Raw genomic sequence first — 115,343 nt, forward strand, 5'->3', positions numbered from 1 at the left:
CCTCGCGCGGCATCAGCGTGTTCCAGCCGATCCAGAGGATGCAGAAGAGACTGAGGATGACGAGGAACGCGGGAGTTCCCATCGCGCGGGCGACCCACTCCGTGAAGCGGCCGAAGCGGTCGCGCGAGGTGGAAAGGGGGCGGGTGCTCGTCCGTCCTGGCGCGTCGAGGCGGGCGGCCCGCTCCTTGCGCGCCATCAGTGCGCCTCCGTCACGGGCGGCGCCACGTCGTCGCTGTCGTGGGTGCGCCAGTCGTCCGGCAGCAGGTAGTCGAGGACGTCGTCGATGCTGATCGCGCCGACGAGGCGGTGCGCGGCGTCGATGACCGGCAGCGAGACGAGGTCGTAGCTGGCGAGCATGCGGGCGACCTCGGCCGCGGAGGCGGTGACCGGCACCGGCTCGAGGCTGTCGTCGAGGATGGCGCCGAGACGCTCGTGCGGCGGGTAGCGCAGCATCCGCTGGAAGTGCACGAGCCCGAGCAGGCGGCCGGTGGGGGTCTCGAACGGCGGGAGCGTGACGAACACGGCCGCGGCGAGGGCCGGATGCAGCTCGTGACGGCGGATGAGCGCCAGCGCCTCGGCGACCGTGGCGTCGGCGGAGAGGATGATCGGCTCCGGGGTCATCAGACCGCCCGCCGTGTCCGGGCCGTAGCGCAGGAGCATCCGCACGTCCTCCGCCCTCTCCGGCTCCATCCGCTGGAGCAGCTCCTCCAGCTGGGTGGGTGGGAGCTGGGCCAGGAGGTCGGCGGCGTCGTCCGGCTCCATCTGGTCGAGGATGTCGGCCGCGCGCTCCTCGCCGAGGCGGTCGAGGATGTGCACCTGCTCGTCCTCGGGCATCTCCTCGAGGGCGTCGGCGAGGCGGTCGTCGGAGAGCTCCTCCGCCACCTCGATCATCCGCTGCTGCGGGAGGTCGAGGAGCGTGTTGGCGAGGTCGGCGGCGTGCAGCTCGGAGTAGGAGGCGACGAGCTGCTCGGCGGACTGGGACTCGCCCGGCGCCTGTTCCTCGGTCACCTCGCTCCAGGCGGCGAACGTCGTCGGGCCCTTGGCGAACGGCGACGCGCCGGTCTTCGGGCGACGCAGGAAGAGCTGGCTGATCGCCCACTCGCCGAGGCGGTTGGGTTCGATCGCCACGTCCTCGATCACGGCCGTGCCGCTGCCGTCGGTGAGGCTCACCCGTCGGCCCAGCATCTCGGCGAGGACGCGCACTTCGCCGGCGCGCGGGGAGAAGCGGCGCACGTTGATGAGGCCGGTGGTGATGACCTGCCCGGACCGGATGGACGTCACCCGGCCGATCGAGAGGAACACGTGCCGGCGGCCGGGGATCTCCACGACCAGCCCGATGACACGCGGGGCCGCGGTACTTCGATAGACGACGACGACATCCCGGACCTTGCCGAGGCGGTCGCCGACGGGATCGAAGACGGCGCACCCTGCCAGGCGCGCGGCGAAAACCCGTTGTGTGCTCACTCGACCAGCGTAGCCCGCGGCGTGCCGGGGCGGCGGCTGCGGCGGTCGCTCGGCCGGCCGCGGGGCACGACGTGGAAGAATAGCCGGATGAGCATGCTGAATCGCCCCGCGAGCGGCACGGACACCGGTGAGATCGTCGCCTCCATGCGCGACTACGAGAGCGCGCAGAAGGCGGTGTCGAAGCTGATCGCCGGAGAGGTCCCCGCGCGCGACATCGCGATCGTCGGGCAGAGCGTGCGGACGGTCGAGCGGGTGACCGGACGACTCGGCTACGCCGCCGCCGCGCGCTCGGGAGCGATCAACGGGGTGCTCATCGGACTCTTCCTGTCGGCGATCCTCGTCCTGGGTAACCCCGAGGTGCCGATCCAGCTGTTCGTCGGCTTCGTCCTCATCGGCGTCGCGGTGGGCATGCTGCTCAGCCTCATCACCTACGCCATCGTGCGCCGCCGCCGGGACTTCGCGAGCGTGACGCAGTTCGCCGCGGATCACTACGAGGTGACCGTGCAGCCCGGCTCGCTGGCGAAGGCGCGGCAGGTCCTCGGCGCGCAGCGGGTCGCCCCCGTGCGTCCTCCGGTGAACCTGGACGAGCCGCCGAAGTACGGCGAGCGGATCCCGCAGGGCGCTCCGGCTCCCGCTCCTGAGCCTGCTCCCGAGCCCGCTCCCGCTCCCGCTCCCGACCCGGCACCGGCTCCCGCTCCCGAGCCTGCCCCCGCTCCGGAGCCGGCACCGGCTCCCGAGCCGGGTCTTCCGCCGCGGCCGGCCGACCCGGAGACGGGCACCCCCGGGTCCGTGCGGTGACCACGGGGACCACCGCCCTGCGCATCGAGGTCGCTCTGCCCGCCGGGGCGACCACGGTGTCCGCCGAGTGGACGCCGGGTACCCGTGATGACGTCGTCCTGATCGCGCACGGGGCGGGGGCCGCGAAGGACCACCCGTTCCTCGTCGGGTTCGACCGCGCACTCGCGGCGCTCGGGTACTCGACTCTGCGCTTCAACTTCCCGTACATCGAGCAGGGGCGTCGCATGCCCGGTCCTGCCGCCCACGCGGTCGCGACCTGGGAGGCCGCGGTCGCCGAGTCCCGCGCGCGGGCGCCACGATCCGCCGTGTGGGCCACCGGGAAGTCCTACGGCGGCCGCATGGCGTCCATGGCCGTCGCCGAGGGCCTTGCCGTGGACGGCCTCGTCTACCTCGGCTATCCGCTGCATCCGCCGGGCCGCCCGGATAAGCCCCGCATCGCCCACCTGCCATCGATCACCGTCCCGCAGCTCTTCGTGGAGGGCACCGCGGACCCGTTCATCCAGCCGATCGCCCAGCTCGACGAGGCCGTCGCCGGCTGTCAGGACGCGCGGGTGCACTGGGTCGAGGGCGGCGGGCACTCCTTCGAGGTGAAGGGGCGGAGGCGTCCGCCGGCGGAGGTCGCTGCGGACCTCGCACCGGTGGTCGACGCCTTCGTCACCGGGCAGCGGGACTGAGCGGGGCGGCCGCCCCGCTCCCGCCCGTCGTCAGCCCTGCAGACGCGCCATCCACGCCTCGACCTCGTCGGCCGTGCGGGGGATGCCCGCGGAGAGATTGACCGGGCCGTCCTCGGTCATCAGGATGTCGTCCTCGATCCGGACGCCGATCCCGCGCAGCTCGGCGGGAACCGTGAGGTCGTCGATCTGGAAGTACAGTCCCGGCTCGATCGTGAAGACCATGCCGGGCGTGAGGATGCCGTCGTAGTACATCTCGCGGCGCGCCTGCGCGCAGTCGTGCACGTCGATGCCGAGATGGTGCGACGTGCCGTGCACCATGTAGCGACGGTGCTGGCCGCCCTTGTCCGCGTCCAGGGCTTCCTCCGCGGTGACGGGGAGGAGGCCCCACTCCGCGGTGCGCTCAGCGATCACGGCCATGGCCGCCGCGTGCACGTCGCGGAAGCGGACGCCGACCTTCGCCGCCGCGAGAGCCGCGTCCGCGGCCTCGCGCACCGTCTCGTAGACCCGGCGCTGCACCTCGGTGAACGTTCCGGACACCGGGAGCGTGCGGGTGATGTCGGCGGTATAGAGGCTGTCGGCCTCCACACCCGCATCGACGAGGATGAGGTCTCCTGGCACGACGGCGCCGTCGTTGCGCGTCCAGTGCAGGTAGCAGGCGTGCGGTCCGGACGCGGCGATCGTGTCATAGCCTTCGCCGTTGCCGTCCTCGCGGGCGCGGCGGTGGAAGACGCCTTCGACGACGCGCTCGCCACGGGCATGTGCCACCGCGGCGGGGAGCTCGCGGATGATGTCGTCGAAGCCCTGCGCCGTGATCTCCACGGCCCGGCGCATCTCGGCGATCTCGAAGTCGTCCTTGATGAGGCGCAGCTCCGAGACGACACGGGTGAGGGTCTCGTCCTCCTCGAGGACCAGCTCGCCCTCGACCGGGGCGAACTCGTGCAGGTGCGCCGTGGCCAGCTGCAGGTCGGCGGCGACACCGGCGAGCGACGGACGCGGCCCGATCCAGAACTCGCCGACCGTGGCGTCGGCGTAGAACTCCGTCGTGGTGCGGTCGGCGCGCTCGCGGAAGTACAGCGTGACGTCATGCCCGTCGTCGGTCGGCTCGAAGACGAGGACCGAGTCCGGTTCGGCGTCGGACGCCCAGCCGGTGAGGTGCGCGAAGGCGGAGTGCGCGCGGAAGACGTAGTCGGTGTCGTTGCTGCGCTGCTTGAGCGAACCGGCGGGGATCACGAGCCGCTTGCCGGGGAACGCGGCCGAGACGGCAGCGCGGCGGCGCTCGGCGTACGGAGCCTGGGCGCGCGGCGCGGGCAGCGTCTCCGGACGCTCGGCCCACCCGGTGGAGATGGTGTCGAGGAAGCCCTGCGGGAAGGGCTGCTTGCGATTGGTCGAGCTGTTCTCGACGGGGGTTTCGACGGTCTCGTCAGCGATCGTGTCGTTTTCTCCGGTGCTCATCCGTCCAGTCTCTCACCTGGAGGCCGCGCAGCGTGATCAGCCGGCCGGCTCGAGCTGCACGATGAGGGCGCGGTGGTCGCTCCCGCCGGCATCCTCGAGGACGGCAGAACCGGTGGGGCGCCAGTTGGCGGACGCCATCACGTGATCGATGGGGGCACCGGCGAGGGCGGGGAACGAGCTCGGCCAGGTGCCGGACATCCCGTTGCCGGTCCGGGAGGCGACGTCCCGGCAGTAGCCGATGTCGCCGCCGTCGACGCCGAGGGAGGCCATGTGATCCACGGTCGCGTTGAAGTCTCCGGCGAGGATGAAGTCACCCGCAGGGCACTGGTCGGCGATCCACTGCAGATCGCTCTGCCATTGCTGCATCTCCTCCATGCGCGGCGCGACGGCGTGCACGGCGACGATCGTGGGGCCGTCCCCGTCGATCGGCATGAGCACGGCGCTCGGCACAGATCCGGTGTTGTTGCTTCCGTCCTTGGAGGACTCGATCACGGAGTACTCGCCGAGCTCGGGAGCGACCAGGACCGTGGTCTGCCACGACTGCGGTCCGTCCTCCACGTCCGGGCGGAACTGCACATGGTGCACCCACATCGGGTGACCCTGCTCGCGCAGCATGAGCGCGATCCGCTCGCCGACCTCTTCGGTGGTCTCCGGCAGCGCCACCACGTCGGCCTCCTGCTCGAGGATCTCCTGAGCGATCTGCTCGGCCGAGACAGCCTCTCCCGCCGTGTTCCAGGTGAGCACCCGCAGACTCGTGTCCGTCCGCTCAGGGAGGGCCGCCACCCCGAAGCCGCGGGTCGCTCCGATCGCACCCGTCGCCGCAGCACCGAGGAGGGCGACGATCAGGACCGAGGCCGCGAACCCTCGCAGCGGTCGGGCGAGGAGCAGCAGCAGCGCCAGCACCGCGATGACCAGGAACCCGCCGAGCACGAGGCCGCGGGCGGCGACGAGCTGAGCGAACGGGTAGGTCTGCTCGAGGTGGAAGAACTGCGGCCACACCACGATCGCCGACGCGATCGCGAAGAGCACGGTGAGCAGGATCCCCAGGAGACGAAACATCCCCTCCAGCCTAGAAGCGCCGCCTGTGAAGTCCCTGCCTCGCATCGCCGGTCCGTCCACGCGATCCGGGTCCGGGTTTCCGCGCCACGCGCGTCGGCGCTCGGTACGCTCGGAGGATGCCCGTTCCGCCCGCCGGTCCTGCCGACCTGCACCTGCACTCCAACCACTCCGACGGCACCGAGTCGCCCGCCGAGGTCATGAGGCAGGCGCATCGGCACGGCGTACGGACCGCCGCGCTCACGGACCACGACCGCACCACGGGCTGGACGGAGGCCGGCGACGCCGCCGTCGCCCTCGGCATGACCTTCCTCCCCGGGATGGAGCTCTCCGCCAAGCACGAGTGGCGCAGTGTGCACGTGCTGGGCTACCTCTTCGATCCGGAGGATGCGGCGCTGCAGGCGGAGACCGACCGGATCCGGAACGACAGGATCGGACGAGCGGAGCGCATCGTCCGCAACATCGGCCGCGATTACGACCTGCACTGGGACGACGTCCTCGCCCAGACGACGCTCGACGCGACGGTCGGCCGGCCCCACATCGCGGACGCGCTGGTGGCGCGCGGCATCGTTCGGGATCGGGGCGAGGCCTTCGACGGCATCCTCCATCCGCGGGAGGGCTACTACGAGCCGCACTACGCCCCGGACCCGCTCACCGCCGTGAGACTGCTCACCGAGGCGGGCGGCGTGGCGATCATCGCGCACCCTGTGACGGCGGGCCGTGATCGGATGATGCCGGTGCCGTACATCGAGCGTCTGATCGACGCGGGGCTGGCCGGATTCGAGGTGGACCACCGGGAGAACACCGCCGCCGGCAAGCGGCTGCTGCGCGAACTGGCAGCCCGGCACGACCTCATCGTCACCGGGTCCAGCGATTACCACGGCACCGGAAAACCGAACGTGCCGGGGGAGAACACCACCGCGGCGGACATGGTCGCCCGGATCATCGATCGCGCCTCCGGCTCCGGCCCGCGGCGTCCCTGACCCCGGCGGACTGTCGGCGGTCTCCCGGCATTCTGTCGAGGCGGACCGATACGGTCCGAGGCATGCAACGTGCCACCTCCCTGGAGCGCCGCGTCGACGCGATCGCTCGCCGACTCCTCCGTGCGGTGCCGACATCGGGCTTCCGCGCCGGGCTGGCCGAGTTCCTCGTCTTCGTGCTGAAGCAGGCCTGGGCCTGCGTGTTCGGTGCGGCGCTGCTGGTGGTGATCGTCGCCGCCCGCCTCTGGTACCCCGACGACGCCGCGCTCGCCCGCAACGATGCGCTGACGATCGCGGCCGTGCTCATCCAGGTGGCCATGCTCGTGTTCCGCCTCGAGAGCGGGCGGGAGCTCTGGGTGATCGTGCTCTTCCACATCACCGGCACGGCGATGGAGCTGTTCAAGACCGACGTCGGTTCCTGGGCGTATGCCGAGGACGGCATCCTCAGCATCGGGGGAGTCCCGCTGTTCAGCGGGTTCATGTACGCGGCGGTCGGCTCCTACATGGTGCGCGTGTACCGGCTGTTCGACCTCGGGTTCACCCGCTACCCGCGCCGGTGGTTGACGGCCGTCCTGGCCGCCGCCATCTACGTCAACTTCTTCACCCACCACTGGTGGTGGGATGCCAGGTGGCTGCTCCTCGCCGGGGTGGTGGTGCTGTGGCTGCCCACCGTCATGCACGCCCGCGTATGGCGCCGCACCATCCGGCTGCCGCTCCTCGCGGTCTTCGCCGGGGTGGCGGTGTTCATCTACCTGGCCGAGAACATCGGCACGTGGGCAGGCGCGTGGGCGTATCCCGACCAGGCGGCGGGGTGGCAGCCCGTGTCCCTGAGCAAGCTCAGCTCCTGGTTCCTGCTGATGATCATCTCGGTGGTGCTCGTCGCCTGGGTCTACCCGCCGCAGGTTCCGGCCGACCTCCTGCACGACGAAGGGCGCCCCACGGCAGACCGTGCGGGCGCCCCTCGGACGACGATGACGCGGATCAGGCGCCGGTGACGGGTGCCGCCCCGGTGCCGGAGCCGCCGCGACGACGGCGGCGACGGCGGGCGGGGGCGGGCTTGCCGTCGTGGTGCTCCTTGCCGGCGCCGTCGTGGGTGCCGGCACCCTCGGCGCCGCGGTCGGCGGTCTGCGCGGCGGAACCCTCGCCGGACGACCCTTCGGGCGTGCCCTCCGCGAACGTGGAGCCGACAGACGACGAGCCGGTGCGGCGGCGGCGACGGCGGCGCGTGCCGCCCTCTCCGGTGCCCTCTTCGGCGGCGTCCGCGGCGCGCTCCGGACGACGGGTGCGCTCCGTCTTGACCGCTTCCTTCTTCGGCGCGCTCACGAGCCGCCCCTTCGTCCCCTCGGGGATGTCGAGGTCGGTGTACAGGTGCGGGCTCGACGAGTAGGTCTCGACCGGTTCGGGCTGACCGAACTCGAGCGCGCGGTTGATGAGGGCCCACTTGTGCAGGTCCTCCCAGTCCACGAACGTCACCGCGATCCCGGTCTTGCCCGCGCGGCCCGTGCGTCCCGCGCGGTGGAGGTAGGTCTTCTCCTCGTCGGGGATGGTGTGGTTGATGACGTGGGTGACGTCGTCGACGTCGATACCGCGGGCCGCCACGTCCGTCGCCACGAGGACGTCCTTCTTGCCGGCCTTGAACGCGGCCATGGAGCGCTCACGCTGGTCCTGTCCCATGTCGCCGTGGACGCCGCCCACGTTGAAGCCGCGGTCGCTCAGCTCGTCCACCAGACGCTGCGCTGCGCGCTTCGTGCGCGTGAAGATGACCGTCTTCCCCCGGCCCTCGGCCTGCAGGATGCGAGCGATGACCTCGTCCTTGTCCAGCGAGTGGGCGCGGTAGACGAGGTGCTTGATGTTCGCCTGCGTCAGGCCCTCGTCCGGGTCGTTGGCGCGGATGTGGATCGGGTTGGTCATGAACCGCCGTGCCAGCGCGACGATCGGACCGGGCATGGTCGCGGAGAACAGCTGCGTGTGCCGCACCGCGGGGACCTTCTGGAAGATCTTCTCGATGTCGGCGAGGAAGCCGAGGTCGAGCATCTTGTCGGCCTCGTCGAGCACGACCTCGGTCGCGTTCGAGAGGTCGAGGAGGCGCTGGCCGGCGAGGTCGATGAGACGCCCCGGCGTGCCGACGACGATCTGCGCTCCGGCCTTGAGCTGGTCGATCTGCCCTTCGTACGCCTTGCCGCCGTAGATGGCGACGACGCTGGTGGAGCGGTTGCTCGTGAGCAGATCGATGTCCTCGTAGACCTGCACCGCGAGCTCGCGGGTCGGGACGACGATGAGGGCCTTGACCCCGTGCTCCGGATCCTTCCCGAGGCGCTGCACGACCGGGATGCCGAAGCCGAAGGTCTTGCCGGTACCGGTCTTCGCCTGTCCGATGATGTCCTGCCCCGGGAGCCCGAGGGGGATGGTCTGCTCCTGGATCGGGAAGGCATCGACGATGCCCTTCGCGGCCAGTGCGTCGACGATGTCCTGATCGATGCCGAGTTCGGCGAAAGTTGTCACTGTTGTTCAGATGCCTGTCCGGCGACCATGCGCGATCGCCTCGTAAACGGAGCCACGCCGTCTCGTGTGCCACAGGCGCGGGGCCCCGCTCCGACGGCGGGGACACGCCCAGCCTACCGGAGGGGCGGCTCCGGGCAGGGAGGACGTCTTCTGCCGAGTATTGTGAACGACGTGGCCGACTCGGGAGGAACACCTCGTGGTTAAGTGGTTCTGGCAGCGCGACGCCGCGCCGCGACGCACCCTGGCGCTGCGCAGCCGCGGCGAGCAGAGCGATGCGACGCGTGTCGACTTCGCGGAGCTGGCGCCGGAGCTCGACCGATTCCTCGGCCAGGCGGCCTACCTCCAGCTCGGCTACTTCGAGACGCTGACGCGGCTCATCCGCGCGACTCCCGAGCTGGCCGAGAAGGAGTCGCTGTCCCGGGCCGCCGGTGCGGCGCTCACCAAGCACCGGGGCATCGTCGACATCATCGCGGCGCGCGGTCAGGACCCGACGCAGCTCATGCTCCCGTTCCGCGAGCACCTGGACGCGTTCCGGCGCAAGACCATCGGGGCGCGCCCGCGCGAGACCCTGCTCGCGGTCTACATCACGGCGGGCATGCTCGACGACTTCTATCTCGCGCTCGCTTCGAGCTACGGCGAGACGGGGCGGCGGGTCGCGGAGATCCTGCGCGAGGACGACGCGCGCCACGAGATCGTCGCGATCATCCAGGAGACGATCGAGAGCGACGAGGAGTGGCGCTCGCTGCTGTCCATGTGGGCGCGGCGTCTCGTGGGCGACACGATCCTCGTCTGTCGCGCGGCTCTGCGTCCCGAACTCCTCGCCGTGGAGGAGGCCCGCATCGAGCCGGTGTACACCGAGCTGATGGGGGCGCACGCCCGGCGCATGGACGCGATGGGCCTCGCGTCCTAGCTCAGATCCCGAGCGCGGCTCTCCGCTGCTCGTCGCCGCGTCGACGCGCTGCTGTGAGAGCCGCGGCGGCGAGCGCCGCGACCGCGGCGGCTCCGAGGGTGCTCGCCAGCCACAGCCAGACGCTGTCCTCGCCCACGCCGGACCACTGCAGAGCCGTGTAGACGATCGCCGAGACGGCCGTCGCGATCGCCGGGGCGAGTGCGACGCCGCGCCGTTCGCGACCGCCGATCAGGAAGTGCGCGGCGATGCCGAGCACGCAGGCGCCGACGAGGGCGAGGAGGATGTACATGCGCGGGTCAGGCGACGAAGCCCACGCGACGCGACTCCTCGGTGCCCAGCTCGATGTAGGCGAGGTTCGCGGTCGGCACGATGTAGGAGTTGCCCTTCACGTCGGCGAAGCTCAGGTGCGAGGCGCTCTGCTCGAGCGCGGCGGAGACCTGGGTGCGGACCTCGTCCGCCGTGGCAGCGGTGTCGAAGCTCAGCTCGCGGCCGGTGTTGATGATGCCGATGCGGATTTCCACGGGTGCTCCTTGCAGGTCGTCGGACTCGGCCAACTCTATCGCGCACCGAGCGGGGGAGACCGGCGGCGACGGTCGTTTCGCCCTGAGCGCACAACCCGCGAGGAGGTTCGCCCTCGACGCCGATGTCCGCGCCTCCCGATAGCGTGGAGGGATGATGTCGGATGCCGCGCAGCAAGCCGTGATCACGGCGCCGCCGACCGCGTCGGGCGTCGTGATCGGTGCCCCCGGCACCGGTAAGACGCGCACGCTCGTCGACCGTGTGGTGCAGCTCCTCGAGGTCGAAGGGCTGCGGCCGGAAGAGGTGCTGGCGCTCACGCCGAGCCGACAGGCGGCCACCGCGCTGCGCGACCGGATCGGCGTGCGCATCGGCCAGGCGACGCCGGGACCGCTGGCCCGGTCGCTCGGGTCGTTCGCGTTCCAGCTCGTCCGCGGCGCGATGGTGAGGGAGGGCGCTGAGCCGCCGGCTCTGCTCACCGGCGCCGATCAGGACCGCATCATCGCCGAACTGCTCGCCGGCGATGCCGAAGACGCCCGCATCGCCTGGCCTCCGGCGCTCAGCGAGCCCGTCCGCGCCTCGAAGGGCTTCCGCTCCGAACTCCGCGCCTTCCTCGCGGAGTGCACGGAGCTGGGGGCGAGCCCGGCCGAACTGCGCGCCACCGGCGATGCGGTGTGGACGGCGGCGGCCGACTTCGTGGAGGAGTACCGCGCGGTGCTCGATGCCCTACGGGCCGCGCACCGCGACGCCGCCGATCTGCTCAGCGAGGCAGCGGGGATCCTCCGCACGGCTGACAGCGCGACCCTCGGGCCGCTGTCGCCCCTGCGGGTGGTGCTCATCGACGACGCCCAGGAGCTGACGCGCGGAGGCATCGGCGTGGTGCAGGCGCTCCTCGACCGGGGCATCGCGGTCCACGCATTCGGCGACCCCGACATCTCCTCCGGTGCCTTCCGCGGAGCCAGCCCCGAGCTTTTCGCGCAACTCGCCGGCGCGCTCACCACCGTGCACGTGCTCGACGGCGCCCACCGTCAGCGCCCGCTGCTGACCGCGTTGACGCGCACGGTGACGCAGGCGATCGGCGTCTCGGGACGCGTCGAGCATCGGCGCGCCCCGGCGCCCACCGCGGGAGACGACAGCGCGGAGGTCTCGACCTTCCTCGCGCCGTCGCCCTACGAGGAGTTCGACCGCATCGCGGGAGTCATGCGCGACTGGCATCTGAGCGCCGGCATCCCGTGGGAGCGGATGGCGGTCATCGCCCACGACACCCGTCAGGTCACAGCCTTGGAGACCGAGCTGGCCGCGCGCGAGATCCCGACGAGGGCCGCCGGGGTGCAGCGCCCGCTCGGGAGCGAGGGGATCGTGCGCGACATCGTCGGCATCGTGCGGCTCGCGCTGACTCCGGACGAGGACCGCACCGTGCAGGCCTGGGAGGAGGCGCTGCGGACGCCGTTCGGTGGAATGGACGCGATCGCGCTCCGTCGGCTGCGCGCGCGGCTCCGCCACCTCGAACTCGGTCAGGGCGGGTCGACTCCCGCGCGCGAGCTGCTGCGCGCGGCGATGTCGGCGCCGGCCACCCTCACGCTCATCGATGCACCGGAGTCGCGGACCGCCGAGCGCTTCGCCGAGACGGTCGCCGGCGTCGCTCGTGCGGCGGCGGAGGGGGAGACGATCCACGACCTCCTGTGGCGCATCTGGGAGCAGGCCAGGGCCGTCGACGGGCGGCGGCTGCAGGTCGCGTGGCGGGAGATCTCGCTGCTGCCGACCGGAGCCGAGACGGCGCGATCGCTGGATGCTCTCGTGGCTCTGTTCGACGCGGCCAAGCGCTTCGTCGAGCGCACCCCCGACGAGCGTCCCGAGGTCTTCGTGCGCGACATCCTCGACAGCGAGGTGCCGGAGGACACGCTGTCGTCGCCGGACCGGCCGGGGACGGTCACCCTGCTCACACCGGCCACCGCGCTCGGCACGGAGTTCGACGCGGTGGTCGTCGCCGGTGTGCAGGACGGCGTCTGGCCCAACGTACGGCTGCGTGGCGGGCTGCTCCAGACCTGGCGGCTCGCCGACGCGCTGACCGCGGCGCGCTCCGGCCTCCCGGCGGAGGTCCCGGGCGTGCTCGACCGGCGTCGGGCGGCGCTCCACGACGAGTTGCGGCTGTTCGTGCGGGCACTCTCGCGGGCGCGCCATCGCCTCCTCATCACCGCGGTGGACGATGACGACCTGTCGCCCAGCGCCTTCTTCGGATTCCTTCCCCCTCCGGAGCCGCCGGAGCGTCATGTCTCCGCGGAGCACCCGCTCACGCTGCGCGGGCTGGTCGCGCGGCACCGTCGGGTGCTCACCACGACACACGCCGAACCCGCGAGGCGCGAGGCGGCCGCCCAACTCGCCATCCTCGCCCGGGAGGGCGTGCCGGGAGCGCATCCGCACGACTGGTACGGCGTCACGGCGCCCTCGACGGCGGCGCCGCTGCGCGATCTCGCTGCGAGCGGAGCCCGGGTGTCGCCCTCGGCGGTGGAGTCGTACGAGGAATGCGGGCTCAACTGGGTCGTCTCGGCTCTCGGCGGCGACACCGTCATGCCGCCGACGGCGGGCATCGGCACGATCGTCCACGAGGCGATGGAGCGCGTGCCGGACGGCGACCTCGCGCGCATGCGGGAGATCGTCGAGGAGCATTGGCCGGAGCTCGACTTCGAGACGGCCTGGATCGGGCGCAAGGAGCGTCGTCGCGCCGACCTGTTCGTCGACCGGCTGCACAGCTACCTCGGTGAGGTGACGAGGGACGGCGGGCGCGTCCTCGGCAGCGAGGTGGAGTTCCGGTTCGCCGTCGACGTGTCCGGCGAGACCGCCGAGCCGAGCGTGCACCCGGTGGGGGAGGACCGCGGTCACCGCGCCATCGTGCACGGCTACATCGACCGGGTCGAGGCGTATCCGCCCGGCGCGGGCGAACACGGACCGGCGCGCGGCCGCGGCTGGCAGTCGATGGCCGGTGGGCCGGAGGGGACCACGGTGGTCGTCGACCTCAAGACCGGGAAGACCGATCCGGAGGCGGACGGGGGCGTCGTCGACCATGCCCAGCTCGCGGCCTATCAGATCGCTGTGCAGGAGGGGCTCGTGCCCGGTGCCGCGCCCGGTTCGCTCGGGGGCGCGCGTCTGGTGATCGTCTCCAAGACCCTGGCGAAGAGCGACTACCGCGTCGCGCACCAGCACGCCTTGGACGCCGAGGCCCGGTCGCAGTTCCTGCACCGGGTCGCCGAGGTCGCCCGCGGCATGTCGGCGGCGAGCTTCACGGCCCAGGTGGAGGCCCACTGCGCCGACACGCAGCGCCGGGTCCATCCCTGCCGCATCCACACCGTGCCGGCGGTGAGCGCATGACCGCAGGAGCCCCGGACGCCGTGCTCTCGGCGACCGACATCGCCGCCGCGCTCGGACTGCCGACCCCGACGCCTGCGCAGCAGCAGGTGATCGAGGCGCCGCTGGAGCCGGCACTGGTCGTCGCCGGGGCGGGCAGCGGCAAGACGGAGACCATGTCGGCCCGCGTGGTCTGGCTCGTCGCGAACGGGCTCGTCCGCCGGGACGAGGTCCTCGGCCTCACGTTCACCCGCAAGGCGGCGGGGGAGCTCGCGGAGCGCATCGGCGCCCGCCTCGCCGTCGTCGACGAGTACGGTCGGCGGGGCCTGCTCCCGCATCTCCCGGAGATCGTCGCCGGAGGGGCACTGCGTCGAGTGGCGGAGGCCGCGCCGGGGCGGCAGCGCGAACTCGTGCGCAGCCATGTCCTCGACGAGCTCGCCCAGCACTACGGCACGGCCGGGGAGCCCGGGGCGCTCCGCACCGCCGACGACCTCCTCATCCGTCCCCGCGTCTCGACCTACAACGCCTTCGCCGACGGCATCGTGCGCGAGCACGCCGCACGCATCGGCCGGGATCCCGATGTGGCGATGCTCAGCCAGGCGGCGTCCTGGATGCTGGCGCGGGAGGTCGTGCTCCGCAGCGATCTGCCGGAGCTGGAGGAGGTCGACTACGCCCTCGGAACAGTCATCGACGCCGTGCAGCGGCTCGCCGGCGCGGCGCTCGACCATCGCGTCGACCTCGCCGAGGCCGAGCGTCTCGCGGCAGCACAGGCCGCGGCGTTCGAGCCCTACCGCTCCCATGCCGATGTCGAGAAGGCGGCGGTCAACCTGCGCACCCTCCCGACTCTGACCAGCCTCGTGCGCGACTACATCGCCGAGAAGGACCGGCGCGGCGTGCTCGACTTCGCCGACCAGGTGTCCGGAGCGTACGACATCGTCGAGTCCGCGCCGGACGTCCGCGCCGAGCTCCGGGAGCAGCACCGGGTCGTGCTGCTCGACGAGTACCAGGACACCTCGGTGATCCAGACGCGCTTCCTCGCGGAGCTGTTCCGCGACACGGCCGTGATGGCCGTCGGCGATCCGCACCAGTCGATCTACGGGTGGCGCGGAGCCAGCGCCGACAACCTTTACGCATTCCCCCGATCCTTCTCGAGCACGGGGGATGTGCGCACCTACAGCCTCATGACGAGCTGGCGCAACGACCGCCGGATCCTCGACGTCGCCAACCGGGTGCTGGAGCCCCTGCAGCGCCCCGGACTCGACGTGCCGCCGCTGGAGCCGCGGCCGGGCGCGGGGGAGGGCACGGTCGCCGTGCGCTACCCGTTCACCGTCGACGACGAGGCCGCCGAGGTCGCGGCCTGGTTCGCCGAACGTCGCGCCGCCCACGAGGAGACCTCGACCTCCCCGCACACCGGCGCCATCCTGTTCCGGTCCAAACGCCACATGCAGACCTTCGCCGGCGCGCTCGCCGCGCGAGGGATCCCGCACCGCATCCTCGGACTCGGGGGCCTGCTCGCCACGCCCGAGGTCGTCGACGTGGTCTCGACCCTGCGGGTGGTGCACGACCCGACGGCCGGTTCGGCGCTGATCCGGCTCCTGACGGGCCCGCGCTTCGGCGTCGGGGTGGCGGATATGGCGGCGCTGTACGAGCTGGGACGCGCGCTCGCGGAGCGCGACACCGCCCTCATGCCCCTACCGGAAGAGGTGCGGGCGCGGCTGCGCTCCTCCCGCGGTGCCGACGAGGCCGTCTCCATCGTGGACGCGGTCGACATAGTGCGCGCGGTCCGCGACGACTATCGCCTGCTGGAGGGCATCACCCCGGAGGGCCGCTCACGGATCCGCGCCGCGGGGGAGATGCTGGAGCGCCTGCGTCGCGCGTCGTCCCAGCCGATCCCGGAACTCATCCGGCTCATCGAGCTGGAGCTGCGATTGGATATCGAGCTCGCCGCCAACGAGACCCGGGGACCCGCGCGGGTCGCAGCCACCCAGCTGCGGGCGTTCGCCGACGAGGTGCGCGCGTTCCTCGCCGCCGACGAGCGCGGCACGATCGGCAGCCTGCTGGCCTGGCTCGACAAGGCGGAGAGCACCGACGAACTCATGCCCCGACCGGAGCCCCCGGAGCCCGGGGTCGTGCAACTGCTCACGATCCACGGGTCCAAGGGCCTGGAGTGGGACGCCGTCGCGGTCGTGCGCCTCGTCGTCGACGAGCTGCCGGGGCGGGTGTCCGACACCTCGGGATGGTTCGGGTTCGGCGTCGTGCCGTTCGCGCTGCGCGGAGACCGCGACGCGCTCCCGCGTTTCGTCTGGGACCCGGAGGAGGCGATGGAGGGCGAGGCCGACCCCGGCAAGCGGCAGAAGCTCGCACAGGCGTCGCTGTCGGGCGGGGCGACGAAAGCGAACCCCCACGGTGGCGCGCTCAAGCGCTTCAAGGACGCCTACCGGGAGTATCAGCGCCAGGAGGAGCGTCGCCTCGCCTACGTGGCGATCACTCGCGCCAAGAGCGACCTGCTGCTGAGCGGCGCCCACTGGGCGGGTCAGAAGGCGCCGCGCACGCCGAGTCCGTACCTCCTGGAGGCCATCGACGTCCTCGGGCTCGACGCGATCCCTCCGGTCGACCCGGACGAGAACCCGTACGACGGTCCCGGCGCCACGCTGCACTGGCCGCTCGACCCGCTCGGCGGACGGCGCCCCGTGGTGAGCGCCGCGGCGGCGGTCGTCGAGGAGGCCCTCCAGGGCGACACCCTCGAGCCGACCGAGGAGTTGCGCCGGCTCCTCGACGAGCGAGCCGCCCGCCAGCGCGGGACGGACGCGGAGGCACCCACGCGAGTGCCCGCCTCCCGGTTCAAGGACTACGTCACGGACTACACCGGGACCCTGTCCTCGCTCGTGCGCCCGATGCCCGAACGCCCGTACCGCCAGACCCGTCTGGGGACCCTGTTCCACGCGTGGGTCGAGCAGCGCTCCGAGCTCGTCGGTGTCGGAACCCGGGTGGACGAGGCGCTCTGGGAGGTCGACGAGGACGAGCCCGAGGACGACGGTGCACCGGGTGCTCCGGCATCCGGTGCCGCTGCGGACGCCGCCGACCTCGCCGCACTGCAGGAGACCTTCGAGCGGAGCGAGTGGGGGCCGTTGCAGCCGCTCGCCGTGGAGATCGAGATCGACTTCGCGCTGGGAGCCGGTCTCCCCGGAGTGCGCCCCGACGCGACGGAAGCCCACATCGTCATCTGCAAGCTCGACGCGGTGTACCGACGCGCCGACCGCGGCGGACGGATCGAGATCGTCGACTGGAAGACCGGGCGGGCACCACGCACACCGCAGGAGCGCGAGGAGCGCATGCTGCAGCTGGCCCTCTACCGGCTCGCGTACCACCGGCGTTTCGGCGTCCCGCTCGAGGAGATCGACGTGGCGCTGTACTACGTGGCCGACGACCTCGTCATCCGCGGGGACCGCGTCTACTCCGAGGAGGAGCTCTTCCAGCGCTGGAGCGCCGCCCGCGCCGCGCGCTGAGCCTCTTCGGAATCGTCGTCGTCCGCCGAGGGGGAGGAGGGGAAGGAAGTCTCGACCCGTCCGCTTCCGCGCGTCTCGGCGAACGCGTGCGCGACGCCGGAGAGGTCCTCGGTCTCGATGCTCGCCACGGCGGCACGATGTTCCGCGTCGGACTGCGACGGCGCGCCCGCGGGCTCGCCCGCCCCCGCCACCGACGACCCGGTGCGCGCGGCGTCGAGGTCCACGTCGTCCGCCTCCGCCGCCCAGAGCTCTTCCGGGTTGTAGGCATCGGTCTGCATCGAGGTGTCCACCTCGGGAGCGGCCGCCACCGGCACGCGGTCGAGCGCGTCCATCGCCGAGTCCACGTCCGAGCGGCGATCACCGGGCACGCCGAGATCGTCGTGGCGCAGGCCGTCGGCGAGAGCCTCCAGCAGCGCGGCCGCGTCCTCCACGATGTCCTCGCGCCGCAGCGCGTCCCCGTGGACGAGCCAGCGGGCGAACTCCAGCTCGGCGAGCAGCCGCGCACGGATCTCGAGACCGGCGTCGGGAGTTCGATCCATCGCACGGGCGTACGCGCCGTGCACGTCGGCCGCGGCGTCGGGCGCGGCCGACAGCCAGGACAGGTCGAGCGCCGGATCGCCGACCGCGAGACCGTGCCAGCCGATCACGCCGGTGACCTCGGGGCCGCGCTCGGGATGATCGTCGAAGAGGAACGACGTGGCCTGCGCGCCGCCGAGCACGACCGTCGACTCGAAGCGCCAGAGGTCGTCGTCGGCGACGGCCTCCCGCCACCGCACCGTGAGGCGGGCGGGGACGCGTCCCGTGGCTGCGGCGGTGTCGACGAGCCGCTCCAGCTCGGCGCGGCTCTCCTCCGCACTGCGCATCACGAGTCCGGCACCGCGGACGACCGACGTCGGCAGCGCGTGCACGGCGGCGATCGCGGCCCCCATGGACTCCGCGGCGCCGCGTCCGGCGGGAACCATCGACGCCTCGATCTGGAAGCCGGGGAGCAGTTCGGTCACGAGCGCTCGGCCCTCGCCCACCCTCGTCTCGCCGATGTATCCGGGAGCGCGGAACGGGAGCATGGCGCGCGCGCCGTCGGTGAGGGCGCGGAGCGCGAGGGCTTCGGCCGCCAGCTCGCGCGCGGCGTCATCATCGTCCGCCACGCGGATCGCGAGCTCCCGGCCGTCGGCGAGGGAGGCGACGGCGGAGTCGAAGCGCCCGTCGCCGTTCGCGGTGAGCGCCCGGGTGCCCGTGACCTCCGCGCCGGGAAGTGCGGCCGTCACCGCCGCGGCTAGAGTGAATGGAGAGCGTCCCATGCCCCCAGGGTAGGTCGGCTCAGGGGCGGTCCCGCCTCCGCCACGCCCGTGAGAGAGGGAGTCGATGAGCATTCCGCGCCCGTTCTTCGACCGCGCCGCCGAACTCCGCGAGGAGGAGGGCGTGATCGAGCGTCTCCGCGGCCTCGCGGCCTCGCGCGTCATCGTCGTCCGGGAGGGGCGTGTGCGCGTCGCGGCCTCGGCGCTGCTGCGCGTCTCGGCGGACGACGTCACGGACGGGACATGGGCGCTGCTCGGTCGGGAAGCCGACGGCTCCGCGCTCCTGCTCGCCGCGCTGCCGCCGGAGACCGATGCTCTCGACACGGCGCCGGACGAGATCTGGCTCGGCCTCCGCGACCTCGGCGGGCGCCTGGACGCCGGGGAGTCCGAGGTGCTCGTCGCCGCGGTCGCGCTGGCCGGCTGGCTCCGCGACGCCCCGTTCTGCCCCACCTGCGGCGGAGGGACGGAGCTGCGCAACGCGGGCTGGTCGCGGCGGTGCCTGGTCTGCGGCCGCGAGCACTTCCCGCGGACCGACCCCGCGGTGATCGTCGCCGTCGAGAGCGCGGACGGCGAGCGGTTGCTGCTCGGTGCCAATGCGAACTGGGGCGGTCGCATGTACTCCTGCTTCGCCGGTTTCACGGAGGCGGGCGAATCCCTCGAGGCCACCGTGCACCGGGAGATCGAGGAGGAGTCCGGCGTGCGCCTCTCGACGCTGCGCTACATCTCCTCGCAGGCGTGGCCCTTCCCCCGCTCGCTCATGGTCGGGTTCCGCGCCGCGGTCGAAGACGAAGCCGCGGCCAGACCCGACGGCGAGGAGATCATCGACGTGCGCTGGTTCACGCGGGAGGAGATCGGCTCCGCGCTCGCCGGGGACGGTCCCGTCGGGTTGCCGGGACCCGCCTCGATCGCGCGCGCTCTCATCGTCGACTGGTTCGAGGAGCGCCCGTGAGCGCACTCGATGCCCTCGACGAGCGGCAGCGAGCGGCGGCTTCGGTCCTGCGGGGGCCGGTGGCGGTGCTCGCGGGTGCCGGAACCGGGAAGACCAGGGTCATCACGCACCGCATCGCGCACGGGGTGGACACCGGTGCCTACTCGCCGTCCCGGGTGATGGCGGTGACGTTCACCGCGAAGGCCGCCGGTGAGCTCCGCGGACGCCTCCGTGCACTGGGCGTCGAAGGCGTCGCCGCCCGCACCTTCCACGCGGCCGCGCTCGCCCAGCTCAACTTCTTCTGGCCCACGCTGGCGGGGGCCCCCGCGCCGTCGATCATCGACAACAAGGTGCGCATGCTCGGTCAGGCCGCCGATGCCCTCCGCCTGCGTCCCCGCACGGCGACCCTGCGCGACATCGCCTCGGAGATCGAGTGGCGGAAGGTGTCGATGATCTCGATCGACCGGTACGCCGAGCTGGGCCGTCCGATCACCGGGATCGACCCCACCCAGCTCGTGGAGCTGATGCGCGGCTACGAGGCGCTGAAGGACGAGCGTCATCAGCTCGACTTCGAGGACGTGCTGCTCGCCTGTGCGGGGATGCTGGAGACCGAGCCACGGGTCGCAGCCGCCGTTCACGAGCAGTACCGGCACTTCACCGTGGACGAGTTCCAGGACGTGTCGCCGCTCCAGAACCGGCTCCTGGAGCTGTGGCTGGGCGATCGGCACGACATCTGCGTGGTGGGCGACGCCAGCCAGACGATCTACTCGTTCGCGGGGGCGGAGCAGCGGTTCCTCCTCGAGTTCGAAAGGCGGCACCCCGATGCAACGGTCATCCGGCTGGAGACGAACTACCGGTCCCAGGCCCCCATCCTGACGGCGGCGAACGCGCTGATGCACGGTCGCCCCGGGGCGCTGGAGCTGGTCCCCGCGCGGGAGCACTTCACCGCCGAGCCGCCGACGGTCACGGCGTACGACTCGGAGTCGGAGGAGGCCGCGGGGATCGCGGCCGGTGTCGCGGCCCGTATCGCCGACGGCGCCTCCCCGTCCGAGATCGCCGTGCTGTATCGGGCCCATGCGCAGTCCGCGGTGCTCCAGCAGGCGCTCGCCGCCGAGGGGATCGCCACCTCGGTGCTCGGCGGCACGCGATTCTTCGCCATGCCGGAGGTACGCCAGGCGATCCTCGCGCTCCGTGCGGCGGCGGTCGCGCCGACCGAGCACGGATTCCTGCCAGGGGTGCGGCGGGTGCTTCGCGAGCTGGGACTCACCGAGGAGCCGCCGGCCGCCGGGGGAGCTCAGCGCGACGGCTGGGAGGCGCGACGGGCCATCCTGCGGCTCGCGGAGGATGCCGGTCCGGAAGCGACCCTGCGATCGTTCAGCGACGAGCTCATGGCCCGCGCGAAGGATCAGCACGAGCCGACGATGCGGACGGTGACACTGTCGACGCTGCATGCGGCCAAGGGCCTCGAATGGCCGCACGTCTACCTCGCGGGGTGGGCGGAGGGGTCGCTGCCCATCTCGTATGCCACGACGTTCGAGGCCGTGGACGAGGAGCGTCGCCTCGCCTACGTGGGGGTCACGCGGGCTGCGCGCACGCTGGAGCTGTCCTGGGCACGATCGGCGGGGCGCGGCGAACGGGCGCCCTCGCGGTTCCTGGCGGAGATGGGGACGACGGGTCGCGGCACAGGCATTCTGCGCGAAATCGCACCGAACGCCACCCGATCACGCCGTCCGCGCTGATCCGGGCGATGCGGGCGGCCTCGGGGTCCGCGAGGAGACGCGCAGCGACCGCTCCGGCCGCAGCCACCCTGGCGAGTGTGATGCGCCCGGGGTCGCGGCCGACGAGCTGACCGTGGAGCAGCGGCCAGGCAGGGTCCCGAGCGGTGTCCTCGGCATCCCTGCAGGTCAGACACGGCGTGAGCCCCGGCACGACCAGCGGTCCCACGGTGATGCGCGCCGGCTCGACGGCGATCGGCAGGTGCGGGGAGTCCGTGCGCAGGAACGGCGCGAACTGCACGGCGGCCGCCGCACCGGGAACGAGGACGACGGCGACCACCGTCGATGCCGGCGCCGAGGTCGTCGCGAGCGACACCCCTTCGTCGGCGAGCGCCTCGCACAGCCGCCCTTCGGCGCGGGTGTCGGTGAGCCCGAGCGTGGACACCCGGGCGGCGAGCGGGCGGGCGGGCTCGTCCTGCAGCGCCGGTTCGACGATGGCCAGCAGCCGTCTGGCCTCCTCCCGCGGCGCTCCCGCGCGGTGCGCGATGACATCGAAGGCGCTGCGTCGGAACCCTCGGCGCATGCGGCTGAGGAGCCGTTCGACCCAGGGCGCGGACGCCGGGACCCGGATGGCGGGATCGTCGCCGACCTGGAGGGTCATCCCGTCGCGCCAGAGCAGCGGGAATGCGGGGTCGAGACGGGTCAGGGTCGTCGGGGTGAGCGGCACCCCTCGATTCTGCGGAGCATCGTGGAGCCGCAGGCCGATTCGGGGGATCGGTGGAGAAGTCGGCGGTCCGCCCGTGGTCGGGGAGGGAGAGTGATCGTCCGTCCCCGACCCGGATGGCCGGACTCAGACCGGGCGCTCGCCCTCCGGAGTGTCGTCGTCGCCGTCGGTGCGCGGATCCGTGTCGCCGTCCTCGGCGGGCGCCTCCGCGGAGAAGTCGTCGCCGTCCAGCAGGCGGGCGAGCGCCTCATCGAATTCGTCGGCCTCGGGCTGCTCCCCGCGCTCCGCGGCCTGCAGACGCGCGATCAGGGCCGTCGGGTCGTCGATGTCCTCGGCGGTGGGCATGAGGTCCGGGTAGTCCCAGAGGGAGTCCCGGGCGGCGACGCCGACCGCGTCCGTGACCGCCCGCCACATGGCCGAGGCCTCGCGGATGCGTCGCGGTCGGAGCTTGAGCCCGACCAGCGCACCCAGAGCGTCCTCCGCGGGGCCGCCGACGGCACGGCGACGACGGGCCGCCTCGGCGATCCGGCCGCCGTCCGGCAGTCGGGAGGTGGCCTCCGCCGTGACGACGTCGACCCACCCGTCGATCGTCGCGATGAGGTTCTCCAGGCGGGCGAGGGCCTCGCGCTGCGCCTCGGTCTGGGTCGGGAGCAAGGCTCCGCCCTCGATCGCCGCGCGCAGCTCCTCGGGGTTCGAGGGGTCGAGGCGGCTCGCCACGTCCTCCAGGGCATCGACATCCACCGTCACGCCGCGGGCGAAGTCGGTGATCTGCGCCATCACGTGCAGGTGCAGCCACTTGGCGTGCCGATACAGGCGGGCGTAGGCGAGCTCGCGCGTCGCGACGTAGAGGGCGATCTGGTCTGCCGGGATCTCGAGCCCCTCGCCGAACGCGGTGAGGTTCTGCGGGATCACGGCGGCCGTACCCGCGGGGAGTACCGGGATGCCCACGTCGCCCCCGGAGACGACCTCGAGGGAGAGGTTGCCGAGGACCTGACCGAACTGGGCGGCGAACACCGATCCGCCGAGGCCCCGCATCAAGCGTCCCGCGCCCTGCACCACGCCGCGCATCTCCTCGGGCACCTGGGTGTCGAGGGCGGACGTCAGCGCGTCGGCGATGCTCGTCGAGACGGGGCCGGCGATCTCCTTCCACACCGGAAGGGTCCTCTCGACCCACTCGCCGCGGGTCATCGCGACCGGCGGCTCTGCGAGCTCGGAGATGGTGGTCGCCTCGCTCAGCCAGAGACCGGCGAGTGCGAACGAGTCGGCGAGGGAGGAGCGGGAGCCGTCGCCGATGCCCTGACCCTCGCGGTTGGCGATGTGCAGAGCCTGCCGAAGCGAGTTCTCCCACGGATCACCGCCGAAGGCGCCCTGGAGCTGCGACATGATCGTCTGCATCATCGCCGGGTCGAAGGCGAAGCCGTCCATCCCCTGGAAGGCGCCGCGCAGCGCCTCGGGGTCGATGTCTCCACCGCCCTGGTTCGAGAGCATCCGTCGCAGGAACTCCTGGAAGTCCTCCGGGTTCGGTTCGTTGTCTGCCATGTCGCTCGCCCTCTCAGCACGTCTGAAGCCGTGGCATCTACGCTAGTCACAGGTTTCAGTGCGCGTCCCCGAAGCGGGCAGATCGCTGTACGCCGCTCGCGAACGACGGAGGATTGCTGTGGAACGACCGCGTGCAGGGAAGCTCGGACTCGGGGTCTGGGCGCTGGTGGTCGCGCTCGCCGCGCTCGCCGTCCTCACCTTCCTGCCCTCGCCGTACGTGATCCAGCGTCCGGGCCCGGTGTACGACACCCTCGGTACCGCGAAGAACGCGGACGGCGAGCAGGTCCCGCTCATCAGCGTGGAGGGGACCGAGACGTACGAGACGGGCGGCACGCTCGACCTGACGACCGTCCAGGTCGTCGGCAACAGGGAGCGCACGCCGAGCTGGTTCGAGCTCGCGCTCGCCTGGACGGACGCCTCGCGCGCCGTCGTGCCGCTGGACGCGGTGTTCCCCGAGGGCGTCACGACCGAGCAGCGCGACGAGCGCAACGCGATGCTCATGGTCGACTCGCAGCACGAGGCGACGGCCGCCGCGCTGAACGAGCTCGGCTACGACACCGGAGCCGAGGTCGTGGTGGTCGACGCGGTCGAGGGCTCTCCTGCCGACGGCCTGCTCGAGGCGGACGACGTGATCACGGCGATCGACGGCACGCCCGTGACCTCGGCGACCGCGCTGCGCGAGGCCATCCAGGAGGCGGGCGGGGATCCGGTCGCGCTCACGGTGCGCCGCGACGGCGCGGAGCAGACGGTCGAGATCACGCCGGAGGAGCAGACCCAGGACGGCACGACGACGTGGCTGATCGGCATCACGCTGCGCACCGGTTACGACTTCGAGGTCGACGTCACGATCCAGCTCGACAACGTCGGCGGCCCCAGCGCGGGCATGATGTTCGCCCTCGGGATCATCGACACCCTGACCCCGGGCGAGCTGAACGGCGGCAAGGAGGTCGCGGGCACCGGGACGATCGACGCCGAGGGGACCGTCGGACCGATCGGCGGCATCCGCCAGAAGCTCTACGGCGCCCGTGACGCCGGCGCGAACTACTTCCTCGCACCGGAGGCGAACTGCGACGAGGTCGTGGGGCATGTGCCGGACGGCCTGCAGGTCATCCGCACCGCGACCCTCGACGAATCCCTCGCGGCGCTCGAGGTCATCGCGGAGGACGGCGACGTCGACGCGCTGCCGACCTGCGACGTTCCCGCCACCTGAGCCCGCACGGTCGTGACCCCGCCGTGACCGGTGTGACAGCCCGCCCACAGCGAGCGGTGCCTAGGATGGAGGGGTGACCTCGACCCCAGCCCAGCCCCCGGCCACGCCTCGAACCTCCCGACGCATCCTCGGAATCTCCCTGGTGATCATCGCCGCGCTCATCGCGGCGTTCTTCGTCTTCGCGTCGCTCTACACCGAATTCCTCTGGTTCGACCAGGTCGGGTTCACCGGCGTGCTCACCACGCAGTGGATCGCGACGGCGGTGATGTTCGTCATCGGCTTCCTCGGCATGGCGGTTCCGCTGTTCGTCGTCATCCAGCTCGCCTACCGGCTCCGTCCGGTCTACGTGCGGCTGAGCTCCCAGCTCGACCGCTACCAGGAGGTCATCGAGCCGCTGCGCCGCCTCGCGATGTGGGGCATGCCGATCTTCTTCGGCCTCTTCGCGGGCTTCGCGGCGGCCGGCAACTGGAAGACCGTGTGGCTGTGGGCCAACGGCGTCGCCACCGGTGAGGTCGACCCGCAGTTCGGCGTCGACACCGGTTTCTACATGTTCGCGATGCCGTTCTACTCGATCCTCCTCGCGTTCGTCTCGGCGGTCCTGCTGCTGAGCCTTCTCGTCACCGCGCTCGTGTCCTACCTCTACGGCTCCGTGCGCATCGGCCAGGGCGAGCTGCGCATCTCGAAGCCGGCCCGCATCCAGCTCGCGGTCATCGCAGGGCTGTACCTGCTCGTGCAGGCGGCGAGCCTGTGGCTGGACCGCTACAAGACCCTCGTCGAACCGGACGACCGGATCACCGGTGCCGCCTACACGGGCGCCAACGCGACCATCCCCGGCCTCGGCATCCTCGCGATCATCGCCGCCGTCGTCGCCATCCTGTTCTTCATCACGGCCGTCATCGGCCGCTGGCGCTTCCCCCTCGCGGCGACCGCGCTGCTGATCGTGGCCTCGCTGGTCATCGGCATCGGCTACCCGTGGGTGGTCACGACCTTCCAGGTGAAGCCGAACCAGAACGCCTATCAGGCCGAGTACTACCAGCGGAACATCGACGGCACGAAGGAGGCCTACGGCGTCGCCGACCTGGAGACCACGGCCTTCGAGGCTGAGACGGACGCCGAGGCCGGTCAGCTCCGCGCCGACGCGGAGACCACGGCGTCGATCCGCATCATGGACCCGAAGGTCATCCCGCCGACGGTCCGCCAGCTCGAGCAGTACCGCGGCTACTACCAGTTCCAGACGACCATGGACGTCGACCGCTACGAGATCGACGGCGTGAAGCAGGACACGGTCGTCTCCGTCCGCGACCTCGACATGTCGGGTCTGGGCGACGGTGACAACTGGAACAACCGCGTCGCGGTCTACACGCACGGCTATGGTCTCGTCGCCGCGGCCGGAAACCAGCGCACGACGGACGGCGAGCCCGTCTTCCTCGAGCGCGGCATCCCGACCTCGGGCTTCCTGTCCGAGCAGGGCGACTTCGAGCCGCGGGTCTACTTCGGCGAGAATTCCCCGGAGTACTCCATCGTGGGCGCCCCCGAGGGGGCCGACCCGGTCGAGATCGACTACCCGCGGGGCAAGGACGGTTCGAGCGAGACGAAGACCACGTTCTCCGGGAACGGCGGACCGAAGATCGGCGACAGCTTCACCAAGCTGCTCTACGCGCTGAAGTTCCAGTCGGAGCAGATCCTCTTCTCCAACCTCGTCAACGACGACTCGCAGATCCTCTACGACCGCGACCCGAAGACCCGCGTGCAGAAGGTCGCGCCGTACCTCGAGCTCGACAGCGACCCGTACCCGAGCGTCGTGGACGGCCGCATCGTCTGGATCGTGGACGGGTACACGACGAGCTCGACCTACCCGTACTCGACGAGCGTGAGCCTGTCCGACGCGATCGCCGACTCGAACGTGCCGACGCCGTCGCTCGCGATCGACGACATCAACTACATCCGCAACTCGGTCAAGGCCACGGTCGACGCCTACGACGGCTCGGTCACGTTGTACGCCTGGGACGAGGAGGACCCGGTCCTGAAGACCTGGCAGAAGGTCTACCCGTCCACCCTCAAGCCGATCAGCGAGATGTCCGGCGAGCTCATGAGCCACGTCCGGTACCCGACCGATCTGTTCAAGGTGCAGCGCGACATCCTCGGCATCTACCACGTCGACAAGGCCGGCTCGTTCGCCCAGCAGGACAACCGCTGGCAGACGCCGAACGACCCGCGCAGCGACGCGATGCTGCAGCCGCCGTACTACCTGACCATGCAGATGCCAGGGCAGGAGGAACCGCGGTTCTCGATGTTCTCGACGTTCATCCCCGCCTCACAGGGCGCGGGCGGCAGCCGCGACGTGTTGATGGGCTACCTGGCCGTCGACTCGGATGCGGGCGCCGAGAAGGGCGTCAAGGCCGAGGGGTACGGGCAGCTGCGCATGCTGGAGATCGACACCGACACCACGGTGCCCGGTCCCGGCCAGGTGCAGAACACCTACAACTCGGACACGGCCGTGGTGCCGCAGCTCAACCTGCTCCAGCAGGGGGAGTCCGAGGTCATCTACGGCAACCTGCTGACCCTGCCCGTCGGTGGCGGTCTGCTCTACGTCCAGCCGGTCTACGTGCAGTCGTCCGAGGGGACGCAGCTTCCGCGTCTGCAGAAGGTGCTCGTCGCCTTCGGTGACCGGGTGGCCTTCGAGAACACCCTCACCGAGGCGCTGGACACGCTGTTCGGCGGCGACTCCGGCGCGACCGGTGGCGATGACGAGGTCGAACCCACCGACCCGGAGGCGACCGATCCCGACACGGGGGAGACGCCGACCACGCCGACGCCGACGGATGAGCAGGCCGACGCCCTGGCGAAGGCGCAGCAGGCGCTCCTCGACCGCCAGGCGGCCCTCACCGAGGGTGACCTGGAGAAGTTCGGTGAGGCGGACAAGCGGCTCACCGCGGCCGTCGAGAAGCTCCTGGAGCTGGAGGCCGCCGCAGAGTAATCTCGCCACGCACACGGAAGGGCACCCCCACGGGGTGCCCTTTCGCATTCCCCGCCACTCCCGCGTCCCTGACGCGCGTCCGCCGCATCAGGCGCTCGCGCCGTTTCACGCGACATCCTGCAGGCGTGCCTGCTGTCGCGCGGGTGCCTGCGTGCGCGCGTGGCGCGCCGGGACAGGCGTTCTCGCGGCAGCAGGCGGGCGCGCGAGGTCAGGCGCCCTCCTGGTAGGAAGCCTGATCTGGCGCGAGTGCCGGTCACGGCGGAGGGTTTTGTCCGGGACGAACCGTCGCGCGAGGAGGGGCTGGCATGGGAGGGTGGAGGCAAACAGGGAGGTCGCCGTGGCTGAGCGCATCGTTGTAGGAGTGGTGGACACGTCGGCGGGACGACGAGCACTGGAGTGGGCCGCGCATCGCGCACGGTCGCGGAAGGCCACTCTGCTCCTCGCGAGCGTCGTCGGGGGAGCGGTCGGGGCCGTCGGGGAGGGCCCTGTGGTGGATGCGGCGATCGCGGCGGCGCGGAGTCTGCTGGAGGAGCACGCGGAGACGCTGAAGGCCCAGGGCCTGGACGTCGACATCGTCGTGCTCCGCGGCGACCCGGTCCGCCAGCTCGTCTCGACCACCGCGGGCGCGAACCTCCTGGTGATCGGAAGCGACTTCCGACCCGATGACGCGGACAGCCCGCGGCGCGGGGCGCACGGGCTGCGCATCGTCGCCGACTCGTCCTGCCCCGTCGTGGTGATCCCGGATATCGAGGCGGGAGACCGCCGCGGTGTCGTCGTCGGAGTGGACGGGTCGCCGATCTCGGAAGCCGCCGTCGCCTTCGCGGCTGCCGAAGCCGACCGCCTCGGCGAGCCCCTCATCGCGGTGACGGTATGGACGCCCGTGCCCCTTCCGCGCGGAGCGAGGTCGTATCCCGAGCAGTACCTCTCCTCCATGCAGGAGCTGGCCGAAGAGACTCTCGCCGTCGCTCTCGCCGGGCTGCGCCAGACGTATCCGGATCTCGAGCTGCAGCCCCGGGTCGAGCGCGGGTACCCGTCCGAGGTCATCAACCGGGCGGCCGCCGCCGCGAGCCTCGCCGTGGTGGGCTCACACGGGCGGGGGGCCGTCGCCCGGTTCCTGCTCGGGTCGATCAGCCACGAGGTCCTCGCGGCGCTCGTCGCGCCCACCGCCGTCGTCCGCTGACTGGCGGGACGGCATCCGCGGCCTAGAGCGGGCTGGTCAGCACCTCGTGAAGCACGCGTCGGCTGTCGTCTCCGCCCGGTCCTGACCCGCTCGAGAGCGTCACCAGGGCTTTCCAGAGCGCCCAGCCGCGAGCCCGTCCCCACGTCGCGTCGTCGAGTCCGACAGCGTCGCGGAACGCGTCACGCGCGTCCCCCTCGAAGTACGTCCACGCCATGACGAGGTCGCAGGCAGGATCGCCGACGCCGCAGGTGCCGAAATCGATCATCGCCGACAGGCTGCCGTCGCTGATGAGGAGGTTCCCGACGGCGACATCGCCGTGGAACCAGACGGGCGAGGACTCCCAGACGCTGCTCGTCGCCGCGAGCCAGACGCTCCGGCAGTTCTCCGTGTCCACGGTGCCGTCCAGCCGCTGCAGCGCGGCGTGGACGTCATCGCTGTAGACGCTCGGATGCGAACCGCGGAAGAACGAGTGCCGGCCGGCGGCCTGCCCCGCGTGCACGGGGAGAGACCTCAGGACGCGGAGGAGGCCCCCGAGATCGACGGCGAGGCGGACACGATCGAGCCCCGCGACGCGGTCGACGGTGTCGCCGTCGAGCCACCGGCGGATGGACCACGGAAACGGATAGCCGCGGCCGGGTTCGCCGAGCGCAACGACGGAGGGAACGGCGACCGGGAGCCGTCCGGCGAGGAACTCGAGCGCTCTGCTCTCCTTCTGCACGGCCGTCGCGTAGGACTCGGCAACGGGAAGGCGAACCGACAGATCCTCACCCAGGCGGAAAGTCCTGTTGTCCCACCCCTGACGCGCCACGGCGCGGACGGGCAGGTGCGCCCAGCGGGGGAACTGCTCTTCGACGAGCTCAGCTACCACGGCTGCATCGATGTCGACTGGTCGGCTCACCCCTCGATACTCCCAGAGGTCGGCTCCCGCCACATGCGAAAGGCCCTCTGGCCTGGGATTACTCCCGGCCAGAGGGCCTTCCATTTGTTGCGGGGACAGGATTTGAACCTGCGACCTCCGGGTTATGAGCCCGGCGAGCTACCGAACTGCTCCACCCCGCGGCACAAGAGATAACTTATCACGGATCTGGAGAGGCGTCGAATCGAGCGCGGCAGCGACGGGTGCGAGAGGATGGCGTCATGCCTGAGAACGCCGCCGTCCCCGTCGCCGTGTGCCAGTTCGCTCCCACCGATTCGCGCGAGGCCAACAGGGAGCGGATCGCCGAGCTCGCGACGGACGCCGCCCGACTGGGGGCGAAGCTCATCGTGTTCCCGGAGTACTCGAGCTTCTTCGTCGATCCGATGGACGAACGCCTCGCGGCGAATGCGGAGGGTCTCGACGGTGAGTTCGTGACCGGACTGATCGGCCTGGCCGCGGAGCTCGCCGTCGTCATCGTCGCGGGCGTCACGGAGAAGGCCTCGGACGAGGGGCGCGTGCGCAACACGGTCGTCGCCGTGCGCGGCGACGGCATCCTCGCGGTCTACCGCAAGCAGCACCTGTACGACGCGTTCGGGCAGAGCGAGTCGGACTGGGTGGAGCCGGGGGAGATCGGCGAGCCCGCGGTCTTCGAACTCGGAGGTCTGCGCTTCGGGCTGATGACCTGTTACGACCTGCGGTTCCCCGAGCTGTCGCGGTGCCTCGCGGTCGCCGGTGCCGACGCGCTCGTGGTGCCGGCGGAATGGGTGCGCGGGCCGCTCAAGGAGCACCACTGGACCACGCTGCTCGCCGCGCGGGCCATCGAGAACACGGTGTTCGTCATCGCCGCCGACCACCCGGCGCCGATCGGCGTGGGGCACTCGCGCATCGTGGACCCGCAGGGCGTCGTCCGCGCGGGGGTCGGGCCCGAGCCGGGGGTGGCACTCGGAGTGGTCGACCGAGCGGCGATCACCAGGGTCCGGGAGACGAACCCCTCGCTGCGTGCACGGCGTTACGACGTGGTCCCGCGCTGACCGACCCGCTTCAGGCGCGCAGACCGGAGAGACGGGCGGCCGCCTCCTCCAGCACATCGACGCGTTTGCACGCCGCGAAGCGGACGAGGCCCGCGTACGTCGGGCGTCGCGCGGGGGACACGAAGGCGGTGAGGGGGATCGCCACGACCCCGGCCCGTTCCGGAAGCGCGCGGCAGAAGGCCGCCGCATCGGCGCCGCCGAGAGCCGTCGCGTCGGCCACCGTGAAGTAGCCGCCCTGTGGGGCATGGACGGTGAAGCCGGCCGCGCGCAGACCGTCGCCGAGGATCGCGTGCTTGCGGGCGAGCAGGGAGGCGGCATCGGCGAAGAACGCATCGTCGAGGCGCAGGCCCACGGCCACGGCGGGCTGGAAAGGCGCGCCGTTGACGTAGGTGAGGTACTGCTTCACCGTCAGCACGGCCGTGATGAGCGCGGCGGGGCCGTGCACCCAGCCGATCTTCCACCCCGTGGTCGAGAAGGTCTTCCCGGCCGAGGAGATGGTCAGCGTCCGCTCCGCAGCGCCGGGCAGCGTGGCGATGGGCACGTGCGGGCCGCGGAAGGTGAGGTGCTCGTAGACCTCGTCGGTGACGATCACGGCCTCGTGCTTCTCGGCCAGACGCACGACCTCCCGGCGGACCTCCTCGTCGAAGACCGCTCCCGTGGGGTTGTGCGGGTCGTTGACGAGGATGATCCGCGTCCGATCCGTGACCGCCTCCGCGAGCTGCTGCAGGTCGGGCTGGAAGTCCGGCGCCCGCAGCGGCACGGTCCGGAGCCGAGCGCCCGCGAGCGCGACCGCCGCGGCGTACGAGTCGTAGTAGGGCTCGAAGACGACGACCTCGTCCTCCGGCCCGTCGATGAGCGCGAGCAGGGTCGCCGTCAGCGCCTCGGTGGCCCCGGCTGTCACGATGACCTCGGTGTCCGGGTCGACGGCGAGCCCGTAGAACCGCTGCTGATGCTCGGCGATCGCCTGCAGGAGATCGGGGAAGCCGCGCCCCGGCGGGTACTGGTTGACGCCCTCGGCGATCGCTGCGCGTGCGGCGGCGAGGACCACCTCCGGGCCGTCCTCGTCCGGGAAGCCCTGCCCCAGATTGATGGAGCCGGTTCTGACCGCCGCGGCGGACATCTCTGCGAAGATGGTGGGCGCGACGGTACCGTCCGCGTCGAGCAGACCGGCACCGGCCGCCGTGCGACGCCATGCGCCGGGGATGACACTCATGAAGAACAGGCTAAGGCCATAGCTGAAACTCAAGCTCGGCATAAGGAACGCACAGGGATGCGGGGCATCCTGGAGGAGCGTTGAAGGAGCACACCATGAACCAGGACAACCCGCAGGACCGCCCGGCACCGGCGTCGGACGACGCCATGTCGGCCGGACACACCCCCCAGACCCCTCAGACCCCCGAGGCCGCGCCGAGCGCGCCGTCTCCGGCCGCCGACGGCACCCTCACGGGCACCTCGGCCGCTTCCGCCCCGGTCGCCCCGCAGGGCCACCACATGCCGCCGACGTTCGCGTCGCACGCCGCCGGTGCCCCGACTGTGGCACCCGTGCCGCACGGGCTGGCCGCGCCCGGTCCCGCCGCGGCGGGCGTCCCCGGCGCCGCATTCGGCGTCCCGGCGCACGACACCCGGCCGCTCGACGGCACGGTGCCGCCGGCCGAGGGCACCCCGACCGCGACGAAGGAGAAGTCGCGCGGCGGCACCCGCGTCGCGGCGTTCATCGTCGCAGCCGCCCTCGTCGGCGGCGTCGCCGGCTTCGGCGGCGGCGCGCTGCTCACCGGGCTGCAGGACTCCCCGTCCTCCGGCACGGCGCAGGGACCGCAGACCGTCACGGTCAACAACCCCGGCTCGGTCAACGAGACCACCGCGGTCGCGACCGAGGCGCTTCCCTCCGTCGTCACCATCGAGGTGGCCGGGTCGCAGGAGGCCGGCAGCGGCTCGGGCGTCATCATCAGCAAGGACGGCTACGTCCTCACCAACACCCACGTCGTGACCCTCGGCGGCGCGGCGGCTGATCCGACGATCCGCGTCACGACCTCCGACGGCCGCATCTACGAGGCGACCGTGGTCGGCACCGACCCGATCTACGACCTCGCGGTGATCAAGCTCACGGACGCCGAGGGCCTGACTCCGATCGAGTTCGCCGACTCGTCGAAGCTCAACGTCGGCGATACCGCCGTGGCGCTCGGCGCCCCGCTGGGCCTGGCCAACTCGGTCACCACCGGCATCGTGAGCGCGCTGAACCGCAGCATCCAGATCGCCTCCTCCGCGCTGCCCGACTCCTCTTCCGAGGACGCCCCGCAGGAGCAGGCACCGGAGGACGGCCAGGGCGAGGGGCCCTTCCAGTTCGATCTGCCCGGCAACAGCGGGCAGCAGGCCACCGAGTCGATCTCGATCGCCGTGATCCAGACCGACGCGGCGATCAACCACGGCAACTCCGGAGGTGCCCTCGTCAACAGCAAGGGCGAGCTGATCGGCATCAACGTCGCGATCGCGAGCTCGGGCAACTCGGAGGAGTCGGGTTCGATCGGCATCGGCTTCGCCATCCCGTCCAACATCGCCCAGCGCGTCGCCGATGAGATCATCGCCGATGGCGCGGCCACGCACGGCCTCCTGGGCGCCTCGGTCCGGGATGCCTCCGGCGTCGAGGGCGCGACGGTGGCCGGCGCCTACATCGCCGAGGTCACCGACGGGGGCGCCGCCGAGGCCGCCGGTCTCCAGGCCGGTGACGTCGTGACGCGTTTCAACGGCGTCCCGATCACGAGCGCGACCGATCTCACGGCGCAGGTGCGCGCAGCGGCCGCCGACAGCAAGGCCGACGTGACCTACGTCCGCGACGGCAAGGAGAGCGACATCGAGGTGACGCTCGGCACGCTCGCCGGCTGATCCCCACGTCAGAGAAGGACGCCACCTGCGCGATAGGCTCGCCGGGTGGCGTCCTTCTCTTTCGGCACCGGCAACGCGGCCAAGCTGCTCCGGATCCCGCTGTACGCCCTCGGCCGTCTCGGCACCCTTCTCGTGCCGCGCGGTCCGCGCTGGGTCTTCGGGTGCGGCGCCGGCGTCGGGGACGGCGCCCTCGCCCTGCAGCGGTACGCAGCGGAGGCGGGCCATGACACCCTGTGGCTGGCCGGGTCCCCGCGCGAAGCGGCGGACGCCGCGGCCCTCGGTCTGCGGAGTGTGCCACGGGGCGGTCTGCGCGGCTGGTGGGCGACCGCGCGCGCCGGGGTGCTGATCGTGACCCACGGCCTCGGCGACGTGAACCGCTACGGCAACGGCGGCGCGTTCGTGGTGCAACTCTGGCACGGCATCCCGCTCAAACGCATCGGCCTCGACTCTCCCGCCACGACCCAGGTGCCGGCCGTGCCCGGTGCGCCGGTCCTGCGTCGGCTCGTCGGTTGGATGTACCGGGGTGCCGCGCAGCGCATCCGGGTCCTCCCTGCCGCCTCGCACCGCGCCAGAGCACGCCTCGAGTCCGCGTTCGGGCTGGGCGATGATCGCGTGGTGGTGACCGGGGAGCCGCGCGTCGACGTGCTCTCGAGCGGTTCGCCCGAGGAACGCCGCGCCCATGCACGGGGGCTGCTCGCCGAGGCCGTGGGCGGGATCGGCGACACCGACCGGATCGTCCTCTACGCGCCGACCTGGCGCGACGGCGCTCCCGACCCGTCCGTCCCGACGGCCGAGGAATGGGTGCGGATCATCCGGGTGCTCGAAGACCACGACGCCGTCCTCCTCGTGCGCTCCCACCCCCTCGGCGACGGCAGCTACGCGCCGCCGGTGCCGACGACGCGGGTGCGGGCGCTGCCCAGCACGGTCGTCAGCGATGTGACGCCGGTGCTGCCCGCCGTCGACATCCTCATCACGGACTACTCGTCGCTCGCGTACGACGTGGGGCTCCTCGCCCTGCCGGTCGTCTTCCTCGCACCGGATGTCGCCGAGTACGCCCGCACCCGCGGCTTCTACGGCCGCTTCGAGGAGGTCGCCGCGTCCGGCGTCGCCACGGGGTGGGAAGACGCCCTCGTCCGGCTGGCGTCGCTGCTCGGCGATGCGGCCGCGTTCGACGAGGCCGCCGAGCGTTCCGCTACGCTCAGCGCGGAGATGCACGCGTTCCGTGACGGTCAGAACACTCGTCGGGTATACCGGGCGATCCGTGCGCGGGGGGTCCCCGCGCCGAAGGGAGCAGCATGACGACGGCCCGCATCGATGACACGGCACAGGCGCTGGTCATCGCAGGGACCGGGCAGCGTCCGGAGAGCGCCGAGCTCACCGGACCGCGGGCGCGGGTGAAGGCCCGCCTCACCGGTGGGGGGAAGACCTGGAAGGCGACGTTCGCGCTCCGCGCGTCGCGATGGGGCGGTCCGGAGCTGCCTCTGCCGTCCGGGGAGTACGACCTGCGGATCGACGGCGTCGATCTGGCCGAGCTGCGTCTCGCGCCGGTGCTCCTCCCGGGGGTGCGGATCGCCGTCGACGGTGCCGTCGTCCACATCGCGGCGCCCGTGGACCCCGTGTACGACACCGCCGAGGGGCGTTCCACGCTCGAGGAGCGCTACGTGGCGCAGGCAGGCGGCACCGAGAACGCCGTGTTCTTCGAGAGCTTCTACGGCCGGAGCGTCGGCTGCAACCCGCGCGCCATCGATCGGGAGCTCGCACGGCGCGCGCCGGGAGTGCGCCGGTATTGGAGCGTCGCCGACCTGTCGGTCGAGGTGCCGGACGGAGCGATCGCCGTGATCGAGGGCAGCCCGGAATGGTGGCACGCCCGCGGGGCCGCGCGCCTGCTCGTCGTGAACGACTGGCTGCGACGGCGCTTCGCGCGGAAGCCCGGGCAGAAGGTGCTGCAGACCTGGCACGGCACGCCCCTCAAGCGCCTGGCGCTGCACCGCCCCGGGTTCGATCCCCGGCGGATGGCGGCGGTGGTCAAGGAGTCCCGGCGGTGGGACGTGCTGCTCGCGCAGAACACGTACGCCGCGCGGATCCTGCGCAAGGCTTATGCGTTCTTCGGGCGGCCGATCTGGGTCGACGGCTATCCGCGCAACGATGCGCTGCGTACCGGGGACCCGGTCGCCGTCCGCGCGGCGCTCGGCATCGGGGCCGACGAGCGCGTCCTCCTCTACGCGCCGACCTGGCGCGACGACCGGGCGGAGATGGTCGACTTCGTCGATCCCGAACTCCTCGCGCGGCAGACGAACGCCGTCGTGCTGGTGCGCGGCCACTCGCGCACGCTGGGCGAGGGCAGGGATCGCGCCGGCGCCCGGGTGATCGATGTGACGGGCTACCCCGAGACGTCGCAGCTCCTGCTCGCCGCCGACGCCCTCGTCACGGACTACTCCTCCGTCATGTTCGACTTCTCGGTGACCGGCAAGCCGATGTACTTCCTCGTGCCCGACCTCGACCACTACCGCGGTCAGCTCCGCGGCTTCTACTTCGATCTGGCGGAGCGGGCGCCGGGGCCCTTGCTCGGTACGCAGGACGAACTCGTGGCCGCGCTGGAGGACGCCGGGCACCGGGAGCGGTACGCCGAGCGCTATGCCGCCTGGCAACGGCAGTTCAACACCCTCGACGACGGTCGGGCCGCGCAGCGGGTGGTCGACCGGATCCTCGACCTCGGATTCGTCACGCCGTAGTCGTCGGACGTCAGGGCAGGGGGGTGTTCCGCGTGCCGAGCCGGGACGCGTCCACCGTGTCGCCGGCTCCGCGCAGCACGCCGCCGAGGAAGCCGAGACCCCAGGAGAGGTGCATCGTGGGCAGCACGAGGAGCGTCCACAGGCGTTGCCGCACGCCGCCCCCGCCCGGAGCGAGGGCCACGCCGACCACGAGCAGCACGTAGAGCGCGAGCGGGACGTAGACGAGGCACGAGGCGATGAGGGAGACGGTGCCGGACAGCACACCGGTGAGCTGCAAGGCTCCGAGGACCACGGCGAGCGCGACGAACAGCAGCAGAACCGGCGGCGCGAAGTAGCGAAGACCGTTACGGCGACCGAAGCGCCGCACCAGCTCCCCTCGCCAGGCGCCGGTCGCGCGGAACTGCCTGGCCAGGCGCAGCCAGCTCTCGCGGGGCCAGTAGGTCACCGACAGCTCGGGGTCGAACCACACGCGGTGCCCGGCCTGGCGGATGCGCAGGTTCAGCTCCCAGTCCTCGCCGCGGCGGATCGTCTCGTCGAACAGACCGACCTCGTCGAGGACATCCCGACGGATCACGCCGAGGTAGGCGGACTCCGCCTCTCCTTCCACGCGTCCGCCGTGATACGCCCCGCCGCCGAGGCCGACGGGGGAGTTGTACAGCCGGGCGACGGCCTTCTGGAAGGGCGTCCGGCCCTCGGCGTGCATGACGCCGCCGACGTTGGCGGCCCCCGTGCGCTGCAGGGTCTGCAGGGCCCTGGCCGCGTAGCCGGGAGCGAGCTCGGAGTGGGCATCGACCCGGATGACCGTGGGGTAGCGGCTGGCCCGGATCGCGGCGTTGAGGCCGACCGGGATGTGCGCGGCCGGGTTGTCGACGAGACGGATCCGGTCGTCGGCCGCGGCCAGTCGGCGGGCGAGGGCGGTGGTGCCGTCCGATGACGGTCCCAGCGCGAGGATGAGCTCGGCGGGGACGCCGACCTCCTGGGCGAGCACCGACGCGACGGCGTGCTCCAGGTAGGCGCGTTCGTTGAGCACCGGCATCACGAAGGACACCCCGGTGACGGGGGTGGGGGATCCGTTGGCTGGCACACGTCGATCATGTCACGCCGCTCCTGCCGCTCTCTCTCAGGCGGCGTCCGCCTGTCCGCCGCCGCGGATGCCGGGACAGGACGAACTATCCTGGAGGGATGGGTGCACTGTCTGACGCGAAGAAGGCCTACCGTCTCCTGCAGCGGGCGCTCGCTTCGCGCTCGGCGGTGCAGCGCGTCCGCCGCCGGCTGGCGGATCAGGTGCCGTACCCGGCCGAGCACTTCCAGGTCGCGGTGTACTTCGCGGACGGCGCCGTGAACATGTACCAGATGCGGCAGTGGTACCGCCCGCTGGCCGCGCTCGCCGAGCGGTGGCCCGTCGTGGTGCTGGCACGCCAGGCGACCGGCGCGGAGAAGCTCCTCGAGGAGGACGGCCCGCCCGTCGCCTTCGTGCCGAAGGTGCGCGATCTCGAGCGCTTCCTGGCCACGCAGGACATCCGCGTGGTGCTGTACGTGAACCAGAACACCCGCAACTTCCAGATGTTCCGGTACGGCCGCCGGTGGCACGTGTTCATCAACCACGGCGAGTCCGACAAGATGTACATGACCACGAATCAGTACAAGGCCTACGATTACGCCTTCGTCGCCGGTCAGGCGGCGAGGGACCGGCTGTCGCGGACGCTGTGGGACTACGACGTGGAGAGCCGGACGATCGAGATCGGACGCCCCCAGGCGGACCACTACTCCGGCTCGCTCCCGTACACACCGGACGACCGTCTCGTCGTGCTGTACGCGCCTACCTGGGAGGGAGACCGGCCCAGCGCGCACTACGGCTCCATCGCCTCGCACGGCGAGCGCCTCGTGGCGCGACTCCTCGCAACGGGGGAGCACCGTGTCATCTACCGTCCGCACCCGCGAAGCGGTGTCGTCGACGAGGCCTACGGGGCGGCGCACAGGCGCATCATCGCGGCCATCGCCGCCGCGAACGCGGCCGATCCGACCGCCCAGCACGTGTATGACGACGGTCCGGAGCTCGGATGGCAGCTGGCCGCCGCCGACGTCGCCGTCGTGGACATCTCGGCCATGGTGTACGACCGCCTCGCGGCGGGAAAGCCGCTCATGATCACGCGACCGGTCGACGAGGAGGCCGCCGTCGACACCACCGGCTACCTCTCGGACTGCGAGTGGCTGTCCGCAGAGGCGGCGGACGACATCGTCGCCGAGGTGGAGCGCGTGCGGCAGGACGAGGCGGCCGTCGCGCGGCTGCAGATGTGGGTGCGCCACTACTTCGGCGACACCACCCCCGGTGTCGCGACGCAGAAGTTCCACGCGGCCGTCGACCGTCTCATGGGGGAGTGGGAGCGGTGGCGCGACCGCGAGATCGGCGCCGTCCGCGGTGACGCGGACGATGACGACGACGAAGCCGACGACGAGGACGTATGAGCGGCGACCTCCCGCGCTCCGCCGCGCTCGCACCGCGTCTCGAGGTCGTCGACGCGGCGGGGTCGACGAACGCCGACCTCCGTGGACACGCCGACGACGCCGACGGCTGGCCGCACCTCTCGGTCCTCCTGACCCGGCACCAGACCGCCGGACGGGGGCGACTGGATCGCCGGTGGGTGGCCCCGGCGGGGTCGGCGCTCGCGGTGAGCGTCCTCCTCCGCGATCTGCCCGCCGAGCCCGCGGTGCGAGGCTGGATCCCGCTCGCCGCCGGAGCGGCCATGACCGAGGCCGTCGCCGCGCAGCTGCCCGCCGCCACCGTCGCCCTCAAGTGGCCGAACGACGTCCTCGTCGACGGCCGCAAGATCTGCGGCATCCTCGCCGAGGCGACCCCGCACGCTGTCATCGTCGGCGCGGGGGTCAACACGTCCATGACCGCGACGCAGCTTCCGGTGCCCACGGCCACCTCGTTCGCGGTGCACGGCGTGGTCGTCGACGAGGACGAGCTGCTCCGCTCCTACCTCTCGGCGCTCGACGGTCACCTGACCGCGCTCACCGCGGCGGACGACGCGATCGCGAGCGGTCTCCATGCGGCGGTCGCCGCATGGTGCGCGACGGTGGGACAGGCCGTGCGGGTCTCGCTCCCCGGCGGCTCCCTGCTCGACGGCACGGCCGTCGGCATCGACGCCGAGGGACGCCTGCGCGTCGAGGCGGAGGGCACCGTGCACGCGGTCTCGGCCGGCGACGTCGTGCACGTCCGCCCCGCGTGAGGCGGGGACACGCCGCCGCACGGACGTTGTTGTCGGCGATCCCGGGCACAATGGGGGTGTGACCCAGCCCGTGACGCTCGGCGGACGCCCGCTGATGCCGCCGCCCGGCACTCCCGCCGAGGAGTTGCTGATCGCGCGCTTCCGCGGCCACGCGCGTCGGCTCTTCTGGTCGGCGCTCGTGCTCATCGCCGTCTTCGGGGCCACCGCCTACTTCTACGGCAACCTGCCGGCCGGCTTCGAGGACTGGATGCTGCTCGCGGCTGCCGGGACCGTCGTCCTCGTCGCCGTCGTGATCCCCTTCATCGTCTGGTATTCCCGGACGACGACGATCACGACGCGTCGCGTCATCGCCGCCCAGGGCCTGGGTGCGCGCAACCGCCGCGAGATGTCGCACGCACGCGGTTACACGATAGGCGTCCGTCGCGGCCCGCTGCAGCGGATGTGGGGCTGCGGGACCATCACGCTCTCGAACGGCGTGGACGCGCCCCTGCGTCTGGTGAACGTGCCGAACGTCACCCTCGTGCACGAGACCCTCGCCGACCAGATCGAGGTCGGTCAGATCCTGGCCCACCGCGACGCCCAGGCGAGCGGCGACGACTTCGCCTGAGCTCGGCCGACGTGCCCGGTCCGTCCGGGGCGCACCTGCGTTCCCCGGGCGCTCGCGCGTGCGGAAGAATGGGCATGACGAATGGAGGCGGCACATGGCGCTGCGCGTGGGCGTGATCGGCGGAGGACAGCTGGCACGGATGATGATCGCTCCGGCGGTCGAGCTCGGTCTCGATCTGCGGGTGCTCGCCGAAGAGGAGGGTATGGCCGCGGGCCTCGCCGCCACAGCGGTGGGTGACTACCGTGACCTCGAGACCGTGCGTGCCTTCGCCGCCGACGTCGACGTCATCACGTTCGACCACGAGCATGTGCCGCAGGACGTGCTCCGCGCTCTCGTCGCCGAGGGCGTCGCCGTGCACCCCGGCCCGGATGCGCTCCAGTTCGCCCAGGACAAGCTCGTCATGCGCTCCCGGCTGGCGGAGCTCGGCGTGCCGCAGCCCGAGTGGGCTCCGGTCCGCTCCGCTGACGACCTGCAGCGCTTCCTCGACGAGCACGACGGTGCCGCGGTGGTCAAGACGCCGCGGGGCGGATACGACGGCAAGGGTGTGCGGGTGGTGCGCTCGGGCGCCGAAGCGCAGGACTGGCTCGATGCGCTGCAGGGCTCCGACGCCCTGCTCGTCGAGGAGCTCGTCCCCTTCGTCCGCGAGCTCGCCCAGCAGGTCGCACGCCGACCCGGGGGAGAGATGATCCCGTATCCGGTCGTCGAGACGGTGCAGCGCGACGGCGTCTGCGCCGAGGTGATCGCCCCGGCGCCCGCGGCGACCGAGCGTCTCGCCGAGGTCGCTGAGGACATCGGCCGTCGTATCGCGGAGGGCCTGGGCGTGACCGGGATGCTCGCGGTCGAGCTCTTCGAGACGGACGACGAGCGCATCCTCGTGAACGAGCTCGCCATGCGACCGCACAACAGCGGACATTGGAGCCAGGACGGAGCCGTCACCGGACAGTTCGAGCAGCATCTGCGTGCCGTGGCGGATCTGCCCCTGGGGAACACCCAGCCCCGCGCGGCCTGGTCGGTCATGGTGAACATCCTCGGCGGCCCGACGGACGGCACTCTCGGAGACCGTTTCGAGGCGGCGATGACCGCGCACCCCGATGCCAAGATCCACACGTACGGCAAGGCGCCGCGGCCCGGCCGCAAGGTGGGGCACGTGAACGTCGCCGGGGACGACCTCGACGACGCGGTGTACGAGGCCAGGGCTGCCGCAGCGGCCTTCGCCTGAGGATTCCCGCGGCGGCGCACGGAAAAGACGTGTGCCGCTCGGGGGTTCTCCCAGCGCGAGACCGTAGCCTGATCTGGTGACCGAGCCACTGCACTCCTCCGCCGCTCCTCTGGTCGGCGTCGTCATGGGATCCGACTCCGACTGGCGCGTCATGAGCGACGCGTCCCAAGCGCTCACCGACTTCGGGATCCCTCACGAGGTCGAGGTGGTCTCGGCCCACCGTACGCCGGACAAGCTCATGTCGTACGCGCGTGAGGCCCGGTCTCGTGGCCTGCGCGTCATCATCGCGGGCGCCGGCGGTGCCGCCCACCTGCCCGGCATGCTCGCGTCGATGACGGCGCTCCCGGTCATCGGCGTCCCCGTGCCGCTCGCGTACCTGGACGGCATGGACTCCCTGCTGTCGATCGTGCAGATGCCCGCGGGTATCCCGGTCGCGACGGTGTCGATCGGCGGCGCGCGCAACGCCGGCCTGCTCGCGGTCCGGATCCTCGCTGCGGCGGACGACGATCTGGCGGACCGCGTCGAGGCCTACGCCGCCGACCTCGAGGCGCAGGTCGAGGAGAAGAACGATCGGCTGAAGGGCTCGCTGTGACCCTTGCGCCCCCGCGCGCGACACGACGTCCGCTCATCGAGACGCGGCCGCTGCGACACCCGGACCCGGCCGATCCGGGACTCATGTCGAAGCGCGCCTGGTGGCTCGTCGGGCTCAATCTCCTCGCCCCGGGCTCCGCGCAGGTGCTCGCGGGCAATCGCCGCCTGGGCAGGTTCGGACTCGGCGTCACGCTGACGACGTGGGTCCTGGCCGTCGTCGCCCTCGCCCTCGCCCTGTTCGCGCGCCCCGTCTTCCTCTGGCTCACGATCGGCGGCGGCTTCGTGTCGGCGGTACTGCTCACCCTCGTGCAGGTGCTGCTCGTGGGTGTCGTGGTGCTCTGGATCGTCCTCACCTTCGACACGCTCCGGCTCGTCCGTCTGGTCAAGGTCCCCGCGCCGTCGCGCTTCGTCCTCCCGGTCGTCGCCCTCCTCCTGTTGGGGCTGGTCGGCGGCATGACCGGGTACGCGGCCACGGCGGTGGGCTCGGTGCGGGGCAGCGTCGGGGCCATCTTCGGGCAGAGCGGGCCGAGCCTGCCGCCCAGCGACGGCTACTACAACATCCTGCTGCTCGGCGCGGACAGTGGAGACGGTCGCGACTCGATGCGGTTCGACAGCATCTCCGTCGTCTCCGTCAATGCCGAGACCGGCGCGGTCACCATCACCGGCATCCCCCGTGAGCTCCCGCATGCGCCGTTCAGCGACGGCAGCCCGATGCAGGAGCTGTATCCCGACGGCTTCCAGGGACAGGGCTCGTCCACCTGCGGCTGGAACGGCTGGATGAACCATGTGCGCAACGCCGCGGAGGTGTGCCGGGAGGACAAGGGGACCGGGCTCTATCCGGACGCGGAGGCCACGGGCTCGGCACCGGGCATCGAGGCGACCAAGGACGCCGCGGAGGGCGTGCTCGGCATCGAGATCCCGTACTACGTGTTCGTCGACATGCACGGCTTCGCCGACCTCGTGGACGCCCTCGGCGGCGTGGACATCACCGTCACCGAGCGCCTCCCCAAGGGCGGTCCGCCCGAGGGGTGGTCCGGGACCGACGTGAACGAGTGGGCGATCGGGTGGATCGAGCCCGGGCAGCAGCACATGGATGGCGACACCGCGCAGTGGTACGCCCGCTCGAGGTACACGACCAGCGACTGGGACCGCATGAAGCGGCAGCGCGAGCTGCAGGAGGCGATCCTCGCCCAGTTCACGCCGCAGACCGTTCTCACGCGTTTCAACGAGGTGGCTGCCGCGGGCACGGCGCTCATCGACACCGATCTTCCGCAGGGCAAGCTGCCGGAGTTCTTCGATCTCATGCTCAAGGCCAAGGAGCAGCCGGTCCAGACGGTCGAACTGACGCCGGAGAACGGTGTCGACGAGTTCGACCCGAACTACGACTTCATCCACGAGCTCATGCAGCAGAAACTGCATCCGCCGACGGAGACCCCTACCCCCGCCCCGTGAGTCCGCGGGGGACGACGCAGCCCACGGGCGATGTTCCCGGGAACATCGCCCGTGGGCCGTCCGGTGCATGACCGGATTCGCCAGACGACGGTGATCGGAGGGGGAGGGATCACCGTCGTCCAGCCGGCCACCGCACAAGGCGGCGACCTGGCTCAGGCGCGCGTGCGGCGCGCGACTCAGGCGCGCTTGCGGCGCGCGGCTCCGACGGCGACGAGGCCACCACCGGCGACCAGAGCGACTGTGGCGCCGCCGACGATCCACGGCGACACCGATCCGCCGGTGAGGGCGAGCTCCGTGCCGCCCGTGAGCGGCAGCTCGGTCCCGGCGGGAGCAACGGTGCCGGGGTCGTGGTCGCAGCTGGCGGCAGCGGCGTTCCCGTGCGAGACCGTCACCGTGGCGGTGTATGCCCGAGAACCGGCGAAGTCGAGGGCGTAGGCCCCCTGCCCGTCGGAGGGCGGGCGGAACGTGACCCTCAGGCTGCCGTCGGATGCGGCGGTGTTGCCCGAGATGGCGGCGGCGCCGGCGTTCTGCCCCGAGACGGACACTCCGACGGTCTCCGAGGGCTCGAAGTACCCGGCGCCGAAGGCGACGGTCGAGACCTCACAGGTGTCGATGATCGCGTCGCCCACCTTCGCGCCCGGAGGCGAGGGGTAGGAGTCGCTCGGTGCCGCAGAGGCGACGGTCGGCGCGGCCAAGATGAGCGCGCCAGCGGTAAGGCTGATGGCAGCCAGTTTCTTCAGCATGATTTCTCCCCAGAATTTCACGCGGAATCGCCTCCGGACACACCCCTGCGTCCGACTGCGCGAGATCCTCTGCCCCCACGGCAGGTTCACGGACCCCGGTTATTCCCCAGTGAGATGACAGTACCTCATCCGTCGGCGATTGTCACGAGCCGCACTGCAGGGTGTCGCGGGTCAGCTTCGGACCCACGATCAGCGGGGTGTGCTCCACCTCGGTGAGGCGTGCTCCGGCGCCGTCGCCCTGGAACTCCACGGTGATCGTCGTGGAGGCGCCGGGGGCGAGGAGCACCTCGTGCTGCACGACGGAGCGATCGCCGATGGTCGTCGTCTGCACGCCCTCTTCCGAGCCGTCCCGGTCGATGTGCGACGGCAGGGCGCCTTCCGGACCGTAGACGGCGATCAGAGTGCGCACGCTGCCGGCCGGCACGCCGTACACGCCGTCGCCGGTGACGTACGGGGGCAGGGAGGTGGCGGCGTCGGCGGGGGCCGTGTTCGACCACGTGACGCGCACCTGGGTCGTCGGCACCCCTGCGCAGGTGCCCACCGCCGTCGCGATGGACGCGCGGGTGTAATAGTCCATCTTCCCGCCGGTGCCGTCGTTCATCAGGACGCCGACCACCGCGGCGTCCTCGTCATCCTGCGGCATGGCGCCGCCGAGCGCGCTGGCGGCGAGGAGCGACTCCTCCGCCTCATGCGCGCTCCAGATCCGGATGCGGCCTTCGCCGGCGGCGTCGGCGAGCGCGCGGACGAGCGCCTGCGGCTCGGCATGGGACAGAGCAGCCGAGAACAGTCCGCCGGCGGCCTGCGCGAAGATCGCGTCCTGAGCCGCGGGATCGGGGATCGCTGCGTAGATCTCGGAGAGGAGCAGGTCGGTCACGGTCTCCGCGGTCGCCGTGAACGGCCCGAAGGACAGGTCTCCGGTGGCCCGCATGAGGTGCGCGGCCACCACGGCGTCCACCGCGATCACCCCGTCGACCTTTCCCCCGTACCGCCCTTCCCACCGGGCGGCGATGGTCTGCCCGGCCTCCCGGAAATCGGGGATGCTGGTGATGTTCTGCAGATAGCGGCCGGGGCGGTCCTCGAAGAGCGCGACGGTGGTGTCGCTGAGCGGCAGCGCCGTGTCCAGCGGGGGGAAGTCGCGCGTCGACGCCTGCCGCTGCAGCGTGACCTTGCCGTTCTCCGCGCGCAGGAGCGCGATCGATCCGATGATGCCGCCCGACGACCGCAGCTCGGCGTTGTTCTGCATCGCGAGCACGTAGGTGCGCGGGCCCTCACCGCCGAGCATGGTCGGCAGCAGAACCGAGGCGCCGTGCAGCGCCCCGACCGCCGTCGCGGCCTGGGTGACGGCCCCGCGCATCTCCCGGACGGCGTCGGCAAGAGGGGGGAGGGTGGCGTCGGCATCGATGCGCCGCGCCCGCTCCTCCGCGGCAGCCAAGGCCGAGCTCGCGGTGCCGAGTGGCTTCTCGACGGTCGCGAAGGGGGCGAGGTCGATCGCCCCGCCCGAGAAGCCGAGGCTCGTGATGTCGACGTCGGCGGCGACGTCGAGCAGCGGACCGAGCGCGTCCGTGGAGACGTCGTCGGCGATCTCGGCGACATCGCTCACCGCGCGGAAGTTGGGCCCGATCCAGGGCAGCACCCCGAAAGCCTGCCAGACCGGGTCCCCGGTCAGCGACCGGGCCGACTCCGCGTTGCGGGAGATGCGGTCGGCGATCGGGGCTGCCCCGTCGAGATCTCCGTCGGCGATGGACTGCTTGAGCTGACTGGTCGCCTTCGCGATCTGCTGCAGGTTGTCGACCGCGCCGATGCCGCGCACCGTGACCCAGCCCAGTGCGAGGACGAGGAGCACGAGGACGAGGCCGACGGTCCACCCGACCCATCGGCGGCGGACGGGAAGGCGACCATCGCTCACCCTGGCATTCAAGCACGGCGAAGCTGCCGGGCGCGCTCCCGATGCTGTGGGAACGCTGAGTAGCGGTGCGGACAGGTGATGCGCTCCCGGGGTCGTCGGCATCCCGCGGCTAGCCTGATCGCATGGGTGCTCGACTGCGTGTTGTTCTGGATCAGCTCGTGCACGTCGTGGACCCCGATCAGGCGACGGCATCGCGAGATCTCGCCGCCGGGCTCGTCCAGACGGCGCCGCCGAACTGCACGGTCGATGCGATCGTCCCCTCGGGGGCAGAGGTGCCGCTCCGCGGGATCGGAGAAGTGCGCACGCTCGCGGTCGGACGGCGCGAGCTCGCCGCGTCCTGGCAACTCGGCATCGCCCCTGGCGTCGGCGGCGGCCTCATCCACGCGCCGACGCTGCTCGCCCCACTGGTCCGCCACGACCGGGTGCACGACAACGATCAGACCACCGTCACGCTGTGGGACCTGCGGGCCTGGGAGGCGCCGTCTCAGCTGTCGCGCGGTGCCGTCGCCTGGCAACGAGGCATGCTCCGACGTGCCGTGAAACACGCAGATGCCGTGGTCGTTCCGTCCCACTCCATGGCGGAGCGCCTGTCCGGTCTCGCGAAGCTCGGTGACCGCATCCGCGTCATCGCCGGCGCGCCACCTCAGGACCTCCTGCGTCCCGCGGACGTCGCCTCGCGTCGGGACGACCTCGGTGTCCCCGCGGACTACCTCGTCCTCTCCGGGCCGGAGGACGCGCTGGCCGCCGGCTTCCGCGGCGCCGTCGCGGCGAACCTCGACGCCGTGGTGATCGGGGCGGCCGAGGGGGCGGAACCGCGAATCGCCGAGATCGCCGCCGCCGCCGGGCTGCCCGAGCGGCGCGCGCACATCCGGGGGACGCTCGAGGTCCCGGATCGCGCCGCCGTCGTCGCCGGGGCCCGCGTCTTCGTGTCGACCGATGCCGTCTCCGGGTGGCCGTGGCGCGCTGTGGAGGCGATGTCGCTCGGCGTCCCCGTGGTCGCCGTGGAGTCCGGGTGTCATCACGACGTCATCGCCGACGGGGGAGCGGTGGTCGCCGAGGAGGAGCTGCCGGAGGCGGTCGAGGACGCGGCGGGCGCCGGAAGGGAGCGCCTGCGCGTGCTCGCCTCCGACCGGTCGCGGGCCTTCTCGTGGGCGAGTGCGGCGGAGCGCGTGTGGAGTCTGCACGCTGACCTCTGAGCACCTGAACGCCAGCTTCGCATCCGCGCGACACGCCGAGAGCTGATCGCGATTCCGTGGCAACAGTGGCATCATCCCGCAACTTCCGTCACACTGGTCACATGTCTCGACGTGCCCCACGCTCTCGAAACACCACGAAGGTCACCCGCCTTCTCACCTGTTTCCTCGCTGCCTCCGCCCTGGTGATCGGCACGGTGGTCCCCGCCACCGCCGCCTCCGCCGCGACCTCCGTCGCCCCGACCGTCGCGCGCGCCGCCGCCGATCCTGCGCCGACCGGGCTGGCCAAGACCTCCCTTGTCGGGTTCACCCCGGGCAATATCATCAGCGACGCCACCTTCACGAACTCGGGCACCATGACCGAGGCGCAGATCCAGGCTTTCTTCAACAGCAAGGTCTCGCGGTGTCTCGGCGGGCGTGATGAGAACAACGAGGCGATCGTGTGCCTCAAAGACTTCCGGATGGACACCGTCACCCGTCCCGGCGACCAGTACTGCAGCGGGTACTCGGGGGCGGCGAACGAGTCGGCGGCGCGCATCATCTACCGCGTGGCCCAGGCCTGCGACATCAACCCCCAGGTGCTCATCGTCATGCTTCAGAAGGAGCAGGGTCTGGTGACTCACACCTGGCCCAGCGCCTGGCGCTACCGGATCGCGCTCGGACAGGGCTGCCCGGACACCGCACCGTGCGATCCGAACTACATCGGGTTCTTCCATCAGATCTACGGGGCGGCGCGCCAGATGCAGATCTACATGGAAGGCAAGTGGTTCCAGTGGTACGCGCCGGGGCGGACCTGGAACATCCTCTGGCACCCGAACTCCTCGTGCGGTTCGGCGCCCGTCCGGATCGCGAACAAGGCGACGTCGGCGCTCTACTACTACACGCCCTACCAGCCGAATTCGGCGGCGCTCAAGGCGGGCTACGGCAGCGGCAACAGCTGCTCCTCCTACGGCAACCGAAACTTCTACAACTACTTCACGGACTGGTTCGGATCCACGCAGGCCGTGGACCCCCTGTTCGCCATCAACCAGCTCTACACCAAGCTCGGCGGCGCCGGCGGTGTCTTGGGAACGGCGGGCTCGAAGCCCTCCTGCACGGCCTCGACGACCCGATGCACCTGGAACTATGCCAAGGGGCTCATCACCTGGACCCGCGCGCTCGGAGCATTGACGGTCTACGGCGACGTCTACACCGCATATGCCGCCCAGGGCGGTCTCGGCGGCAAGCTGGGCTATCCGGCCGTGACCCCCAAGGCGGTCACGGATCGGAACGGCAACGGCATCTCCCAGCAGTTCAACAAGGGATGGATCCATTCCTCAGACAAGGGGACGTTCGCGTCGTCGTCCACGGTCATGACGGCCTACAGCGGGGCTGGGTGGTTGCGCGGAACTCTCGGGTGGCCGACGAGCGCTGAGAGCTGCGCATCCGGCCGGTGCCTGCAGACCTTCGCCGGCGGCGTGATCCGGTACGACACCGGGAAGGCCGCCTACGTCGTTCCGCCTGTCGAAGACGCCAACATCCGGGCCGTCTACACGGCACAGGGCGGATCGACGGGCGCCCTCGGCTACGCCGCGGCGGCCACTCAGACCGTGGTCGACCCGAACGGCAACGGCACGGCGCAGCGCTTCGACGGTGGGTGGGTCCATTCCTCCGCCGCGGGCACGTTCGCCTCGTCGACGACGATCATGACCGCCTACAGCAAGGCGGGCTGGGTCCGTGGCGCGTTCGGCTGGCCCACCGGGCCGGAGAAGTGTGCGGGAGACGTCTGCACGCAGCCGTTCCAGCGCGGCGCACTCCAGTACACGAAGGGCGGGGCGGCCGGCCCCGCGGCGAGCGTCACCAACTCCGCGATCAAGGCGGTGTACGACGCGACGGGCGGCGTGAACGGTCCCCTCGGCTACCCGCTGAAGTCCGTCCAGACGGTGACCGATAAGAACGGCAACGGGTTCGCTCAGCAGTTCGCAGGGGGGTGGATACACTCCAGCGCTCGAGGGACGTTCGCCAGCTCAGCGGCGATCATGTCGCTGTACTCGGCGGCAGGATGGGTCCGCGGCAACCTCGGATGGCCCACCGGCGCGGAGAAGTGCACTGATCTCGGGTGCTCGCAGACCTTCGCCAAGGGCGCCCTGACGGCGCCGAGCGCCGGTTCGGACGGAGCCAAGGTCACCGCGGCGATTCGGACCCTGCACGACGCCATCGGCGGCGCGACGGGGTGGATCGGTGCTCCGGCCGCCCTCGTGCAGCACGTCACGGATCCACAGGGCAACGGCGACGCGCAGAAGTTCGCCAAGGGATGGATCCACTCGTCGGCGAAGGGGACGTTCTCGTCTTCGTCGACCGTCATGGCGGGCTACAGCGCGGCAGGGTGGCTGCGCGGGCCGCTCGGGTGGCCCGTCGCGGAGGAGAAGACCGTCACGGACCCGAACGGCAACGGGCTCACCCAGCAGTTCGCCGGCGGCTGGGTGCACTCCTCGGCAGCCGGATCGTTCGCCTCCTCGTCGGCGATCATGTCGGCGTACAGTGCGGCGGGTTGGCTCCGCGGATCACTCGGATGGCCGACCGGCGCGGAGACGGCCGTGACCGACAAGAACGGCAACGGGCTCTCCCAGAAGTTCGCCGGCGGCTGGATCCACTCGTCTTCGCACGGGTCCTTCTCGTCCTCTGCGACGGTGATGAAGGCATACAGCGCCGCCGGCTGGCTCCGGGGTCCGTTGGGCTGGCCGACCGGTCCCGAGACGTGCGTGAACGGCTCGTGCGGGCAGCCGTTCATGGGCGGCTCGATCCGCTACGAGTCGGGCTCGCCTGCGGTCGCGATCCTGACCAATCAGAACGCGGCGATCCAGAAGGCGTATCAGGCCGCCGGTGGTGCCGACGGACCGATGGGCCATCCGCTCGCTGCGCTCCAGACCGTGACCGACAAGAACGGCAACGGCTTCGCCCAGAAGTTCACAGGCGGCTGGATCCACTCGTCCGCGGCGGGCACGTACACGTCGTCCACGGCGGTGATGGATGCCTACAGCGACGCCGGCTGGCTCCGCGGCGCGCTCGGGTGGCCGGCAGGCGCGGAGACGTGCGCGGGGGACGTCTGCCAGCAGGCTTTCGGCGGTGGCACCATCCGCCTCACGGGAACGAAGGACGACGTGTTCCTCACGAACAGGAACGCGGCGATCCAGAATCTCTATACGTCCATGGGCGGTGCGAAGAGTTCGCTCGGCTACGCCTCGTCTCACCTGCAGGTCATCTCGGACCCCAACGGCAACGGCTTCGGGCAGGCCTTCACGGGCGGATGGATCCATTCCTCGGATCGCGGCACGTTCGCGACCTCCGCGGCGATGATGAAGCTCTACAGCGCTCGAGGATGGATCCGCGGAGACCTCGGATGGCCGACCGGCCCGGAGACCTGCACGGCGACCACCTGTACGCAGACCTTCGCCAACGGCACGCTTTCGTTCACCAGGTGAGGAGGAGGCGGTCCGATAGACTGGTGATATGAAGGTACTGCTCACAGGAGCTGACGGATTCATCGGATCGCACCTGGCGGAGCAGCTCGTCAGGGACGGACATGAGGTGCGGGCACTCGTCCTGTACAACTCGTTCGACTCGCGCGGATGGCTCGACGGGCTCACCCCCGAGGTGGCCGCGGAGATCGAGTTCCTTCCCGGTGATATCCGCGATCCGGCACTGATGATGTCGGCGGTGCGGGATCGTGATGCCGTCCTGCACCTCGCCGCGCTCATCGCCATCCCGTATTCGTACGCAGCGCCGGATCTGTACGTCCAGACGAACATCCAGGGCACGCTCAACCTGCTCAACGCCGCGCGCGCCGCCGACGTGAGCCGGTTCATCCACACGTCGACGAGCGAGGTCTACGGCACCGCTCGGTACGTACCGATGGATGAGGGGCACCCGCTCCAGGGACAGTCTCCGTACTCGGCATCCAAGATCGCGGCGGACCAGATGGTCAATGCGTACCATGCGTCCTTCGGTCTGCCGACGGTGACGATCCGTCCGTTCAACACTTTCGGACCTCGGCAGTCCGCGCGTGCGGTGATCCCCGCGATCATCAGCCAGCTCGCCGCGGGCAAGCGGGAGGTGCAGCTCGGCGCGCTGACCCCGACGAGGGACTTCACGTTCGTGCCCGACACCGTGTCGGGCTTCACCACGGCGCTCACCAGCACTGCGGCCGTCGGCGAGGTCCTCAACCTCGGTGTCGGTTTCGAGGTGTCCATCGGTGAGACCTTCGATCTCATCGCCGAGGTCATGGGCGTGGACGCCGTGGCCACGGAGGACCCGGCACGCCTGCGCCCGGCGAACTCCGAGGTGGAGCGGTTGTTCTCGGACAACTCGAAGGCGAGGGCGCTCCTCGGCTGGGCTCCGCGCTACGAGGGCAGGGACGGGTTCCGCGAGGGCCTGCGCGTCACGGCGGAGTGGTTCACCGACCCGGCGAACCTGGCTCGATACCGCACCGACGCCTACATCGTATGAACATCGCCGCGGAGATCGTCCACGGGCTGCGACGGGTCGTCGGCGACGACGAGTTCGTCGGTCTGCACATCCCCGACATCAGCGACCTCGAGAAGCGGCGTGTGATGGAGTGCCTCGACTCGACCTACGTGTCCAGCGTGGGACGGTTCGTGGGGGAGTTCGAAGACGCCGTCGCCGAGTACACAGGGGCGGGGCACGGCATCGCGGTGTCCAACGGGACCTCGGCGCTGCAGGTCGCGCTGCAGCTCGCGGGCGTCCGTCGCGGAGACGACGTCCTCGTCCCGGCGCTGTCGTTCATCGCCACGGCCAACGCCGTCATGCACGCCGGCGGCCAGCCGTACTTCCTCGACAGCGACGAGGACACTCTCGGCCTCTCGGTCGAGGCGGTGGCGTCCGTGCTCCGGAGTGCGCGGACCGGTTCGGAGGGGCTGATCAATCCCGTCACCGGCAACCGCATCGGCGCGATCGTGCCGATGCACACCCTCGGACATCCGATGCGCATCGGCGAGCTCGTCGCACTCGCGGACGAGTACGGCGTGCCGGTCGTGGAGGACGCGGCGGAATCGCTCGGGAGCCGAGTCGGAGAGAAGCACACCGGCACATTCGGCAGAGTGGGAATCCTCAGCTTCAACGGCAACAAGATCCTCACCACGGGCGGCGGCGGGATGATCCTCACCGACGACGACGAGCTCGCGCGACGTGCGAAGCACCTCACCACGACCGCGAAGCGGCCGCACCGGTGGGAGTTCGAGCACGACGAGGTCGCCTTCAACTACCGGATGCCGAACCTCAACGCCGCTCTCGGCGTCGCTCAGCTGGAACGCCTCCCGGCCTTCGTCGACGCCAAACGTCGGCTCGCAGCGCAGTACAGTGCGGTGTTCGCCGCGCTCGATGGCGTCACCTTCCTGGAGGAGCCGCCGGGCACGAGCAGCAACTACTGGCTCTGCGCGATCCGACTCGGTCACGGGGCCGGAACCCGCGACGAGGTGTTGGAAGCGACGAACGCGGCCGGGTTGCAGTGTCGTCCCTTCTGGAACCTGCTTCCGAGCCAGGCCCCGTACCGGGATCTTCCGCACGGCGGCTTCCCGGTGGCGGAGGCTCTGCACACGAGCGTCGTCTGCATCCCCAGCTCCCCGGCCCTGGCCGACGCATGAGGAAGGTCGCCGTCCTCACCGGTACCCGCGCCGACTATGGGTTGTTGCGCGGCCTGCTGCGGCAGGTCGTCCGGGACCCCGAACTGGAGCTGCAGCTCCTCGTGACGGGGACGCACCTCCGGGACGAATTCGGGCGAACCGAGCGTGAGATCGAGAAGGACGGATTCCAGATCGCGGCTTCCGTGCCGCTCTGGTCGGGAGACGACAGCCGCATGGCGGTCGCCTCCGACGTCGGTGCAGGACTCCCGCGGTTCGCCGAGGCGCTCAGCGCGCTCGCGCCGGATGTGCTCGTCGTTCTCGGCGACCGGCTGGAGGCGTTCGCCGCCGCCACCGCTGCGACGATCCTGTCGATCCCGATCGCCCACATCCACGGCGGTGAGGTGACCGAGGGAGCGATGGACGAGGCGCTCCGGCACTCCATCACGAAGATGTCCTACCTGCACTTCACCTCGACGGAGGATCACCGTCGCCGCGTCATCCAGCTCGGGGAGGAACCGGAGCGGGTGCACTTCCTCGGAGCGCCGATCGTCGACACCCTGGCCGACATGGATGTGCAGCCACGGCCGGAGGTCGAGAGCGAGTTCGGCATCCGTCTTCCGCAGCCGACCGCTCTGGTCACCTTCCATCCGGCGGTGATGGACGTCGCGCCGCCGGAACAGCTCGTCGAGGAGCTGCTCGCCGGGCTCCTCGCCGTGGACGGACTGCACGTCGTGATCACGGGCTCGAACTCCGACATCGGAACGGCCGACGTGCGTGCACGTATCGACACGTTCGTCGCCGAGAACGGCGACCGCGTGGACTTCGTCGAATCGTTCGGTCAGCGTGGTTACCTCAGCGCCATGGCGGCTGCCGCGGTGGTCGCAGGGAACTCCTCCAGCACGGTGCTCGAGGCCCCGGTCCTCGGGATCCCCTCGGTCTTGGTCGGCGATCGGCAGAAGGGACGCCCGTTGTCCCCGAGCATCGCCACGCCGGAGCCGCGGAGGGAGGCCATCGCTGCGGCGCTCCACGCCGCCCTGGAGGGCCGCTCCGGAGCTCCGGAAGCGGCGATCTTCGGCCGTCCCGGTTTCGCACAGCGTGCGGCGACGGTGCTGCGTCAGAGCGCACTCCCGCGTCCGCCGCGAAAGACCTTCCACGACCTCTCGAAGGAGTCCATCTCATGACCGCACCCGTGTTCGTGATCGCCGAGGCCGGGGTGAACCACAATGGTTCGATCGAGACGGCAGAGGAGCTCGTCGACCTCGCTGCGTCGGCCGGCGCCGATGCGGTGAAGTTCCAGACGTTCTCCGCCGACGACCTCGCGCTCGAGTCGGCCGAGCTGGCCGACTATCAGCGCACCTCCGACGAGGACCATCGATCGCAACATGATCTGCTGCGGAGGCTCGAGCTGACGCACGACGAATTCCGACGTCTGCGGAATCGCTGCGAGGAGCGCGGCATTCAGTTCCTCTCCACCGCCTTCGACCTGCGGGGACTGGATTTCCTCGTGGACGAGCTGCGGATCCCACTCGTCAAGATCGCCTCCGGCGACCTCACCTTCGCTCCGCTGCTCGTGGCGGCCGGGCGCACCGGCTTGCCGGTCATCCTCTCCACGGGAATGGCCGACCTCGAGGAGATCATGCGCGCGCTGCGCTTCCTCGCCGCCGGGCTCCAGCAGCACGATGGCATGCTGGATCGGGCCGCACGGCTGACGCCCGATGTCCTCGAGGACGCCTGGCGGCGTCGGAACGAGGTCCGGGACTTCGCGGCACACGTCACGATCTTGCACTGCACGACCGAGTATCCCGCGGCCGACTCTCACCTCAACCTGCGGGCGATGCAGACGATCGCCGCGGAATTCGGACATCGAGTGGGCTACTCGGATCACTCGCTGGGGTCTCTCGCCTCGGTGCTCGCCGTCGGCATGGGCGCGACCGTGCTCGAGAAGCACTTCACCTTCGACGTCACCGCCGAGGGACCCGACCACGCGGCCTCCCTGGATCCCGCCGGTCTTCGCGACTACGTCGCGGATGTGCGCCGTGTGCCCGTCATGCTCGGATCCGCCGAGAAGCGGTGCCAGCCGGTGGAGGAGGGCAACCGGGCGGTCGTCCGACGCAGCCTCGTGGCGGTGCGGGACCTCGCGGCCGGCGAGGTGATCGGCGAAGACGACATCGCCTGCTTCCGTCCGGCATCCGGTCGAACCTCCTTCGATTTCTGGGAGGTCGTCGGGACGACGGCGACGCGGTCCTACACGCGTGGTGATCTCATCGATGCGTGATCTCCTGCTGCTCGGGGCTGGCGGGCACGCCCGGTCCGTCCTCGCCGCGCTGCGCGGCGCGGATGCCGTCGTGAGAGGAGCACTCGCTCCGTCCCCTCCGATGCACCCGCTCGGCGTGCCCTACCTCGGCGACGACAGTCTGCTGGCGTCCTTCGACCCGGACGACGTGGCGGTACTCAACGGTCTCGGTCCGGTGGTCGCGCGTGCCCGTCTGCACGCGCTGGCGGTGTCGCTCGGCTTCATGGTCGCCGACGTCATCCACCCGCGTGCCATGGTGGACGCCGGAGCCACCGTGGCGGCGGGCGCGCAGATCTTCGCCGGGGCCATCGTCAACACCGGAGCGGTCATCGGCGCCGGGGCGCTCGTGAACTCGGGAGCGGTCGTCGAGCACGACTCCGTGGTGGGGGATGGCAGCCACATCGCGCCGGGAGCCGTGCTCGCCGGCGGCGTGCGGATCGGCGACGCCGCCCACATCGGGCTCGGCTCGCGGGTCATCGAGGGCGTCACGGTAGGGTCGGGATGTGTGGTGGGGGCGGGAGCGGTGGTGGTCCGCGACGTCCCTGCAGGAACGATGGTCGTCGGTGTCCCGGCACGACCCATCACCGACAGGAGGGTGCCCCGTGACGGTTGATCGACACATGCTCGTCGTCTCACCCGACGCCAGTATCCGGACGGCTCTGGAGCGGATCGACCGAGGGGCGTTGCAAGTGGTCTTCGTGGAGGACGACGGGGGCCGACTGATCGGTGCGTTGAGCGATGGGGACGTCCGCCGCGGTCTCATCGCGGGTTCCGGGCTGGACGACGCCGTGGCGACGGTCATGAACCGGAAGCCGGCGACGGTCGGCCCGGACGCGACGCAGGACGACATCGATGCCCTCAAGGCGCAACGAGGCATCCGTGTGATCGCTGTGGTGGACCCGCGGGGACACATGATCGACATCATCGGCGAGCACGAGCGGATCGGGACGCCACTCGACATCCCCGCCGTCCTGATGGCGGGCGGGCGGGGGCAGCGGTTGTATCCGCTCACCAAGGACATCCCCAAGCCCCTCGTGCCGCTCGGCGAGACACCGATGATCGACATCATCCTGGAGCGGCTGCGCGACCAGGGGTTCCGACGCATCCACGTGTCGGTCAATCACCTCGGTCATCTCATCGAGGAGCACCTCGGCGACGGGACGGCGCACGGCCTTGAGATCAGTTTCCTCCACGAACCCGCTCCGCTCGGTACCGCCGGAGCGCTGGCGCAGCTGCGGGGCCACATGCAGACCCCGTTCGTGGTGATGAACTCCGATCTGCTCACGCAGGTCGATCTTCGGCGTATGCTCGCCTTCCATCGTTCCCTCGGTGCCGCCGCGACTATCGGGGCACGCGAGTACGGCTTCGAGATCCCCTACGGCGTGATCCGGCGCGACGGCGACAGTGTCGTCGAACTGGCGGAGAAGCCGTATCACAGCGAGCTGGTGAGTGCGGGGATCTACGTCCTGGAGCCGGACGCCCTGGATGCGCTGGGAGAGGACGAGTACTGCGACATGCCCACCCTGTTGGCGCGCCTGATGGACGGCGGCCAGCGGGTCGGGGCGTTCGAGATCCACGAGGAGTGGATCGACGTCGGACGTCCCGAAGACCTCGAGCGCGCCAGGCAGGCGTGGGAACGGAACGGCCGATGAGGATCTGCACGATCACAGTGCGAGCAGGATCGAAGGGCGTCCCGGGGAAGAACCTGCGTGTCGTCGCGGGTCGACCTCTCTTCGGGCACTCGGTCGCACAGGCGGTGGCGACCGGTCTCTTCGACGAGATCGTCGTCTCCAGCGATTCGGAGGAGATCCTCTCCCAGGCGCCGGCCTTCGGTGCGACGGGCGTGGTCCGCCGCCCTGCGGAGATGGCGACGGACACCGCGGGGAAGGTCCCGGCGATCGCGCACGCCGTGCGCACCACAGAGGAGCGCACGGGGGTTCGATACGACGTCTGCGTCGACCTCGACGCCACAAGTCCCCTGCGGACGATCGACGACATCCGCGACGCGGTCGCGCTGTTCGAGAGGGCGGAGCCGGAGTCGCTCATCACCGGTGCCGAAGCGCGCCGCAATCCGTACTTCAATCTCGTCGAGGAACAGCCGGACGGCACCGTCGCCGTGAGCAAGACCCCGGACGACGCGGTGCTGCGTCGCCAGGACGCGCCCCGCTGTTTCGATATGAACGGCTCCATCTACGTGTGGCGCCGGTCGTCCCTCCTGGACGATCAGGTCGTCTTCTTCCCCTCGACGATCCTCTTCGAGATGCCGGCCGAGCGTTCGATCGACGTCGACAGCGAGTTCGACTTCCGGATCGTGGAATGGCTCATGGGGCAGCGGGGCGACCTGTGAGCCAGGACGCCCGCGACATGGATGCGCGCACATCCCCGGCGGTGCGCGCGCTGCTCGAGCTCGAGGACGGGATGCCGGACAGTCTGCTCGAGGTGTTGCCGGGATCGACGGTGCCCTTCTGGGCGCAGGTGCGAGTGCAGATCGCCTGGGCACTCGCCGAGCAGGACACTGGCAGCGTCGCCGTGACCTCCACATCCACCTGGACACGCGGTGCCGAAGCCCGGCGTGTTCTCCGAGGGTACGTGCCGAGCCGTTGGGACGCCGTGCGTCGTGCACGGCCGCATGACGTCCTCTTCTACGTGTCTGGGGCCACGCTCGCTGCGGAGGGGAATCGAGCGCGCAACTGGCTCGTGGATGACTTCGCCGAAGCCACTCCCGGAGCCGTCGTCGTTCAGCTCCGTCCGCTTCCCTCTCCGCTCGGACCGCCCTCGTTCCGGCCGACCCTGAGCATGGAGGGTTCCGTGGCGCGCTCCCGGTGGCGCGAGCGGGGCAATCCGGTCCCGCCCTCCACCGTCACCAGTGCGATGACCCTGCTCTCGGACTTCGCGCAGCGACTGAGGCAACCTGCGGACGCCTTCGCAGCCATCGGGGCACGCGCCATGCGTGATGCACGGCTCCGTCCGTTCCAGCTCGCCGAGCTCGAGCGCATGCTGGACCGGGTGCGTCCTCGCGTCGTCTTCTACGACAACGGCTCCTACACCTACAACGGCGAGTCGGTCGGGCTGATGAAGGACGCGGGTGCGTATGTCGTGGAACCGCAGCACGGTTGGATCGGGCCGTCCCACGCCGCCTACAACTTCGGTCGGGTCTTCGCCCATCCCACTCTGGCTCGCGCGGTCCCGGACGAGCTGCTGACCTTCGGCGACTACTGGTCCCGCTCGGTCCGCCACCCCGGAGTGGTGACGGCGGTGGGCAAGCCCCATCTCGAACGGTTGACCGCTTCGGCCCCGGAACGGCGGCCGAAGCGGGTCCTCGTGGTGTCATCGCGCAGCGACCCGGCCGCGACCGACGCCTTCGTGACGACACTGCACGCGTCCGTGGGCGGCGAGTGGGCGGTGGCTTTCCGCCCGCATCCCGGAGAGCGCAGCGACATCGAAGAGCGTTACCCGAATATCGCGGCGAATCCCCGGATCGAGATCGATGTGACTCCGGACGTGTACGAGTCCCTGAAGACGACCGCGGTGGTGGTCGGCGAGGCGAGCACCGTGCTTTTCGAGGCGCGTGCCTTCGGCTGCCTCGTGATCCCTCGCGACAGCGCGTTCGCGGAGACCGTCATCGGTGACGCTTTCGGGGAGCGGATCCGCGGAGTGGAGGAGGTCACGGAACGCCTGCGAGGCCTGACGGATGGCGAAGCCCGCGTCGGGGAAGCGGACCCGGACATCTGGGCGCCGGGGGCTGTGGAGACCTACCGGCGCTGGCTCTCGGATCGGGCGGCGACGTGAGCTCCGACGGCCTCCGCGTGCGCGTGGCTGGAGGGGGCTTCCAGCGTGCCTGACCTAGAATTGCTTCGTTCCGCGGCGGTATCCGTCGCCGCGTCCTGAATGAGTGGGCCTGTGACCGTTACCCGAGATCTCTTCGCCGCCGTCCCGCGCAACCAGTTCGACACGCCTGGAAAGAGCCGGGGCCTGATCGACGTGGTGCGCTGGCGGTATCTTCTGCGCCTGCTCGTCCGTACCGGCGTGACCACGCGGTACCGCAACTCCGTCCTCGGATGGACGTGGTCATATGTCCGGCCAGGGGCGCAGTTCCTCGTCTTCTGGGTCGTTCTCGGTCTCTTCCTCAGTCTCGACCGTGGCATCCCCAACTACGCGGTGTACCTGTTCTCCGGCATCATCGTCATCAACCTGTTCTCCGAGGCGTTCAAGAACGCGACGACATCGATCGTGGGGAATGCCCCGCTGGTGCGGAAGGTCTTCCTGCCGAGACAGCTCTTCGCCGTCTCGGCGACGATCGTGGCGCTCGTCCATTTCCTGCCGCAGATGGCTCTCCTGCTGGTGGTGTGCCTGTTCCTCGGATGGCTGACTCAGATCTCGGTCCTGGGTCTCCTCGCGATGGTCGCGGCCGTGGTGATCGTGATGGTCTTCAGCCTCGGTCTCGGCCTGCTCTTCGGGGCGCTCAACGTCCGGTACCGCGACGCCGAGAACATCGTCGAGCTCTTCCTCCTCCTCGCGACCTGGGCATCCCCGGTCCTCTACAGCTGGACGCAGGTGCAGGACGCGGTGGTGAACACGCTGGGGTGGCCGCAGTGGGTCGTCGAGATCTATCTTCTGAACCCCATCACCCAGGCGGTGGAGCTGTTCCACTACGCGTTCTGGCGGCCCGTGACGGAAGGCGTCGTGACGGCGACGGGGGAGACGATGGCATCGCTGCCCCCCGGCCTGGCGTGGAACACGCTCTTCGCGTTCCTCATCGCCGCCGCAACGCTTCTGATCGGCCAGGCGGTCTTCCGTCGGCTCGAGGGAAGGTTCGCCCAGGATCTATGACAATGCAGACCACGCATCGCCCGAGCATCATCGTCGACGGAGCTCGGAAGCGGTTCACGCTCAACCACGCGTTCTCGCTGAAGGACACGGTGGTGTCCTGGATCAAGCGTCGCAAACTCACGAGCGCATTCGAGGCCCTCAAGGGCGTCGATCTCGTGATCGACGAGGGCCAGTCGGTGGCCATCCTCGGTTTCAACGGCTCGGGGAAGTCGACACTTCTCAAGCTCATCTCCGGGGTCATGGAGCCGGATGAGGGCGAGGTCCTCACCCGGGGGCGGGTCGCGGGCCTCATCGAGGTCGGCGCCGGCTTCCACCCGGAGCTCTCGGGGCGGGAGAACGTGTTCCTCAATGCCGCGATCCTCGGGATGAAGAAGCACGAGATCGAGGCGAGATACGACGAGATCGTCGCCTTCAGCGAGATCGAGCAGTTCATCGACCAGGAGGTGAAGCACTACTCGTCGGGCATGTTCATGCGCCTGGCCTTCTCCGTCGCGATCCATGTGGAACTGGATGTGTTGCTCGTCGACGAGATCCTGTCCGTCGGAGACGCGCCCTTCCGTGAGAAGTGCCGCCTGAAGTTCGAGGAGCTCATCGCCGCCGGGAAGACGCTGGTGGTGGTCAGCCACGACATGGAGATGGTGCGGGAACTCTGCACCCGCGGTGTCGTCATCAGCAAGGGCCAGGTTGTCTACGACGGAGACATCGAAGGCGCCATCGCCCTGGTGGACGCGTGAACGCCTGGCTCGCACAGACGCCGGTGCTGGTCACGGCACTTGCTCTGCTCGTGATCCCCGGCCTTCCCGTCGGCCTCTTGCTCCGCGGCGTCTCTGCCGTCGTCCGCCTCGGCATGTCGATCGGCGTGTCGCTGGGCATCGTGGCCGCGTCGTCGCTCGTCGCTCCGGTTCTCGGGATGCGGTGGGGTCTCCTTCCGGTCGGGATCGTCAGCGCCGTGGTCTGGGCGGTGGCCGCGACATTGCGTCTCCTGGGTCGCCGATCAGCGACAGTCCCGGCCGGCCGGACGGGCGGCGCCGTGTGGCTCGCGATCGCAGCGGCCTTCGCCGGATGGGTGGTCATCCTCGTCGTCGGCATCGGAAGCCCGAACGACCCCTCGCAGCTCTACGATGGTCTGTTCCACCTGAATGCCGTCGAGTTCGTGGCGGCGACGGGCGACGCGTCGCCCCTGCACATGACGATGGTGCTTCCCGGCCACAGCACGTCGTTCTACCCGACTCTGTGGCACGCCCTCACGAGTCTGGTCCTGCCGGTCGCCGGTGGTGTGGTCCCCGCGACGAACGTCGTGACCATCGCGGTCATCGCTCTCGTCTGGCCGGTCGCGCTGGCCACCGTCACCCGAGTCGTCTTCCCCTCGTGGCCCGCCGCAGCGATCTGGGCACCGCTGGTGGGTTTCGCGTTCAGCGTCTTCCCTCTGGGATTCCTGAACTGGGGAGTCCTCTATCCGAACCTGATCGGCACGGCCCTGATCCCGATCCTGATCGCGGCGGTGCTCCTCGCGTTCGCGCCGGCGATTCCCTGGCCGGGACGCACCCTGCGCCTCCTGGTGGCGCTTGCCGTGGCGGCAGGAACAGGGCTCGGGCATCCGTCTGCCCTCCTCGGCGCTCTGGTGCTTCTGCTTCCGTTCGTCCTCTGGCGCGCGTGGGAGGCCGCTCGCCGCGGGGGAGCGGCGACCCGCGTGGTCGTCGGCCTGAGCGTCGCCGTGGGATCCGTGGCCTTCGTGGCTCTCTGGAGCAAGGCGAACGTCACCACTCACGAGTGGCTGCCGACCCAGACGATCGCGCAAGCCTCAGGGGAAGTCCTCTTCCTCAGCCCCGTGGGCCGTAGCACCGGGCTTCTCCTCGGCATCCTGGTCCTTCTCGGGGTCTGGCGTGCCGCCAGAGAACGCCTGTGGTGGGTGCTCGTCTCCTATCTCGTCAGCGCCGTGCTCTACCTCGCCTCGGCGTGGCTTCCCGTGCTGCCCCTGCGCAGCTTCCTCGTCGGGATCTGGTACGACGACACCACCCGGGTAGCCGCGCTGTTGGCGATCTGGGGACTTCCGTTGGCGGCCCTCGGGATGTCGCTCGTCGTCGACCGGCTCCACGCCCTCTGGCGTGCGGGACGACGCGTCACGGCCATCGTCCTCATCGGCGTCATCGCTCTCCTCGCGGCCACTCACCTGCTCGCCCTGCGCAACGATCTGCGCTACATGCGCGACGTCAGCTATCGCTTCGACGGCGCGTCCCAAGGACTCTCTCCGGACGAGGCAGCCCTGTTCGAGCGCCTGGAGGCAGAGCTTCCGGAGGACGCGCTGGTCATCGGAGACCCGCTCACGGGAGCGGGACTGCTTTTCGCCTACACAGGGCATGACGTCGTCTTCCCGCACGTGACCGGCCGCTACGGCACGGATGCGGCGCTGCTGGCGCGGACTCTGGTGGAGGGAGACGCCGCCGTCTGCGATGCGATTGAGAACCTCGGCGTGACGCATGCGCTCGACTTCGGCGACACCGTGCTCTTCCAGAACCACTACACCACGTACGACGGTCTGCACGATCTGGATGAGGCGTCGATCCTCACCGAGGTGGATCGAGTGGGGGATGCAACGCTCTACGAGGTCACGGGTTGCGACTAGCGTCCCTCTCGTGCTCCTCCGCCTCGAGCAGCGAGATCTTACGAGCGAGCAGGGTGAGCTGACGCTGCAGAGCGATGTTCCGCCGGTACTGGGAGTACACGAAGGCGAGGAACATCACGATGAGTCCGTACAGGACGAGGTCGGTACCGCGGCCGACCCCGACGAGCTGAGCGAGCCAGCTGAGCCACTGCGGGAACAGCACGGACAACACGGCGACGACGACGAAGAGCCCCATGAGGAGCCGCCGGATAGCCAGGTGGCTGTCGGCGCCGGTGCGGCGCATCATGAAGACCGCGAGGATGACGATCGCGGCGATGAGAAGGACCTGGATCCACATGATCAGCGCACCACCAGGTCGACAAGGATGTTCACGGAGTTCAGCACGCTCTGGCCCTTCGCCTTCGAATAGTCGGTGTAGAGGAGTTCGACGGGGTACTCCTTCCAGGGCAGACGGGTCCGCCCCAGCTCGAGCACGATCTCGGTGGCGTGCGCCATGCGGTCCTGCTTGAGCTCGATGCCTTGGGCCGCGTCCCGGCGGATCACGCGCAATCCGTTGTGCGCGTCCGTCAGCTTCAGACTCGTGGTGAGGTTCGTGACCCACACGGCGGTCTTCAGGATGACCTTCTTCATCCATCCGGGATTCGTCCGGTCGTCGAGGAACCGGGAGCCGAACACGATGGCGACATCCTCGTCCCTGGCGAGCTGGAGCATGCCGAGCGCGTCCTCCACGCGATGCTGGCCGTCAGCGTCGAAGGTCACGATGTAGTCGCACTCGGGGTGCGCCAGGGCGAAGTCGATGCCCGTCTGGAGAGCCGCCCCCTGGCCGAGATTGACCGGGTGCTGCACGAGGTGAGCCCCTGCCGCGGCAGCCTCCGCCGCCGAGCCGTCGCTGGAGCCGTCGTCGACGCAGACGATGTGGGCGAAGTGAGGCTTGAGACTCTCGATCACGCCGCCGATGACGGTCGCTTCGTTGTAGAGGGGGATGACGACCCAGGCGCGGGGATCGGCGGGGGAAGGCGCGGGGACGCTCGAGGACATGGTTCTATTGTGTCAGGTGTCGATTCGGGCGCCGGTCCACCGAGCAGCAGGGGCAGGATGTCGAGGAGACGACGCGCCGTCATCGCGACACGGCTGTACACGCCGGAGGTGACCGCCGCCAGCTTCCGGATGGAGGCGCTCGCCCATGCCCTGGCCGCCGATTCCGATGTCACCGTGCTGAGCACGAAGCCCCCGCGCGACACCGTCGTCGCCGACGCGCCCGGGGTGGTCGTGCGTCGTGCGCCGGTGCTGCGAGACCGCAGCGGGGCCATCCGCGGGTACGTCCCGTACCTGTCCTTCGACGTCCCCCTCTTCTTCCGGCTGCTCGTCCGCCGCAGCGACGTGGTGGTCGCCGAGGCGCCGCCGACCACCGGGTTCGCGGCGGCGATCGCCGCCTTCCTCACCCGTCGCCCGCTGGTCTACTATCCCGGCGACGTGTGGACGGATGCGGTCGCGTCGATGGACGCCCCCGGTCCGGTGGTGGCGGTCATGCGGTTCGTCGAGCGCTTCGTCCTGCGCCGCGCGACGCGCTCGCTGGCCGTCTCGGACGAGGTCGCCGAGCGGCTCGCCGCGATCGGCGGGCGACCGGAGCGCGTCGTGACGGTCGGCAACGGGATCGACACCACGGTGTTCCGTCCGGACGTCGTGCCGCACGAGGCGGAGCGGCCCTACTTCGTCTACACCGGCACGATGTCGGAGTGGCAGCAGCCTGACGTCTTCATCCGTGCGCTCGCTCTGCTTCCCGACGAGGACATCGAGCTCCGCTTCTTCGGTCAGGGAGCGGTGGAGGAGGAGCTGAAGGAGCTCGCCGCGCAGCTCGTGCCCGGCCGGGTGCACTTCGGGGGACTGGTCGGGCCCGCGACCTCGGCTTCCTGGATCCGGGGGGCGGTCGGCGCGCTGGTGAGCATCGTCCCCGGCATCGGCTACGACTTCGCCCGACCGACCAAGACGTACGCGGCGGCAGCGGTCGGGACCCCGGTGCTCTTCACCGGCGCAGAGACGGGCGGCGAGGTCGTGCGTGCGGGCGGACTCGGCGAAGCCGTCGGATTCGACCCGGAGGAGGTGGCCGCGGCCATGCGGCGGTTGCTCGATGAGTGGGCCTCGGGCGAGACCGAGGGCGCGAGGGCGGGTCGTGCCGCATGGGCGGTCGACAACGCCTCGCTCGCCACCGTCGGTGCCCGCGCCGCAGACGTCGTTCGCGGCGCGCGTCGAGGTTCGCGGAGCAACGCCAAGTAGAATCTCGTCAGTGCTGCCTCATCGCGCAGCGTGCAAGGAGCCCCGTGACTGAAACCTCCCGCGTGCGGATCGTCGATTCCGCCGATGTGTCCGCCGACGCCGTCATCGGCGACGGATCCTCCATCTGGCACCTCGCCCAGGTCCGCGAGCAGGCCCGCCTCGGCGAGAACTGCATCGTCGGACGCGGCGCGTACATCGGTACCGGTGTGGAGATGGGCGACAACTGCAAGGTGCAGAACTACGCCCTGGTCTACGAGCCCGCCAAACTCGGCGACGGCGTCTTCATCGGGCCCGCCGTCGTGCTCACCAACGACACCTACCCCCGCGCGATCAACGCCGACGGGAGCCTCAAGAGCGCCCACGACTGGGAGCCGGTCGGGGTCACGATCGAGCGCGGCGCGTCGATCGGCGCCCGCGCGACCTGTGTCGCCCCGGTGACGATCGGCGCCTGGGCGACGGTCGCGGCCGGCGCCGTGGTCGTCAAGGACGTCCCGGCGCACGCCCTCGTCGCCGGCGTCCCCGCCCGGCGCATCGGCTGGGTCGGCGAGGCGGGCGTCCCGCTCACCCGTGGCGACGACGAGAACACCTGGGTGTGCCCCGCGACCGGGGCACGCTTCATCGAGACCGACGGAACACTGACCAAGGAGACCGTGTGAGCGAGTTCATTCCCCCCGCCAAGCCCCTCATCGGCGACGAAGAGCGCGAAGCCGTCGACCGCGTCCTGCGCAGCGGCATGGTCGCGCAGGGACCCGAGGTCGCCGCCTTCGAGCAGGAGTTCTCCGCGCACTTCGTGCCCGGTCGCCCGTCCGTGGCGGTCAACTCCGGTACCGCGGGTCTGCACCTCGGTCTGCTCGCCGCCGGAGTAGGCCCCGGCGACGAGGTCATCGTGCCGTCCTTCACCTTCGCCGCGACCGGCAACTCGGTGGCGCTCACCGGGGGCACCCCGGTCTTCGTCGACATCGAGCCGGATACGTTCTCCCTGGACCCCGAGGCCGTCGCCGCCGCGATCACGCCGAAGACCAAGGGCATCCTTCCCGTGCACCTCTACGGGCACCCGGCCCGGATGCGCGAGCTCGAGGCCCTGGCCGCCGAGCGCGGCGTCGCCCTGTATGAGGACGCGGCCCAGGCGCACGGCGCGTCGCTGGACGGCCGTCCCGTCGGCTCGTTCGGCGAGTTCGCCATGTTCAGTCTCTATCCGACGAAGAACATGACCAGCGGCGAGGGCGGCATGGTGACCACGGCGACCGACGAGATCGCCCGTCAGGTCAAGCTGCTGCGCAATCAGGGCATGGAGCGGCAGTACGAGAACGAGATCGTGGGCTTCAACGCCCGCATGACCGACATCCACGCCGCGATCGGTCGTGTGCAGCTGACCAAGGTGGACGGCTGGACGAAGACCCGTCAGCAGAACGCCGCCTTCCTCGACGCGAACCTGCAGGGCGTCGTCGTCCCGCCGGTCGCCGACGGCGCCGTGCACGTGTACCACCAGTACACGATCCGCGTCCCCGAGGATCGGGACGGCTTCGTCGCCGCCCTGAAGAACGAGTACAACGTCGGCGCCGGCGTGTACTACCCGATCCCGAACCACCGCCTCCCGTCTCTGACGCACTTCGCGCCCGGTCTCGACTTGCCGGAGACGGAGCGCGCCGCGCGCGAGGTCGCCTCGCTGCCCGTGCACCCGTCGCTCAGCCAGGGCGACCTCGAGCGCATCGTCGCCGCCGTGAACGCCGTCGCGAAGGCGGGTGCCTGATGGCAGACCTGCGCGCCGGTCTCCTCGGCGTCGGGATGATGGGCCGCCACCATGCCCGCGTGCTGCGCGAGCTGGACGGTGTGGAGCTCGTCGCGATCGCCGATCCCGGCGGCGACCCGCACGGGGTGGCGGGGGACCTGGAGATCCTCCCCGACATCGACGCGCTCATCGACGCCGGCGTCGACATCGCCGTCGTCGCGGTGCCCACGAGGTTCCACGAGGACGCGGCGCTCAAGCTCGCGGCCGCGGGCGTCCACACCCTCGTCGAGAAGCCGATCGCGCACACGGTCGACGCCGGTCAGCGCATGGTCGACGCCTTCGCCGCGGCGGGCCTGGTCGGAGCGGTCGGGCACATCGAGCGCTTCAACCCGGCCGTGCAGGAGCTGCGCCGCCGGATCGAGGGGGGCGAGCTCGGCGCCGTGTATCAGGTGGTCACGCGTCGGCAGGGTCCCTTCCCGTCGCGGATCGCGGACGTCGGGGTGGCGAAGGACCTGGCCTCCCACGACGTCGACCTCACGGCCTGGGTCGTGCAGAGCGACTATGAGCGCGTGTTCGCGCAGACCGCCTTCAAGAGCGGTCGCGAGCACGAGGACATGATCACCATCACGGGCCGCACGGCCAACGGCGTGATCGTGAACAACATCGTCAACTGGCTGAGCCCGATGAAGGAGCGCGTCACCGTCGTCACAGGGGAGAAGGGCGCGTTCGTCGCGGACACCTCCACCGGTGACCTCACCTTCTACGCCAACGGCACGATCCCCCTCGAATGGGAGTCCGTGTCCTCCTTCCGCGGGGTCTCGGAAGGAGACGTCACGCGCTACGCGTTCGCCAAGCGCGAGCCGCTGCGCGTCGAGCATGAGGCCTTCCGCGATGCCGTGCTCGGGCAGCAGACCGACGTCGTCACCATGGAGCAGGGACTGCGGACGCTGACCGTCGTGGAGGCCGCTCTGAGCTCCGCGCGCAGCGGTGATGCCGTCGTCATCTGAGCCATGATCCAACTCTTCCGGACGCTTCGTCGTCTCCTCCCGTTCCTGCCGCCCTCGGCGAGAAAGTTCCTCGGCATCTTCGCCGTGGTGACCTCGGTCCTCGCGCTGGTCGATGTCGTCGCGCTCATGCTGCTCGCGCTCACTCTCGCGGCCAGCGTGACGAGAACGGACATCGTGCTCCCCGTCCTCGGAACGGTTCAGGCCGACCAGGTCCTCTGGCTCATCCTCGTCCTCGCAGTGATCGTGGTGGCCAAGTCGGCGGCGAATGTGTGGCTGCAATGGATTGCGACGCGGCGATTCGCCTCCTACGAGCTCGCGGTAGGCCAGGAGTTGTTCGGGGCATACATTCGTTCGTCGTGGACGGATCGCATCTCACGCAACAGCGCACAGATCGTGCAGATGTCGGACACCGGCATCGCCAGCGTGATCGCCGGATTCCTGCTGCCCGCCACCACGCTCCCCGGCCTCCTGGTGACTTCAGTGGGCGTGGTCACCGTGATCGTCGTCGCCCAGCCTGTGACCGCCCTCGTCACCATCGTGTATCTCGGCGGGATCGCCGTCCTGCAGTACCTGGTCCTGAGCGGGAAGACCCGCCAGGCTGCCCGTGTCGCACGGAACTCGTCGCTTCGCGTCGCCACCTTGATATCCGGGATGGTGGCGTCACTGAAGGAGATCACGCTCCGGGGCAAGGCGGACGAAGTAAGCGAGGTGATTCGCGTGAATCGCCAACGCACGGCGCAGGCGCGCGCGAATGCGGGGTTCCTCTCCGCTGTCCCTCGGTTCATCTTCGACGCCGCCATCATCGGCGGGTTCGTGATCGTCGGTGGAGCGGCCTTCCTCGTCGGTGGAATCGATCAGGCGATCTCCGCTGTGGCTCTCTTCGGAATCGCCGGCTTCCGTCTCGTGCCTTCCCTCACGGGCTTCCAATCCGTCATCACCCGAACGATCACGTCGACCCCCTACGTGGACGCCGTCATCGCCGACGTGGAGGCGTCGAAGAAGTTCCTGGCAGACCGCGAACAGCTGGGCAAGGAACCCTTGCCGGGAGCACCACGGCTCCTCCAGCTCTCCGGAGTCGGGTTCACGTTCCCGGGCAGCGACGTGGCAGCGGTCCGCGATGTCGGCGTCCGCATCCCGATCGGGACGACCGTCGGGATCGCGGGTGCGTCAGGCGCGGGCAAATCGACCCTCGTGGACCTGCTCCTGGGGCTGCTGACTCCCACCGAGGGATCGATCACCATCGACGACAAGCCTCTCGAGGACGTGCTAGAGGCATGGCGGTCCCACGTGGGTTATGTCCCCCAGGAAGTCACCCTGTTCGATGGCACGATCGCGCAGAACATCGCGCTCACCTGGGGTGATGACGTCGACCTCGTGCGTGTCGAGGATGCCGCTCGTCGCGCACAGCTCTGGAGCGTGATCGAGCAGCGTGCCGACGGCCTCCAGGCGCGCGTGGGGGAGCGGGGTCTCACGCTCTCGGGCGGACAGCGTCAGCGGCTGGGCATCGCGCGTGCACTCTACTGCGATCCGTTGGTCCTCGTCCTCGATGAAGCGACCAGCGCGCTGGACACCAAGACCGAGGCAGACGTCTCCGCAGCGATCCGCGACCTCAGGGGCGATGTCACCGTGATCGCGGTGGCACACCGTCTGAGCACGATCATGGAATCGGATCAGATCCTCTTCATGCAGGACGGGACGGTCGCGGCACAGGGCACTTTCGCCGAGGTCGTCGCCGCCAACCCCGCCTTCGCCGCTCAGGCGAAGCTGGCGGGGCTCGCCTGAGAGAGGACGCCATGAGCCTGCGCAACAACGCTGTCGAAGCGGTCCGTGCCGTCACCGGACTCATCCCCGATTCCCTGCTCGCCCGGATCATGCCCGGGACTCTCGGTTGGGATCAGGGAAGGATGCAGGTCGCGTATGCTCCCGAGGCGGAGGTGCGTCTGCTGATCGCACCCACGAACTCGGCCGGCCAGGCGCACCAGTGGGCGGACGCTGTGGAGTCCCATCTCCCGGGCGTGGGCGCAGTGAACTACATGACGTCGAACGAGCGCACGGACAGATTCGGCTTCCCGTCAGACGTAACCGTGCCCGACTCGGGATACCTCTTCGCGCACGGATGGCAATCGCGCCAGAGGCGTGCCATCGTCGACGGGTTCACGCACGTCCTCGTGGAGTCCGGACGGCACCTCTTCGGCCCCCGGCCCTGGCGGACTCCGCTGGACGTCATGGATGACATCGCCGCCCGGGGCGTACAGGTCGGCATGCTGTGGCATGGCAGTGACATCCGGGTACCGAGCGCGCACGCCGCCTGGGAGACCGATTCCCCCTTCGGGGCGCGAGGACGATATCCCCGTACGGCGACGGCCACACTCCAGGCCAATGCGGAGCGTCGACGGCAGATGATCCTCGACTCTGCGTATCCGTCGTTCGTCTCGACGCCGGGGCTGCTCGACGTCCCCAGGTCGCAGTGGCTACCCGTTGTCGTCGAGCCCTCGCGGTGGAGGACCGACTCGGAACCGCTGCGCCACGACGTCCCGGTCGTCGCCTACGTACCGAGCAACTCCGCGATGAAGGGCGACGAATCCGTCGACGGCCAACTGGAGGAGCTGGCCGCCGAAGGACTTATCCGCTACACGAAGCTCGAGGGCGTAGCGTCGGCGGACATGCCGGAGGTCTACGGCTCCGCCGACATCGTCCTGGATCAATTCCGTCTCGGAGACTACGGGGTGGCGGCCTGTGAGGCCATGGCCGCCGGGCGCGTGGTGATCGGTCATGTGCATGAGGATGTCCGTGCGGCGGTCCGCCTCCACACCGGCGTCGACCTGCCCATCGTCGAGTCCCGGTTCGACCGTGTCGGTGACACGATTCGCGGGATCCTCGCCGACCCGCACTCGGCGCGTCGCCTCGCTGCGGACGGGCGACGCTTTGTGGAGCAGGTACATGATGGCCGGAGATCCGCGGCTGTGCTGGCGACGTTCCTCGGGATCACCGATCCCGCGGACCGAAAGGAGAACCGTGGCGTCTGAGACCCCCCGCCCTCGCATCCTGTGCATATCTTTCTCCGAGGTGGTGGCCGATTCCCGCGTCCTCCGGCAACTCGACGTTCTGGCCGAGTTCGGTGACGTCACGACCCTCTGCTACGGAGATCGACCAGCGGGCGCCGTCGCGCACATCGAGATTCCCCGACAGCTGCCTTCGCTCCCGCAGACGCCGTCCGGGGTCCTGAAGCTCGCGCTGCGACGCTACCGTTCGGTGGAGGTCGAAGCACCGGCGCTGAAGGAGGCGCTTCGACTCCTGGATGACCGCGAGTTCGACATCGTCGTCGCCAACGAAGCGCGCGCGCTTCCCCTGGCGTTCCGCGTCCAGGGTGCACCGCGCATCTGGTGCGACCTCCACGAGTGGGCGCCGGAGGAACGCACCCATGTCCTCTCCTGGCGGCTTCTGATCTCGCCATTCATGCGGTGGGTGTGCGCGGAGTATCTCCCGCGGGTCGACGCGGCCACCACGATCAACGACTCGATCGCCGGGATGTATGCGGACGCGTTCGAAGTCACTCCGGAGATCGTCCGCAATGCCATCGCCCATCGGCCCGATCTGCAGCCCTCACCGGTTCGCAAGGGTCTCGTGCGCCTCGTCCACAGCGGCGGCGCCGTGCCGGGGAGGAACATCGAGGCGATCATCGATGCTGTAGACGAACTGGGGGACGGCTATTCCCTGGACCTGTACCTGATCCCTTCTCGGCAGGGGGATTCCTACTGGAGGGATCTTCAGACGCGCATCGCCGCCAGCCCTCGCACGACCCTGCATGCCCCCGTGCCACCTGACAAGCTGCCGGAGACCCTCAACCCCTTCGACTTGGGTGTCTTCATCCTCCCGCCCCTCACGCCGAACCACCGCTACATGCTTCCCAACAAGTTCTTCGACTTCGTGCAAGCCCGACTGGGTGTGGTGTTCGGCCCGTCGGTCGAGACGGATCGCCTCATCGAGAACGAGCATCTGGGACTGGTCACCGGCGGGTATTCGGGAAGCGATGTCGCCGCATCGATCCGAAAGGTGACTTCGGACGACATCGAGGCATTCAAGCGGTCCGCGGACGCGGCGTCGCGCACGCTCTCCTCAGAGCGAGATGTCGCGGTCGAGCGGGCGATCCTCTCCCGGTTGGCAGCGCCGCGGGGCTGACCCGACTATCGCCTCCGTGCGTGGTCAGACTGCCCGGCGTCGCGAGGTGAGCAGAGCGCGGGCGGGGGCGAGGCCGAAGACGCCTCGCGTTCCGGCGGGCGCCCACCCGTGCAGGGCCTTCCAGGCCGCGAGCACGCTGTCCCTTTCCAGCGCGACGATAAGGTCCGCCTGTGCGACCGCTCGTCGCAGCTCCGCGCTCCGACGAGCGGCGGCCGCGAAACGTCGGCTCCCGTCGAGGGGGCTCAGTCGCTTGATGTTGCGCCCCACCACCGATGCCTCCAGCGTTCTGGCGAGCCGACTGCGGGAAGGAAGCGCCGCCGCTCCGAGCCGGATGAGCGTGGCAGCGTCCTGGGCGTCGCTCGCGACAGCGGTGACGAGCGTCACACGGTCACGATCCCGGTCCAGCGGCAGCGACTCCAGGGCCGAGGCGAACGAGCCGCCGGGGGAGAGGAGCAGGATGTTCATCGTCCGACCTTCCCGGCGGCGATACGCTCCGTCCAGGCCTCGATGCGAGGCGTCAGCTGCGCGGCACGGGAGTACCGCTGAGAATACGTGCGTGCCGCCGTCCGGTCGTCGTCGCTCTGCCTCGCCGCGTGTTCGGCCGTCGCGACGAACGCGTCGGCGATCGCATCGGCCGTCATCGCGGCGGAACCGTACCACCCGGGGTAGTCGGCGAGCGTGCGGGACGTCTCGTTCTCCGGGTCGTGCACGGAGACGATCGGCAGCCCGGTCGAGGCGTACTCGTACACCTTGCCCCCGGTGATGAAGCGCCCCGCGCCGAACGTCAGGACGAGGGCGTCGAACGTCGCGTACGTCGCGGCGATGTCGGCTCGCCCCACCGGCCCGAGGTACCTGATGTGGTTCTCCTCGAAACGCTCCATCGCCTGCACCATGTTGGCGCCGGGGACACCGAAGTGGTCCAGGTATCCGTAAAGGTCCATCCGCGCGTCGCGCACGAGCGTGCTCCGTTCCCGAGCGAGGGCCCAGCCGTCGATGAGTTCCTGCAGAGGGATCGCGCCGGAGATCGTGCCGATGTAGCCGAAGACCAGCCCGTCATCCCGGCCGTCGCGAGGAGGGAAAGCCAGCGGGTTGTCATAGCCGTTCTCCACGACCAGGAACCGCTCGGAGAACTCGGGATACTGCTCGGCATACCAGTCGCGGATCGGACTGTTGACGAACCAGACTTCCGCGGCGTCCTCGATCAGCGTGCGCTCCCATCGGCCGGCGCGGCTGCGAGGCTCGATCACTCGCCGCCCGGAGTAGATGTCGACAGCCCACGCGTCCCGGTGGTCCATGACGGCGGGGACGCCGAATTCCGTGCTCAGTACGTGACCAGGGATGAAATCGACGTTCGGGTTCGCTGTGCCGATGGTGAGGTCGACGGGTGATTCGTGATGGATCCGCCGAGCAGCCTCCTCCAGGACCGGACGCCACCCGCCGTAGTTGCGTTCCGGGAAGGAACGCTGACCGCGCCAGGACTGAATGGTGTTCCAGATCTCGGGAGCATGCGCGCGCAGCCACGACCATCCGCCGAGGTCGTTCGCGAAGGCACCGGAGGTGAACGGAACACGGATGATCTCGATGGCCGGGTCGACCTGGGCCTCGAGCGTCAGATCGACCCCTGTGGACATCTCGAACACTTCGCGCGGAACGGTCAGTACCGTGACCTTCCACCCTGCTCGAGCGAAGGCGTTCGCAGTCGCCCATGCTCGATAGACACCGCTCCCACGCGAGGGAGGGTATCCCCATGCGACGTACAGCAGGTGCGGCGTCTTCGTGGTCACTGGCGCTCCTCGATCACGGGTTCCTCAGTCGGCCGTCGGTCGTTCCGGCGCATGGCGCGCTGCTCGACCTTCTTGTTCTGCCACGCGCGAAGACGCTTCTCGACCGGGCGCTCGATGAAGGAGTGCAGAGCCCATGCCGCGATGATCGAGGATCCGAGAAGGACGAGGATCCAGATCACGCCGGCGACTCCGTGCTGAGGACCCAGAGAGCCCAGCACGATGTAGATCAGGGTGGCGTGGATCAGATAGAACGCATAAGACCACTCGCCGAGGAGCACCAGGGGGCGCGAACGCGCGATCCGCGTCCTCCCTGCGAGATCCGCGGCGGCGAAGGCGCAGATCAGCAGAGCGAAGAGAGCTGTCATGATCTCGCTGACGAACGAGGCGAGCACATCGTGAACAGGGGTCAGCTGCGGCACCCTCTGGAGGATCTGGAGCCCGATGAGGAAGGCGGCGAGAAGCGTGATGGGCAGGAAAACCGGTATCCGTGGCCGCCACCCCAGACGGATTGACCAGGCAAGGCACATCCCGATGACGAACTCGTTGAGCCGCAGGATGGGCCAGGGCAAGCCGGCGAGCCACCCGGCGGGATCGAGGATGATCAGCGCACGGGCTCCCACACTGAGGGCGAGGACGCCCACCGCCGCCCACAGCGCAGCGCGGCTCGAGAGGAGTCTGAGGACGCGCGTGATGAAGGGGTGCATCGCGTAGAAGAACATCTCGGCCGTGAGCGTCCACGCAGCGGGGTTCCCCGCGAAGAGCACCGCCGAGTCACGGGACCAGCCTTGAAGGAGCAGCACGCACAGGACCAGGACAGCAATGTCGAAGGGCTTCACCCAGGTCTGTTGCGGGTCCGGAGAGAAGCTGTAGAACACCGGGATCGCCACGATAAGCGTGACGATGTGCAGCGGATAGATGCGGGCGAAGCGTCGCCAGTAGAAGGTCCCGATGCCGACCGTCGGACGCCAAGACCAGGTGAGCACGAATCCCGAAAGGATGAAGAAGAACGCCACGCCGAAGTTGCCGTACCTCGCGACGTCGCCGATCACCCCCGGGAGGGGGACGACGTTGCGGACATGGAAGAAGAAGACGGCGAGCGCGGCCCACCACCGCAGGCTGGTCAGTGAGTCCAGTCGGGGCGTCCGCGCCTGGGTGACGGTAGCGCTGACCATAGGCTCCCCATTGTAGATGCGCGGAGCCGTCAGAGTGGCAGGTAGAGTCGGCGATCGTGAAGATCGTCAGCGTCGTCGGCGCCCGCCCGCAGTTCGTGAAGCTCGCTCCCATCCACAAGGCGGCGCTCGCCGCCGGAGTGGAGCACGTGATCGTGCACACCGGTCAGCACTACGATCCGATGCTCTCCGATGTGTTCTTCGACGACCTGGGGATAGGCGCACCGGATGTGCACCTGGGAGTGGGGAGCGGTTCCCATGGCGTGCAGACGGGGGCGATGCTCGCCGCACTCGACGCCGTCTTCGACGAGCACCGGCCGGATTGGGTCCTGGTCTACGGGGACACGAACTCCACTGTCGCGGCCGCCCTGAGCGCCGTGAAGATGCACATCCCGGTCGCGCATCTCGAAGCCGGTCTGCGGAGCTTCAACCGCCGGATGCCCGAGGAGCACAACCGTGTGATGACGGACCACGCCGCTGACCTGCTGCTGGCCCCGACGCAGGTCGCCGTCGGCCATCTGCACGACGAAGGCCTCGCCGCGCGTACCGTGCTGGTCGGCGATGTCATGACCGACGTCCTGTTCGAAGTGCGGGACCAGGTGGCGGGACAAGGCTCGGCCTTGCGCGACGAACTCGGCCTGACGCGAGGCGGATACTACGTCGCGACGATCCATCGTGCGGAGAACACCGATGACCCGGCACGTCTGGCGGAAGTCGCCGCGGGGCTCGCCGGGCTCGACAAACCCGTCATTCTCCTTGCACATCCGCGTGTCGTCGCCAAGGCGGCCGCGCACGGTGTCGCCCTCACGCAGGGGTCCCTGATCGCACACCCGCCGCTCGCATACCCGGATCTCATCGCCGCCGCGTTGTGGAGCGGCGGGGTCGTGACTGATTCCGGGGGGCTCCAGAAGGAGGCTTTCCTTCTCGGGGTGCCCTGCACGACGGTTCGCACCGAGACGGAATGGGTGGAGACGGTCGAGCTGGGCTGGAACGTGCTCGCGAACACGGCGGAGGAGATCGCAGCCGGCGTGACTCGTCCTCGCCCGCAGGAGACCACGGCGGCGCCATACGGCGACGGCCACGCGGCCACGCGCGTCATCGAGGCTCTGCGTTCTCACGGCGCCGACATCTGACGAGGGACTCGTCGCTGGGAGTCCGCCCATGCTGCGCCCCATAGACTGGACCCCATGCGTATCGCCGTCGTGGCCCTCGGAAAGATCGGGCTTCCCCTCGCCGTCCAGTTCGCCTCCTCCGGTCACGATGTGATCGGCGTCGATGTCAACCAGAAGGCGGTCGACATCATCAACGCCGGGCAGGAGCCGTTCCCCGGTGAGGCCCACCTGGCGGAGAAGCTGCAGGAGCTCGTCCCCTCCGGCCGTCTGCGCGCCACGACCGATTACGCCGAGGCGATCCCGGGAGCCGACGCCGTCGTGCTCGTCGCACCCGTGTTCGTGAACGACGAGACGTGGGAGCCGGACTTCCAGTACATGGACTCGGCGACGCGCTCGCTCGCCGAGCACCTCACGCCCGGCACGCTGGTGTCGTACGAGACGACGCTGCCCGTGGGGACGACCCGGAACCGCTGGAAGCCCATGCTCGAAGAGGGTTCGGGCCTGACGGAGGGCACGGACTTCTTCCTCGCGTACTCGCCGGAGCGCGTGCTCACCGGGCGCGTCTTCGCCGATCTGCGCAAGTACCCGAAGCTCATCGGCGCGCTCTCGGAGGAGGGGAACCGCCGGGCTCGCGAGTTCTACGAGGCGGTCCTGCAGTTCGACGAGCGTCCCGATCTCCCTCGCCCCAACGGCGTGTGGGACCTCGGGACGACGGAGGCCTCCGAGATGGCGAAGCTCGCCGAGACGACGTACCGCGACGTGAACATCGGTCTGGCCAACCAGTTCGGCCTGTTCGCCGCTGCGCACGGCATCGACGTCTACAAGGTGATCGAGGCCTGCAACTCGCAGCCGTACAGCCACATCCACCGCCCCGGCATCGCCGTCGGTGGACACTGCATCCCGGTCTACCCCCGCCTGTACCTGTCCACCGACCCCGACGCCGACATCGTACGCGTCGCGCGCCAGCTCAACGCGTCCATGCCGGAGCGCCTGGTGGCGCAGGCGGAAGGCATCCTCGGCGACCTGAGCGGTCTGCGGGCGGTCGTGCTCGGGGCCGCCTATCGCGGCGGCGTCAAGGAGACGGCGTTCTCCGGCGTGTTCCCGACCGTCGAGGCGCTGCGCGCCCGCGGAGCCGAGGTCGTCGTGCACGACCCGCTGTACACCGACGAGGAACTGCGGCGACTCGGGTTCGAGCCGTACGACCTCGGTGGACCCGTCGACCTCGCCATCCTGCAGACGGACCACGCCGACTATCGTGAGCTCAGCCCGGCCCAGCTGCCGGGAGTGAAGCTGCTCGTGGACGGTCGCGCGGCCACGGACGCCGCGCTGTGGTCCGGAACGCCGCGGCTCGTGGTGGGGACGGCAGCCTGATGGATCTTCTCGTCGTCGGGTCGGGTTTCTTCGGCCTCACCATCGCCGAGCGCGCCGCGGAAGCGGGCCGCACGGTGACCGTCATCGACCGCCGCTCGCACATCGGCGGCAACGCCTACAGCGAGGCGGAGCCCGAGACCGGGATCGAGGTGCATCGCTACGGTGCGCACCTGTTCCACACGTCGAACGCGACGGTGTGGGAGTACGTGAACCGCTTCACGTCGTTCACGAACTACGTGCACCGCGTCTACACGACCCACAAGGGCGTCGTCTTCCCGATGCCGGTGAACCTGGGGACGATCAACCAGTTCTTCCAGGCCGCGTACACGCCGGACCAGGCTCGCGCTCTCGTCAAGGAGCAGGCGGGCGAGTTCGATGCGAAGTCCGCGACGAACTTCGAGGAGAAGGGCATCGCCCTCGTCGGCCGCCCGCTGTTCGAGGCGTTCTTCCGCGACTACACCGCGAAGCAGTGGCAGACGGACCCGCAGAAGCTCTCCGGCGACATCATCAGCCGGCTCCCGGTGCGTTACACCTACGACAACCGGTACTTCAACGACACCTGGGAGGGCCTGCCCACGGACGGGTACACGGCGTGGCTCGAGCGCATGGCCGACCACCCCCGCATCGAGGTGAAGCTGGACGTCGACTACTTCGACGAGTCCCAGCCGCTGAACAAGAAGGCGACCGTCGGTCAGGTCTCGGTGGTCTACACCGGTCCCGTCGACCGCTACTTCGACTACGCCGAGGGGGCGCTGAGCTGGCGCACGCTCGACTTCGAGCAGGAGGTGCTGGACGTCCGCGACTTCCAGGGCACCAGCGTCATGAACTACCCGGATATGGACGTGCCGTACACGCGCATCCACGAGTTCAAGCACTTCCACCCGGAGCGCAAGGACGTCTACGAGTCCGAGAAGACCGTGATCATGCGGGAGTTCTCCCGGTTCGCCGAGCGCGCGGACGAGCCGTACTACCCGGTGAACACCCCGGCCGACCGCGAGGGCCTGCTGGCGTACCGCGAGCTCGCGAAGGGGGAGAAGGACGTCCACTTCGGCGGTCGCCTCGGCACGTACCAGTACCTCGACATGCATATGGCCATCGGGTCGGCGCTGTCGCTCTGGAACAACACTCTCTCCTAGACTCGGAATCGTGAGTCACGCTGCTGTCGGGGCGCCCGGGACGCCCCGGCGCTATCTGCATTCGCTCTGGCTGTTGTCCGCGCGCGACCTCAAGGTCCGGTATGCGACCAGCTTCCTCGGTTACGTGTGGTCGGTTCTCGACCCGCTGGTGATGAGTGCGATCTACTGGTTCGTGTTCACGCAGGTGTTCAGCCGCGACGTCGGCGAGCAGCCGTACATCATCTTCCTCATCAGTGCGCTGCTGCCGTGGGTGTGGTTCAACAGCTCGGTGTCGGACTTCACCCGGGCGTTCAAGAAGGACGCCCGCCTCGTCCGCTCGACGTCGATCCCTCGTTCCATCTGGGTGAACCGCATCGTGCTCAGCAAGGGCATGGAGTTCCTGTTCTCGCTGCCGGTGCTGGTGCTGTTCATCGTCGTCAACCTCTTGTTCGAGAGCCACGCCGACCAGGTCGTGCAGATCGGCTGGGGCGTGCTGTGGGTGCCGGTGGCCATCCTCATGCAGACCGTGCTGCTCGTCGGGCTCGGCCTGCTCGTCGCTCCGCTGTGCGTGCTCTACACCGACCTCGAGCGCACCACCGCCCTCATCCTGCGCGCGATGTTCTACGCGACACCGATCATCTACAACGTCACGGACCTGCCCGGCATCTTCCAGACCCTCGGCGCCTTCAATCCGCTCGCGGGGATCTTCATGCTGTACCGCATGCCGTTCTTCCCCGATCAGTGGAACCCGTTCACGCTCACCGTCAGCGCCGTGATGTGTCTGCTCATCCTCGCTCTCGGCGTCTGGGCGTTCCGGCGTCTCGAGCGCCCCGTCCTGAAGGAGCTGTGATGGACGCCGCGATCGACGTGCAGGGCCTCGGCGTCCGCTTCCGCCGCAACAGGCGCGGGCAGCGGAACTTCAAGGACCTCTTCGCGGGGGCGTCCCGGCGCTCGCGTCCCGGGGAGTTCTGGGCGCTGCGCGACGTCTCCTTCACCGTGCAGCCGGGCGAGTCCATCGGCGTCGTCGGTCGGAACGGGCAGGGGAAGTCGACGCTGCTCCGCCTCGTGGCCGGCGTCCTCCTGCCCGACGAGGGCACGGTGAGCGTCAACGGCGGCGTCGCCCCCCTCATCGAGATCACCGGTGGGTTCGTCGGTGACCTCACGGTCCGGGAGAACGTCCGCCTGACCGCCGGACTGCACGGCATGTCGAAGGACGAGGTCGCTCGCCGGTACGACGACATCATCGCCTTCGCCGAACTCGCCGGATTCGAGGAGACGCCCTACAAGCATCTCTCGAACGGCATGAAGGTGCGTCTGGCGTTCTCCGTCGTCTCCCAGCTCGACGAACCCATCCTGCTCGTCGACGAGGTGCTCGCCGTGGGCGACAAAGCCTTCAGGGAGAAGTGCTACAAGCGCATCGACGAGCTGCTCTCGGACGGCCGCACGCTGTTCTTCGTCAGTCACAACGAGCGCGACCTGCGCCGGTTCTGCACGAGGGGACTGTACCTGGACCGTGGCACGCTCGCCCTGGACGCCCCGATCAAAGACGTCCTGGACCGCTACAACGCGGACTACTCCGTCTGAGACGACGCGCCGACGCGGAACCTCAGAGGCCGACGAGGTCGCGCAGGTCCGCCGCGGCGGAGCGTGCGCTGTCGATGGCTCCTGACACTCCGGATCCGCTCTCGATCGCCGCGCGCAGCGCCACGAGGCGCTGCGCGTAGGTCTCCACGCCGGAGCGCCAGGAGTCCTGGATGGACGACGGCGGCAGGGCGTCGCCCAGGCGTTGCGCGTCCTGCTGGAGCGAATCGACGACGGGTAGCGCGTCCTGGCCGCTCGCTCCGGCGATGATGTCGAGTCCCCGGTCGGCGGAGTTCAGCCACCCGGACACCTTGTCGCGGAAGACCTCGACCGTCGGGTCGCCGACCGGGGGCGCGGTCGTGATCGGAGTCGGCTCCGGGGTCGCGGACCCGGTGGGAGTGGGTGCGGGAGTGGGGGTCTCCGACGGGGTGGCCGTCGGAGACGCGCTCGCGCTCTCGACGGGCTCAGGGGCACCGTCGCGAGGCAGCAGGAAGAACAGCAGCAGTCCGACGATCGCGAGCGCCGCGACGCTCAGTCCCACGATCAGCCACACCCGACCGGTGCGCTTCGGCGCGGGGGGAAGCGGGGCCCACCGTACCTCGGGCTGCGGCTCGTCCATGTCAGGCCTCCAGAGGGCTCATCGGCTCCCAGGTGCGATCGCGACCGATGCGGCCGCCGTCCCTGAGCCCGCGGAACAGGTTGCTCGTGCCGCGGACGGTGCGCTCCACGAAGACGAGCCGGATCAGCTCCTTGAAGAACGTCGCCGTCGTCCCGAGACCGAACAGCACGGGGTTGTAGACGCCGTGCACCCGGTAGTACTGCTTGATGAAGGCCCGGTTGCGCATGATGTAGTAACGGTAGGCGTTGCTCGAGGCGTTCATGTGCCGGATGCCCATGTCCCACTGCCGGATCTCGCGGGTGCGACGCAGCACGAACTCGTCGACGATGACCGCGGTGGTCAGGCGCGAGGCCAGCCACCCGTACATCTGGTCGTCCCAGTAGATGAAGAAGCGGGGGTCGGGGAGGCCGATCTGCTTCACGATCGAGCGGTGGATGAACATCCCCTCGAAGCAGCCGCTGTTCATCTCCTTGTAGCCGGAGGAATCGAAGCCTGCAGGGGCGAAGGGGATCGGGATGCCCATGCGCTCCGCGATGCGGTACTGCCAGTAGAACTCGCTGCCGTCGTAGTCGTAGCGCCGTCCCTGGATGCTCTTGAAGCGCGGTGCCCAGGCGCCCATCCGGGCGAGACCGTCCGGGAGCACTTCGACGTCGTCGTCCATCATCCAGATCCACTGGGCGCCGAGGTCGTACGCCGTGCGCATGCCCTCGCTGAAACCCCCGGAGCCCCCCGTGTTGACGTCGAGACGGCGATACACGAGCTCGGTGCCGATGTCTTCTCGGAAGGACTCGACGACGTCGGTCGTATCGTCCGAGGAGGCGTTGTCGATCACGATCACGTGACCCGGCTTCGGGTCCATCGCGGTGATGCTGGTGAGCAGGCCGGTCAGCAGGTGCGAGCGGTTGTACGTGACGATGACGATCGCGGCGGAGGCGGGATCGAAGGCAGGGGCGTCGGTGGTCATGCCTTCTCCTCGAAGACCTGCTGCCAGGATTCGGCGGAGACCAGGTCCGGCAGGGCATCACGGTACTGACGCTGCAGTTCGGGCCATCGACGTCGCAGCTGAGCGTGCAGGCGCACGGATTCGCGCAGCATGCGGCGGTACTTGGCGCGGTCGCGTGTGTATATGTTCTTCCCGGAGCCGTCGGCGGCGCTCACGAGAGCGCTGTCATACAGCGGGAGGCGCCACCAGTGCGCGTCGCCCTTGCCGAACTCCACCTCCGGCTGAGCGATGTTCGCCGGGTCAGGGCGGTGCACCCAGTGCGAGAGCAGCGTCTTCAGCGTGAAGATCCGCAGTCGCAGGCCGGTCGGACTGTCGAACTCGTTCTTCGGCAGCCGCTTGTAGACCTGTCGTCCGCGGCGCGAGTGCAGCACGCGCGCAGGATCGCGATGGACCACCGTCTCCGGGTATTCCGCGGCCAGGCCGCGTGCGGCCGGCATCGCCGTGGCCAGGTTGCGGCGCATGTGGTCGGGTCCGGAGAGCACGTCGCGGAGGGCGCGATTGCGCAGCGCCACCGGGTAGTACTGCATCATCATGAGGTGCTTCAGATCGACGCGCCGGCTGTGCACGATGAGGCGGCCGCCTCGGGGTGCTCCGGAGTGCAGGAGCCCGGCGACGATCCGGTTGCGGGCGTGGAAGTAGGCCTGCCAGTCGATCGAGTCGTCCTTGTTCACCCAGGAGACGTGCCAGAGCGCGACGCCGGGCATCGACACGGTCGGGAAGCCCGCCTCGCCGGCACGCAGGCAGAACTCGGCGTCGTCCCACTTGATGAAGGCGGGAAGGGACAGCCCGACCTTGCGCACCGCGTCGAGCGGGATGAGGCACATCCACCAGCCGTTGTAGTCGGCGTCCATCCGCATGTGCAGCAGCGGCGACTGGCGCAGGTTGGCGACGCCGAAGTCGTGCGGCATCTTCTCCTGGTAGAGGTTGCGCCACATGAAGGGCGCCTCGTCGACGACCTCCGCCCAGCCGTGCAGCTTCGGGCGGTCGAGGAGATCGAACATGTGTCCGCCGACGAGCACGGGTGTCGTCGCGAACTGACCGAAGACGATGGAGCGCCGCAGGGACTCCGGCTCGATGCGCACGTCGTCGTCCAGCAGCTGCACGAAGTCGCTCTCGGGGCGCTGCAGGGACTCGTGCATCGCTCGGGCGAAGCCGCCCGATCCGCCGAGGTTGCCCTGGCGGATGACCTGCAGGGTCTCGCCCAGGCGCTCGGCGACCTCGGCGTAGCCGTCCTGGTCCGCGACCAGCTGCGTGCCCTGGTCGACGAGGAAGATGCGGTCGACGAACTCCAGCGCATCGGGGGAGGAGGCGAGTGCCCTCAGGGTCTCGACGCAGTAGTCGGGCTTGTTGTAGGTCGTGATGCCGAGCGAGGCCTTCCCGGTGCGGGCTGGCTCCTGCTCGGTGGTCCACTTCGCGCCCTCGAGCACGGCCGGCTTCTCGTCGGCGACGATGTCGAACCAGATCCAGCCGCCGTCGCTGTACTGGGTGAGGTCGAGGTCGAACGAGGTCGTCGCCTCGCCGGTGACCTCGCGAGTGGCCACGCGCTGGCGGACCCCGCCGCCGTTCGAGCGGTAGACGAGGATCGTCGCCGGTCCCGTGGTGCGGACCGTGAGCTGCACCTCGCGGACGCTCGTCCAGTGCTGCCAGTACGACGCCGGGAAGGCGTTGAAGTAGGTGCCGAGGGAGACGCGCCGACCGGCCACGATCCGGGCACGGTGCCGGCCCAGGATGTTCCCCAGGTGTGCGCGGCTGGAGACCCGGACCGGTTCCTCCTCGATCACCGACCATGTCTCCGGATCGGCGTACAGCGGGAGCAGATCGGGGTCGCGATCGAGCGGGAAGACGACGTTCTGAAGGACGTGGGCCACAGGGAGGTTCTCCGTTGTTGGTGCCGCGGCCGCTGCCGGAGGGCAGCGCGCGACTCGACGAGCAGTGAGTAGCCTACCGGTGGTCGCCTTCGGATCTGCGGAGAGCCGACCCCCTGCGCTCGGCGCGGCTGGCTAGACTGACCGCGATGAAGGTACTGATCACCGGCGGGGCCGGCTACATCGGATCGACCGTGGCGACGGCGTGCATCGAGGCCGGGATCGAGGTCGTGGTGCTCGACGATCTGTCCACCGGGCTGGCGGCCTTCGGGGAGGGGCGCCACCTCTACGTCGGCGACATCGCCGACGCCGCCGTCCTCGACCGGCTGCTGAGCGAGCACCCGGACATCGATGCCGTCGTGCACTGCGCCGCGCGCATCGTCGTGCCGGAGTCCGTGGCCGATCCGCTCGGCTATTACGACAGCAACGTCGGCAAGACGATCACGCTGCTCCGGCGCCTCCGCGATGCGGGCATCCCGCGCATCGTGTTCAGCTCCTCCGCCTCGATCTACGCGGGGGAGACCGGCGACGGGGTCGACGAGAGCGGGCGTCTCGCCCCCTCGAGCCCCTACGCGACCACGAAGGCCATGGTCGAGCAGATCCTGTCCGATGCCGCCGCCGCCGGAGACTTCCGGGCCATCGCGCTCCGCTACTTCAACCCGATCGGTGCCGACCCGAAGCTGCGGACCGGACTGCAGAACCCCACGCCGTCGCACGCGCTCGGCAAGATCATGCAGGCACGCGCGGCCGGTGAGCCGTTCACGATCACCGGCACGGATTGGGCCACCCGCGATGGGTCGGGCCTGCGGGACTACATCCACGTCTGGGATCTCGCGCTCGCACACGTCGCGGCGGTGACCCGTTTCGACGACGTCGCGACGCCGGAGCAGCCGTACCAGGTGATCAACCTCGGCACCGGAGACGGTGTCACGGTCCGGGAACTCGTGCAGGCGTTCGAGCGCGTGACCGGGGCACCGCTGCCTGTGGTCGAGACCGATCGCCGGCCCGGCGACCAGGCCGGGGCCTTCGCGATCGTGGATCGGGCGCGCGAGGTGCTGGGGTGGCGTGCGGAGCGCTCTGTCGACGACGGCGTGCGCGACGCGCTCGCCTGGGCGGAGAAGCTCCCCACCGTCCGCTGACCGCCCGCCGAGCTCACTCCTGTGGGCGCAGGGTGGGAATGGTTCCCGTGTGCGCCGCGTCGATGTTCTCGCGCCACGACCGGGACTGACCGGCGCGCAGGGCGCACAGCGCGAGCATGAACCACCCGGCGCCGACGAGGGTGAAGCTCTCGAACATCGAGTCCACCGCGAGGGTCACGAGCGTGATCGGGGTCCAGGCGTAGACGACCGAGCGGCGGACGCTCGCGACCAGCCAGGAGCGGATCAACGCGATCCCGCCGAGCAGCAGGAACAGCACCAGCCCCGCCGCGCCGAGTTGCAGCAGCACGTCGAAGAAGGCGTTCAGCGCGCTCTGGTGCCGGTCGTCGAGCTGGAAGTTGATGAACGTGAAGGGGTATTCGCCTCGAGCCCAGTCGCCGAACCACCCCCACCCGGTGATGGGCTTCACGGCGACGAAGTCGAGGATCATGTTCCACAGCTCGGCCCGCATGGAGAAGTCGGAGCCGGCGTCGAGCAGCGCGATGATCTGGTGACGCAGGGCGAACGCGACGGTGAGGGCGAGAGCGACCAGGACCCCCAGCGCCCATTGCACCAGGTTCCGACGCGCCGGAGCGGTGTGGCGGACGATGGTGAGCGCGACGGTCACGATCCCCACGGCGACCGCCAGCACGAGCACCGTCGGTGAGGACGACAGGAAGGCCAGGCCGCCGGCCAGGGCGACGGAGACCACGGCGAGCGGGGGGTCGACGGACTGGGTGCGCCACTCGATGACGAACGTGATCAGGGCGAGCACCGCGATGAAGCCGAGCATGTTGCGGCTGCCGAACAGCCCCTGGACCGGACCGCCGGCGGCGAGGTTGCCCTGGACGTCCAGGAACGCGAACGGGAGGTCGAGGAGCACCCCGGAGAGGATCTCCACGCCGAGGGAGACGCCGAGGAGCACGCGCAGGGTGTCGCCGAGTGCACGGACGGTCTGGAGCGTGTCGCGGATGTGCCCGATGGTGATGGCCAGGAACGCGTACCCGAAGAGCGACAGCCAGCCCAGCACGGTGTCGGAGCGGTCGGTCGTCCACACCAGGCTCACGAGCGCCCACGCGAGGAACGCCAGCAGGGAGGAGGGCGCGATGCGCAGCGGGGACAGCTCCTCCCTGCGCACCCAGAGGATCGCGGCTCCCAGGAGGCACAGGGCGGTGATGACGGTGGCGAGGGTGACCGGCGACGTCATCCGTCCGATGGCGAACGAGCCGAACACGGCGGTCAGTGCCGCGAGCGTGAAGGCCCTGGCCATCTCGGCCGAGCCGAGGAGACGGGCGAGCGGATGCACCGTCACGGCACCCGCCGCGTCGCCGTGCCGCGCTCGAAGACGAGGTCGCGCTCGCCGACGCCCACCAGCGGCACCGACTTGAGCTTGAACGACAGCAGCACTAGGAGCAGCCAGCCCCACAGCATGATCGGCGTGGACTCGGTGAGGCCCTGCACCAGGAGGACGACGGTGAACAGGCTCGGCAGCAGCGTCAGCGGGGAGTAGGGGCGGTGGGCATCGAGGTCCCACCGCGGGCGATCGACGGCGAAGAACCAGGAGCGCCACAGCAGGCTGCCGTACGCCACGGCCATCAGCACGAGTCCGAGGACGCCGAGCTGCAGCAGCACGTCCAGCCACATGTTGTGGGCGTGGAACACGGTGATCCCGTGGTCGACGATCCAGCCGTCGAAGGCCGGGTCCGTGGGGACCCACGGGCTGGAGAAGCCGTTGCCGATGATCGGGTGCTCCCCGACGCGTTCCAGGACCGCTGCCCAGATCTTGTTCGAGCGGCCGGTGAGATCCGCGCTGCGGCCGAGGAGACCGAGGAGGGGCTCGCGCAGCAGCCACACGGCGAGGGCCAGGGCGGCGGTGGAGCCGATCGCGACGACGTAGATCCGGGTGCGGGCGGTCGGCGACGCTGCGCGGCGCATCAGCAGGGCGACGATGAGGACCACGGCGGCCGCACCGGCGCACGCGAGCGCGGTCGCGGAAGCCGTGCGGAAGAGGAAGTATGCCGCGAGGATCATCCACAGCGCGAGTGTCGTCCGCCAGCGGGCCTTCGCCGCAAAGAGCACGCCGAACGTGATCAGCGCGAACAGCGAGACGATGCCGAGCAGATTCGCGTTGCCGAGGATGCCCTGGATGCGTCCCCCGTCGAAGAGGTTGTCGCGGACCCAGTACCACTGGGGATCGATCTTCCCTGCGGGGATGTCCGCGAAGTTCGGCAGGAGAGGGCCGTGCAGGACCAGCGACACCCACAGCTCGAGTGCGAGGGAGAGCCCGAGGATCCACTTGAAGGCGGACGACAGGGCGCGCACGATCTCATGCCAGGTGAGCACGTGCGCGATGAACAGGCCGTTCACCGTGACAGCGGCCAGGAGCATGCCCGTGGCGACGGTGGGAACCCGCCACTGGGACCAGGCGACGGAGAGGAGGGCGAGCGCGGTGTAGCCGACGGCCGCCCAGGGGAGCCGGCGCCAGCGGAAGGGCTGCGGGCGGTTCCTCGCGAGCATCGGGACGCCGATCGCGAGAGTGGCCGCGCTGAAGAGCGCGAGCACGATCGCGGCGCCGATCTCGCCGAGCAGGTTGTACACCGCCGAGTGCGCGAACGCCACGAAGAGGACGGCGATGACGTATCCGCGCAGCAGGAGGTGCCCCGTGGACTCGCGCTCGGGCGCGGTGGGCGGGGCTGCCACCGGGTGCTTGGTGTACTGGGCCATCGCGACTCAGGCTACCGCGACGGGCCCGGATCCGACCTGTCCGTCGCACCGGGCTCTACGCTGGGGGCATGCTGCGCAGCCTCACCAACGTGCCCCGCGACTATGCCTGGGGATCGCCGTCCCTCCTCGCCGAGCTCGAAGGGCGCACCCCGACGGGTGCGCCCGAGGCCGAGGTGTGGTTCGGCGACCACCCGGGAGACCCCGCCGACCTCGCGGACGGGGGGACGCTGGACACGGTGACGGGCGGCACGCTGCCGTACCTGCTCAAGCTCCTCGCGGCCGCGCGGCCGTTGTCGATCCAGGTGCACCCGACCAGAGAGCAGGCCCAGGACGGCTGGGCCAGGGAGAGCGCGCTGCCGCTGGACGACCCGCGGCGGAACTACCGCGACGCCAACCACAAGCCGGAGCTCATCGTCGCCCTGAGCGACCGCTTCGAGTCGCTCAGCGGCCTGCGTCCGATCGCGGACACGCTGCGCCTCCTCGATGCCCTCGAGGACGGTCCGGGGGTGCGGTCCCTGCGGGAGCGGCTCTCGGGTGAGGGCGACCCGCTCGGCGACGCCATCGGCTGGCTGCTCGGAGGAGGAGCGCATCAGGAGGTCGAGGAGATCATCGGCGCCGTCGTCGACGCCGCTGACGGCGCCGCAGGGGAGGAGTTCCCGGCACTGCGTGCGGTGGCCGCGATCGCCGAGAGCTCGCCGGGTGACCCGGGGGTCGTCGTCGCCCTGCTCATGAACCATCTCGTGCTGCGCCGCGGCGAGGGCGTCTTCCTGCGCGCGGGGCTGCTGCACGCCTATCTCTCCGGCCTCGGCGTGGAGATCATGGCAGCGAGCGACAACGTGCTCCGCGGCGGTCTGACGCCCAAGCGCATCGATGTGCCCGAGCTGCTCGCCGTCCTGGACACCACGCCCGGCGAGGTCCCGGTCCTGCGGCCCACGGGCGACGAGGCCGTGACGACGTACCCGGTGCCCGTGCCCGACTTCGCCCTCCGACGGGTCAGGATCGACGACACGGCGGTCACCCTGGACGTGTCCGGCCCGACCATGGTGCTGGCGACAGCCGGCTCCGTCCGGGTGACGGCGGAGTCGGGAGCGGAAGTCTCCGTCCCGATCGGCACGGTGGCGTTCGCCGACGCCGACGAGCGCTCCCTCACGCTGTCCGGGGCGGGCGAGGTCTTCGTCGCGACCCCCGGCCGCTGAGGGGTCGAGCGCAGGCGCGCGACACGCCGGTGGAAGCTCATGAACCTTCAAGAAACGCTTGAGGGTTTACGATCCGCGACTTGACCCGAGCGAATGACACGGGTGTAATTAGGTGAGCACGGCCCGCCAGGGGGGCGGTTTCTGAAGGGTTGGAGGTCGAGATGACGGGTTACCGTTCCGATGTGCCGGAGAACTGGTTCGTCGATCCGGTCAACCTCGGTGTTCCCGGGGTCCGCCGGTCCGACCCGGACGACGACAACGCCCTTGCCTGGCAGAGCGACGCGCTCTGCTCCCAGACCGACCCCGAGGCCTTCTTCCCGGAGAAGGGCGGCTCCACGCGGGATGCCAAGCGCATCTGCACGGCGTGCGACGTGCGTGGCGAGTGCCTCGAATACGCGCTGGCCAACGATGAGCGCTTCGGCATCTGGGGCGGGCTCTCCGAGCGCGAGCGGCGCAAGCTCAAGCGGCGCGCCAGCTGACGCCTCCACGGCGCGGCTTCGTGGGCGCGCCGGGAGCGGTGCGCTTCCTGGACAGACGCCCCGCATAGGCTGACCACGTCATGCCAGCCCGAGTTCATGCCCTCATCGTCGCGCGCCCCGGCCCCTCCGCCCGCGCCCAGCTCCTCCGCACGCTCGACGCCGTCCGTTCCCAGTCGCTCCCGCCCGCGGCCGTCACGCTGATCATCTGCGGCGACGCCACCACAGCACGGGAGAGCGACGCCGTCGCCGCCACCGTCGAGGGCATCATCGAGGCGCGGTCGTCGACCTCGTTCGCCGAGGCCCTCGAGCTGGCGCGCCCACGCGTCCTCGACGGATCGGCGATCTGGATCCTCGCGCAGGACACCGCGCCGCACCCGCGGGCGCTGGAACGGCTCACGGGCATGTTGGAGCGTTCCCCGTCCGCGGCGATCGTCGCTCCGAAGCTCGTGGCCACCGACAACGAGCGCGAGATCGTCTCCCTCGGCGTGAGCATGACCACCTTCGGCCGCTCTGTCGAGCTGGCCGCCGGGGAGCTGGACCAGGGACAGCACGACCGGATGGACGACGCCCTCGGGGCGGACATCCGCGGCCTGCTCATCCGCGGCGAGGTGCGCGACGCGCTGCGGCCGGACCCCGCCCTCGGCGGTGCCGACGAGGGCCTCGACCTCGGCGTCCGCGCACGACTCGGAGGCGGGCGTGTGGTGCTCGCCCCGGCTGCGAGGGTCTCCGCGGCCCCGGATGGCCCGGCGGCGCTGCCGGCAGGACGAGCCCGGAGGGCATTCGTCACCCGTCTCGCCCAGCTGCATCGGCGCCTCGCCTATGCGCCCGCGGCCGCCGTGCCGCTGCACTGGCTGACCTTCCTGCCACTCGCGCTGTGGCGTTCCCTGACCCATCTCATCGGCAAGCGGCCCGAGGCGGTGCTCCCGGAGTGGGGCGCGGCTCTCCTCGCGATGACCCGCTTCGGCGCCGTGGCGCGATCGCGCGCCCGTATCCGCTCGTTCCGATCCTCCACCTGGGCGAGCATCGCCCCGTTGCGGGTCACCCCCGTGCAGCTGCGGCGTCGGCTCGACGACGGTCATGGCAGCGAACACGGTGCCGTCAGCGAGCTCCGCTTCTTCTCCGGGGGTGGGGCCTGGGCGGTGCTGGCCGCGCTCGTCGTGAGCATCGCCTCCTTCACCAGCCTCCTCGCCTGGCCGGCGCTGGGGGGCGGGGGCCTCCTGCCCCTGCGCGAGACCGTCGGCGCGCTATGGCAGGACGCAGCGTGGGGGATGCGCGGGCTCGGCATCGACCTCGTCGGCCCTGCGGACCCGTTCGCCGCGATCATCGCGGTGCTGGGCTCGCTGTGGCCCGGGGCGCCGTCCTTCGCGATGGTGCTGCTGTGGATCCTCGCACTGCCGCTCGCTGTCCTCGGGGGATGGTTCGCCGCGACCCGCGTCACCGACCGAGCCGGCCTGCGCATCTTCGCCGGTATCGCGTGGGCGCTCGCGCCGACGTTCCTCACCGCACTCGTGGACGGTCGGCCTTCCGCCGTGCTCGTCCACCTGCTGCTCCCGTGGCTGTTCCACTCGGCGGTGGTCGCCCACCGTTCCTGGGGCGCGGCCGGAAGCGCGTCCCTGCTCCTGGCGGCGGTCGTCGCCTGCGCGCCGGTCCTCGCTCCGGCGCTCGCGGTGCTGTGGGTCGTGGCTCTGGGGATCGTGCTGGGAACGGCGCAGTTCCGCGGGGCCGGCCGCCTGCTCTGGCTCCCGCTGCCGACCGCGGCGCTGTTCGCTCCTCTGATCTTCTGGCAGCTCGCCCACGGCACGGCCCTCGGTCTGCTCGCCGATCCCGGACGGACGTGGCTCGGGCCGCAGGCGGCCGCCGACGCCGCCGGTCGCCTGGCGATCGCCGGTGGCTTCCCCACGAGCGATCTGGCAGGGTGGGCGACCGTCCTTCCCGGCACCTGGGCGGCGCTGCTGTGCGCGCCGCTCGCGCTGCTCGCACTGGGATCCGCCGTCTCGCCCCGGTGGCGTGCGGGGATCACCCTGCTGGTCGTCGCGCTCAGCGGCCTCGCCACGGCGTTCCTCGCCGTCGGTGTCAGCGTCGCCTCCGCAGGAGCGACCGCGGTCCCGCTCTGGCCGGGCACCGGTCTGAGCCTCGCCTGGATCGGCGTCGTCGGCGCGGCGACGATCACGCTGGACACGGCGCTCACGCTTCCCCGACTGCGCGTGGCCGCCACGGGACTGGCCGCCCTCGCGCTGGTGGTGTGCGCGGTCCCCGCCCTCACCGCGTTCCACGGCGACCGTTCCGCGCTGACCAACGGCCCCGAATCCACGCTGCCCGCCTACGTGCGTGCGCAGGCGGCCGGGGACCGTCCGATCTCCACTCTCATCCTCACGCCGCAGAACGACGGCGGTCTCGCCGTCGAGGTGGTGCGCGGCGCGAGCGAGACCCTGGGAGCGCAGACGACGATGCTCTCCACGGCGGTCGAACCGCAGGGGACGGACCTCGCCGTCCTCGCCGTCGATCTCATCTCCGCCCGCGACTTCGACGCGCCGGCGCAGCTCCTCGCGCAGGGGATCAGCTACGTCCTCCTCGCCGAGGTACCGGGCGAAGGGGATCGCGCACGCACCCTGCGCACGGCCTCCGTCGCCGCGATCGACCAGCGGGCGGGCCTCGTGCAGGCCGGTTCGACGGACCGCGGGGTCCTCTGGCGCCTCGAGGGCGAGCCGGCGGAGCCGGCAGCGCTGAGCGCGACGCAGGAGGGGACCGCCAGGGTCGTCGTGACGCTGCAGCTCCTCGTCGTGCTCGCCGCGCTGCTCCTGTCCATCCCGACGCGCGCGTCGCGTCGGGCCGCCAGAGCGCAGTCGAGGATCGTCGGCAGGGCGCCGGAGGAACCTCTGGTCCTGCCACGCCACGCGGAGGACTCGGTGCCGGACGCGGCCGTCGTGCCGCCGGTCGGTACCGTCGAGGACCCGCAGGACGAACCCGCGCTCGCCGACGAGGCACTCGCCCCGATCGCCGACGCCGAACCCGCTGACGACGGTGCAGACCCCCGCCCGACGGCGGACGGCGAGGAGGACCGGCCGGATGTCCCGTCCGCCGACCACCAGGGAAGCACCAGCTCCGAGGAGGACCACCGATGACGGGCACTCGCGCGTTCCGCGTCGCTGCGACCAGCGCACGGGTCGTCACCGGCGTCGTGGTCGCCGCCGCCTGTGTGCTGGGCGTCGCGACCGCCGTGCACGCCCCCTGGCCGACTGTCACGCACGAGCCGGCGCAGGAGCGGGTGACCCCGCTCCCCGGAGACAGCGTCCTGGTGTGCGCGGGCGACTTCCGCGCGCTCGGTCGCAACACGGCCGCGCCGTCGGAGATGCGCCGGGCGGCGACCCCCGAGCTCACAGCGGGAGGCACGAACGGCGTCCCGTCGCAGACGGGGCTCGCGGTGCCGGACCTCGTGGACGGGCAGGAGGTGCCGGTGCTCACCGGACCCGTCGAGGGGCGGTCAGCACCGCTCATCGCCGGCGCCGAGTCGTCGACTCTCGCCGCGGAGGACCTCGCCGGCTTCGCCGCCTCACCCTGCGGAGTGCCTCGGCTCGAGTCGTGGCTCGTCGGCGGGTCCGTGGGCACCGGAGCCGAGGACGTCGTCCTCCTCGCGAACACAGCCGACGTCCCCGCGACCGTGACGCTCGCGGTCTACGGATCGGCCCGCGGCGGACGGACGGTCATCGTCCCGCCGCGCACGCAGACGGCACTGCCGCTGACGTCCATCGCTGCGGGCAACGACGTCCCCGTCGTCAAGGTGAGTGCGGTCGGAGCGCCCGTCCGCGCCGTTCTGCAGTCGGCGCTGATGCAGGTGCTCGACCCGGTCGGGGCCGACCAGCAGGAAGCGGTGTCGGGCCCGCAGCAGCACGTCGTGCTCCCCGGTGTGCAGGCCTTCGCGGCAGCAGGGGACCAGGGCGACATGACGGTGCTGCGTCTGCTCGCGCCCGGAGCGGACGCGCTCGCCGAGGTCCGTGTGACCGCCGAGGGCGGTGGTGCCGGTCTGGACGCGTTCACGGTGCCGCTCACCGCCGACGAGCCCGCGCAGGTCTCGCTCAGCGGTCTCGAGCCGGGGACCTACACCGTGGAGATCGAGTCCGATGCCCCCGTCGTCGCCGGGGTGCGGCAGCAGGACGGCTTCGGAGCGGACTCCGATTTCGCGTGGGTCACCCCCGCACCGGAGATCGACGCGGAGGTCGCCTTCGCCGTGCCGTCCGGTCCGTCCCCGCGGCTGCAGCTGGCCAACACGTCCGACGAGGAGACCACCGTCTCCCTCTCGACCATCGACGGGGGCTCGCCGCAGGAGATCGTCATCCCGGCGGGGGAGACCCGTGGCCTCGACGTCGCAGCGGACACGACCTACGTGCTCCGTCCGGAGGGAGAGGTGCACGCCGCCGTCGCGATGACGGCGCCCGGCGCCCTTGCCGTGGTTCCGGTCCCGCCCTCGCCGGGGGTCGAGGCGACGATCACCGTCTACCCCTGACGGGCGGGGTCAGCGGTCGTGGCCCAGATCCCACGGCTCCCGGCCGACGTACTCCGCCGCCGCACGGAAGACGGCACTCTCGATCGCCATCCGTCGATGCGCGGCGTCGTCGTGTCCCGGCGGGAGCAGCCGCTCGATCGGGATCCGGAAGAGGACGATCCTCCGCTGATCGCGGTCGAGGTGCCAGCGCGGCACCTCGCCGTCGGCGTCATACGTCGGCAGCGCGCCGATCTCGAATCGGACGTCCTGGAGTTCCGGCCACGTCCCGCGCAGGAACTCGACCGCTGTGCCCACGGTGAGGTCGAAGCGATCGATGCGCCCGTCCAACGGAGCAAGCGGCGGCTTCACGACTTCGCTGCGTCCGAGACGACCGTGCCGGCCGTGCCTGGCACCGCGGCGAGCGGCGGCGGCGGGGACGGAACGGCGACGGGGCATGCCGAAAAGTCTAGGCGCTGTGGCGGCTCCCGGCGCGGCAGCCCCGCCGCAGCCGGGAGGCGCCGTACGCTGACGGAGATGGACGGACGACTGTGCTCGAAGGTCGGCTGCGCGCGCGAGGCCGTGGCCACCCTCACGTATGACTACGGGGATCAGATGGCCGCGCTCGGGCCGCTCGGTGCGGCGAACGATCCGCAGGCGCACGACCTCTGTGCGCCGCATGCGGACCGCCTCTCCGTCCCTGCGGGATGGCTGGTCGTCCGCCACGAGGCCCTGCGCGCCTGACCGACGCGACCGGCGAGGTGGTCAGGCGCCCAGACGGCGACCCGTCAGTCGCTCCGCACGTCGATCCGCGTTGTCCAGCGCGCGGCGTTCGCGCTCGCGCCGGAGGACGGTGACGCCGACCAGCACGAGCTCGGGCGGCGCCGCCGGTACGGGGGAGATGAAGGGTGCGGCCTCGGCGAGCAGGTCGCGGGCCACGCGTTCCCGAGCAGCCGGGAGCATGCGCGGGGCGCTCACGAGGAACTGGGAGATGCGGCGGGCGAGCCGATCAGGAAGCCGCGCCACGTCGGCGACCTGCGCCCATGCCGTCAGCGCCGGAGGCAGCGTCGGCGCGAGCGTGACCAGCTGCGGGGTGCGCACCCGCTGGCTGTACGTGCCGGCGACGAGGTCGCCGAGGCGCTGGGAACGCGCCGTGAAGGCCCCGACCAGGACGGCGAGGCCGCCGAAGGTGAGATAGATCTCGAGGACGCCGAGCAGGGCGCGGATGAACGCGTGGCGGAACCCGGCCGCTCCGCCGTCCATCCGTACGATCCTGCCGCCGACGGCGAGCTTTCCGAGGCTGCGTCCCTTCAGCGCCACCTCCATCGTGATCGGCAGGATCACGAAGCTGATGACGAGGGAGGCCACGAGGGCGATGCGGTCGGTGGCGGTGTCGAGCACGCCGATGTCGAGAAGCCAGATGCGAAGGAAGATCGACCCGACGAAGACGGCGTAGCCCAGCAGCATGTCGATGACGGCCCCGGCCGCCCGGAGGAGGAACCCCACCGGCTGGACGTCGATCGCGACCGCCTCGCCGGAGAGCACCTCGTCGGAGACGTCGATCTGCGCGGACATGAGTACAGTAAATCAGGTGGATGCCGATGCCCTCACCGATGCGCGCCGGTCCGAATGGGAACGGCTGGACACCCTCAGCCGGGCCCGCCTGGACGGTGCCGGTGTCGACGAGCTCATCGTGCGCTACCGTGCCGCATCGGCCGACCTCGCGGAACTGAAGACGTCGGTCGGGGAGTCCCCGCAGGGCGCCTACCTCTCCACGATCCTCGTGCGTGCGCGGCTCCGGCTCACGGGGGCCGCGGACAGCATCCTCACCCAGACGTCGCGGTTCTTCCGCCTCCAGCTCCCCGCGGCGCTCTACCGCCTGCGTCGGACGACCCTGGTCATCGCGCTCGCCTTCGTGGCGGTCGCCGTCGGCACGGCCGCGTGGATCGCCGGTGACCCGGCGCTCGTCGCCACGCTCGGTCCACCGGACGCCTTGGAGCAGTACGCCGACGAGAGCTTCACCGGGTATTACACCGAGAACCCGGCAGCGGTGTTCATGGGGATGGTCTGGACGAACAATGCCTGGATCGCGATGCAGTGCGTGCTGTTCGGGGTGACCGGCATCTGGCCCGTCTACATGCTCGTGCAGAACGCCATGGGGCTGGGCACGTCGGGGGCGATCATGGCGATCCACGACAAGGCCGACCTCATGGTCCTGTACATCCTTCCCCACGGCATGCTGGAGATGACGTGCATCTTCGTCGCCGCGGCCGCCGGCCTGCACATGTTCTGGGCCTGGGTCGCGCCGGGCCACCGCACCCGCGGCGAGGCGCTCGCGGAGGAGGGCAGGGCGCTGGCCACCGTCGCCCTCGGGCTCGTCTTCGCGCTCTTCCTCTCCGGGCTGGTCGAGGGGTTCGTCACCGGATGGGCACTGCCCTGGCCGGTCAAGATCGGCATCGGTGCCGCGGCCCTCGCGGTCTTCCTCATCTACATGCTCGTGATCGGCCGACGCGCCTATCGCCGCGGCGAGACCGGTGACCTCGTCGAGTACGAGTCCGGTACGCCGCGGCTCGTGGCGGGCTGAGGCACGGCGACCGCCGTCAGAGCCGCCCCGCCGCCTTGAGCTCGAGGTAGCGGTCGGCGATCCGCGGCGGGAGGTCCTCGGGGTCCGCGGCGATGGCTTCGCCACCGGCTCGGCGGATCGCGTCCGCGACGTTCTCGGCGTCCCGGAGCGTGCGCTCGGCGGCGGCGGCGAGATAGACGTCCTCCCGGGACTCCCGCGCGCGGGTGAGGGCGGCGACGCCGTCGTCCGTCACCGATCCGACCAGCACCGTCATGGCCCGTGAGGCGTCGGGGAAGGCGCCGAGGAAGCCCCGTGCCGACTCGGCGGCGTCCTGCGCCGTGAGCACGACGAGAAGAGAGGGACGCGTGGTCAGCGTCCGCACCGCCGCGAAGGCCCCATGCCAATCGGTGTCGACGAGGCGGGCGTGCACCGGAGCCATGGCGTCGGTGAGAGCCGGCAGGAGCGCCGCGCCGTCCACCCCGGTCACCCGTGCCCTGGTCACCCTGTCGTGCATGAGCAGGTGCACGTGGTCGCCTGCCCGTGCCGCGAGCGCGGAGAGCAGGAGCGCGGCCTCCAGCGCCGCGTCGAGTCGTGTGCCGTCGCCCACCCGGGCTGCGGCCGTGCGCCCGGTGTCGACGATGAGGACCACATGCCGGTCGCGCTCGGGGCGCCAGGTGCGCAGCATCGTCGTCCCCGCTCGTGCCGTCGCCCGCCAGTCGATGGAGCGGACGTCGTCCCCTCGCACATACTCGCGCAGGGAGTCGAACTCGGTGCCCTGTCCCCGGACCTGGATGCTGGTGTTCCCGTCGAGCTCCCGCAGCCGCGCCAGCCGCGAAGGCAGATGCTTGCGCGAGGAGAAGGCGGGCAGCACACGGATCGCGCCGCGGACCGGGTGCTGTGCCTGTCGGCCGGCGATCCCCAGGGGACCGCGGGAACGAAGCACGACGAAGGCGCTGACGAGCTCGCCACGGCGTCTGGGGCGGAGAGGGATGTCCACGCGCCGCCGTTCCCCGGGCGGAATGCGCAGGTGCTGCCGTTCCGACGGCGCTCCCGCGGTGGGCTGCCACGCGTCGCGGAGCAGGACGTCGAGCGTCCGCGTCCCCCGGTTCTGCACCGCCACGCTGACCGGCACCTGCTCGCCGAGCCGGGCGCGCGACGGGACGCGACGGGTGACGGTCGCCGCGCGCGGGTCGCCGGCCAGGACGACGTCGACGGCCACGAGGAGGAGGCACAGCCCGATCCACCCGCCCAGCACCGCATACGGCGGAAACCCCGCCAGCCCGGTGAGGACCAGCGGCACGATGCCGACGGCGAGGGCGACGGCGAGACGGCCCGAGACGAACACCTAGATCGGCACCCGGGTCTGCTGCACCACGGATGTCAGCACGGCGTCCGCGGACACGCCCTCCATCTGCGCGTCAGGACGGAGCTGGAGACGATGCCGCCAGACCGGGACGAGCATCGTCTGCACGTGGTCCGGCGTCACGGCGGTGGAGGCGTTGAGCCAGGCCCAGGCCTTGGCCGCGGCGAGCAGTCCCGTCGAGGCGCGGGGGCTCGCCCCGAGCTCGACGGAGGGGGAGTGGCGGGTCGCGCGGGCCAGGTCGACCACGTAGCCGAGCACGTCGTCGGTCACCTCGACCCGGGCGGCGGCCCGCTGGGCTGCGCGGATCTCGTCGGCGCCGATCACGGCCTCCACACCCGTGAGCTCGCGCGGCGAGAAGCCGTGTGCATGGCGCCGGAGCACGGACACCTCGGCATCGCGTTCCGGCATGCCGACGACGAGCTTCATCAGGAAGCGGTCGAGTTGGGCTTCGGGCAGAGAGTACGTCCCCTCGTGCTCGACGGGGTTCTGCGTCGCGGCGACGAGGAACGGGTCGGGCAGCGCGCGACTGACGCCGTCCGCGGAGACCTGTCGCTCCTCCATCGCCTCCAGGAGCGCCGCCTGGGTCTTCGGGGGCGTGCGGTTGATCTCGTCCGCAAGCAGGATGTGCGTGAACACGGGTCCCGCGCGGAAGTCGAACTCCCCGGTCCTGGCGTCGTAGACGAGGGACCCCGTGACGTCGCCGGGCATCAGGTCGGGCGTGAACTGGACGCGTTTGGTGTCGAGCCCGAGAGCCCGGGCGAACGACCGCACGACCAGGGTCTTCGCCACGCCGGGAACACCCTCCAGCAGCACATGGCCGCGCGCCAGGAGCGACACGAGCAGGCCGGTGACCGTGCCGGCCTGGCCGACCACCGCCTTGTCGACCTCGGTGCGGACGCGGTGCATGGCCTGTCGCAGCGCGGCGTCGTCGGCGGGACTGTTCTCGTCGGTCACGGGGTCTCCTCGGCTTCGGTCGGGAAAGGGGTGTGGGGCGGACGGATGGTCATGTGCCGCTCCGCGGGGACTGCGCGCTCGTCTCCACGGCGGTCTCGAGCTCGTCGAGGCGACGGGCGAGCGCGACGAGGGCGGCGTCGTCGGTGGGCGGAGGTCCCGACAGCAGGCTCTGCAGCGTGCCGCGCGGGATCCGGAGACGGTCGGCGGCGGCGTCGGCGATCTCGTCCGCGTCCGCGCGCACAGCCAACCCGAGTCGTCGGGCCAGTCGCCTCCGGGTGCCCTCCCGCAGCGCGTCCGCGGCGTGCGGGGCGTCCGCGGCCCTGGCCGTCAGTCGCGCACGTCCGTGCATCGTCTCCGACGCGCGGACGGTCACCGGAAGGGTCTCGGCCACGAGCGGGCCGAAACGTCGGCCGCGGGCGAGCGCGACGGCCAGGCCCGCGGCGAGCAGCAGCAGGATCGCCGGGGTGACCCAGTCCGGGGTGAGGCTCCCGAGCGTGTCGGGGGTGGTGCCCTCGATGTCGGTGTCCTCGAACGACGGGACGTACCAGACGACCCGGTCGGTCTGCCCGAGCAGGGCGAGTCCGAGCGCGGCGTTGCCGTCCTCGGCGAGGGCCGCGTTGCTGAACAGCTTCACACCCTCGACCACCGCGCGGTACCCATCCCTCTCGTCGACGAGCACGGCCGCGGCATCGTCCTCGCCGAAGCACCCGGTCACGTCGTCTGCGGGGGAGAAGAGCCGATCAGGGCGGATGGCGCCGACTTCGGCGAACTCGGGGACCGCGCAGGTGGCTGTTCTCGGCGCGGCCGAACCCGACGCGTTCTCGCCGATCGCGAGTTCGGCCAGCAGATGCGTGCCTGTGGAGAGGAAGACGACGCGGTCGGCCGGCGCGAGGAGATCCGCCAGGGCGTCGTCGGAGAGCGTGTAGGGGTTGGTCAGGGCCAGCGTGGTGTCCTCGTCGAGGGCGGCGGCTGCCGCGGTCCGCGAGCGGACGACCTCGACCTCGACTCCCTGGTCCCGCAGCAGCTCGGCCAGGGCCAGGGCGCCGGTGCCGGACCGGCTCTCCGGATCGAGGGTGCCCCGCGCGCCGGGGCCGCTCGCCGCGAGTTGGGAGGCTGCGAGGGCGACCGCGACCACGAGCGCCGCGACGAGGAGCCACCCGAGGAGAGAGGCGGTCCGACGCCGCGGGCGCTCGGCGGTGGTGTCGACGGCGATCTCGTCCGATGCGATCGTCGTCACGCGGGCACCCCCTCGGGGCGGTGGGCGCGGAGGCGCTCGTCCATCGCGGCGAGGTGCCGGTAGTCGTCCTCCGTGGCGGGATGCCGTAGGTAGCGCACGTCGTCGAAGGACGCGGCGGCCCGCCGCAGGGCGTCCGCCTCGTCGGTGAAGACCGCGCTCGCGGAGCGGGCGAGGGACTGCGCCGTCGCTCCGGGCGCCGGATCGATGAGGTCGCGCTCGAGCAGGCTGCGGGCGATCGCGCGGTAGCGGAGCACGACCGCGGCGTCCCAGTCGCTCTGGCGTGCGCTGCGCTCGGCGTCGGCGCGGAGCTGTGCCGCGCTGCGGTCGTCGGCGGCGCCGAGGAGGTCGCCGTGCGCGCGCCGGATCGCTCTCGAGCGTCGGGGGCGTCCCCACACGATCAGCGCGGTGACCAGAGCCGCGGCGATGAGCACCGTGACCACGATGAGTGCGGTCGGGCCGACGCTCGCCCCGTTCTCCCCGCTGAAGAGATCGGCGAGGAAGCGCATCACGTCGCGGGCGAGCAGGTCGAACCACGTGGGCTTCGCGTCCGCGTACCGCGGATTGGACAGCTCCTCCTCGGCCCAGCGTCGCGCTTCGTCCCCGTCCGGGACGAAGACGTCGTCGAACCGTCGCATCATGACGGCGGGGTGCTGCCCGGCGCCGTCCATCCGGCTGCGTCCTCGGCGGACGGCGGGGCGGGAGGGGCCGGTGCGGGCGGCGGCGGAGGGGCGAACGCGGTCGGCGCGGGAGAGGTCGGGAGAGGACCCGCCGCCCCCGGGAACGGCATCGGCGCCACGGGGGGCCCGCCATACGCCGGGGAGCCGTAGCCCTGGGACATCATCACGTGCTCCGGCACCTGCCGGGGCGGGGGAGCGCTGGTGACCGCACGGGCGGGATCGATCGCGAACGGGTCGCCGAGCTGGTCTTCCGGCACACCGAGGTCGCGGCGCTCCACGTGGGAGAGGAGCGTCTGGTCGAGTCCCTCGTAGCGCATCCGGCAGTCGAGGTAGACGAGCACGCCGCCGGTGCTCTGCACGACGATGGTGATCGCCTGCAGGATCAGCAGCAGCACCTGCGGGGCGAGGAGGGCGAAGACGTACGCGATGACGGCGCTCGGCTCGCTGGACCCGGTCGGAGCGATGACCGTCCCGAGGAACGAGGAGAACATGGCGGTCGGGATGCTGACCACCTGCATCGCCAGGCCCATGATGAGGCTGATGAGGAAGGTCACGCCGAACGCGACCCAGAACCGGCCGCGGGTCAGGCGCCACGACCGCACGAACGCCTCCCGGAAGCGGGCCCGCTCCAGCACGAGGATCGACGGGACGAGCAGCAGCTTGGTCGACAGCCAGACCGTGAGCGGGATCGCCGCCAGGGCCAGGAGCACCACGACGAGCACGACGATGCCGATCATCTCCGGGGTGCCCCCGAGACCGCCGGCGATGAGAGCGGCGATGACGGCCGCGACGATCGCGAGGCCGCCGAAGAGCGCGAGCACGGAGAGGGAGGCGAAGCCGGCGAGCCGCCAGAAGGCCGGGGCCATGCGGCGCCACAGCATCCGCAGCGTGGCCTTGACGCCGACCGTCGCGTAGCCGACCTCGGCGGCCACCACCCCCTGCATGATCGCGGTGAACGCGACGGAGGCGAGCCCGACGACGAGGCCGGCGATGAGGTTGATGGCGATCGTGCCGGCGAACACGGCCTCGAAGTCGGGGGAGGAGGGGGAGACCGTCTCCAGCCGGGAGAACGTCGAGAACAGGACGAGCCCCATCACCCCGGCGGTGGCGACGACGACGATGAGCTGGATGACGACGGCGAACCCGAACAGGACCTTCGGGTTGTGCCGCAGCGCCGCGAAGGCCTTGCCCAGCAGCATGCCGAACGTCAGCGGATGAAGGGGGATGATGCCCTTCCGGGGAGCTGGGGTCCACGTCTGGCCGCTCACGGGCCTCCCTCCGTCGTGCGCTCCCATCGTGTCATATCCGGGCACTGAGGCGCAGACCTGCGGAGGGCGGGACTCGGTGCCATAAGGTAACAGTTATGACCTCACGCATCCTTGTGGTCGACGACGACACCGCGCTCGCCGAGATGATCGGCATCGTGCTGCGCACCGAGGGATTCGAGCCGGTGTTCTGCGCGGACGGTGCGCGCGCGGTCGACGAGTGGCGCGCGCAGCGCCCCGACCTGGTGCTCCTGGACCTGATGCTCCCCGGAATGGACGGCATCGAGATCTGCACGCGCATCCGCGCCGAGTCGGGCGTGCCGATCATCATGCTGACGGCGCGCAGCGACACGGCGGACGTCGTCCGCGGCCTCGAGGTCGGCGCCGACGACTACATGGTCAAGCCGTTCAACCCGAAGGAGCTCGTGGCCCGCATCCGCACCCGGCTGCGCCCGACGCCGCAGGCCTCCAGCGAGCAGCTGCGGATCGGCGATCTCACCGTCGACGTGGACGCGCACGAGGTGCGCCGCGGGACGACCCCGATCGCCCTCACGCCGCTCGAGTTCCAGCTCCTCGTGGCCCTCGCCTCCAAGCCGCAGCAGGTGTTCTCCCGCGAGATGCTCCTCGAACAGGTCTGGGGCTACCACTACAAGGCGGACACCCGGCTCGTGAACGTTCACGTGCAGCGGCTGCGGGCGAAGGTCGAGCTCGACCCGGACAACCCCAAGATCGTCATGACGGTCCGCGGCGTCGGCTACCGCGCCGGCAGCGTCACCTAGGGACCCCATGGCCGCGACGACTGCGACCACGGCCGTCGCCGTCCTCCGCGACTGGCGCGGCTGGCCGGACGTGCTGGCGGCGCTGTGGCGGCGCTCGCTCCGGTTCCGCACCCTCGCGATCACCCTCGTCGCCACGTCGCTGGCGATCCTCATCACGTGCGTCACGATGGCGCTGGTCATCCAGAACGACCTCTTCGTGTCGCGGAAGAATGTGGCCCTGGAGGACGCACGGCGCGCGGTGGACCAGGCGCAGTCCCTCCTGGACGTGGCGGAGGTGGGCGATGACCCCGCCGCGCTCACCGATCTGTGGAACGGCATCCCCGACACCCTCTCGCGCACGTCGAGCGCCGACCTGCTCGCCGGCTTCAAGATCCAGGACGGCTCGGGGACGGTCCGGCTCAACGGCTTCACCGCCGGGCTCACGCCGGATCTGCTGAGCCCCGAGCTGCAGGCCAGGGTCCGCGAGTTCGACGACCGGCAGGCCTGGCAGTCCGTCGCCCTGCCCACGGAGGACGGCGGCGTCGTGCCGGGCATCGTCGTGGGGCAGCAGCTCCAGGTGCCGCAGGCCGGGACCTTCGAGATCTACTTCGCCTACGACCTCGCCGACGCCGACCAGACCCTCGTGTTCGTGCAGCGCACCCTCTGGATCGCCGGCATCGGGCTGGTCGCCATCGTCGCGGCCATCTCCTGGATCGTGCTGCGGACCGTGTCCACCCCGATCGTCCAGGCGGCCGAGACGAGTGCGCGGCTCGCGGCGGGCGATCTCGGCGTGCGGCTGGAGGTGCACGGCGAGGACGAGCTCGCGACGCTGGGGCGCTCCTTCAATGCCATGGCCGACAGCATCGAGGCGCAGATCAAGGAGCTCGGCGAGCTCTCCATGGTGCAGCAGCGCTTCGTGTCCGACGTCTCGCACGAGCTCAGGACCCCGCTGACGACAATCCGCCTCGCCGCCGACATGCTCAACGACCAGCGCGACGAGTTCGACCCCACGACCGCCCGCACCGCCGAGCTCCTGCACGCGCAGGTGCAGCGGTTCGACACGCTGCTGGCCGACCTGTTGGAGATCAGTCGGTACGACGCGGGGTCCGTGCAGCTCGAGCTGGAGGCGACGAGTCTCGCCCAACTCGCAGAGGACATCATCGAGCAGATGCGACCTCTTGCGGAAGGGCATGGCACGGAGATCCGCTTGGTGGCGCCCGGCGGCTACTCGCCGGTGGATATGGACCCGCGTCGTGTGCGGCGCGTGCTGCGGAACCTGATCGGCAACGCGATCGAGCACGGAGAAGGGCGTCCGGTCGTCGTCACGGTCGACAGCAACCAGCACGCGGTGGCCGCGGGCGTGCGCGACTTCGGGCTCGGGATGGACCCCGGAGACGCGGAACGCGTGTTCGATCGCTTCTGGCGCGCCGACCCGTCGCGGCAGCGCACCATCGGGGGCACGGGGCTCGGCCTGTCGATCGCCCTCGGCGACGCCACCCTGCACGGCGGCACCCTCGCCGTGTGGTCGGAGCTGGGGGTGGGCTCGCACTTCGTGCTGACCATTCCCCGCCACGACCGGGTGCTGGACGGCCCGAGCCCGATCCCGGTGGAGCCGCAGGAGCCCCTCACAGAACTCGGCGACGCGACGCAGCCGATCTCGATCGCCGAGACCTATTCCGATCTGCTCGACGGGAAGGACCAGTCATGAGCCCGCGCGCGAGGAGCCGATTCGTCCGTGGCGCCGCACTGGCGCTGGTCGCACTGCTGCTTCCCGCGTGCGCCGGCCTGCCGACGAGCGGCGACGTCGCGGTCGGTCTCCAGCTGGGGGAGTCCCCGGACGACGTCGACGTGCTCCCCGTGGCTTCCGGTCCCGTCGCGGGGGCGGGCCCCGAGGAGATCGTCGAGGGGTTCCTCGAAGCCGGCATCACGACATCGGACAACTGGGCGACGGCTCGGGAGTTCCTGGCGCCTTCTCTGCAGCGCAGCTGGCGACCATCGGCGGGGGTCTCCATCGACGCCGGTCCCGAGGCCCGCACCCTCAGCTCGAACGTCCCCGACGACCAGGTGGAGGACGCTGAGGAGGCCGAGGTGCAGGTCCTCCTCGAGCTGGTCGCCAGCGTGGACGACTCCGGGGCGTACAGCGGTGCCCCCGGCGACTCGAGCGTGCCGTTCGCGCTCGCGAGGGGGGAGGACGGCGAGTGGCGGATCACCGAGGCGCCCGACGGCGTGGTGATCGACCAGAGCCGGTTCCCGAACGTGTTCGAGGGGTACTCGTTGCAATGGTTCGACGCGCGCTGGTCCCGACTCGTCCCGGATATGCGGTGGTTCCCGCGACGCCAGAGCCCGGCGACGACCGTGACGCAGGCCCTCGTCAGCGGCACTCCGGCGGAGTGGCTCGATCCGGCCGTGCAGACGGCGTTCCCCGCCGACGTCCAACTGGCACAGGACGCCGTGCTCATCACGGGGCAGGCGGCCGAGGTGGCGCTGACCCGGCCCGCGGCGAGCCTGGACGGGACCACGCTGGCCCGGATGCGCACCCAGCTGCAGGCCACGCTGAAGGCCGCGGGCGTGAACGTCACGCAGGTGCGTTTCAGCGTCGACGGCCGCGCGCTCGACGCGGGGGTCGTCGATGTCATCAGCACCCCGTCGGAGCCGGGGACGCTCGTGCTGAAGGACGGCAGGTTCGGTCGCATCGTCGGTGACGAGATCGCGTCGATCCCCGGGATCAGCGCGCAGATCCAGGCGGTCACGCAGCCGATCGAGGCGATCGACGTGGCCGCGGACGACGCGACCGCAGCGCTGCAGCTCGACGACGGCCACGTGTACCTCGCCACCGAGGACGGACGCAACGAGCTGGATGCCCGGCCCGGCCTCGTGCAGCCGTCCCTCGACCCCTACGGCTACGTGTGGTCGGTGCCCGCGTCAGCCCCGCAGGCGCTGCTCGCGGTCGGCCCGGACGTCGTCGGACATGAGGTCGCCGGCGCGTGGCCGAACGCCTCGTCCATCTCCGATCTGCGGGTCGCCGCCGACGGCGCCAGGCTCGCGGCTGTCGTCCGGGTCGGCGGCCAGCTCTGGGTGGTCGTCGCGGCGGTCGTCCGGGACGGCGCCGGTGTGCCCACAGAGCTCGGTGAGGTGCGACAGCTGCTCCAGCTCACCGAGCCGTCGACGGGGCTCGTCTGGCTGGGGCCCGATCGGCTGGCCGTGCTCACCGACTCCACGACGCCCCGTCTGATCGTGCAGCCGGTCGGCGGACCGGGCTCGGCCGAGAGTGCACCCAGCAATGCGGCGTCAATCGCCGGTGCCCGCACTCCGGCGGGTGTGCGCATCCTGGACACCTCGGGGCAGCTGTTCGCGCACGCGGGATCGGCGTGGCGGGAGGTGGCGGAAAGCGTCTCCGTCCTGGCCACACGAACCGGCGAATGACCTATCCTGCACGGAACGGCCTCGGCGCCGATCGAGTCCCGCCCCAAGGGGATGGCTCTCAGGAGCACGCGCCTGACGGCAGGATCTCGGCATGGGGTTCAGGACACGGGTGGGCGCGCTCGCCGCGGAGACCGGGGGGCTGCTGCTCGCGGCGAGTTGTGCCGGATGCGACCGGCCCGGCATCGTGCTCTGCGACAGCTGCCGGGTCGCGCTCACTCCGAGGCCGCGCGACGTGCGGACCCCGGGCGGGTTGCGGGTCCGCGCCGCCCTCGACCTGGACGGTCCGGCCGCTTCCTGCATCCGGCGTCTGAAAGGAGCGGGGCAGACCGCGTTGGGACGACCGCTGGGCGCCGCCCTCTCCGCCGTCCTCCTCCCCGCGGTCGGACCGGGAGTCTGGGTGATCCCCGTCCCTACCTCGCGGGCAGCCTTCCGTCGGCGCGGCTACCGCGTCCCTGAGCTCCTCGTCCGGTCCGCCGGTGCGGAGCCGCAGCGCGTCCTCGCTCTCACCCGTCAGGTGCGGGACCAGCGCGAGCTGTCTGCCGTCGCGAGGGCCGACAATCTCCGGGACGCGATGCGCGCACGCCGACGAGGGCTCGGTGCACCCGCGATCGTGGTGGACGACGTCGTGACCACGGGGGCCACGCTCGACGAGGCCAGCCGCGCCCTCGTCGCCGCCGGATTCGTCGTCGCCGGGGTCGTCGCGCTCGCCGCCACGCCGATGTCGTCCGGATCCGGATGAGGTTCATTGCAGACTCACCGGAGACACAGGGCGTCGGGCCGTGACATCGGCCGCGGGTCGGACTACGGTGGGGTGTCACAAGGCGACCACGGTCCGCCCTTGGCCGGGTGGACCGGGACAAGGAGGCAGCAATGGAAACGAGCATCGTGGGCGTCGGAGTGGGCATCACCGATCGCTTCCGCACCGTCGTCGAAGAGAAGATCGCCAAGATCCAGACACTCGCCGCCAAGGCGCAACGCCTGGACGTGAAGGTCACGCACCGGGTCTACCGCAACGGTCGGATCCCGGACGAGACGGTCGAGTTGACGCTGGTCGGGAAGGGCCCCGTGGTCCGTGCCGAAGCCGTCGACGGCGACAAGTTCGTGGCGCTCGACCTCGCGATCGACAAGATGACCGAGCAGCTGCGCCGCGCGAAGGAGAAGCGCGTCGACGGACGACAGCATCCGCGAGGCCCGCACTTCGAGAAGGGCAGCGGCTCGCTCGAGGGCATCGACGTGCAACCCGCCTCCGCCGAGGTGCTGCACGCCGTGGCGACGGGGAGCATCCCCGTGCAGAGCGAGGAGGAGGAGGACTACTCCCCGGTCGTCATCCGCACGAAGAGCTTCGAGGCGGAGTGGATGACGGTGGAGGAGGCCGTCGACCGGATGGAGCTCGTCGGGCACGACTTCTTCCTCTTCGTCGACGCGCGCACCGACCACCCGAGCGTGGTCTACCGCCGCAAGGGCTGGGACTACGGTGTCATCGCCCTCAGCACGCAGGCTCCGCCCGCCGAGGCGCTCGCCTCCTGACAGGACCGAGAACGGCCCGATCCCTGCGGGGATCGGGCCGTTCTCGTGTGAAGCTCGGCAGGCGTCAGTCGAAGATGCCGTCCAGGAGGCTGCCGATGACGAGGCCCCCGAGGAGGCCGGAGGCGATGTCGCCGCCGCCCATGCCGCCACCGCGGCGCGGGCCGCCGCCCCAGCCGCCGCCCCAGTCCTGATCCTGCGGGCGGGACGAGTCGATGTCGCGCTGCGCGAGCTGGAGCGCCTCCGCGGCGAGGTACGCGACGCGACGTGCTTGGGTGAGGGCCGCCTCGCGCGTCTCCTCGGCGGGCAGGAGTCCCGGGAGATCGACGCGGAGACGCTCGGCCTCGGCGAGACGGGTACGGGCATCGGCGCCGATCCATCCGCGGTGGCCGGCGATGAGGCCGCGAGCGACGCCCAGCTGCCGGTCGGCGTCATCCATCGCGTGCTGCACCTGCGCGATGGACGGCAGGGGGTTCTCGGCGCGGTGTCGCGCCGTGGCGATGGCGTGGTCGAGGCCCGCGTTCGCTTCGCGCAGTTGGGAGAGCTCGGCGAACGGGTCGTTGGGCTGCCCGGAGGGGGTGAGCGCGGCCAGAGCCGCCTGCAGCCGCGCGACGGCTTCTGCCACGGCGGGCGTGGAAGGAGCTGTCCGCGCGGCGATGAGGTCGTTGCGGGAGTCGGCGATGACCTCGGCCAGCGTCGACTCGGCGCGCAGCGCCTCGATCTCGAAGTCCTCGACGGCATCGAGCAGGGCGCCGGCGCGGCGCGTCGCCTCGGTGGCCGTCTCCAGCGCGAGGTTCGCCTCCTCGTTCTGCTTCGCGGCACGCCGGCGCTCCGAGATGTCGGCGCTGTGGGTGGCGAAGCGGATCAGCTGCTCCGCCTCGGCGGCGCTCGCGGTGATCTGATGCATGGCGGAGTCGGCGTAGCGGGCGGACAGCCGGGACACGGTCTCGTCCGTCTGCGGGATACGGGCACTCAGGGCCTCGGCGTCGGCGCGTACCTGTGCGATGATCTCGGGCGCTCGCCGCACCTTCGCGACCGACTCCGCGAGCACGGTGGTCTTCTCGTCGAGCAGGTCCTGGGCCCATTCGCAGAGCTGCAGGATGCGCGCGTTGCGGGTGCGCAGCTCCTCGTCGGTGTCCGGGATCTCGTCGTGGTTGAGCTGGTGGAGCTGGAACGCCTCCCGCAGGTGCGTCCGGACCGACAGCAGCGCGGCCTTGAGGTCGGACGTCAGGGACTCGCCGAGCTCGGCCTCCGCGAAGACGAGCTCGTCGGAGGTGGTGCGGATCCGCTCGTCGGCGGCGACGAGTGCCTGCTCCGCGCGTCGGGCGAGGTCCGCGTCCTGCGCGGCGAGTTCTTCCTGTTCGCGTTTGCGTCTACCCCAAAATCCAGCCATGTGCTGATCCTAGTTTCCCCGGCACCCGCGCGGGCTGAGCATCCGCTTCAGGCGAACGGCCCGCCGCGGAGCTCAGGCGGGCACCGCGACGGCGTCCTCGTCGCCGACGGCCAACGGCGTCGCCTTCGCCGGACGTCCCCTCTTGGGCCGTTCGGTGGTCAGTTCCAGCGCCATCTCGGGGTGCGGGTGCTGCGCGAGCCGGGCCTCCGCCTGATCGAGCCAGCGGAGCTCGGCTTCCGCCGCGCAGATGAGGGAGTCGAGGACGAGCGACCACGCGAGGTCCTCGGGGCTGCCCGCCGCGAGCCCGGGGGAGGGCGTGCGGCGCAGCTCGTCCAGCCGCTGCTGCGAGGCGTCCCGCTGGCTGCGGAGGATGGTCGCGGCATCCACTCCGGGCAGCGTGGCGGCGACCGCGAGTTTCACGGCGAGCTCCTCGCGCGTCGCCGGCGCGCGGAGCACCGGGGCGGCGAGCCAGCGCGCCGCCTCGGCCGAGCCCGCTGCGGTGATGTGCCAGTAGACATGGCCGTGGTCGTCGGCCTCCCCGCGCTGGACGAGGCCGTCGCGCTCGAGTCGCTCCAGGGTGTTGTAGATCTGGCCGACGTTGAGGGGCCAGGTCGACCCGGTCCGGCGGTCGAACTCGTGGCGCAGCTGGTAGCCGTAACAGGGGCCCTGATCGAGGATGGCGAGCAGGCTCTGGCGTACGGACATGGCCGGTCTCCCGAGGGTGGTGGATGGAAAGCAGTGCCGAGTATATGCATACCCGGCAATTTCTCTGACGCGGCGCGGCGGCCGCCCTTGCAGGCGACGTGGAGGTCACAGCCCGGTAACATGGCAAAGCATGCCTGTCGCTCGCCTCGCGACGACCGGCGAATGACCCAATGACAGGGAGATGACATCCGTGGCGAATCCTCTTGAGAAGCTGCTGCGTGCAGGTGAGGGGCGGATCATCCGCCGTCTGAACCAGGTGGTGAAGGCGGTGAACGCCCTCGAGGAGGACATCTCCCAGCTCACGGACGATGAGCTGCGCAACGAGACCGCCGAGCTGCGCGCCCGGTACGAGAAGGGCGAGACGCTCGACCAGCTCATGCCGGAGGCGTTCGCCGCGGTGCGCGAAGCCGCGAAGCGAACGCTCGGCATGCGCGCGTACGACGTGCAGATCATGGGTGGCGCGGCCCTGCACCTCGGCAACATCGCGGAGATGAAGACCGGTGAGGGCAAGACCCTCGTCGCGACCTTCCCCGCCTACCTGAACGCGATCGCGGGCGAGGGCGTGCACGTCATCACCGTGAACGACTTCCTCGCGAGCTACCAGGCGGAGCTCATGGGTCGTGTCTACCGCGCGCTCGGCATGACGACGGGCATCATCGTGTCCGGGCAGACGCCCGCCGTGCGCCGGGAGCAGTACGCCGCCGACATCACCTACGGGACGAACAACGAGTTCGGCTTCGACTACCTCCGCGACAACATGGCCTGGCGCAAGGAGGACCTCGTCCAGCGCGAGCACTTCTTCGCGATCGTCGACGAGGTGGACTCCATCCTCATCGACGAGGCGCGCACGCCTCTGATCATCTCCGGGCCGTCGTCCGGTGAGGCGAACCGCTGGTTCGCCGAGTTCGCCAAGATCGCGCGCACGCTCGTCGCCGGCGAGGACTACGAGGTCGACGAGAAGAAGCGCACCGTCGGCGTCCTGGAGCCCGGCATCGAGAAGGTCGAGGACTACCTCGGCATCGACAACCTCTACGAGTCGGCAAACACGCCGCTGATCTCGTTCCTGAACAACTCCATCAAGGCGCTCGCGCTCTTCAAGAAGGACACCGACTACGTCGTCATGAACGACGAGGTCATGATCGTCGACGAGCACACCGGCCGTATCCTCGTCGGCCGCCGCTACAACGAGGGCATCCACCAGGCGATCGAGGCGAAGGAGGGCGTGCCGGTCAAGGCCGAGAACCAGACCCTCGCCACCGTCACGCTGCAGAACTACTTCCGCCTCTACGACAAGCTCGCCGGCATGACCGGTACGGCCGAGACCGAGGCCGCCGAGTTCATGTCGACGTACAAGCTCGGCGTCATCCCGATCCCCACGAACAGGCCGATGATCCGCAAGGACCAGCCGGATCTCGTGTACAAGAACGAGGCGGCGAAGTTCGCGCAGGTCGTCGAGGACATCGCGGAGCGCCACGCGAGTGGTCAGCCCGTGCTCGTGGGCACCACCAGCGTCGAGAAGAGCGAATACCTGTCGCGGCTGCTCGCGAAGAAGGGCGTCAAGCACGAGGTCCTCAACGCGAAGAACCACGCGCGCGAGGCGGAGATCGTCGCCCGCGCCGGTCGGCTCGGTGCCGTGACGGTCGCGACGAACATGGCCGGTCGAGGCACGGACATCATGCTCGGTGGTAACGCCGAGTTCCTCGCGGTGCAGGAGCTGAAGGCGAAGGGGCTCGACCCGGTGGAGACGCCGGAGGAGTACGAGGTCGCCTGGGACGAGACCTACGAGGCGATGAAGAAGGTCGTCGAGGAGGAGGCCGAGAAGGTCATCGAGGCCGGTGGCCTCTATGTGCTCGGCACCGAGCGCCACGAATCGCGCCGCATCGACAACCAGCTGCGCGGTCGTTCCGGCCGTCAGGGCGACCCGGGCGAGAGCCGCTTCTACCTGAGCCTCACCGACGACCTCATGCGTCTGTTCCAGTCGGGTGCCGCCGAGGCGATCCTGGCCCGCACGAACTTCCCGGACGATGTGCCGATCGAGTCGGGCCTCGTGTCCCGCGCGATCCGCAGCGCGCAGTCGCAGGTCGAGGCCCGCAACGCCGAGATGCGCAAGAACGTCCTCAAGTACGACGACGTCCTCAACCGTCAGCGTGAGGCGATCTACGCCGACCGTCGACAGATCCTCCAGGGCGACGACATCGCCGACCGGGTGCAGCACTTCATCGAGGACGCGATCAGCGGCGTCGTGCGCGACCACACCGGCGAGGGACACAACGAGAGCTGGGACTTCGACGCCCTCTGGACCGAGCTGAAGACGCTCTACCCGGTGAGCGTCACGATCGACGAGGTCGTCTCCGAGGCCGCAGGCCGCAAGGGTGGCATCACCGCCGAGGGTCTCACGCGCGAGCTGCTCTCGGACGCGAAGATCGCGTATGAGAAGCGCGAGGAGTCGCTCGGCGAGGCCGCGACCCGCGAGCTCGAGCGTCGCGTGGTCCTGCAGGTGCTCGACCGCCGCTGGCGCGACCACCTGTACGAGATGGACTACCTCAAGGACGGCATCGGCCTGCGGGCGATGGCGCAGCGTGACCCGCTCATCGAGTACCAGCGCGAGGGCTACGCGATGTTCCAGTCGATGATGGGCCAGATCAAGGAGGAGTCGGTCGGCTACCTCTACAACCTCGAGGTCGAGGTCCGTCGCGCGGGCGACGCCGAGACCGCGGAGGTCGAGGCGAAGGGCCTCGCCAACGACGGCGGAGAGCAGCGGCTGGAGTACTCGGCCGCCAACGACGCCGGAGAGGTCGAGGTCCGCAACGACCGGGGCCAGGTGCAGCAGGCCGCGACCGACCGGATGCGTCAGGCCGCCGCGCGCGCTCAGGCACCGCAGGCGGCCGAGCCCGAGGAGGCTCCGCGCGGGGCCTTCGGGCAGCGCACGGAGCAGAGCGCCCCGGCCGCGGGCAACCGCGAGCAGCGCCGCGCGCAGAGCAAGAAGAAGAAGTAGCCCCCGGGTGAGAAGGAGGGCCAGTCCGTGCGGATTGGCCCTCCTTTCGTCCCTGTAGGCTTGATCGATGACACCATCGCGCACCTTCGACCAGTCGTCGAAGCTCAAGAACGTCCTGTACGAGATCCGCGGAAACGCCCTCGTCGAGGCGGCGCGACTGGAGGCAGAGGGCCACCGGATCCTCAAGCTGAACACCGGCAATCCGGCGATCTTCGGGTTCGACGCCCCGCATCAGATCGTGCACGACATGCTCGCCGCGCTCCCCACGGCCCACGGCTACAGCGACAGCAAGGGCATCATCTCGGCTCGCCGCGCCGTCGTGAGCCGGTACGAGGAGATCGACGGGTTCCCCCGTTTCGATCCGGACGACGTCTACCTCGGCAACGGCGTCTCCGAGCTGATCACCATGACCATGCAGGCGCTGCTGGACGAGGGGGACGAGGTCCTCATCCCCGCCCCCGACTACCCGCTCTGGACGGCCATGACGAGCCTCGCCGGCGGCACCCCCGTGCACTACCTCTGCGACGAGGACGACGACTGGCAGCCCGACCTCGAGGACATCCGGTCGAAGATCACCCCGCGCACCAAAGCGCTCGTGATCATCAACCCGAACAACCCCACCGGCGTGGTCTACTCGCGGCAGGTGCTGGAGGGACTCGTGCAGATCGCGCGGGAGCACCAGCTCCTTATCCTCTCCGACGAGATCTACGACCGGATCCTCTTCGACGACGCGGTGCACATCCCGACGGCGACTCTCGCCCCTGATCTGCTCTGCCTCACCTTCAACGGACTGTCCAAGACCTACCGCGTCGCCGGCTACCGCTCCGGGTGGATGGTCGTCACGGGTCCCCAGGACCATGCCAAGGGGTTCATCGAGGGGATCACCCTGCTGGCGTCGACCCGGCTCTGCCCGAACGTCCCTGCCCAGCATGCCGTGCAGGCGGCGCTGTCCGGAGTCCAGTCGATCGACGCCCTCATCGCCCCGACGGGGCGTCTTCACGAGCAGCGCGACATCGCCTGGGAAGGGTTGGAGGCCATTCCCGGCGTCTCCTGCGTGAAGCCCCAGGGCGCTCTCTACGCGTTCCCCCGACTGGACCCGGACGTGCACGAGATCCGTGACGACGCCAAGCTCGTCTACGACCTGCTCGTCTCGGAGCACATCCTCCTCGTGCAGGGCACCGGGTTCAACTGGCCGACGCCTGATCACCTGCGGCTCGTGACCCTGCCAGAGCCGCGAGTGCTGAGCGAAGCCGTCGAGCGCCTCGGGAACTTCCTGTCGAGCTACCGCCAGTAGTCGCCGGAGGGGCGGACGGCTCGAGACCGGCCGCGAGCCGACGGATGGCAGCGACGAGCGCCGACCGCGGCGCGACGTCCGAGATCGGCCGGGCATGGAGGAGAGCCGCGTCGACGGCGCGCCGATCCAGGGGAAGGAAGACGATGTCGGTGAGCCCGGCGAACCGCTCCAACGTGCGACGGATCTGACTCCGGGCATCGAGGCCGAGGGGGCCGGGTCGGACCTGGTTCACGACCACCGTCACCGGCGTCTGGCCCACGAGGCGCCGGAGCTCGGCGTGGTCGCGGAGGAATCGGCTGATCCCCAACGGATCCGCTGCCGCCACCGCCACGACCCGGTCCGCCTCGCTCAGCGCTGCGACGGTCGCCGCGTGCCGCCGCGGGCCGACCACGTCGTAGGTCGCCTCCTCGTCCGCGTCGACGGCGGCCGCGACGTCCACGACGGTCTCCTCCGTCCATGTCCGGCAGAGGGAGAGCGTCGCCCGGACTCGCGCATCGGACAGTTCCGGCCAGCGGTTGGGGCGGTTGAGCCCGGCCAGCACATCGACCTCGGCACCTCCGGCTGCGAGGCGGGTGGAGAGGCGGGTCAGTTCCGCCGGATCCAGCGCGCCGGCCTCGGCGCGACGGCAGGCGGCGGCGAGGCCTGGGGCGTCATCGTCCATCCCGAGGAGCAGCGCGAGAGCGGGGGCCACGGTGTCCGCATCGACCAGCGCCGTCCGGCGTCCGCGGCGCGCCAGCTCCACGGCGAGCTGGACGGCGACCGTCGACCGCCCCGGCGCCCCGTGCGGACCCCAGACGGCGATGACCCGGGACGGAGCCGACGGATCCGGGGCGACGGGCTGAAGGTCGGCGGACAGTGCCGACGCGATCTCCCACCCCGCTGCATCCGCGCGCAGGGGAGGGGCGAGGCCCATCCGTATCGCGGCGCGACCGTCCGCGCCTCCGAGTGTGAGGACGCGGATGCCGGCGCGGTCGCACGTGGACAGCAGGTCGGTGGTCAGCACAGCCCTGCTCGCGGGAACGACGACGGCCTCCACCTCCGGATGCAGACGAGATGTGATCATCGCCGCGGAGGCGGAGGGGATGCTGGCGGCCGAGACGCCCTCCCACTCCAGCTCGGCGACCAGCTCGTCGGCCCGCGGCGCGGCCACCGCGATGAGGACGACGCTCACGACCCTGCCCCGACCGGGACCACGGAGAGTGCCGCACCGCCGGTGACCGCGGCGAGCACCGCCGCGACATCGCTCCGGTCGATCACGATCTCCAGCTCCGCGGTGGTGTCCGCCAGGAGCCCCTCCCGCTCGAGGACGGTACGCACGACGACGTCTCCGACGAGGATGCGGGGCTCGTCATAGGAACGCCCGTCCTCGCGCAGGGGCGCCTGCCAGATCTCGACCTCGGTTCCGGCCTCCACGTCTTCGGGAAGGCCCACGCTGCTCGCGACGACGACCGTCGTCGTGCGGCTGTCCACTGCCGTCGTCGTCGCCGTCCTGGGCACCAGCTCGCCCTCCGACAGCGTCCGGGCCGCGACCTGGCCCGTGTCGAGCTGGCCTGGCCGGAGGTACTCGTCGGACACGGCCCCCAGCGCCACATCGACGGTCGCGAAGTCGGAGGCGCGGAGGACTTCTCCGCGGACGATCGTGCGCTGCGCCTGAAGCACCGGCGTCGCCTGATCGGATGAGGTGAGCACGAACCAGACGCCGGCCATCGACGCCAGGACGAGCACGATGCCCACCGC

96 protein-coding genes and 1 tRNA gene (2 of these 97 running past the window's edge) are annotated in these 115,343 nt (G+C 70.6%); 61 read left to right on the forward strand and 36 right to left on the reverse strand.

What is annotated here, in order from left to right:
• Positions 1-196, reverse strand: the start of a protein-coding gene (locus RI211_RS05945) for a DUF1003 domain-containing protein (protein WP_315638446.1). It extends 326 nt beyond the left edge of the window; only the first 196 of its 522 coding nucleotides appear in the window; its start codon is at positions 194-196; the stop codon falls past the left edge of the window.
• On the reverse strand, positions 196-1,464 hold the full coding sequence (locus tag RI211_RS05950) for a magnesium transporter MgtE N-terminal domain-containing protein (protein ID WP_259953103.1): 1,269 nt from the start codon (positions 1,462-1,464) through the stop codon (positions 196-198). The genes RI211_RS05945 and RI211_RS05950 overlap by 1 nt, the downstream gene beginning before the upstream one ends.
• Positions 1,465-1,551: 87 nt before the next feature.
• Between RI211_RS05950 and RI211_RS05955 the strand changes: the two genes are divergently transcribed.
• Complete coding sequence (locus RI211_RS05955) at positions 1,552-2,262, forward strand: YflT domain-containing protein (RefSeq protein ID WP_315638445.1); 711 nt, start codon at positions 1,552-1,554, stop codon at positions 2,260-2,262.
• Positions 2,259-2,936, forward strand: a complete 678-nt coding sequence (locus tag RI211_RS05960; RefSeq protein WP_315638444.1) for an alpha/beta hydrolase family protein — start codon at positions 2,259-2,261, stop codon at positions 2,934-2,936. Before RI211_RS05955 ends, RI211_RS05960 begins: the two co-directional genes overlap by 4 nt.
• Before the next feature lie 30 nt (positions 2,937-2,966).
• Here the strand turns inward: RI211_RS05960 and RI211_RS05965 are convergent, their stop codons facing one another.
• Together RI211_RS05965 and RI211_RS05970 are read right to left on the reverse strand one after the other, a co-directional pair.
• Positions 2,967-4,388: an aminopeptidase P family protein gene (locus tag RI211_RS05965; RefSeq protein ID WP_315638443.1), complete on the reverse strand. Its 1,422-nt coding sequence runs from the start codon at positions 4,386-4,388 to the stop codon at positions 2,967-2,969.
• A 36-nt stretch (positions 4,389-4,424) separates the two neighbouring features.
• A complete protein-coding gene (locus RI211_RS05970; protein WP_259953114.1) occupies positions 4,425-5,447 on the reverse strand; it encodes an endonuclease/exonuclease/phosphatase family protein in 1,023 nt (340 codons plus the stop codon).
• 116 nt (positions 5,448-5,563) lie between these two features.
• Here RI211_RS05970 and RI211_RS05975 point away from each other — a divergent pair, with 116 nt between their 5' ends.
• On the forward strand, positions 5,564-6,427 hold the full coding sequence (locus RI211_RS05975) for a PHP domain-containing protein (RefSeq protein ID WP_315638442.1): 864 nt from the start codon (positions 5,564-5,566) through the stop codon (positions 6,425-6,427).
• Positions 6,428-6,489: 62 nt separating this feature from the next.
• Positions 6,490-7,419, forward strand: coding sequence for a DUF817 domain-containing protein (locus RI211_RS05980; RefSeq protein WP_315638441.1), 930 nt, complete (start codon positions 6,490-6,492; stop codon positions 7,417-7,419).
• Here RI211_RS05980 and RI211_RS05985 read toward each other — a convergent pair.
• Complete coding sequence (locus RI211_RS05985) at positions 7,406-8,926, reverse strand: DEAD/DEAH box helicase (protein WP_259953118.1); 1,521 nt, start codon at positions 8,924-8,926, stop codon at positions 7,406-7,408. The two genes, RI211_RS05980 and RI211_RS05985, sit on opposite strands and share 14 nt — an antisense overlap.
• Positions 8,927-9,122: 196 nt before the next feature.
• Between RI211_RS05985 and RI211_RS05990 the strand changes: the two genes are divergently transcribed.
• Positions 9,123-9,836, forward strand: coding sequence for a ferritin-like fold-containing protein (locus tag RI211_RS05990; RefSeq protein ID WP_060923156.1), 714 nt, complete (start codon positions 9,123-9,125; stop codon positions 9,834-9,836).
• A 1-nt stretch (position 9,837) separates the two neighbouring features.
• Here RI211_RS05990 and RI211_RS05995 read toward each other — a convergent pair whose 3' ends face one another.
• Positions 9,838-10,125 carry a hypothetical protein gene (locus RI211_RS05995; RefSeq protein ID WP_187663666.1) on the reverse strand — a complete coding sequence of 96 codons (288 nt, stop codon included), beginning with the start codon at positions 10,123-10,125 and terminating at the stop codon, positions 9,838-9,840.
• Between the two features lie 7 nt (positions 10,126-10,132).
• Positions 10,133-10,357 (reverse strand): DUF3107 domain-containing protein, encoded by a 225-nt coding sequence (locus RI211_RS06000; RefSeq protein ID WP_025102974.1) that lies wholly within the window; start codon positions 10,355-10,357, stop codon positions 10,133-10,135.
• 151 nt (positions 10,358-10,508) lie between these two features.
• On the opposite strand from RI211_RS06000, the gene RI211_RS06005 reads away from it, so the two are divergent.
• Both RI211_RS06005 and RI211_RS06010 read left to right on the forward strand, forming a co-directional pair.
• Entirely contained in the window at positions 10,509-13,718 is a 3,210-nt protein-coding gene (locus RI211_RS06005) for an ATP-dependent helicase (RefSeq protein WP_315638440.1), read from the forward strand.
• The gene (locus tag RI211_RS06010) at positions 13,715-17,200 is read left to right on the forward strand and encodes a UvrD-helicase domain-containing protein (protein WP_315638439.1); all 3,486 of its coding nucleotides are present in this window, start codon (positions 13,715-13,717) and stop codon (positions 17,198-17,200) included. Before RI211_RS06005 ends, RI211_RS06010 begins: the two co-directional genes overlap by 4 nt.
• Here RI211_RS06010 and RI211_RS06015 read toward each other — a convergent pair.
• On the reverse strand, positions 17,146-18,498 hold the full coding sequence (locus RI211_RS06015; RefSeq protein WP_315638437.1) for a protein kinase family protein: 1,353 nt from the start codon (positions 18,496-18,498) through the stop codon (positions 17,146-17,148). The genes RI211_RS06010 and RI211_RS06015 overlap by 55 nt on opposite strands.
• Positions 18,499-18,562: 64 nt before the next feature.
• Here RI211_RS06015 and nudC point away from each other — a divergent pair, with 64 nt between their 5' ends.
• On the forward strand, positions 18,563-19,444 hold the full coding sequence (gene nudC, locus RI211_RS06020; protein ID WP_259953135.1) for an NAD(+) diphosphatase: 882 nt from the start codon (positions 18,563-18,565) through the stop codon (positions 19,442-19,444).
• A complete protein-coding gene (locus RI211_RS06025; RefSeq protein WP_187663671.1) occupies positions 19,441-21,162 on the forward strand; it encodes an ATP-dependent helicase in 1,722 nt (573 codons plus the stop codon). The genes nudC and RI211_RS06025 overlap by 4 nt, the downstream gene beginning before the upstream one ends.
• 826 nt (positions 21,163-21,988) lie before the next feature.
• Here the strand turns inward: RI211_RS06025 and RI211_RS06030 are convergent.
• Positions 21,989-23,401 (reverse strand): zinc-dependent metalloprotease, encoded by a 1,413-nt coding sequence (locus tag RI211_RS06030; RefSeq protein ID WP_187663672.1) that lies wholly within the window; start codon positions 23,399-23,401, stop codon positions 21,989-21,991.
• Positions 23,402-23,519: 118 nt separating this feature from the next.
• Between RI211_RS06030 and RI211_RS06035 the strand changes: the two genes are divergently transcribed.
• The 3 genes from RI211_RS06035 to RI211_RS06045 all read left to right on the forward strand — a co-directional run bounded on the left by RI211_RS06035 (position 23,520) and on the right by RI211_RS06045 (position 28,768).
• A complete protein-coding gene (locus tag RI211_RS06035) occupies positions 23,520-24,611 on the forward strand; it encodes a YlbL family protein (protein WP_315638436.1) in 1,092 nt (363 codons plus the stop codon).
• Positions 24,612-24,684: 73 nt separating this feature from the next.
• The gene (locus RI211_RS06040; protein WP_187663674.1) at positions 24,685-27,588 is read left to right on the forward strand and encodes a UPF0182 family membrane protein; all 2,904 of its coding nucleotides are present in this window, start codon (positions 24,685-24,687) and stop codon (positions 27,586-27,588) included.
• Positions 27,589-27,925: 337 nt separating this feature from the next.
• Entirely contained in the window at positions 27,926-28,768 is an 843-nt protein-coding gene (locus RI211_RS06045; protein WP_259953142.1) for a universal stress protein, read from the forward strand.
• Positions 28,769-28,790: 22 nt separating this feature from the next.
• On the opposite strand, the gene RI211_RS06050 is transcribed toward RI211_RS06045, so the two are convergent.
• Both RI211_RS06050 and RI211_RS06055 read right to left on the reverse strand, forming a co-directional pair.
• On the reverse strand, positions 28,791-29,666 hold the full coding sequence (locus tag RI211_RS06050; RefSeq protein ID WP_315638435.1) for an aminoglycoside phosphotransferase family protein: 876 nt from the start codon (positions 29,664-29,666) through the stop codon (positions 28,791-28,793).
• An 87-nt stretch (positions 29,667-29,753) separates the two neighbouring features.
• A tRNA-Met gene (locus RI211_RS06055) sits at positions 29,754-29,827 on the reverse strand.
• A 78-nt stretch (positions 29,828-29,905) separates the two neighbouring features.
• On the opposite strand from RI211_RS06055, the gene RI211_RS06060 reads away from it, so the two are divergent.
• Positions 29,906-30,715 carry a carbon-nitrogen hydrolase family protein gene (locus RI211_RS06060; protein WP_315638434.1) on the forward strand — a complete coding sequence of 270 codons (810 nt, stop codon included), beginning with the start codon at positions 29,906-29,908 and terminating at the stop codon, positions 30,713-30,715.
• 10 nt (positions 30,716-30,725) lie between these two features.
• Here RI211_RS06060 and RI211_RS06065 read toward each other — a convergent pair whose 3' ends face one another.
• Positions 30,726-31,928 (reverse strand): aminotransferase class I/II-fold pyridoxal phosphate-dependent enzyme, encoded by a 1,203-nt coding sequence (locus tag RI211_RS06065; protein ID WP_315638433.1) that lies wholly within the window; start codon positions 31,926-31,928, stop codon positions 30,726-30,728.
• 95 nt (positions 31,929-32,023) lie between these two features.
• Here RI211_RS06065 and RI211_RS06070 point away from each other — a divergent pair, with 95 nt between their 5' ends.
• From RI211_RS06070 to RI211_RS06080, 3 genes are read left to right on the forward strand one after another with little or no spacing between them, the layout of a single operon-like run.
• Entirely contained in the window at positions 32,024-33,595 is a 1,572-nt protein-coding gene (locus RI211_RS06070; RefSeq protein WP_315647704.1) for a S1C family serine protease, read from the forward strand.
• A 45-nt stretch (positions 33,596-33,640) separates the two neighbouring features.
• Positions 33,641-34,894, forward strand: a complete 1,254-nt coding sequence (locus RI211_RS06075) for a CDP-glycerol glycerophosphotransferase family protein (RefSeq protein WP_315637157.1) — start codon at positions 33,641-33,643, stop codon at positions 34,892-34,894.
• Complete coding sequence (locus RI211_RS06080; protein WP_315637156.1) at positions 34,891-36,327, forward strand: CDP-glycerol glycerophosphotransferase family protein; 1,437 nt, start codon at positions 34,891-34,893, stop codon at positions 36,325-36,327. The genes RI211_RS06075 and RI211_RS06080 overlap by 4 nt, the downstream gene beginning before the upstream one ends.
• Before the next feature lie 10 nt (positions 36,328-36,337).
• Here RI211_RS06080 and RI211_RS06085 read toward each other — a convergent pair whose 3' ends face one another.
• Positions 36,338-37,363, reverse strand: a complete 1,026-nt coding sequence (locus RI211_RS06085) for a glycosyltransferase (protein WP_315637171.1) — start codon at positions 37,361-37,363, stop codon at positions 36,338-36,340.
• 146 nt (positions 37,364-37,509) lie between these two features.
• Between RI211_RS06085 and RI211_RS06090 the strand changes: the two genes are divergently transcribed.
• From RI211_RS06090 to RI211_RS06115, 6 genes are all read left to right on the forward strand, one after another.
• A complete protein-coding gene (locus RI211_RS06090; RefSeq protein WP_187663681.1) occupies positions 37,510-38,793 on the forward strand; it encodes a CDP-glycerol glycerophosphotransferase family protein in 1,284 nt (427 codons plus the stop codon).
• Positions 38,790-39,560, forward strand: coding sequence for a biotin--[acetyl-CoA-carboxylase] ligase (locus RI211_RS06095; RefSeq protein ID WP_315637155.1), 771 nt, complete (start codon positions 38,790-38,792; stop codon positions 39,558-39,560). Before RI211_RS06090 ends, RI211_RS06095 begins: the two co-directional genes overlap by 4 nt.
• Before the next feature lie 94 nt (positions 39,561-39,654).
• Complete coding sequence (locus RI211_RS06100) at positions 39,655-40,167, forward strand: PH domain-containing protein (RefSeq protein WP_259953269.1); 513 nt, start codon at positions 39,655-39,657, stop codon at positions 40,165-40,167.
• Between the two features lie 94 nt (positions 40,168-40,261).
• Positions 40,262-41,386 carry a 5-(carboxyamino)imidazole ribonucleotide synthase gene (locus RI211_RS06105; protein ID WP_259953161.1) on the forward strand — a complete coding sequence of 375 codons (1,125 nt, stop codon included), beginning with the start codon at positions 40,262-40,264 and terminating at the stop codon, positions 41,384-41,386.
• A gap of 124 nt (positions 41,387-41,510) precedes the next feature.
• Entirely contained in the window at positions 41,511-41,978 is a 468-nt protein-coding gene (purE, locus tag RI211_RS06110) for a 5-(carboxyamino)imidazole ribonucleotide mutase (RefSeq protein ID WP_268777817.1), read from the forward strand.
• On the forward strand, positions 41,975-43,429 hold the full coding sequence (locus RI211_RS06115; protein WP_315637154.1) for an LCP family protein: 1,455 nt from the start codon (positions 41,975-41,977) through the stop codon (positions 43,427-43,429). Before purE ends, RI211_RS06115 begins: the two co-directional genes overlap by 4 nt.
• Positions 43,430-43,605: 176 nt before the next feature.
• Here RI211_RS06115 and RI211_RS06120 read toward each other — a convergent pair whose 3' ends face one another.
• A complete protein-coding gene (locus RI211_RS06120) occupies positions 43,606-44,172 on the reverse strand; it encodes a hypothetical protein (protein WP_315637153.1) in 567 nt (188 codons plus the stop codon).
• 142 nt (positions 44,173-44,314) lie between these two features.
• Complete coding sequence (locus RI211_RS06125; RefSeq protein ID WP_315637152.1) at positions 44,315-46,078, reverse strand: DUF4012 domain-containing protein; 1,764 nt, start codon at positions 46,076-46,078, stop codon at positions 44,315-44,317.
• Between the two features lie 122 nt (positions 46,079-46,200).
• On the opposite strand from RI211_RS06125, the gene RI211_RS06130 reads away from it, so the two are divergent.
• The 13 genes from RI211_RS06130 (at position 46,201) to RI211_RS06190 (ending at position 62,635) form a co-directional block, all read left to right on the forward strand.
• Complete coding sequence (locus RI211_RS06130; RefSeq protein ID WP_315637151.1) at positions 46,201-47,274, forward strand: glycosyltransferase; 1,074 nt, start codon at positions 46,201-46,203, stop codon at positions 47,272-47,274.
• A 101-nt stretch (positions 47,275-47,375) separates the two neighbouring features.
• The gene (locus RI211_RS06135) at positions 47,376-50,732 is read left to right on the forward strand and encodes an LGFP repeat-containing protein (RefSeq protein WP_315637150.1); all 3,357 of its coding nucleotides are present in this window, start codon (positions 47,376-47,378) and stop codon (positions 50,730-50,732) included.
• Between the two features lie 28 nt (positions 50,733-50,760).
• The gene (locus RI211_RS06140) at positions 50,761-51,756 is read left to right on the forward strand and encodes a GDP-mannose 4,6-dehydratase (protein WP_315637149.1); all 996 of its coding nucleotides are present in this window, start codon (positions 50,761-50,763) and stop codon (positions 51,754-51,756) included.
• Positions 51,753-52,910 (forward strand): LegC family aminotransferase, encoded by a 1,158-nt coding sequence (locus RI211_RS06145; protein WP_315637148.1) that lies wholly within the window; start codon positions 51,753-51,755, stop codon positions 52,908-52,910. The genes RI211_RS06140 and RI211_RS06145 overlap by 4 nt, the downstream gene beginning before the upstream one ends.
• Positions 52,907-54,070, forward strand: coding sequence for a UDP-N-acetylglucosamine 2-epimerase (neuC, locus tag RI211_RS06150; protein WP_315637147.1), 1,164 nt, complete (start codon positions 52,907-52,909; stop codon positions 54,068-54,070). The genes RI211_RS06145 and neuC overlap by 4 nt, the downstream gene beginning before the upstream one ends.
• Positions 54,067-55,164: an N-acetylneuraminate synthase gene (gene neuB, locus RI211_RS06155; protein ID WP_315637146.1), complete on the forward strand. Its 1,098-nt coding sequence runs from the start codon at positions 54,067-54,069 to the stop codon at positions 55,162-55,164. Before neuC ends, neuB begins: the two co-directional genes overlap by 4 nt.
• The gene (locus RI211_RS06160; protein WP_315637145.1) at positions 55,157-55,795 is read left to right on the forward strand and encodes a NeuD/PglB/VioB family sugar acetyltransferase; all 639 of its coding nucleotides are present in this window, start codon (positions 55,157-55,159) and stop codon (positions 55,793-55,795) included. Before neuB ends, RI211_RS06160 begins: the two co-directional genes overlap by 8 nt.
• Positions 55,785-56,834, forward strand: coding sequence for a nucleotidyltransferase family protein (locus tag RI211_RS06165; protein WP_315637144.1), 1,050 nt, complete (start codon positions 55,785-55,787; stop codon positions 56,832-56,834). The genes RI211_RS06160 and RI211_RS06165 overlap by 11 nt, the downstream gene beginning before the upstream one ends.
• Positions 56,831-57,529 carry an acylneuraminate cytidylyltransferase family protein gene (locus RI211_RS06170; RefSeq protein ID WP_315637143.1) on the forward strand — a complete coding sequence of 233 codons (699 nt, stop codon included), beginning with the start codon at positions 56,831-56,833 and terminating at the stop codon, positions 57,527-57,529. Before RI211_RS06165 ends, RI211_RS06170 begins: the two co-directional genes overlap by 4 nt.
• 17 nt (positions 57,530-57,546) lie before the next feature.
• A complete protein-coding gene (locus RI211_RS06175; RefSeq protein WP_315637142.1) occupies positions 57,547-58,971 on the forward strand; it encodes a hypothetical protein in 1,425 nt (474 codons plus the stop codon).
• A 111-nt stretch (positions 58,972-59,082) separates the two neighbouring features.
• Positions 59,083-60,012 carry an ABC transporter permease gene (locus RI211_RS06180; protein ID WP_315637141.1) on the forward strand — a complete coding sequence of 310 codons (930 nt, stop codon included), beginning with the start codon at positions 59,083-59,085 and terminating at the stop codon, positions 60,010-60,012.
• Positions 60,009-60,746 carry an ABC transporter ATP-binding protein gene (locus RI211_RS06185; protein ID WP_315637140.1) on the forward strand — a complete coding sequence of 246 codons (738 nt, stop codon included), beginning with the start codon at positions 60,009-60,011 and terminating at the stop codon, positions 60,744-60,746. The genes RI211_RS06180 and RI211_RS06185 overlap by 4 nt, the downstream gene beginning before the upstream one ends.
• Positions 60,743-62,635, forward strand: a complete 1,893-nt coding sequence (locus tag RI211_RS06190) for a DUF6541 family protein (protein WP_315637139.1) — start codon at positions 60,743-60,745, stop codon at positions 62,633-62,635. The genes RI211_RS06185 and RI211_RS06190 overlap by 4 nt, the downstream gene beginning before the upstream one ends.
• On the opposite strand, the gene RI211_RS06195 is transcribed toward RI211_RS06190, so the two are convergent.
• Both RI211_RS06195 and RI211_RS06200 read right to left on the reverse strand, forming a co-directional pair.
• The gene (locus tag RI211_RS06195; RefSeq protein WP_315637138.1) at positions 62,619-62,972 is read right to left on the reverse strand and encodes a DUF2304 domain-containing protein; all 354 of its coding nucleotides are present in this window, start codon (positions 62,970-62,972) and stop codon (positions 62,619-62,621) included. The two genes, RI211_RS06190 and RI211_RS06195, sit on opposite strands and share 17 nt — an antisense overlap.
• A 2-nt stretch (positions 62,973-62,974) precedes the next feature.
• Positions 62,975-63,673, reverse strand: coding sequence for a glycosyltransferase family 2 protein (locus RI211_RS06200; protein WP_315637136.1), 699 nt, complete (start codon positions 63,671-63,673; stop codon positions 62,975-62,977).
• Between the two features lie 57 nt (positions 63,674-63,730).
• Between RI211_RS06200 and RI211_RS06205 the strand changes: the two genes are divergently transcribed.
• The 7 genes from RI211_RS06205 to RI211_RS06235 are packed head-to-tail and all read left to right on the forward strand — an operon-like array spanning position 63,731 to position 71,824.
• Positions 63,731-64,909, forward strand: coding sequence for a glycosyltransferase family 4 protein (locus RI211_RS06205; RefSeq protein WP_315637135.1), 1,179 nt, complete (start codon positions 63,731-63,733; stop codon positions 64,907-64,909).
• Positions 64,910-64,953: 44 nt separating this feature from the next.
• Positions 64,954-65,565, forward strand: coding sequence for an acyltransferase (locus RI211_RS06210; RefSeq protein ID WP_240742946.1), 612 nt, complete (start codon positions 64,954-64,956; stop codon positions 65,563-65,565).
• Positions 65,562-66,659, forward strand: coding sequence for a DegT/DnrJ/EryC1/StrS family aminotransferase (locus tag RI211_RS06215; protein WP_315637134.1), 1,098 nt, complete (start codon positions 65,562-65,564; stop codon positions 66,657-66,659). Before RI211_RS06210 ends, RI211_RS06215 begins: the two co-directional genes overlap by 4 nt.
• Positions 66,659-67,645 carry a Gfo/Idh/MocA family oxidoreductase gene (locus RI211_RS06220; protein ID WP_315637133.1) on the forward strand — a complete coding sequence of 329 codons (987 nt, stop codon included), beginning with the start codon at positions 66,659-66,661 and terminating at the stop codon, positions 67,643-67,645. Before RI211_RS06215 ends, RI211_RS06220 begins: the two co-directional genes overlap by 1 nt.
• A gap of 3 nt (positions 67,646-67,648) precedes the next feature.
• Positions 67,649-69,427, forward strand: a complete 1,779-nt coding sequence (locus RI211_RS06225; protein ID WP_315637132.1) for an ABC transporter ATP-binding protein — start codon at positions 67,649-67,651, stop codon at positions 69,425-69,427.
• 11 nt (positions 69,428-69,438) lie between these two features.
• The gene (locus tag RI211_RS06230; RefSeq protein WP_315637131.1) at positions 69,439-70,671 is read left to right on the forward strand and encodes a glycosyltransferase family protein; all 1,233 of its coding nucleotides are present in this window, start codon (positions 69,439-69,441) and stop codon (positions 70,669-70,671) included.
• The gene (locus tag RI211_RS06235; RefSeq protein ID WP_315647703.1) at positions 70,661-71,824 is read left to right on the forward strand and encodes a glycosyltransferase family protein; all 1,164 of its coding nucleotides are present in this window, start codon (positions 70,661-70,663) and stop codon (positions 71,822-71,824) included. Before RI211_RS06230 ends, RI211_RS06235 begins: the two co-directional genes overlap by 11 nt.
• A gap of 24 nt (positions 71,825-71,848) precedes the next feature.
• On the opposite strand, the gene RI211_RS06240 is transcribed toward RI211_RS06235, so the two are convergent.
• The 3 genes from RI211_RS06240 to RI211_RS06250 form a co-directional block, all read right to left on the reverse strand.
• Positions 71,849-72,289 (reverse strand): hypothetical protein, encoded by a 441-nt coding sequence (locus RI211_RS06240; RefSeq protein ID WP_315637129.1) that lies wholly within the window; start codon positions 72,287-72,289, stop codon positions 71,849-71,851.
• Positions 72,286-73,455: a glycosyltransferase family protein gene (locus RI211_RS06245; RefSeq protein ID WP_315637128.1), complete on the reverse strand. Its 1,170-nt coding sequence runs from the start codon at positions 73,453-73,455 to the stop codon at positions 72,286-72,288. Before RI211_RS06245 ends, RI211_RS06240 begins: the two co-directional genes overlap by 4 nt.
• 149 nt (positions 73,456-73,604) lie before the next feature.
• A complete protein-coding gene (locus tag RI211_RS06250) occupies positions 73,605-74,780 on the reverse strand; it encodes an acyltransferase family protein (protein WP_315637127.1) in 1,176 nt (391 codons plus the stop codon).
• A gap of 56 nt (positions 74,781-74,836) precedes the next feature.
• Between RI211_RS06250 and wecB the strand changes: the two genes are divergently transcribed.
• The 5 genes from wecB to RI211_RS06275 are packed head-to-tail and all read left to right on the forward strand — an operon-like array spanning position 74,837 to position 79,959.
• Positions 74,837-75,910: a non-hydrolyzing UDP-N-acetylglucosamine 2-epimerase gene (gene wecB, locus RI211_RS06255; RefSeq protein ID WP_315637126.1), complete on the forward strand. Its 1,074-nt coding sequence runs from the start codon at positions 74,837-74,839 to the stop codon at positions 75,908-75,910.
• A 54-nt stretch (positions 75,911-75,964) separates the two neighbouring features.
• Positions 75,965-77,260: a nucleotide sugar dehydrogenase gene (locus tag RI211_RS06260; protein WP_315637125.1), complete on the forward strand. Its 1,296-nt coding sequence runs from the start codon at positions 75,965-75,967 to the stop codon at positions 77,258-77,260.
• Entirely contained in the window at positions 77,260-78,396 is a 1,137-nt protein-coding gene (glf, locus tag RI211_RS06265) for a UDP-galactopyranose mutase (protein WP_315637124.1), read from the forward strand. Before RI211_RS06260 ends, glf begins: the two co-directional genes overlap by 1 nt.
• Positions 78,397-78,406: 10 nt before the next feature.
• Positions 78,407-79,225: an ABC transporter permease gene (locus RI211_RS06270; RefSeq protein ID WP_315637123.1), complete on the forward strand. Its 819-nt coding sequence runs from the start codon at positions 78,407-78,409 to the stop codon at positions 79,223-79,225.
• Positions 79,225-79,959 (forward strand): ABC transporter ATP-binding protein, encoded by a 735-nt coding sequence (locus RI211_RS06275; RefSeq protein WP_315637122.1) that lies wholly within the window; start codon positions 79,225-79,227, stop codon positions 79,957-79,959. The genes RI211_RS06270 and RI211_RS06275 overlap by 1 nt, the downstream gene beginning before the upstream one ends.
• 22 nt (positions 79,960-79,981) lie before the next feature.
• Here the strand turns inward: RI211_RS06275 and RI211_RS06280 are convergent, their stop codons facing one another.
• From RI211_RS06280 to RI211_RS06290, 3 genes are read right to left on the reverse strand one after another with little or no spacing between them, the layout of a single operon-like run.
• Entirely contained in the window at positions 79,982-80,575 is a 594-nt protein-coding gene (locus tag RI211_RS06280; protein WP_315637121.1) for a hypothetical protein, read from the reverse strand.
• Between the two features lies 1 nt (position 80,576).
• Positions 80,577-81,539 (reverse strand): glycosyltransferase, encoded by a 963-nt coding sequence (locus tag RI211_RS06285; protein WP_315637120.1) that lies wholly within the window; start codon positions 81,537-81,539, stop codon positions 80,577-80,579.
• Entirely contained in the window at positions 81,536-83,446 is a 1,911-nt protein-coding gene (locus RI211_RS06290; RefSeq protein WP_315637119.1) for a glycosyltransferase, read from the reverse strand. The genes RI211_RS06285 and RI211_RS06290 overlap by 4 nt, the downstream gene beginning before the upstream one ends.
• Before the next feature lie 146 nt (positions 83,447-83,592).
• On the opposite strand from RI211_RS06290, the gene galE reads away from it, so the two are divergent.
• On the forward strand, positions 83,593-84,582 hold the full coding sequence (gene galE / locus RI211_RS06295; RefSeq protein WP_187663717.1) for a UDP-glucose 4-epimerase GalE: 990 nt from the start codon (positions 83,593-83,595) through the stop codon (positions 84,580-84,582).
• Positions 84,583-84,595: 13 nt separating this feature from the next.
• Here galE and RI211_RS06300 read toward each other — a convergent pair whose 3' ends face one another.
• Together RI211_RS06300 and RI211_RS06305 are read right to left on the reverse strand one after the other, a co-directional pair.
• On the reverse strand, positions 84,596-85,891 hold the full coding sequence (locus RI211_RS06300; protein WP_315637118.1) for an O-antigen ligase family protein: 1,296 nt from the start codon (positions 85,889-85,891) through the stop codon (positions 84,596-84,598).
• Entirely contained in the window at positions 85,888-87,303 is a 1,416-nt protein-coding gene (locus RI211_RS06305; RefSeq protein ID WP_315637117.1) for an O-antigen ligase family protein, read from the reverse strand. Before RI211_RS06305 ends, RI211_RS06300 begins: the two co-directional genes overlap by 4 nt.
• 68 nt (positions 87,304-87,371) lie before the next feature.
• Here RI211_RS06305 and manA point away from each other — a divergent pair, with 68 nt between their 5' ends.
• From manA to RI211_RS06325, 4 genes are all read left to right on the forward strand, one after another.
• The gene (gene manA / locus RI211_RS06310; protein ID WP_315637116.1) at positions 87,372-88,499 is read left to right on the forward strand and encodes a mannose-6-phosphate isomerase, class I; all 1,128 of its coding nucleotides are present in this window, start codon (positions 87,372-87,374) and stop codon (positions 88,497-88,499) included.
• Positions 88,500-88,660: 161 nt separating this feature from the next.
• On the forward strand, positions 88,661-88,978 hold the full coding sequence (locus RI211_RS06315; protein WP_149084934.1) for a WhiB family transcriptional regulator: 318 nt from the start codon (positions 88,661-88,663) through the stop codon (positions 88,976-88,978).
• 80 nt (positions 88,979-89,058) lie between these two features.
• Entirely contained in the window at positions 89,059-92,100 is a 3,042-nt protein-coding gene (locus tag RI211_RS06320; RefSeq protein WP_315637115.1) for a glycosyltransferase, read from the forward strand.
• Entirely contained in the window at positions 92,097-93,479 is a 1,383-nt protein-coding gene (locus RI211_RS06325) for a DUF5719 family protein (RefSeq protein WP_315637114.1), read from the forward strand. The genes RI211_RS06320 and RI211_RS06325 overlap by 4 nt, the downstream gene beginning before the upstream one ends.
• 9 nt (positions 93,480-93,488) lie before the next feature.
• Here RI211_RS06325 and RI211_RS06330 read toward each other — a convergent pair whose 3' ends face one another.
• Positions 93,489-93,914: a hypothetical protein gene (locus RI211_RS06330; protein ID WP_259953229.1), complete on the reverse strand. Its 426-nt coding sequence runs from the start codon at positions 93,912-93,914 to the stop codon at positions 93,489-93,491.
• 78 nt (positions 93,915-93,992) lie between these two features.
• Between RI211_RS06330 and RI211_RS06335 the strand changes: the two genes are divergently transcribed.
• A complete protein-coding gene (locus tag RI211_RS06335; RefSeq protein WP_025103036.1) occupies positions 93,993-94,199 on the forward strand; it encodes a DUF3499 family protein in 207 nt (68 codons plus the stop codon).
• A gap of 21 nt (positions 94,200-94,220) precedes the next feature.
• On the opposite strand, the gene RI211_RS06340 is transcribed toward RI211_RS06335, so the two are convergent.
• Positions 94,221-95,030, reverse strand: a complete 810-nt coding sequence (locus RI211_RS06340) for an RDD family protein (protein ID WP_187663722.1) — start codon at positions 95,028-95,030, stop codon at positions 94,221-94,223.
• 16 nt (positions 95,031-95,046) lie between these two features.
• Here RI211_RS06340 and RI211_RS06345 point away from each other — a divergent pair, with 16 nt between their 5' ends.
• On the forward strand, positions 95,047-96,039 hold the full coding sequence (locus RI211_RS06345; protein ID WP_315637113.1) for a stage II sporulation protein M: 993 nt from the start codon (positions 95,047-95,049) through the stop codon (positions 96,037-96,039).
• A 16-nt stretch (positions 96,040-96,055) separates the two neighbouring features.
• Here the strand turns inward: RI211_RS06345 and RI211_RS06350 are convergent, their stop codons facing one another.
• The 5 genes from RI211_RS06350 to RI211_RS06370 all read right to left on the reverse strand — a co-directional run bounded on the left by RI211_RS06350 (position 96,056) and on the right by RI211_RS06370 (position 101,517).
• Positions 96,056-97,363, reverse strand: coding sequence for a DUF58 domain-containing protein (locus RI211_RS06350; protein WP_315637112.1), 1,308 nt, complete (start codon positions 97,361-97,363; stop codon positions 96,056-96,058).
• On the reverse strand, positions 97,364-98,287 hold the full coding sequence (locus tag RI211_RS06355) for an AAA family ATPase (protein WP_315637170.1): 924 nt from the start codon (positions 98,285-98,287) through the stop codon (positions 97,364-97,366).
• A gap of 97 nt (positions 98,288-98,384) precedes the next feature.
• Complete coding sequence (locus RI211_RS06360) at positions 98,385-99,572, reverse strand: DUF4350 domain-containing protein (protein WP_315637111.1); 1,188 nt, start codon at positions 99,570-99,572, stop codon at positions 98,385-98,387.
• Positions 99,569-100,210 (reverse strand): DUF4129 domain-containing protein, encoded by a 642-nt coding sequence (locus RI211_RS06365; protein WP_315637110.1) that lies wholly within the window; start codon positions 100,208-100,210, stop codon positions 99,569-99,571. The genes RI211_RS06360 and RI211_RS06365 overlap by 4 nt, the downstream gene beginning before the upstream one ends.
• Positions 100,207-101,517: a glycerophosphoryl diester phosphodiesterase membrane domain-containing protein gene (locus RI211_RS06370; RefSeq protein WP_315637109.1), complete on the reverse strand. Its 1,311-nt coding sequence runs from the start codon at positions 101,515-101,517 to the stop codon at positions 100,207-100,209. Before RI211_RS06370 ends, RI211_RS06365 begins: the two co-directional genes overlap by 4 nt.
• A 95-nt stretch (positions 101,518-101,612) precedes the next feature.
• On the opposite strand from RI211_RS06370, the gene mtrA reads away from it, so the two are divergent.
• The 5 genes from mtrA to hpf all read left to right on the forward strand — a co-directional run bounded on the left by mtrA (position 101,613) and on the right by hpf (position 107,222).
• Positions 101,613-102,293: an MtrAB system response regulator MtrA gene (gene mtrA / locus RI211_RS06375; protein ID WP_025103044.1), complete on the forward strand. Its 681-nt coding sequence runs from the start codon at positions 101,613-101,615 to the stop codon at positions 102,291-102,293.
• 7 nt (positions 102,294-102,300) lie between these two features.
• The gene (mtrB, locus tag RI211_RS06380; RefSeq protein WP_187663727.1) at positions 102,301-103,980 is read left to right on the forward strand and encodes an MtrAB system histidine kinase MtrB; all 1,680 of its coding nucleotides are present in this window, start codon (positions 102,301-102,303) and stop codon (positions 103,978-103,980) included.
• On the forward strand, positions 103,977-105,695 hold the full coding sequence (locus tag RI211_RS06385; protein WP_315637108.1) for an LpqB family beta-propeller domain-containing protein: 1,719 nt from the start codon (positions 103,977-103,979) through the stop codon (positions 105,693-105,695). The genes mtrB and RI211_RS06385 overlap by 4 nt, the downstream gene beginning before the upstream one ends.
• A 91-nt stretch (positions 105,696-105,786) precedes the next feature.
• Complete coding sequence (locus RI211_RS06390; protein WP_315637107.1) at positions 105,787-106,434, forward strand: ComF family protein; 648 nt, start codon at positions 105,787-105,789, stop codon at positions 106,432-106,434.
• A gap of 131 nt (positions 106,435-106,565) precedes the next feature.
• Complete coding sequence (gene hpf / locus RI211_RS06395; RefSeq protein ID WP_025103048.1) at positions 106,566-107,222, forward strand: ribosome hibernation-promoting factor, HPF/YfiA family; 657 nt, start codon at positions 106,566-106,568, stop codon at positions 107,220-107,222.
• A 64-nt stretch (positions 107,223-107,286) separates the two neighbouring features.
• Here hpf and RI211_RS06400 read toward each other — a convergent pair whose 3' ends face one another.
• Together RI211_RS06400 and RI211_RS06405 are read right to left on the reverse strand one after the other, a co-directional pair.
• On the reverse strand, positions 107,287-108,612 hold the full coding sequence (locus RI211_RS06400; RefSeq protein WP_315637106.1) for a coiled-coil domain-containing protein: 1,326 nt from the start codon (positions 108,610-108,612) through the stop codon (positions 107,287-107,289).
• A 72-nt stretch (positions 108,613-108,684) separates the two neighbouring features.
• Positions 108,685-109,317, reverse strand: a complete 633-nt coding sequence (locus RI211_RS06405) for a PadR family transcriptional regulator (RefSeq protein ID WP_315637105.1) — start codon at positions 109,315-109,317, stop codon at positions 108,685-108,687.
• A gap of 190 nt (positions 109,318-109,507) precedes the next feature.
• Between RI211_RS06405 and secA the strand changes: the two genes are divergently transcribed.
• Positions 109,508-112,312 carry a preprotein translocase subunit SecA gene (secA, locus tag RI211_RS06410; protein ID WP_187663732.1) on the forward strand — a complete coding sequence of 935 codons (2,805 nt, stop codon included), beginning with the start codon at positions 109,508-109,510 and terminating at the stop codon, positions 112,310-112,312.
• A 67-nt stretch (positions 112,313-112,379) separates the two neighbouring features.
• Entirely contained in the window at positions 112,380-113,606 is a 1,227-nt protein-coding gene (locus RI211_RS06415) for a pyridoxal phosphate-dependent aminotransferase (protein ID WP_315637104.1), read from the forward strand.
• Here the strand turns inward: RI211_RS06415 and RI211_RS06420 are convergent.
• Positions 113,497-114,777, reverse strand: coding sequence for a CpaE/TadZ family protein (locus RI211_RS06420; protein ID WP_315637103.1), 1,281 nt, complete (start codon positions 114,775-114,777; stop codon positions 113,497-113,499). The genes RI211_RS06415 and RI211_RS06420 overlap by 110 nt on opposite strands.
• Positions 114,774-115,343, reverse strand: the 3' portion of a protein-coding gene (locus RI211_RS06425) for an SAF domain-containing protein (protein ID WP_315637102.1). Its footprint extends 51 nt past the window's final position; the window shows 570 of its 621 coding nt (coding positions 52-621); the start codon falls outside the window, past its right edge — the gene reads right to left on this strand; it ends in the stop codon at positions 114,774-114,776. Before RI211_RS06425 ends, RI211_RS06420 begins: the two co-directional genes overlap by 4 nt.

Source organism: Microbacterium meiriae, from assembly GCF_032364335.1.
Taxonomy (GTDB): Bacteria; Actinomycetota; Actinomycetes; order Actinomycetales; family Microbacteriaceae; genus Microbacterium; species Microbacterium meiriae.

What these genes read in the sequence shown, in the direction of transcription:
- RI211_RS06320 (WP_315637115.1), top strand. Translation starts at nt 89,059, where the DNA reads ATGCCAGCCCGAGTTCATGCCCTCATCGTCGCGCGCCCCGGCCCCTCC.
- RI211_RS06120 (WP_315637153.1), bottom strand. Translation starts at nt 44,172, where the DNA reads ATGCTGAAGAAACTGGCTGCCATCAGCCTTACCGCTGGCGCGCTCATC.
- RI211_RS05995 (WP_187663666.1), bottom strand. Translation starts at nt 10,125, where the DNA reads ATGTACATCCTCCTCGCCCTCGTCGGCGCCTGCGTGCTCGGCATCGCC.
- RI211_RS06240 (WP_315637129.1), bottom strand. Translation starts at nt 72,289, where the DNA reads ATGAACATCCTGCTCCTCTCCCCCGGCGGCTCGTTCGCCTCGGCCCTG.
- purE (WP_268777817.1), top strand. Translation starts at nt 41,511, where the DNA reads ATGGGATCCGACTCCGACTGGCGCGTCATGAGCGACGCGTCCCAAGCG.
- RI211_RS06365 (WP_315637110.1), bottom strand. Translation starts at nt 100,210, where the DNA reads ATGATGCGACGGTTCGACGACGTCTTCGTCCCGGACGGGGACGAAGCG.
- RI211_RS05975 (WP_315638442.1), top strand. Translation starts at nt 5,564, where the DNA reads ATGCCCGTTCCGCCCGCCGGTCCTGCCGACCTGCACCTGCACTCCAAC.
- RI211_RS06090 (WP_187663681.1), top strand. Translation starts at nt 37,510, where the DNA reads ATGGGTGCACTGTCTGACGCGAAGAAGGCCTACCGTCTCCTGCAGCGG.
- mtrA (WP_025103044.1), top strand. Translation starts at nt 101,613, where the DNA reads ATGACCTCACGCATCCTTGTGGTCGACGACGACACCGCGCTCGCCGAG.
- RI211_RS06390 (WP_315637107.1), top strand. Translation starts at nt 105,787, where the DNA reads ATGGGGTTCAGGACACGGGTGGGCGCGCTCGCCGCGGAGACCGGGGGG.
- RI211_RS06285 (WP_315637120.1), bottom strand. Translation starts at nt 81,539, where the DNA reads ATGACCACCGACGCCCCTGCCTTCGATCCCGCCTCCGCCGCGATCGTC.
- RI211_RS06085 (WP_315637171.1), bottom strand. Translation starts at nt 37,363, where the DNA reads ATGCCGGTGCTCAACGAACGCGCCTACCTGGAGCACGCCGTCGCGTCG.
- RI211_RS06225 (WP_315637132.1), top strand. Translation starts at nt 67,649, where the DNA reads ATGATCCAACTCTTCCGGACGCTTCGTCGTCTCCTCCCGTTCCTGCCG.
- hpf (WP_025103048.1), top strand. Translation starts at nt 106,566, where the DNA reads ATGGAAACGAGCATCGTGGGCGTCGGAGTGGGCATCACCGATCGCTTC.
- RI211_RS06195 (WP_315637138.1), bottom strand. Translation starts at nt 62,972, where the DNA reads ATGTGGATCCAGGTCCTTCTCATCGCCGCGATCGTCATCCTCGCGGTC.
- RI211_RS06355 (WP_315637170.1), bottom strand. Translation starts at nt 98,287, where the DNA reads ATGCACCGCGTCCGCACCGAGGTCGACAAGGCGGTGGTCGGCCAGGCC.
- manA (WP_315637116.1), top strand. Translation starts at nt 87,372, where the DNA reads ATGCTGCGCAGCCTCACCAACGTGCCCCGCGACTATGCCTGGGGATCG.
- RI211_RS06160 (WP_315637145.1), top strand. Translation starts at nt 55,157, where the DNA reads ATGCGTGATCTCCTGCTGCTCGGGGCTGGCGGGCACGCCCGGTCCGTC.
- RI211_RS06245 (WP_315637128.1), bottom strand. Translation starts at nt 73,455, where the DNA reads ATGTCCACAGGGGTCGATCTGACGCTCGAGGCCCAGGTCGACCCGGCC.
- RI211_RS06325 (WP_315637114.1), top strand. Translation starts at nt 92,097, where the DNA reads ATGACGGGCACTCGCGCGTTCCGCGTCGCTGCGACCAGCGCACGGGTC.
- RI211_RS06060 (WP_315638434.1), top strand. Translation starts at nt 29,906, where the DNA reads ATGCCTGAGAACGCCGCCGTCCCCGTCGCCGTGTGCCAGTTCGCTCCC.
- glf (WP_315637124.1), top strand. Translation starts at nt 77,260, where the DNA reads ATGGATCTTCTCGTCGTCGGGTCGGGTTTCTTCGGCCTCACCATCGCC.
- galE (WP_187663717.1), top strand. Translation starts at nt 83,593, where the DNA reads ATGAAGGTACTGATCACCGGCGGGGCCGGCTACATCGGATCGACCGTG.
- neuB (WP_315637146.1), top strand. Translation starts at nt 54,067, where the DNA reads ATGACCGCACCCGTGTTCGTGATCGCCGAGGCCGGGGTGAACCACAAT.
- RI211_RS05965 (WP_315638443.1), bottom strand. Translation starts at nt 4,388, where the DNA reads ATGAGCACCGGAGAAAACGACACGATCGCTGACGAGACCGTCGAAACC.
- RI211_RS05970 (WP_259953114.1), bottom strand. Translation starts at nt 5,447, where the DNA reads ATGTTTCGTCTCCTGGGGATCCTGCTCACCGTGCTCTTCGCGATCGCG.
- RI211_RS06130 (WP_315637151.1), top strand. Translation starts at nt 46,201, where the DNA reads ATGGGTGCTCGACTGCGTGTTGTTCTGGATCAGCTCGTGCACGTCGTG.
- RI211_RS06415 (WP_315637104.1), top strand. Translation starts at nt 112,380, where the DNA reads ATGACACCATCGCGCACCTTCGACCAGTCGTCGAAGCTCAAGAACGTC.
- RI211_RS06400 (WP_315637106.1), bottom strand. Translation starts at nt 108,612, where the DNA reads ATGGCTGGATTTTGGGGTAGACGCAAACGCGAACAGGAAGAACTCGCC.
- RI211_RS05955 (WP_315638445.1), top strand. Translation starts at nt 1,552, where the DNA reads ATGAGCATGCTGAATCGCCCCGCGAGCGGCACGGACACCGGTGAGATC.
- RI211_RS06100 (WP_259953269.1), top strand. Translation starts at nt 39,655, where the DNA reads ATGCCGCCGCCCGGCACTCCCGCCGAGGAGTTGCTGATCGCGCGCTTC.
- RI211_RS06205 (WP_315637135.1), top strand. Translation starts at nt 63,731, where the DNA reads ATGTCGAGGAGACGACGCGCCGTCATCGCGACACGGCTGTACACGCCG.
- RI211_RS06405 (WP_315637105.1), bottom strand. Translation starts at nt 109,317, where the DNA reads ATGTCCGTACGCCAGAGCCTGCTCGCCATCCTCGATCAGGGCCCCTGT.
- RI211_RS06010 (WP_315638439.1), top strand. Translation starts at nt 13,715, where the DNA reads ATGACCGCAGGAGCCCCGGACGCCGTGCTCTCGGCGACCGACATCGCC.
- RI211_RS06335 (WP_025103036.1), top strand. Translation starts at nt 93,993, where the DNA reads ATGGACGGACGACTGTGCTCGAAGGTCGGCTGCGCGCGCGAGGCCGTG.
- RI211_RS06005 (WP_315638440.1), top strand. Translation starts at nt 10,509, where the DNA reads ATGATGTCGGATGCCGCGCAGCAAGCCGTGATCACGGCGCCGCCGACC.
- RI211_RS06175 (WP_315637142.1), top strand. Translation starts at nt 57,547, where the DNA reads ATGGATGCGCGCACATCCCCGGCGGTGCGCGCGCTGCTCGAGCTCGAG.
- RI211_RS06095 (WP_315637155.1), top strand. Translation starts at nt 38,790, where the DNA reads ATGAGCGGCGACCTCCCGCGCTCCGCCGCGCTCGCACCGCGTCTCGAG.
- RI211_RS06030 (WP_187663672.1), bottom strand. Translation starts at nt 23,401, where the DNA reads ATGGCAGACAACGAACCGAACCCGGAGGACTTCCAGGAGTTCCTGCGA.
- RI211_RS06340 (WP_187663722.1), bottom strand. Translation starts at nt 95,030, where the DNA reads ATGTCCGCGCAGATCGACGTCTCCGACGAGGTGCTCTCCGGCGAGGCG.
- mtrB (WP_187663727.1), top strand. Translation starts at nt 102,301, where the DNA reads ATGGCCGCGACGACTGCGACCACGGCCGTCGCCGTCCTCCGCGACTGG.
- RI211_RS06220 (WP_315637133.1), top strand. Translation starts at nt 66,659, where the DNA reads ATGGCAGACCTGCGCGCCGGTCTCCTCGGCGTCGGGATGATGGGCCGC.
- RI211_RS06140 (WP_315637149.1), top strand. Translation starts at nt 50,761, where the DNA reads ATGAAGGTACTGCTCACAGGAGCTGACGGATTCATCGGATCGCACCTG.
- RI211_RS06185 (WP_315637140.1), top strand. Translation starts at nt 60,009, where the DNA reads ATGACAATGCAGACCACGCATCGCCCGAGCATCATCGTCGACGGAGCT.
- RI211_RS06305 (WP_315637117.1), bottom strand. Translation starts at nt 87,303, where the DNA reads ATGGCCCAGTACACCAAGCACCCGGTGGCAGCCCCGCCCACCGCGCCC.
- RI211_RS06275 (WP_315637122.1), top strand. Translation starts at nt 79,225, where the DNA reads ATGGACGCCGCGATCGACGTGCAGGGCCTCGGCGTCCGCTTCCGCCGC.
- RI211_RS06170 (WP_315637143.1), top strand. Translation starts at nt 56,831, where the DNA reads ATGAGGATCTGCACGATCACAGTGCGAGCAGGATCGAAGGGCGTCCCG.
- RI211_RS06230 (WP_315637131.1), top strand. Translation starts at nt 69,439, where the DNA reads ATGAGCCTGCGCAACAACGCTGTCGAAGCGGTCCGTGCCGTCACCGGA.
- RI211_RS06015 (WP_315638437.1), bottom strand. Translation starts at nt 18,498, where the DNA reads ATGGGACGCTCTCCATTCACTCTAGCCGCGGCGGTGACGGCCGCACTT.
- RI211_RS06080 (WP_315637156.1), top strand. Translation starts at nt 34,891, where the DNA reads ATGACGACGGCCCGCATCGATGACACGGCACAGGCGCTGGTCATCGCA.
- RI211_RS06135 (WP_315637150.1), top strand. Translation starts at nt 47,376, where the DNA reads ATGTCTCGACGTGCCCCACGCTCTCGAAACACCACGAAGGTCACCCGC.
- RI211_RS06385 (WP_315637108.1), top strand. Translation starts at nt 103,977, where the DNA reads ATGAGCCCGCGCGCGAGGAGCCGATTCGTCCGTGGCGCCGCACTGGCG.
- neuC (WP_315637147.1), top strand. Translation starts at nt 52,907, where the DNA reads ATGAGGAAGGTCGCCGTCCTCACCGGTACCCGCGCCGACTATGGGTTG.
- nudC (WP_259953135.1), top strand. Translation starts at nt 18,563, where the DNA reads ATGAGCATTCCGCGCCCGTTCTTCGACCGCGCCGCCGAACTCCGCGAG.
- RI211_RS06250 (WP_315637127.1), bottom strand. Translation starts at nt 74,780, where the DNA reads ATGGTCAGCGCTACCGTCACCCAGGCGCGGACGCCCCGACTGGACTCA.
- RI211_RS05980 (WP_315638441.1), top strand. Translation starts at nt 6,490, where the DNA reads ATGCAACGTGCCACCTCCCTGGAGCGCCGCGTCGACGCGATCGCTCGC.
- RI211_RS06105 (WP_259953161.1), top strand. Translation starts at nt 40,262, where the DNA reads ATGGCGCTGCGCGTGGGCGTGATCGGCGGAGGACAGCTGGCACGGATG.
- RI211_RS06065 (WP_315638433.1), bottom strand. Translation starts at nt 31,928, where the DNA reads ATGAGTGTCATCCCCGGCGCATGGCGTCGCACGGCGGCCGGTGCCGGT.
- RI211_RS06330 (WP_259953229.1), bottom strand. Translation starts at nt 93,914, where the DNA reads ATGCCCCGTCGCCGTTCCGTCCCCGCCGCCGCCGCTCGCCGCGGTGCC.
- RI211_RS06260 (WP_315637125.1), top strand. Translation starts at nt 75,965, where the DNA reads ATGCGTATCGCCGTCGTGGCCCTCGGAAAGATCGGGCTTCCCCTCGCC.
- RI211_RS06280 (WP_315637121.1), bottom strand. Translation starts at nt 80,575, where the DNA reads ATGGACGAGCCGCAGCCCGAGGTACGGTGGGCCCCGCTTCCCCCCGCG.
- RI211_RS06145 (WP_315637148.1), top strand. Translation starts at nt 51,753, where the DNA reads ATGAACATCGCCGCGGAGATCGTCCACGGGCTGCGACGGGTCGTCGGC.
- RI211_RS06070 (WP_315647704.1), top strand. Translation starts at nt 32,024, where the DNA reads ATGAACCAGGACAACCCGCAGGACCGCCCGGCACCGGCGTCGGACGAC.
- RI211_RS06200 (WP_315637136.1), bottom strand. Translation starts at nt 63,673, where the DNA reads ATGTCCTCGAGCGTCCCCGCGCCTTCCCCCGCCGATCCCCGCGCCTGG.
- RI211_RS06315 (WP_149084934.1), top strand. Translation starts at nt 88,661, where the DNA reads ATGACGGGTTACCGTTCCGATGTGCCGGAGAACTGGTTCGTCGATCCG.